Source organism: Paraburkholderia acidipaludis NBRC 101816, assembly GCF_000684975.1.
Lineage (GTDB): Bacteria > Pseudomonadota > Gammaproteobacteria > Burkholderiales > Burkholderiaceae > Paraburkholderia > Paraburkholderia acidipaludis.
Window position 1 is genome coordinate 57,672 of sequence record NZ_BAXZ01000007.1, and the last position, 115,343, is coordinate 173,014.

A 115,343-nucleotide genomic window follows, 5' to 3' on the forward strand; every position below is an offset into this window, starting at 1 on the left:
GTTCGCGTGAATCAAAACGACTCGGCCCCAACAAACTGAAAGGGCCAGCAGACATTCCGTAACGGAGGAGACATGAGAGGTATCACTCTGGCAGCTGCACGCCTCGCCGCCGCGCTCGCGCTCACTTGCGCCGCAACCAGCACGTTTGCGGCCGAACCCAACTGGTGCAGTTCCGGCAAAACAGTGAAGCTCGCCCAGATCACTTGGGAAAGCGGCGCGCTGATGACCGAAATGGTCCGCACGGTGCTCGAAAAAGGCTACGGCTGCAAGACCGAAGTCGTGCCGGGCGCCACCGCCGCCACCGAAACCGCGCTCGCCAGCGGCGACTTGCAGATCTGGGCCGAGCATTGGACCGGCCGCAGCAAGATCATCGCGCGAGGCCTGAAGGACGGCAGCGTGAAGCTCGTCGGCGAGCTGATTCCCGGCGGCGACCGCGAAGGCTGGTATGTCCCCGACTACGTGATCCATGGCGATCCGGCGCGCGGCATCAAGCCGCTCGCGCCGCAACTGCGCTCGATCTCCCAGCTGCCGCAATACAAGAATCTCTTCGCCGACGACGAAGAGCCGGGCAAGGGCCGCTTCTACAACTGCCCCTCCGGTTGGGACTGCGAACGCTTCAACAACCGGCTGCTCGACGCCTACAAGCTCGGCGACGACTACACGAACTTCCGCCCCGGCACCGGCGCCGGCCTCGACGCGGCCGTCGCCTCGGCCTACGAGCGCGGCAAGCCCATTCTGTTCTATTACTGGCAACCGGCCGGGCTGATGGCGAAATACCATTTCGTGCAGCTCGAAGGCGCGCCCTATAGCGACGCCTGCTGGAGCACGATTGCCGATCCGAAGGGCACGCCCTGCGCGTCCGCGTTCAAGGTTTCGCATCTCACGGTCGCGGTCTCGACGCCGTTCTACCAAGCGCAGCCCGACGCCGTGGCATTCTTCGGCAAGATCAGTCTGCCCCTTCCGCTCGACGAGCAACTCGTCGAGCAGATGCACGAAAAGAAGCTCGACGCATCGACGGTCGCGCACACGTTCTTCGAACAGCACCCGGAAATCTGGAAGCAATGGGTGACGCCGGAAGTCGCGGCGCGCGTGCAGGCCAGCCTGCGCTCGTAACTCCGCGAAGCGGCACATGACTTAAGCAGAATGAGGCTCACCATGGGATCCCCCTTCCTTCATCTCTCCATCGCCGACTGGGTCAACGATCAGGTCACGGCATTCGTGCAGCAGTATGGCGACGCATTCCATAACTTCAGCGTGCTGATGCTGCGCTACGTTCTCGTGCCGCTCGAAGGCCTGCTGCGCGCCATGCCCGTCTGGGTCGTGCTGGCCGCGGTCGGCCTGCTCGCCTGGCACGCCTCGCGGCGTGCCGGCGTGGCGCTGCTGTTCATGGGCCTCCTGTACCTGATCGGCTGCTTCGGGCTCTGGGACAAGCTCATGCAGACCTTCGCGCTGATGTTCGTTTCGACGCTCATCTCCGTCGCGCTGGGGATTCCCATCGGCATCCTCGCGGCGTCGAGCCGCGTGCTGCGCCGCCTGCTGCTGCCGGTGCTCGACGTGATGCAGACGCTGCCGAGCTTCGTGTACCTCATTCCGGTGCTGATGCTGTTCGGCCTCGGCAAGGTGCCCGCGATCCTCGCCACCGTCGTCTATGCGCTGCCGCCGCTCATCCGCCTGACCGACCTCGGCATTCGCCACGTGGACGGCGAGATCGTCGAAGCGGCGCGCGCCTTCGGCACCACGCGCTGGCAGATGCTGTTCCAGGTTCAGCTTCCGCTCGCCCGCCCGAGCATCATGGCCGGTATCAACCAGACCACGATGATGGCGCTCTCCATGGTCGTGATCGCCTCGATGATCGGCTCGCGCGGACTCGGCGAAGACGTGCTCGCGGGCATCCAGACGCTCGACGTCGGCAAGGGCACGCAGGCCGGCATCGCCATCGTGATCCTCGCCATCGTGATCGACCGCATCAGCCAGGGGTACGGCCAGGGCCGCCGCACGCGGCGCCTGTCGCGCAGCCAGAAGCAGCCCTCGCGCATTCCGTTTCGCCGTGCCCGCGCAGAGGCCGCCGACGAAGCGAATGCTGCGAAGAACGATCTGAGCGGCCAGCCCGCGAAATGAATGCTTCCGTGCAGGCTCGCCACAGCGAGCCTGCGTCATCGGACGATAGAGCAATGAGGTAACGAAAATGAGCGGCATCGAAGTCAAAAACGTGTACAAGATCTTCGGCAGCCAGGAAGCCGGCCAGCGCGCACTCAACCTGCTGCGCGGCGGCGCCACCAAGGCGGAAGTGCTGGAGAAGACGCGCTGCAATGTCGGCCTGAACGACGTGAGCCTCTCCATCGGCTCGGGCCAGATCTTCGTGATCATGGGTCTTTCCGGTTCGGGCAAGTCCACGCTCGTGCGGCACTTCAACCGGCTGATCGAGCCGACCGTGGGCGAGATTCTCATCGACGGCAAGGACGTGCTCAAACTCTCCGAAGGCGGGCTGCGCGAGCTGCGCCGCTACGGCGTGAGCATGGTGTTCCAGAGCTTCGGACTCCTGCCGCACCAGACGGTGCTGAACAACGCGGCCTACGCGCTCGTGACGCGCGGCGAGAAGAAGGCCGACGCGCACGAGAAAGCACGCGAATGGCTCGACAAAGTCGGATTAGGCGGCTACGCGAACCACTATCCCGACGAACTCTCGGGCGGCATGCGCCAGCGCGTGGGCCTCGCGCGCGCACTCGCGGCCGATACCGACGTGCTGCTGATGGACGAAGCGTTTTCGGCGCTCGATCCGCTGATCCGCACGGAGATGCAGGACCAGTTGCTCGAGCTGCAGGCCACGCTCAAGAAAACCATCGTATTCATCACACACGATCTCGACGAGGCGCTGCGCATCGGCAACCAGATCGCAATCCTAAGAGACGGCCGCCTGATCCAGTGCGGCACGCCCGACGACATCCTGCACCGCCCCGCCGACGACTACGTGCGCCGCTTCGTCGAACGCCGCGCCGGCGTGCCGCACTGAGCGGCACGCATGCGGTCGCTGATCGGGCTGCTCAGCGGCTATACGTTACTCATTTGCGGCAATAGCCTGCTCACGACGCTGGTGTCGCTGAGGATGCTGCACGTCGAGCGTTCCGCGCTCGACGTGGGCCTCGTGCAGTCCTGCTACTACCTCGGTTTCATTGGCGGCGCGCTCGGCCTCGGGCCGCTCGTCGAGCGGATCGGGCCCCAGCGCGCCTTCATTGGCTTCGCCGCGCTCACGGCGCTCGCCGCGCTCGGCTATCTCTCGTTCGACACGCCCGGCGCATGGGCCGCGCTGCGTCTGCTGACAGGCTTCAGCATGGTGGGCGTGTTCACCTCGATCGAAAGCGGCGTGAACGGCGCGGTTCCGAATGGACAACGCGGGCGGGCATTCGCCCTCTATCTCGTACTGACCTATCTGGGCGTGAGCGCCGGGCAGTTCCTGCTCGGCCTCTCCGGCATGGGCAGCGCCGGGAACGGCGACTTCGAACGCGTTTTCGTCAATGCGCTGTTCGTCGGCGCGCTCATTCCCGTCGCGCTGATCGGCGACTGGCAGGTGCCGTTGTCCTCGCCCGCTTCGGGCGCAACACGCGCCTCGGCGCTCGCCACCCCTAAACGTCCGGGGCTGCTGCTGGACGGTCTGCACGAACTGCGGCGCGCGGCGCCGCGCAGCGTGCCGGCCTGCATCGGCGCCGGGCTGCTCTCCAGCGCGTTCTATGCGCTCACGCCCGTCTACCTCGAACGCATTGGCTTTCCTGCGGCCGATATCTCGCGCGCAATGGGCATCGTGCTGATCGGCGCGCTCCTTTCGCAGTGGCCGGTGGGCAGGCTCTCGGATCGCCTTGGCCGGCGCACGACGCTGGGCGCCGTCGCAGCCTCGTCGGCCGTGCTCGCCGCCGCGCTGATCGTGGTGCGCGTGCCGCTGGCGGTCGATATCCTGCTATTTCTTTACGTCGCCCTGACGTTCACGCTCTACGGCGTAATCGTCTCGGACGTGAACGACCGCGTCGACCAATCCGTGCGTGTGAAAACCAGCGCAACGCTGCTTCTCGTCTTCTCGATCGGCGGCGCGGCAGGGCCTACGGTCGGCTCGCTCTTCATGCGCGTTCTCGGCGCGGGCGGGCTCTATGTGTTCTCGCTCACAGTAACTCTCGGGCTCGCGGCGCTCTCCCGTGCAAGGGTGGCCAGGTGAAGCGGCAGCCCGACGGTACGGGTACCGGTATACTGCGCGCTTCGCCAGATGCGCCGCCTCCAGGCGGTGCAGGTAGACGGGAGAAGAAATTGAAGCGCAAGATGCCCGCGCTGAACGCCCTCAAGGCGTTCGAGGCCGCAGGCACGAGCGGCAGCTTCACGCGCGCCGCCGAACAGCTGAACGTGACGCAAAGCGCCGTGAGCCGCCAGGTGCGCCAGCTCGAGGAGCAGCTGGGCGAGACACTGCTGGAGCGCCACCACCACCGGCTCGAACTGACCGACGCCGGGCGCGCGCTGCTGCGCTCGCTGCAGCAGTCGTTCGACCGCATCGAACTGACCGTGCGCGCGATCCAGCAGAAGAGCGACCTCAACCGCCTGCGCGTGAACGTGCCGCCCACCTTCGCGAGCCGCTGGCTCGTGCCGCGCCTTGCGAAGCTGCACGCGCGGCACCCGTCGCTCGAACTGAGCGTGACGACGCGCCTGCAGGACAGCCTCGCCGACTCGACGGCGCTCGATTGCGCGATCCGCTTTGGCGGCGGCGAATGGGAAGGACTCGAAAGTTCATTGCTGATGCACGAGGAGCACGTCGCGGTCTGCGCGCCGTCGCTGCTCGCGCAGGAGCCGTTCGACCTCGCCGAGCAGACGCTGCTGCACGTGCTCGCGGGCGAAAACCAGCGTTTTCTGACGTGGCGCCACTGGCTGGACGCCGCCCGCATCGAAGGCGTGGATACTTCGGGCGGCTACGAATTCGACCTGCTCGATCACGCGATCCGCGCCGCCATCGAAGGGCTGGGCGTCACCATCGCCGACCGCAACATGATCGGCCGCGAGCTGGCCGAGGGGACGCTGGCGCCCGTGAACGAGGTGCACGTGGACGGACGCCAGTCATACTGGTTCGTGGTGCGGCCCGAACAGAAGGCGTCGAAGCCGCTCCAGCTATTCAGGCAGTGGCTTCAGGACGAGATCGCCGCCGCGCGTTGAGTGCCCGCGCGCACGGCCCTGCGCGGTTCGCCGTTCCCGCCCTGCTCCGCGTCTTCGAGGATCATCGCCGCCCCCTTCTCCGCGACCATCATCGCCGCCGCATTCGTGTTGCCGGAGGTGATGTTCGGGAAAATCGACGCATCCACCACGCGCAAACCGGCAATGCCATGCACGCGCAGGCGCGCGTCCACGACGGCCGTTTGCGGATCGGGACCCATTGCGCAGCTGCCGCACAGGTGATAGATCGAGCCGCTCTGCTCGCGGAAATACTGCAGCATGCTCGCGTCGTCGGTGACGGCCGCTGCCGGCGACACTTCCTCCACGGTAATGTCCTTGAGCGCCTTCGCCTGCATCAGCTGGCGCACGAGCCGGCCGCCCTGCATGACTTCGTCGCGGTCCTTCTGGGTGGAAAGGTAGTTGCCGCGAATGAGCGGTGCTTCTTCCACGCGCGCCGAGGCAATCTCCACCGCCCCGCGGCTCGTGGGACGGCAGGGGTTGTAGGCAATCAGGAAACCTGAATACGGCTCCGGCGTGAGCGCCGCGCGGTTCGACTTCGGAATCCGGTACGAGAGCGGATTGAAGTAGATCTGCATGTTCGGCTGCGCCTCGTCCGGATCGGTACGGAAAAAGCCGCCCGACTGGTTCACGCTCATCGAAAGCGGGCCCTTGCGCGTCAACACGTATTGCAGGCCGAACTTGAGCTTGCCGGCCCAGCTGCGGAACGCGTCGTTGAGCGTCTTCACGCGCGCGCGGTAGTAGAAGCTCACGCACAGGTGATCCTGCAGGTTCTGGCCGACCGCCGGCAACTCGTGCACGACGCCGATGCCGTGCTGCTCGAGCAGCGCCCGCGGGCCCACGCCCGAGAGTTGCAGCAGCTTGGGCGAATCCACAGCGCCTGCCGCAACGATCACCTCGCGGTTAGCACGGAACGAGCGCTTCTTGCCTTGTTGCTCGATCTCGACACCCGTTGCTCGGCGCGCGCCCTCGGCCCCGTCGAACAGCACGCGCGTAGCGTGCGCATGATGCTCGATCGTGAGGTTGGGCCGATGCCCCGCCCGATGCAGATACGCGGCACTGCTCGAATCGCGGCGGCCGTTGCGCGTATTGACGTCGTAGATGCCCACGCCTTCGAGCCGCTCACCGTTGAAGTCCTCGTTGCGCTCGTACCCTAGCTGCTGCGCGCCCTTGATGAACGTTTCACAGATCGGATGCGCGCCGTCCTTCATGGGCGTGATGTGCACGGGCCCGTTCGCGCCGTGCCAGGGCGTATCGCCAAGCGGATGCGATTCGAGCTTGCGGAAGTACGGCAGCACGTCGCGATAGGACCAGCCCGGATTGCCGGCGGCCGCCCAGTCGTCGTAATCGCGCTGGGCGCCGCGCACATAGATCATGGCATTGATCGAGCCCGAGCCGCCCTGCACCTTGCCGCGCGGACAGTAGATCGAGCGGCCCGCGAGCTCCGGCTCCGGCTGGCTGTAATACATCCAGTTGTAGACCGTGTGGTAGTACAGCTTCGCGAAGCCGATCGGGATCTTGAACCAGAACGATTTGTCGGGTCCGCCCGCTTCGAGCAGCAGCACCGAATGCTGGCCCGAGGCCGACAAGCGCTCGGCGAGGATACAGCCCGCGGAGCCGGCGCCCACGATGATGTAATCGTAGTTCATTGCTTTGCTCTCCTGATCAGCCACGTGCTGGCGAGGTGTCGCGCACGTCTGCCGGCTCGCGCTGCATCTGCAGATGCAGGCGCTTACCCGTGTAAGGCGTATGCGCACGCACGACGTCCATGTCGAGCTCGACGCCGAGCCCCGGCGCCGTCGACGGAATGATGTAGCCGTCTTCCCACTGGATCGGCTGCTTGAGGACTTCCGCGTGGAAGCCGTCCCACGTGCCGATGCTTTCCTGAATCAGGAAATTCGGCGTGCAAGCCGCCAGCTGGATGCTCGCCGCGGCACCCACGGGGCCGTTATAGAGATGCGGCGCGATCTGCGCGTAGTAGACCTCGGCGAGGCTCGCTATCTTCTTCGCTTCGAGCAGGCCGCCCACGCGGCCGATGTTCATCTGCAGGATCGAGGCCGCGCCGCTGTCGAGCAGCTTGAAGAACTCGTACTTGGTCGTGAGGCGTTCGCCCGCCGCAACCGGAACGCTCGTATGCGCGGCCACCTGCGCCATGGCCGTTTCCTGGCCCGGCGGGACCGGCTCTTCGAACCAGAGCGGATCGTATTTTTCCAGCCGCTGCGCAAGCCGGATGGCCGAGGACGGCACCATCTGGCCGTGCGTGCCGAACAGCAGATCGGCCTGGTTGCCTACGGCCTCGCGCACCTTGCGGCAGAACTGCTCGCAGCGGTCCAGCACTTCCAGCGAGATCTGATGCCCCGAATACGCGGTGTACGGGCCAGCCGGGTCGAACTTGACGGCCGTGAAGCCAAGCTTCACGTTCTGCGCGGCGCATTCGGCGGCGAGATCGGGGTCGTCGTAATCGTATTCGCCCCGGCTGTTCCTGGGATAAAGATAGGTATACGAACGAAGCCGCTCGTTCACCATGCCGCCCAGCAATTCATAAACCGGCTTGTTGGCAGCCTTGCCGATGATGTCCCAGCATGCCATCTCCAGCCCGCTCACGATGCCCATCATCGTGAGGTCGGGACGCTGCGTGAAGCCGCTCGAATAGCATTCGCGCCAGAAGCGCTCGACGCGATGCGGATCCTGGTCCAGCAGGTAGCGCTCGAACACGTCGTTGATCGCGTGAACCATCACGTCCGGGTGGAACGTCGCGGCGTAGACCTCGCCCACGCCTTCTATGCCGCAATCGGTCTGCAGCGTGACGAAGATCCAGTACATACCGCCGATGTGCGGGGGAGGCACCGCGACGACGTGCGTTTGCATTGAGACGACTTTCATGGTTCAAACCGTTTTCGAGTGAGTCATGTTCTTGAGCACGAGGGCTGCCACGCCGCCAATCGCGCCAATCGCGGCCACGTAGGCGAAATAGATCTGATAGCCCAGCATGCCGGCGTAGTGCTGCGTGATATAGCCGTTCACGAGCGGCAGAAAGATGTCCGACGAGTAGCCGATCAGCGAAACCATGCCGATGGCGAGGCCGGTGATGCGCATGGGAATCGCGCAGTAGTCGAGCAGCGTCCAGTAGAGACCGCGGATCGCGTAGGTCATGATGCCGATGAACAGCACGACGACGCCGAGCAGCGCGACGTTGCGCAGCGCCGGCAGCAGGATCAGGCCGATCAGCCCGAGCACGGCGAGGAACATCGCGACGATCAGCACGCGCAGATTCGAGAGCCGGTCGCCGAGCAAGCCGCCGCCGATGCCGCCGATCGGACGCATCCAGAGCTTCAGCGTGGTCACCATGCCGGCCGTGACGACGCTCATGTGCAGTTCGCCCTGCTGAAGGTAGGCCGAGAAGCTGTAGGTCGCCCAGAAGATCTGGTAGCCGCAGAACACCACGGCGGCAACGAGCCACAGCTGCGGAATCGAGGCGAGCGTGGCGAGATCACGCCACAGCGAGTTGCGCTGCGCACCGGCCTGATTCTGTGCGGCTTCGTCGTCCGCGGCCTGGACCACCGGGTCCTTGAAGAGGCTCATTACCGCGCCCAGCGCGATACAGGTGAACGAGTAAAGATAGACGACGTGGCGTAGCCCTGCGGCCTCGCCGCGTCCGCCGTTCGTGGCCGCGGCGAAGAGTGCGAGCGCGATGGTCGCGAGCAGTGCCTCGACGAGCCCGCGGCCGCCGTCGAGGAAGCCGAAGAAGCGCCCCTGCTCGTGCGCTCCCGCGATCATGCGCACACGCTTGAGCACCGAGGCCCAGAACGTGAGCCCGGTCGTGAGACCCCAGCAGCAGAAAATCGTCATCAGCACGGGAAAGGCCGGCGCCGTGGAGTACCACAGGCCGAGTGCGCCGGTGCCGATCAGCGAAAAGCAGATCAAGAGGCGCGGCGCGACGCGGTCGGCCAGCCAGCCGCTCGGCAGGTAGCAAAGGAAGAACACAATGCCAAGCACCGAGTACAGGTAACCGAGTTGCTCGTTGTCGATGTGGAACACGTCGAGCATCGTGGTCTGATAGACCTGACGCAAATACAGGATCGGGTAGATCGCGCCGGCGGCCAGCACCAGCAGCAGCAACTGGCCGTAGCGTTGCGCCGTGCCTGGGGTGGCGGGAGCGATAGGGGTGGCGGCAACTTCGGCGCGCGCAACGGCGGCCGGCGCCGAAGGCTTTGCCATGGATTTCTGCAAGATTGTCTCCATACTGCTCATCCGGCACGCCTCGCGTGCCGGCGTTTTGCTTTCTTCTTCAAAACAGGCGCCGCCTTGGGCGGCACCCTACAGCCATTGATCAGGGGATCGAACGATCAGAAAGGCATCACGACGAGGCGCGTCTGCGTGAATTCGAGCATGCCGTGCTTGCCGTCGTCGCCGCCCAGACCCGAGCGCTTCCAGCCTGCGTGGAAGCCCTGGTACGGATCGGCCGGCGTGCGGTTCACGTAGAGCTCGCCTGCTTCGATCTCGTTGGCCACCCGCATCGCCGTGCGATAACGCTCCGTGTAGAGCACCGAGGAAAGGCCGAACTGGTGGTCGTTCGCCATACGCAGTGCGTCCTCGAGCGTGTCGTAGGCCAGCACCGGCAGCACCGGGCCGAAAATCTCTTCCTGCACGATTTCCATGTCCTGGCGGCACTGGCTCAGAAGCGTAGGCGGATAGAAGTGGCCGGCGCCTTCGGGCAGGTAGCCGCCCGTTTCCAGCACCGCGCCGTCCGCCAGCGCGCGCTGCACCATGGCGTGCACCGTCGCGCGCGCGTTCGCGTTCACGAGCGGGCCCATGCGCGTTTCGTCCACCGCGCGGTCGCCGAAGCTCACGGCCGTCATCTTCTCGCGCAGCAGCGCGACGAAGCGGTCGTGTACGCCGCGTTGCACGTAAACGCGCTCGATGGCGGTGCAGAGCTGGCCGCAGTGCGTAGTCTTGGAGCGCACGATCGCGGTGGCGGCCGCTTCGAGGTCGGCGTCGGCCTCGATGATCGCCGGTGTCTTGCCCCCCAGTTCCAGCGAAGGCTTGGCGATGTTTTCCTTGCAGTAGTCGAGCACCTTGCGGCCCGCCGCCACGCTGCCGGTGAGCGTGATCATGCCCACGCCGCGATGCGTGCAGAGCGCGGCCGCGGTCTCGTGGTCCATCGCGAGCACGTTGACGAGGCCCGCCGGCAGCGCCGCGTCCTGCGCGGCACGCGCGACTTCGAACGCCGAGCATGGCGTGTTGTTGCTCGGCCGCACGACTACGGCGTTGCCCGCGATGAGCGCGGGCGCAATCTTGCGCAGCAGGGTGTAGATCGGGAAATTGAAAGGAATCAGGCAGGCCGCGACGCCAATCGGCTCGCGCATCAGGATCAGGTTTTCGTTGGCGCTATCGCTCGGGATCACCTCGCCTTCGATACGGCGGGCCCATTGCGCGTGGTAACGCAGGATTTCGGCGGCGTAGCGCGCCTCGGCCGTGGCGTCCGTCACGCTCTTGCCCGACTCCAGCGCCAGCACCGTCCCGATGGCCGGCGCGCGCGTCTCGATCGCGTCCGCAAAACGGGCCAGCAATGCGCCGCGCTCCGCAGCCGGCAGACGGCGCCATGCGCGCTGCGCCACCACGGCGGCCTCCACGGCGCGGGCGGCATCGGCGGGACTCGCCGCGCTCACGTGGCCGACGAGTTCGCCTGTCGCCGGATTGTGCACGGCAATGCGTTCGTCGTGTGCGGGAACGAACTGTCCGTCTATGAAGTTGTGGTCTGATCTCATCGTGGGGTGCCGGTTCGTCGCGTCCGCGCCGGAAGGCCGTCCAGAGGGCCTCCAGCGCTGCCGCCGCAAGAGTTACGGCAGTATCGGACGACGAGAAAAGGGCCACAAACGATTATTTGTCGAGACGAGCATGCGAAAAACGCATGCTGGAACGCGCGATGCTACGCAACAGGCAGGGGGATCGCGGGTTTCCCCGGAGCGTGGCGGTGTGCGGGCCCGACCGCTTGACGAGGCGTGCGCGTCGAACGCAGGAACTGGCCGCGATATCCGCGTCTCATCGGGACATCGCGTCAGGGTCTCGCACCATAGACTAGCTTCGAGACCGGACCACAGCCGGGCGCCATGACCCGGATAGAAATAATGGGGATTGCAATGCGAGTGACCAACTGGATCGTTGTACTGGACTGCGCCTACATGGAATATTCGAGCTGGCGCGGCAAAAATGTCTACCGGCGCACCGTCGCCTATGACCGCGTCGTTTGGTGCTGAGCGGCAAGTGGAGCGTTCAGGATCGGACGAGCATCGCACCCCATGCTTTGCACGGGGTGCGATGAATACGCGTGCGTCGGCACGCGCGGAAGCACAATCGGCATTTACAGGCCGTGGACCGAACCTGCGGGGGGCGCGACGATGCCGGTATGCACGCAGTCACGCTCGTATTTGGCGTGCAAGCGGGCCTCGGCTGCCTGGATGTCCTGAGGATATGTGACGTCATTCGGCTCGGGCACATAGCCGACGGACTCCAGTTCGCGCAATTCGCGTTCCAGCCGGCGATGGTTCACGTCGCCAGACTGGACGAACGGATACGACATGCACTCGTGCCGCGTCAAAGGGGCCGCATTCGCCGCGACGGACCATGCTGAACTCAGGCCCACAAGTGCCGCGATCACACCAGGTACGATAGCAAGCTTCATCGCAATCTCCCGTCTGTTCAAGTTGACCGCACGCATCGCCCGAGAGCGCGACGTGCATGTCAACCATGGTAGGACGCGGGTATTCAGCAGCAACATCGCTACCGTGAAGTTTATTTAACGATCCTTGTTCGGCCTGGAAAAGCCGGCCGTCCCTTCGTGGACGGCCGTATCAGCGAAATGTCCAGACGATTCAGCCAGAGCGGACTACTGACGCGCAAGTCAACCTGCGCGTCGCCTTGACTACCTCTCAGGCGAGATCATTTCTCCGGCGGCGTCCATCCGTAACCAAGCGCCTTGTACAGATTCACGGTCTGGGCGAGCACCTGGTCCTGCAGGGCGGATTGCTGGAGTTGTGCTGCAAAAAGGCTGCGCTCCGCGTCGAGCACCTCCAGATAGCTCGTGTACCCGCCTTCATAGAGATCGCGGGCAAGCGACGCATACTCCGTAAGCGCCGCTACCTGGCGCGTCGTCGCCTCCAGTTGCTCGCGCGTCTGGGCGACCCCTACCAGCGCATTCTCGACATCGGCAAACGCCTGCTGAATCGCCTGTTCATAATTGAGCAGCGCCTCTTGATGCACCGCTTCCGCTTCATGCACCGAGCCCGCGATCGCCCCGCCCTGGAAGATCGGCTGGGTAACGGCACCCGCGAACGACCACACACGCGCCGGCCCGGTCCAGAGGCCGGTGAGCGTCGTGCTCGCGGCGCCGAAGAGACCGGTGAGCGAGATCTGCGGAAAATACTGCGCGCGTGCCGCGCCGATCGATGCATTGGCCGCAATCAGCGACTGCTCCGCCTGCCGAACGTCGGGCCGCCGCTCGATCAGCGACGAAGGCAGTCCCGCCGGAATCGCCGGCGCGCTCAGCTCGGCGATCGACTTGCCGCGCGGGATCGGGCCGGGATTCTGGCCGAGCAGCAGTGAAAGTGCATCCTCCTGCTGCGCGATCTGCTGCTGGATCGAATGGACCGAAGCCTGCGCCGATTCGTACTCCGAACGTGCCTGACTCAATTGCACCTTCGACACCACACCACCGCCGAAGCGCTCTTCGAACAGCGTCAGCGCGTCTTCGCGGCTCTTGAGCGTCTCGTGCGCAATGACAAGCTGATTGTCATAGTCGCGCAGCTGCAGATAAGCCGTGGCGACGTTCGCGATCAACGCAATGCGCGTGGCCTGCTGCGCGGCCTGCGTGCCCAGATAGTCCGCGCGTGCTGCCTCGGTGAGGCGCCGCAGGCGGCCAAACAGATCGAGTTCCCATGAGACGCTGCCTTCCAGCTGCGTCTGGTTGCCAACCAGAGGCGCGAAGCCTGGCGCCGGCACGCCGCGGCTGCGCGAAGCGCCGAAATTCGCGCCGATCTGCGGGAGCAACCCCGCACGCGTGACGACATAGCGCCCGTAGTACTCCTCGACGCGCGCCGCTGCGATGCCCAGGTCCTTGTTCTGCGCAAGCGCTTTGGCGATGAGTTCGCTGAGCACCGGATCGTTGAACTGTGTCCACCAGTCGAGCGAGGCATCGACGACTTCGGCATTGGGCGCTGCGAACCGGAACGTGGACGGGGTGTCGAGCGCCGGGCGATGGTAGTCCGGCCCGACGGCACAGCCCGCGAAACAGGCACAGCAGGCGCTCAGGACGAGCGAAACGAGGCTTCGGTCAATAAGAGGCTTCATCGCTCAGCCCTCCTGCGAAGGAGGTGTGCCAGGCCGCGCGGCATCGGGTGTGGACTGCGGCTTGCCGCGCGACGATAGTGTCTCCAGCCCCCAGAAGAACATCGGGATGAAGAAGAGCGCGATCAGCGTGGCGCCGAGCATGCCGAAGATCACACCCGTGCCGAGCGAGCGGCGGCTCGCCGCCGACGCCCCGCTCGCAATGGCGAGCGGCACACAGCCAAGGATGAACGCAATCGAGGTCATGACGATAGGCCGCAGGCGCAGCTTCGCGGCAGCCACAGCCGCCTGGTAGGGTGTCATACTTTGCTTCTCTCGCATTTCCACGGCGAACTCGAAGATCAGGATTGCGTTCTTCGCCGCCAGGGCGATCAGCACGGTCAGGCCGATCTGGAAGTACACGTCGTCTTCCATGCCGCGTATGAGGATGCCCACCAGCGCGCCGAAGATCGCGAAAGGCACGGCGAGCAGCACGCCGATCGGCAGCGACCACTTCTCGTACTGCGCCGCGAGGATCAGGAATACCATCAGTAATCCGAAGGCAAACACGAGCGCTGCCGTCGAGCCCGCCGTTTTTTCTTCGTAGGCCTGGCCGCTCCAGCCGTAGCTGTAGCCGTCGCCCAACGTCTCGCGCGCAATGTCCTCCATCGCCGCGATGGCTTCGCCCGAACTGTGTCCCGGCGCCGCATCCCCCGTGATCTGCGCGGCAGGAAAGTCGTTGAAACGGCTGACGATATCCGCGCCCGGCATGAAATGGAACGTGGCGACCGCCTTGATCGGCACCATGCCTCCCGTCTGATTGCGCACGTAGAGCTGCTGAATGTCGTCGGGCTGCGTGCGGTACTGCGGCTCCGCCTGCACGATCACCTGGAAGAGGCGGCTGTCCTTCGGGAACTGGCTGACGTACGACGAACCGAACATTGTCTGCAACGCGGAATAGACTTCCTCCACGGGCACGCCCAGCGATCTGGCCCGCTCGCGATCGACGTCCACGCGCAATTGGCGCGAGTGCATATTGATGGTCGAGTTCACGCCGGCGAGCGCCGGGTTCTTGCGCGCTTTGGCCACGAATTCATAGACCTTCTGTTCGAGCTGCTGGAGCGACCCGTTGCCGGTGCTCTGCAGCCAGAACTGAAAGCCGCCCGTCGTGCCAAGACCCGGAATGGACGGGGGATTGACCGGTACGACCACACCGTCCTTGAAGCTCGCGAACACCTTGCGCGCATCGCGGATCAGGTCCGGCGCCGTGCCGTTCTCGCCGCGCTCCTTGAAGTCCTTGAGCGTGATAAACAGCGTGCCCGAGTTCGACTTGTACTGCGAGTCGATCAGGCTGTAGCCCGTTGCCGAGGCGATCGATTTCACCGCGGGCTGCTTCGCGAACCAGTCCTCCGCCTTCTTCGACAGGTCGCCCGAGCGGTCGAGACTGGCGGCGTCCGGCAGCACGACGGCTCCGAACAGATAGCCCTGGTCCTCCACCGGCACGAACGACGTGGGGATATGCTTGAAGAGCCCGCCTGTCGCGACCACCATCACCAGAATCAGGCCAATGGAAAGCGCCACACGCCGGATCGCGCTCTGAACCCCCTTGCCGTAGCCGGTGGTAAGCGCTTCGAACTTTTCGTTAAACCAGGTGAAGAAGCGATTCTTCTTGCGTTCGCCCGGCTTGAGCAGGATGGCGGCAAGCGCCGGCGAAAGCGTCAGCGCGCAAATACCCGAAAGCACCACCGAAACCGCGATCGTCACCGCAAATTGCTTGTAGAGCTGGCCGGTAATGCCCGAGAGGAACGCCACCGGAATGAACACCGCCAGCAGCACGAGCACGATGGCGACCACCGGTCCGCTCACCTCGTCCATCGCGCGCTTCGCCGCGTCCTTTGGTGAAAGCTTGAACTCGGTCATGTTGCGTTCGACGTTCTCGATCACCACGATCGCGTCGTCCACCACGATGCCGATTGCCAGCACCATGCCGAACAAGGTCAGCATGTTGATCGAAAAACCGAACGCCATCATGCCGATGAATGCGCCGATGATCGACACCGGCACCGCAAGTATGGGCACGAGCGTGGCGCGGAAGCTTTGCAGGAAGAGGAACACCACGAGGATCACAAGAATCACCGCGTCGCGCAGCGTCTTCACGACCTCGACGATCGACTCGTGCACGAACGCGGTGGTGTCGAGCGCCACTTCGTACTTCAGACCTGGCGGGAAGCTCTTTTGCAGTTGCGCAAGCGTCTCACGCACTTGCCTTGCCACTTCCAGCGCGTTCGCACCCGGCTGCTGATAGACCGCGATCAGCGTGGCCGTCTTGCCGTTGTAGCGGCCGCGCATCGAGTAGTCTTTCGCGCCCAGTTCGGCGTGACCGATATCCTTGATGCGCACCATCGACACGTCGTTCGCGCCAGAAGAAGACGGCGCCGCGGCGCGGACGATGATGTTGTCGAAGTCCGCGGGCTCGGCGAGATGCCCTTGTGTGGTCACCGGGAAGGTCTGCAGAACCGGCCCGTTGGTCGGCGCCTGCCCAAGACGGCCCGCCGAGAACTGCTGGTTCTGCTCCTTGATCGCATTCTGCACGTCGGAGACGGTGATGCCGAGCTTGGCCATGCGGTCGGGCTTGAGCCAGACGCGCATCGCATAGTCTGCAGAACCGAAGATCGAGGCCTGGTTCGCGCCCGGAATGCGCTTGAGCGCATCGAGCACGTACACGTTCGCGTAGTTCGCCACGTAGGCCTGATCGTAGGTGTTATCGGGCGAATAGATCGCGATCACCATCATGAACGCCGACGAGCGCTTCTGCACCGAGACGCCCTGTGACGTCACCGCCTCGGGCAGCGTGGGTAGCGCGAGGTTCACGCGGTTCTGCACGTCCACCTGCGCGAGCGACGGGTCGGTGCCGATCTTGAAGTAGACGGTGAGCGTCATGTTGCCCGTCGAGGAGCTCGACGAGTTCATATACATCATGTTGTCGGCGCCGTTCACCTGCTGCTCGATCGGCGCGGCTACGTTCTGCGCAACGATATCGGCGCTGGCGCCCGGATACGTCGCGCTCACGGTGATCTGCGGAGGCGCAATGTCCGGAAACTGCGCCACCGGCAGATTGACCATGGCAAGCAGGCCGGCCACCACGAGAATGATCGAGATCACCGACGCAAAGATCGGCCTGTCGATAAAGAAGTGTGAGAACTTCATTGATCAGCCTCCGGCTGCCGGTGCACCGGGGACCGCGGTCCCGCTCGCCGCGGCGCTCTGGGCGCCGAAACTGGCAGCCGGAGGCGGAACCATATGCGCCTTGACGGGTACGCCTGGCATGAGCTTCAGCGTGTTGTCGAGGATGACTCGATCGCCCTGATGCAATCCCGACTGGATGATCCAGTCGTGCCCGTTCCAGTCGCCAGTGACGACGGCCCGCTGCTGTGCCTTGCCGTCTTTGTCGACGGTCCAGACGAATCCGCCGCGCGGCCCCTGCTGCACCGCCTCCTGCGGTACGGCGATGGCGTTCGGGCGCTCCGCCCCCACGAGCTTGATCCGCACGAACTGGCCGGGCCGCAGCGCGCCGTCCGTATTCGATACGGTTGCCCGGATCAGGTAGGTGCCCGTATCCGAGCTCAGCTCGGCATCGGTGAAGGCGATATGGCCGCGCTGCGGGTAGACGCTCCCGTCGGCGAGCACGATCACGGCTTCGAGCTTGCCGCGCTCTGGCAGCTTGAGCGTGCCGCTCTGGGTCTGCGTCCGCAGGTCCAGCATCTCGTTTTCCGAGAGCGAGAAGTTGATCCACATGGGGTCGAGCTTCGCCACATAGGTAAGCAAGCCGTTGCCCGCGTCGAGATAGGTGCCATCCTGTTTCTTCGCGAAGCTCGAAAGCCCCGTCACCGGCGAAGCGATGGTCGTGTAGCCGAGGTTCAACCGGGCGCTCGTCACATTCGCGCGCGCCTGTTCGACGGCCGCTGCCGCAGCCTGTTGCTGGCCGATCGCATCGTCGAGGTCCTTTTGGCTCAGCGCATTCTTCGCGGCGAGCGGACGGACGCGGTTCAGGCTCGCCTGCGCCGTGTCGAGCCGTGCCTTCTGCTGCGCGTATTCGGCCTGCGCGGCGTCGAGCGCGGCCTGGAACGGCTTCTTGTCCATGAGGAACATCACGTCGCCCTGGTGAACCATCGAGCCCTCCTGGTACACACGCTTTTCGAGGAAACCGCTCACGCGCGAGCGGATCTCCACCTGCTGCGAACTCTCGGTCTGGCCGACGTATTCGAATATGACGGGAACTTCGCGCGGCGCGACCTCCATGACATCGACCGTCGCGGGCATGGGCCTGTTCTCGGGCGATGCGTCTTTGTGACACCCGCCAACGCCAAAGAGGAGGCCCAGCACGACACCGGTGAGTACCGTTCCCCTCCGTCGAATCGCCATTTCGTTTCGTCTCTGTCGGCAGCGTATGATCTGGGTAGCGCTCATTGCAGTTAAAGAAAGCTTCTGATTAAATTAAGCAAAACGAAATAAATGACGGGGAGGTCCACCTGGAAATCGATGCAGACCGGCACGCGAAAGCGCCGGCCTCCCGTGTCAGTCGTCGAGTCTGGTGATTTTCTGACCTTGAACGCCGACGCCGGCCATCAAGCCCTGCTGCCCGAAAACAAGCGCATAAATATCGGAGCGCAGCGTCGTGCTCGACATGTCCGAACCCGCCCCGTGATCGAGAACGGCGACGGAAGGACCGGAGCCAACGGACAAGCCATCCGTGCTGTTCAGATAGTTGAGGGCTGCCGGTTTCATCAGAAACATGGCTTCGGAGAAGTTCTGGGCGCCAGCCTGAAGTCCATAGGATACCGATGCAACATTGTAGTAACCGAGAACGGTTCCATCTGGCCGAAACAGCACCCCATTCCCGCCCGCCGCACCGACCATCAACCCGCCTTTCAGCACACTCGGAAAAACGAGAATGGCTGCCGCGTGTGCGGCAAGCTGCTTCGCTTTGGGCGAAGTGGCGTAAAGCGAGTGCAACGATGCTCTCGCCTCCGAAACCAGTTGCGCACGCGAGCCAGCGGAAAACGACGCAGCATTCGCTACCCCATTCGAGCCTATTGCGAGCAGCGACAGCAGCGGAATCAGCAAAAGACTGCGCAAACGATCTCTCTTCATATTGAATCCCCCATGGTGGTTGGTTCACCCCGCATTACGAATTAATGTTCGCAAGAAGGCCGGCCCGTTGCAGCCGGTTGCAAGCGGGCTTGAACGGCGCGTTCCGGGAAACGCAGATGGAAGGGGCAGCGGCAAAGCCACCGCCCCTGGCTGCGAAAAAACCGCTCGGCCGCTTAGAAGCGGTGGCGAATACCCGTGCTCACGACCGCCTGGCTCTTGCTTGCCGAGGGAAGATCGGTGCCGTTGATTTGCGTGGAGTTCGTACCGGCCGTGTTCGAAGCGCCGATCTGGAAGACGCTTTCCGCATAGAGGTCGGTGCGCTTCGACAGCGAGTAGTCAGCCTGCAGGCCGAACTGATTCCAGTGCGACGAGCGGTTGTTCGTGCTGCCGCTTCCCGGCGTGTTGCGCAGCGCCTGCGTGTAGGTGTAGGCGGCGCCCACGTAGAAAGCCGGTGTGAAGTCGTAGCGCGCGTTGACTTCGAGGTTGTTGTAACGCACCGACGCGTCGGCGAGCTGGTCCTGGAAGCGGCTCTGCGTGAACACTGCGCCGAAGAGCGCGGGACCGAAGGCGTAGCTCCCGCCGAGGCCCCAGGTGCGTTGATTCTGGATACCCGGCAGGTTCGCCGTGGTAAACGCCGGCAGATCCTGGACAGCGCCGTTGTCGTTACCCGAATTCAGGCCCTGAAGCTGCAGGAAGGCCGCGCCCAGACGCAGACCGCCGTAGGTATAGCCCGCACCCACGCTGTACGCGCGGTTGTTGGTAAATCCGCCCGCCTGATTGGAGAAGCCGTACAGGCCGCTGAGCGAGAAGCCGGCGTAATTCGCGCTTTGGTACTTGACCGAATTGTTGATGCTGAACGTGCTGTTGAGGTTGTCGTCGTCACCCGGGTGGGCGAAGTACGTGCCGCCCCACGAGCCCGTAGCCGACAGGGGAGCCACATAATCGACCATCGAGTCGTACTGGCGACCCAGCGTCAACGTGCCGTAGTCGCTGCTCGACAGGCCGACAAACGCTTGCCGGTTGAAGAGCGAGCTCGTCACGGTGCTGCCGTTCATCACGTTGAAGCCGCTTTCGAGGGTAAAGACAGCCTTCAAGCCGCCGCCGAGATCCTCGGCGCCACGCAAGCCCCAGCGGCTCGGTTGAACGTTGCTGCTGGTCATGCCGATCATGGCCTTGCCGCCCGTCACGTGCCCGTCGGGTTGGACCTGTGAATTCCCGTTCACTTCGTTGCTCACGTAGGTCAAGCCGGCGTCAACGAGGCCATACAGCGTCACGCTGCTTTGGGCCTGGGCGCTACCGGCAACGGCAGCGGCGGCAGCAGCAAAAATCAACGTTTTCTTTTTCATGATTCGTTCTCGTACAGAGTCTGGCAGCTGAAATTTAGAAGTACTACATGCACTGGCGAGTTAATCCGACACCGTTGTAGCGCAATCGAAAATCAGATGCCCGCTCATGCGCGGACACACTATACCCAGCCCCCTATTTTTTAACTACGCGGCAAGTCATTACCGATTCCACACCCCCTTTAATGAGATATTAAATCATGGTAGGTGACCCCGACTTTAGAAACAATCCAATGGAAAACCGGTAATAAGTCCTCAACAGAGGGAAAAATTGACTTTTCAATTGAAATTACAAAAAACTTACATAGATGTGATATTTCGGAATCTCGATGCTAAATCGGTTGGCCAACATCATTGAATTACCCCATACACACATTGAATCACATAAATTCCTGACAGAATCGAGGCCGGCAAATTATAAAAATCCCCACTCTCATCAACATTGCTGACGATATTTTTCAAATCGGGCAGTACTTGATCATCGCTCTTCAAAGACGTAGGAGTGTCGACGACATTGAACGGCTGCACGAAAGCTGGCGACGATGCGAGAGAGCGCTTCGAGTTGGCGAAGCGGATCCGGATGGGAGCGCGGCAGCACGACGTGAACCCGAAGCAACGACTTCATTGGCGGAAGCTGCATCAGGACGGGAGTCTGCCAGCGGTCAAGGCTGGTGAGAGGACAGTCCGGTTACCCCGAGCTTCGATCAGCCAGGGCGGATTGGCAACTGCGGCGTTTGGCGCAGTGCGCATGATGGGTTCGACCAGCGCGGCGTCCGGCTCTGCGAACATGGTTCGATACAGGACGATGCGCTTGTCGATGATTTGCGCGGAACGTTGCCACGCTTCGCGCTCAGTGGCCGTGCCCTTCGTCGGGCCTCTCGGCCAGCTCTGGCGCGAACGTGATCTGAATCCGGATCAGACCGACTTGGCGGGGCGCCCGGTCTTGACCGTTTCGACGGCAGCGACAGCGGCAAGCAGGCGCTTTTCGGAGGTCGAATCGAGCAGCATCAGACCCGCGCGCAGCAGTTCGCTCTTCTTCACCGTGATGCCGGCGTCGAGGCACTTCTTCTTGAGCGTCGCGATTTTTTCATAGTCGGCCTTCGGCATCGTGAAGCTGTCGCGCACGACCTTTTCCTTCTTCGCACTTTCTTTCTTGACGCTTTCTTTCTTCGGGCTTTCTTTCTTGACGTCCTTTTTCACGTCGTCCTTCTTCGCCCGCCGGGCCTTGCCCTTCACGGCCGCTTCGGTTGCAGCGTCGGTCGCGGCTGCGGGCGCCGCTTCGGTTGCGGCTTCAGCTGCCGCCACGGCAGCCTTTTTCACGGTTTGCACGAGATTCTCCTTGGCGTTCGATCCCTTCACGGTCCTGGCGGCTTTCGGCGATTTGGCCGCCTTGGCCACTTTGGCGGCCTTGGCCGGCGATTTTTCGTCGCGAGCTTCGGCGGACGTCGGGAAATAGAAAGCTTTCTTCGTGGGCTTACGCAGAGTCGGTTCGTTCATGCTGTTCACTGAACTTGTAAAGTAAACAGTATATACCGTTTCTCGCGTTTTTCCGTGACGCTTGTTCCCGGGCCGCCAGCCTGCCCGGCGCGCGCCCCGCCGCCGGAATCGTTCACGCCACGCGGCCTGCCTCGCTCTTCGCCATGTCGTATGGGTCGCGCAGGTTGCGCGCGTATTGCTTGGGCGCCATGCCCGACCAGCGCCGGAATGCGCGAATGAAGGCCTTTTCGGAGGCGTAGCCCACGCTCTCCGCAATCTCGATCAGGCGCCTCCGCGTATCGCGCAGCGCGCCGCTTGCCAGATACATACGGTATGAGGTGAGATGGCCGATGGGGGTTTCGTCCACGAGTTCGACGAAACGCGCGGAAAAACGCGAGCGCGACATGCCGGCCGCCGCCGCGAGCGTTTCGACGGTCCAGTCGCGCTCGGGATGCCGGTGCAAGAGCGCGATCGCCTTGCCGATCTGCGGGTCCATGAGGCCGCGCAGCCAGCCCGTATGACTGGCCGCCGAGGCGAGATGCGCGCGCAGCAGCTGCACGAACAGCACGTCGGCGAGGCGCGCCGCCGCGACGGCCCAACCGGGCTGGCACGCCATCGACTCGCGAATGAACGCCATCAGCGTGCTCGCGAGCCAGGGGCCCACCGCCGGATCGTTCGCGCGCACGTGGATGAGCGGCGGCAGCACCCTGAAAAGCGGACTGCGCACGGCCTCGCGATACACCACGATACCCGTGTACAGGTCGCTGGCCGGCCCCCCGCCGCCGGCCGTGAAGTGCAGCGGCGTGTCGAAGCTCGGATGGATGCCCTGGTTCGCCATGAGGTCGTCGAAGGGCACCGGTTCGATATCCGGCGCCGACGCGAGCACATGTTCTTGCCCATGCGGCAGCAGCACGAAATCGCCCGCTTCCACGCGCACCGGCGCCATGCCCGCCAGCACGATGTAGAACGGGCTGCCAAAGCCCGTGCGGAACACCACGCCGTTCATGGCCGGCTTCAGGAACGCCCACGGCGCCGTGAGCGAGAAATGCCCCGTCACCACGGCGTCGGCGCGCAGGTCCGCGAGGGCATCGCTCAACAGGTCTATCGACATCTCTGACTCCCTCCCCTCGGCCAGCAGCGCGGCTGGACACCCATCATCGCGATGCAACGATATCCCATTGCGCGTAAGCCCGCGCGACTGTCGTTCGACGCGGTCAGTTCGTCTTGCTGCCCGCGAGGATCCACTGCACGACTGTTTGCGCGTCGGCGGCGCTGATCGCGTTGGACGGCATCGGCACGGCGCCCCAGACCCCGGAGCTGCCGTTCCGCACATGCGCGACGAGCATGGCCGCGGCACCGGGCTTGCCGGCATAGCGCGCGGCCACGTCACGCCAGGCCGGCCCGACAAGCTTCCTGTCGACGGCGTGGCAGCCGAAGCACGCATGCTGCGTGGCGATCTGCTGGGCACGCGCGGCGTCGATGACAGGCTCGGCATGCGCCGGGAAAACGGTGATTGCTGCTGCAAGCGAGGCAAAGGAAAGGATCGGAGTACGCAACATGGAAACGCTTCTGGTTGTGGATAAAAGAATCGGAAAAGACCGCACTGGGTCTCACGCGAGCGTCTGATCGAGCGGCATCGTGCGCAGACGCGCGCCTGTCGCCTGATAGAGCGCCTCGGCCACGGCAGGCGCGACGGGCGGCAACGCCACTTCGCCGCAGCCCTGCGGAGCGCGATCGCTCTCGACGATCACGACTTCGATCTTCGGCATCTGCGAAAGCCAGAGCAGCGGATAGTCGGTGAAATTCTGCTGCTCCACCGCGCCGTCCTTGAACGTGATCTCGCTCCTGAACGTGTTGGTGAGCGCAAAGCCGATGCCGCCTTCCACCATTTCTTCGATCAGCATCGGGTTGATCGCGCGTCCGCAATCGATGCCGCAGACCACGCGCTCGAGCTTCGCCTTGCCCTCCACCATGCGCAGCTCGGCGATGGTCGCGACGTAGGTGGTGAAGCCGCCGCCGCGCCCCGTGTAGAGGCAGTACGCGATGCCGCGATGCACGCCCGCGGCGGGTTTGCCGGACCAGTTCGCCTTCGCTGCGGTCCGGTCGAGCACGCGCACGGCGAGCGGATCGTCGCGCAGCATGGTGCGCCGGTACTGAAGCGGGTCGATGTTGGCCGCGCGCGCCAGTTCGTTGACGAAACTCTCGAGGAAGAACACGCTGGAGGTGCTGCCCACGCTGCGCATGAAGCTGACCGGAACCGGCTGCGTGACGTTGACCGAATCGACGAGCAGGTTCGGCACGCGATAACCGAGGTCGTAGAGACCATCGAGCATGGTCTCGTCCCAGCCGCCGGCCTTTTCGAAGTAGTCGCGCTTGATGGACCAGTAGAGCGACTGCCCCACCACGCGTATGTGCATGGCCTCGGGATAACCGTCGGCGCCCAGCGCCGCGCGCATGCGTGCCGAAACACCGGGGCGGTAGAAGCCGTGGCGAATGTCGTCCTCGCGCGAGCGGATCACCTTGACGGGACGCCCCACGGCCTTCGAAGCCACGGCCGCATGGATCACGAAGTCGGGCACGTACTTGCGGCCGAAACTGCCGCCAAGGAAGGTCGTATTCACGATCACCTTGTCCGAGGGCACCTTGAAGATGGCGGAGAGCGTCCAGCGCACCTTGTCCTGCCCCTGGATCGGCCCCCAGACCTCGATATCGTGCTCGCGCACGTGCACGGTCGCGTTGACGGGCTCCAGCGTCGCGTGAACGATGTACGGCGTGTGATAGTCGGCCTCGACCGTGGCCCGGGCGCCCTCGAAGCGCGCGGGCGCATCGCCGATATGCGTGGCCACCACGGCATGCTCCGCCATCAGCGCGGCCTTGCGCTGCGCGAGGATCGTGGCGCTGTCGAACGAAGCCACGCCGCCGTCGTCCCATTGCACGTCGAGCGCGTCGCAGCCCTTCTTCGCCTGCCAGTACGAAGCGGCCACCACGATCACGGCATCCTTCGCCTGCACCACCTCGACCACGCCGGGCATCGCGCGCACGGCGTCGCGATTGCGCACGGCCACGGGCTTGCCGTTCAGCGTGGGCGCCATCTTCAGCGCGCCGTGCAGCATGCCGGGCACGTTCACGTCGACGCCGAACTGCGCGCGCCCGCTCACCTTCGCCGGCACGTCGAGCTTGTGCAGCGGCTGGCCGATCAGCGTGTGCGCCGATTCCGGTTTCAGGCGCGGCTGCGGGTCGAGCGGCAGCTTCGCGACGTCGGCCAGCAGTTCGCCGTAGGCCACCGAGCGGCCCGTCTGCAGATGGATCACGCGGCCGCTCTTCGCCGTGCACTGCGTCGGACGCACGCCAAGCCGATGCGCGCCGGCCTTGAGGAACGCCTCGCGCGCCTGCGCGCCCGCCGTGCGTAGCCGCGTGTAGAACATCGTCACGGACATCGACGCCCCCACGAACTGCTGCGGCATCTCGTTCGCCGCCGAGATGCGATAGGCGTCGCGGCCTGTCACGAACTCCACGCTCACGAGGCGCCAGTCGGCGTCCATTTCGTCCGCGAGCACTTGGGGCAGACCGGTGTACACACCTTGCCCCACTTCGCACTGCGAAAGACCGATGATCGTGCGGCCGTCCGGGTCCACGCGCACCCAGTCGTTGATTTCGTGGAAACCCACGCCTCGCGCCACGTCTTTCCCGGTGCTGTCGGCCGCGGCAGCGTGCGTGCCCCACGTGAGCGGCAGCACGAGACTGCCCGCCAACACGAAACCGGTCTTGAGGAAATCACGCCGGCTCTCGCGGCGCGGGGCCGCGGTCACTGCCTGCTCAGGAATTGGCTGCGACATGAACCGCCTCGCGAATACGGTGATAGGTCGCACAGCGGCACAGGTTCGTCACGCCCTGGTCGATCTGCGCGTCGGTAGGGTGCGGGTGCTGCCCGAGCAACGCCGCAACGGCCATCACCATGCCCGACTGGCAATAGCCGCATTGCGGCACGTCCTTCTGGATCCAGGCCAGCTGAACGGGATGCGTGATGTCGGGCGAGAGCCCTTCGATCGTCGTGATGGCGCGCCCCGCGACGGCGGAAACCGGCAGCACGCACGAACGCGTCGCCTCGCCCTCCAGATGCACGGTGCACGCGCCGCACGCGCCAATGCCGCAACCGTATTTGGTGCCGGTGAGGCCGGCCGCGTCGCGAATCACCCACAGAAGGGGCGTGTCGGGATCGCCGGCGAACGTAAACGGCGCGCCGTTCAGCGTGAATTGCATGGTGTGTCTCCGCGAAATGTTGTCGCCCGAGGCGTGCTTGCACCGCGAACGCGATGAACGAAATTCTTCGCGCGGACGACCCCGGCGGCAATGACATCACGGCCCGATTCGGTTGCCGATCGTCCAGCGGGCTGGCCGGGAAAAGGTTGCGCGAGCATCGATAACATTACGTTTAACCTACATATTTGATGTGAGCCAACATAGATGAAAGTTTCGGAAATTAAGGGCCACATTTGCCTGAATAGGCTATTTCTCAAATTAGGGATCCATTAGACTCTGCGCCGTTTAGCAATTGCTTAACGTTTTTGCCGTGCAGCTTCAATGACAAAAAATCAGGATAACGAAGTAGCTTCTGTCGAGGATCCGGGGCTCGCCGCGCTCGTGACCATCGCCCGTTTTCACAACATTGCCGCCGACGCGGCCCAGCTCAAACATGCAGCCGCCACGGGCACCGGCCGCTTCACCGGCAAGGATCTGGTGCTCTCGGCCCGCAGCCTGGGCCTGAAGGCGCGCATCGTCGCGTTGCGGCCCGCGACGCTCGGCAGCACACCGTTACCCGCCCTGGTGCTCGACCGCGACGGCCGTCATTTCATCCTCGCGAAGACCGACGGCAAGACCGGGCTGATCCTGGAGCCGGGCGCGCCGGCACCCACGATCAAGCCGCTCGAAGAGATTGCCGCGCGCAGTACCGGCCAGATGCTGCTGTTCGCCTCGCGCGCGTCGCTCGCGGGCGAACTGGCCCGCTTCGACTTCTCGTGGTTCATCCCCGCGATCGTCCGCTACCGCAAACTGTTGCTGGAAGTGCTGGGCGTGTCATTGGTGTTGCAGCTCTTCGGCCTCGTCTCGCCGCTCATGTTTCAGGTCGTGATGGACAAGGTGCTCGTGAACCGCACCTACAGCACGCTGAACGTCGTGTGCATGACGCTGCTGGTGGCTTCCGTGTTCGAGGTGCTGCTCACAGGGCTGCGCAACTACGTGTTCGCCCATACCACGAACCGTATCGACGTCGAGCTCGGCGCACGTCTGTTCCGCCATCTTGTCGCGCTGCCTCTGGGCTATTTCGGCGCGCGCCGCGTGGGCGATACGGTGGCCCGCGTGCGCGAGCTGGAAAACATCCGCAACTTCCTCACCGGACAGGCGCTCACGGCCGTCATCGACCTGGCGTTTTCCTTCGTCTTTCTTGGCGTGATGTGCGTTTACAGCGTGTGGCTCACGCTACTCGTCGTCGCCTCGCTGCCCGTGTATGGACTCGTTTCCGCGCTGCTCGTGCCCGCGTTCCGTTCGCGGCTGAACGAGAAGTTCGCGCGCGGGGCCGACAACCAGTCGTTCCTCGTGGAGTCGGTCTCGGGCGTCGAGACGGTGAAGGCCATGGCCGTCGAGCCGCAGTTCATCCGGCGCTGGGAGTCGCAGCTTGCCGCCTATGTGAGCGCGGGTTTCCGCGTCAATCAGCTCGGTAACGTCGGCCAGCAGTTGATCCAGCTCGTCGGCAAGCTCGTCACGCTCGGCACGCTCTTCATCGGCGCGCGGCTCGTGATCGACGGGCGGCTTTCCGTGGGCGAACTCGTTGCCTTCAACATGATGTCCCAGCGCGTAAGCGCGCCGGTGCTGCGTCTCGCACAACTCTGGCAGGACTTCCAGCAAATCGGCATCTCCATGCTGCGCCTGGGCGACATCCTGAACACGCGCACCGAGATTCCGCAGACGCGCCAGGCCCTGCCGCCCATTCGCGGCGACGTCTCGTTCGACAACATCCGCTTCCGCTATCGTCCGGATGCGGCGCCCGTGATCGACGGCGTTTCGTTCGACATCCGCGCGGGCCAGGTGATCGGCATCGTGGGCCGCTCCGGGTCGGGCAAGAGCACGCTCACGAAGCTGCTGCAGCGCCTTTATGTGCCCGAGCAGGGCATGGTGCGCATCGACGGGCAGGACCTCGCGCTGGCCGATCCCGCGTGGCTGCGCCGGCAGGTGGGCGTCGTGCTGCAGGAGAACCTGCTCTTTAACCGCTCCGTGCGCGAGAACATTGCGCTTTCCGATCCGGGCGTGCCGCTCGAGGCCGTGATTCACGCCGCGAAGCTCGCCGGCGCCCATGACTTCATCTGCGCCTTGCCCGAAGGCTACGACACCGTGGTGGGCGAACACGGCAGCAACCTCTCGGGCGGCCAGCGCCAGCGCCTTGCCATTGCGCGGGCGCTGCTCACGAGTCCGCGCATCCTCATCTTCGACGAGGCCACGAGCGCGCTCGACTTCGAGACCGAACGCATCATCCGCGACAACATGAAAGCGATCTGCGCGGGGCGCACGGTCATCATCATCGCGCACCGCCTCTCCGCCGTGCGCCACGCGGACCGCATCATCGCCATGGACCACGGCCGGATCGTCGAGCAGGGTGATCACGACGCGCTGCTGCGTCACGGCGGCTACTACGCCCACCTCGTCTCCCTGCAGGACGCCTGAGCATGAAAGCGATGAAACTTCAGGCGTTCGCCGATCTCGTGAGGCGCTACGCCGCGGTGTGGCGCGCCGTGTGGGATGTACGCAGGGAACTGGAAAGGCCCGCGCGCGATGCCAACCAGCTCGCCTTTCTGCCCGCGGAACTGGAACTGGTCGAGACGCCGGTGCATCCGGCGCCGCGCTGGACGATGCGCGTGCTGGTGGCGCTCACCGTGATTGCATTGCTGATTGGTGTGCTGGGGCGTCTGGATATCGTGGTAACGGCCAGCGGCGAGTTCATCCCGAATGCGCGGGTCAAGACGATCCAGCCGGCGATTACCGGCGTGGTGCGCGAGATCGGTGTGCGCGACGGCGAACGGGTCGCAGCCGGCCAGCTGCTCATGAAACTCGACACGACACAGGCCGCCGCCGATGCCGACAAGGCGCACGCCTCGCGGCTCGATGCCGCCCTGGCTGCGGCACGCGCGAACGCCCTGCTCGCGGCCCAGCGCGACGGCAAGCCGCCCGTGGTGGCGAACGTCGACGATGCGCCTGAGGCCCGCATGCAGGATGCGCAGCGCCAGGCCGAAGGCGCGTGGCTCGAATACCGCGACCAGTACATGGGCGAACAGGCGGAACTGGCAAAGCGCCAGGCGGAGCTCGACAGCACGCGCGCGGAAATCGCCAAGCTCGTGGCAACCGCCCCGCTCGCGCGCCAGCAGGCCGATGCTTACCGGGCGCTCGTTGCGGACAAATACGTTGCACGCAACGATTACCTGGACAAGGAACAAAGCGCCCTGGACAAGGAAAACGAGCTCACGGCACAGCGCAGCCACGCGAACGAACTGGCCGCGGGGATCGCGGAGCAGCGCGCACAGGTCGAGGCGACCGCCTCGAAGTTCCGGCACGACCAGCTCGACGATCTGGAGAAGGCCACGCAGCAGCTCACGCAAAGCCGTGACGACGAAACCAAGGCGCAGACGCGCCAGTCGCTCATGAGCCTCACCGCGCCGGTGGCGGGCACCGTGCAGCAGCTTTCGGTGCATACGCTGGGCGGCGTGGTGACCACCGCGCAGTCGCTCATGGAGATCGTGCCGGACGACGCGCTGGAAGTTGAAGCACGACTGCAGAACAAGGACGTGGGTTTCGTGCAGGCGGGCCAGCGCGCGGCCGTGAAAGTCGAAGCATTTCCTTATACGCGCTACGGCTATCTGAACGGCACCATCACCGAAGTTTCGAACGACGCGGTGCAGGACAAGAAGCTCGGGCTGACGTTTCCGGTGCGTATCCGGCTGGAAACGAACCGCATCCGCGTGGACAACCGCTGGATCACGCTCACGCCCGGCATGGCGGTGACGGCCGACATCCGCACGGGCAAGCGCAGCGTAGTCGGGTACTTCCTCGATCCGCTGCTGCAGACCGCCCAGGAGGGGATGCGTGAGCGCTAGGAGAAGAACCGCACGGCTCGCGCTGCTGGCCGGCCTGGCCGTCTTGAGCGGTATCGCGCACGCCTTCGACGTGCTGCGCGCGGAACAGAACATCTCCGCGACCGCGGCGGGCGCCATGGACCCGGCATGCGGGTTCGACACGGCGCCGGGCCGTCCGCTGCGCCTCGCGGAGGCAGTCGAACGCACGCTGTGCAACAACCCGAAGACGCGGGAAGCCTGGGCGGCCGTGAAAGCCCAGGCGGCCGGCGTCGGCGCGGCGCGCGCGGCCTACCTGCCGCAGATATCGGCCAACCTTCAGGGGATGCGCGACCACTCGGTGATCGATGTCGACAACCACCCGCTGCTGGGCTCGGATATCGAATCGACCGTGCATGCGGAAAGCGTAAGCCTGAACTGGCTGCTGTACGACTTCGGCGGCCGCGAGGCGGCACTGCGCAACGCGAACGCCCTGCTCGACGCCGCCCGCGCGACACAGGACGCCACCCTGCAGGAATTCTTTGCGACAGCCGCCAAGGACTACTACGCGGCCCAGGCGGCAATCGGCGAGCTTGTGGCGGCCAGCGACGTCGAGGACATGACACGCCAGAGCATGATCGCCGCCCAGGCGCGGACCGACAAGGGCGTGGCCCCCATCACCGATGCCCTGCAGGCGCAGACGCAGCACGAGCAGGCGGTGTTCAGCCTGACAAAAGCGCAAAGCGATGCGCAGACGGCACTGGGTACGCTCGCCGCCGACATGGGCCTCACGCCCGATATTCCGCTGGACGTGCCGCCGGTGACGGAGAACGCGGACACGGGCAAGACCTTCAGCGAGCCGGTTGCGCAGATGATCCGCGACGTGCAGGACACGCATCCGACGGTGCGGGCCGCGCAGGCGCAGTACGAGGCCGCGCTGGCGAAAGTCTCGCAGACGCGCGCGCAGGGCCTGCCCTCCCTCAGCCTTGTGGCCAAGTACAGCCGCAACAACCAGCCGCAGAGCCTCGGGCTTGGGATGCCGACGTATCCGGCGACGGGTCACGATGCTTACATTGGCGTGCAACTGGACATTCCGCTCTTCGAGGGATTCGGTCGGCACTACCAGATTGATCAGGCGAGAGCGCAGGCCGAACGGCAACAGGACGCCGTGGACGACGCGAAGCGGCAGGTCGCGCTGGATGTGTGGAGCAGCTACCAGACGCTCACGGGCGCGACGAAAAACGCGGAGAACAGCGCAAACCTGCTGGCGATTGCCCAACGCTCATGGGATGCCGCGAAGCATCGCTACGACGCGGGCGTAGGAAACATCCTCGAACTGATGAACACGCAGGCGGCGCTGGCCAATGCGAAGCAGCGGCGCGTTCAGGCGCTGGCGGATTGGGATAACGCGCGGGTGAATCTGGCGGCAAAGCTGGGGACACTCGGGCGGCAGGATTTGTAGCGACGCGATAGTTCCAGCGCCCAACTCACAACGGAAACAGTTCCGGAAGCTGCGCCGCCATGGCGCAGCTTCCATCAGCCCGATCCGGGATTCCAGATCGGTTAATCATGCTCAACTCAAATGGGAGCATTTATGAGCATTTCGTTCTACGAAGTTACGCAACCCAATACCACGTACACCACGGACGATGCAATATTTGACGTCGAGAGCGGCGCCACTCTGGACGCCCAAGGATCGTCGAATACGGTAATTCTGGAAACCGGGGCAGGCTACGTCACCATTGAGGGGACGGGCAATGCGCTCAACGGTTCGAGCATCAGCGGCGTAGGCGCCACGATTTACGGTGCGAACAACTCCGTTTCCGTCGGAGCCAACAGCCGCATTATGGATAACGCCAATAGCGACACCATCACTGTTGGCGCAAACAGCTGGGTCTATGCCGCCGGCTCGAACGTCACCGTTAATGCTACGCAAGGGGGCACCCAGATTACCGCCTTCGATGCAAATACGATCAGCGGCAACAATGACGTGATCGATCTTTGCGCCACAACGCATGTAATGACCATCAACGGAAACAGCAACTCGATCAGTGCCAGCACTGCCGTACAGCCCAGCAACTCGGTGCAACTCAGTGTGAATGGTTCGAACAACTCGATCAACATCGCCCAAACTCTCGACCAAAATAACTCCCCAATCGAGTCAGTTTCCGTCACGACAAGTTCCGGGTCGTTTATCGAGAATGGAAACGTGATTGTGCTTACCGGCGGCGCCAGCCTGGACAACAGCCAGGTCTACCCCAACAACCTGTTTGTCAATTTCGGCAACGGAAATACGCTTGATATCGACGGCATTCAAGCAGGAACGCTGATCGAATCTATCGACGCATCGGGTAACGCAACCTGGTCGGTATGGCAAAACCCCGGGCTGCAAAGCACGGGCGTTGGCGCATCAGCCAATCCGCAAGCACAACAGCTCGTCCAGTCGATGGCCTCCTACGCCGCTGCTCCCGCTGGTGTTTCGTCGACGCTCACGGCACAGAACTCGGCGGCTTCACCCCTCCTTGCTTCTTCACATCATTAAGCGACCGACGCGCGGCAAACCACGAATCAGTGGTTAGCCCGCATCGCGTCGACCTGCATGTGTACGTGGGAAGCGTGGTCTAACCTGCCCGCCGCGCGCAGCGCACGCTGCGCGCGTTCCCCCCACGATGAGAGCCCCCACCGGAAGCATCTGTCGCTGCCGGTGGATCAAACGGCGCAAGCCAAACCTGTCGTTTTCCCTGGAGTACCTGCCATACCGGGTTTTGCGGTCTAAATAACGTCCAGATTTTTGCCGTTATATATTCCATGATTGGCGCTTTGTTCCATTAAAGAAACATAAGCGAGACTCCGGCAACCCGACCCGCCCCTTCCACAATGACAAACCTCACGCTCAACGCACGCATCGCCTCCACGATCGCGTTCCTCGCCCTGCTGCTGATCGCGACCGGCGCGATCGGCATCGTCGGCATGGCCGAAAGCGACCGCGCCCAGCACGAGGCCTATGAGACCCACTACGCGTCGGTCGTCGCTCTGGGCAAGTCGGGCACGGCCATGTCGCGGGCCCGCTTCGGACTGGACTGGGCGATCGCCAATCCGCAGTCGCCGCAGCTAGGCATGCAACTGGACCGTGCCAACGGCCTGCTCGCGGATTCCGACCGGCACTGGGCCGATTTCCGCGCACTGCCGAAGACGCCGGAACTCGCCGCCCTCACCGACGACCTCGACGCGAAGCGCAACGCCGTGCGTCACGACGGCATCGACCGCCTGATCGCGGCGATCCGCAGCGGCAACACGGGATGGATGGACGAGAACCGCGCACAGCATCTGATTGCGCTCTACACGGCGATGAACACGAGCCAGAGCGCGCTGGAACAGTATCTGGACAAACAAGCAGCACAAGCGGAGGAGCACTCGACCAGCCTCTTCCACGCCATGCTCGCCACCTGCACGGCGAGCATCGTGCTTGCGCTCGGCGTGGCGTTCCTGAGCTGGCGCGCCCTGCGCCGCGCGATCATGACGCCGCTCGCGAGCGCGCTGCACCAGTTCGACGCGATTGCCGCGGGCGACCTCAGCACGCGCGTGACGGTGCGAACGAACGACGAAATGGGCACGCTGCTGCGCGCACTCGGCGCGATGCAGGAGCGCCTGCTGGGCACGGTGGCCTCGGTGCGCACCGGTTCCCAGGCGATTGCCTCGGCCACGCAGGAAATCGCGGCGGGGAATCAGGATCTCTCGCAGCGCACCGAGGAGCAAGCCGCCTCGCTGGGCGAAACCGCTTCGGCCATGGAGCAGCTCACGGCCACGGTCCAACTGAACGCGGCCAATGCCGAACAGGCCAGCGGCCTCGCGCGCGACGCGTCGCATCTCACTGCGAACGGCCGCGACGCCATGAGCGGGGTGATCGAAACCATGCGCGCGATCCACACGGGCTCCGCCCAGATGACGGGCATCGTCGGCACGATCGAAAGCATCGCCTTCCAAACGAACATCCTCGCGCTCAATGCCGCCGTGGAAGCGGCGCGTGCCGGCGACGAGGGCCGCGGCTTCGCCGTTGTGGCAGGCGAAGTGCGCAGCCTTGCGCAACGCTCGGCGACGGCGGCGCGCGAGATTGGCGCGCTGATCGCCGAATCCACGTCGCGCGTCGAGCGCGGCGCGAGTCTGGTGGAGAACGCAGGCGGAACGATGCAGCAGGTGGAGGCCGCGGTTACGCGAGTGACGAGCATCGTGGGCGAAATCGCGCAAGCCTCGCGCGAACAGAGCGAAGGCATCCAGCAGGTTGGCCTCGCAATCACGCAGATGGACGAAGTCACGCAGCAGAACGCCGCGCTCGTGGAGCAATGCGCAGCCGCGGCAGCCTCGCTTTCCGATCAGGCACATGCGTTGCGCGAATTGACCGGAGGCTTCAAAGTTGCCTGAACGCGCGGCAAACGTCATAGAATTGCCGAATGCAAACTTACGTCGCTTTCCTGCGTGCCGTGAATGTGGGCGGCACCGGCAAACTACCCATGGCGGAACTCCGCGCCATGGCGGAAGCCGCCGGCTTCGCGAACGTGCGCACCTATATCGCGAGCGGCAACCTCGTCTTCTCCAGCGCGCTTTCCGAAGCGAAAGCCAAGGGTGCACTCGAACGCCGCCTCGACGAGTACGCCGGCAAGCCGGTGGGCGTGCTCGTTCGCACGGGCGGAGAACTGACCGCGGTACTGCGCGCCAATCCGTTCACCGCCGCGGCGCCCGACCGTACGGTTGCGATCTTCCTCGACGCGCCGCCGCCCGCCGACACGCTTGCGCACGTGAGCGGCCTCGGCACTGAGGCAATCGCGCTCGGCAAGCGCGAGATCTATGTCCATTACCCGGACGGCATGGCGCGCACGAAGCTCAAGATTCCAGCGGCAAAGTCGGGCACGGCGCGCAACATGAATACCATTGCCACGCTGGCCGAATGGGCTGCGCAATGAGCCAGAGATAACCCTTCGCGCCTTGGTTCATCAGAACTTGTGCTGGACCGAAACGGTGGCGCCCGTATCGTGGCCGTGCGTGACGGAAAGGTGCGCACTGGCGGAAACGCGCCAGTCGTTGACCATCATCGCGAGCCGGCGCGTGGTATGCGCGGCTGAGCCCGTGCCTTCGTCCGCCAACTGCAGCAGGCTCAGCAGCGTAGCCGACGAAGCCACCGCACCCAATCCGCTCCCAGGGGATGTTGCTTGCGGTTGCGGTTGCAAATGCAAGGGACCGGAAGGCGGTGGCACGACAGTGCGTTCGAACGCTCCGGGTGCCGCAGCATAGAAGTCGGAAGGACTAAGGCCGGCCGTGGCCTCCTGATACGACGAATACTGCAAGGCGTAGTGGAAAACGTACTGGCCCGGCTCCGGTATGGGAGAAACGACCTCCATGGGCAGCGGCGCAATCGAGGCGAGCAGCACGTCGGCGGATGCGCTGTCGGCGACACCTTCCGCCAGGGCATTGCCGCTCAGGGCAAGGCAGATCACGCTGGTGGCCCAGCGCGGTTCGTGACGGCCTATCGTGAGCATGATTTTCATCCCGCAAGGATTCAAAACATCACACTTCACAGGATACGGATCAGCGCGCCGGCGGCCCGCTTCGGCCCGCCGAACGACCAACCCGCCCGCCAGCCGGAAGTCATGGAGGCAGGCCAACACCGCAGCAATAGCAAGGGATCCTTTTCTTTATAGTCGAAACTGGAAAAGGCACCAAGTCGGCTTGCATCGGAGCCTTTCGCTCAGCCTGGCCAGCACCTTTACCCATACACCGGGCGATGCGTAGATGAACGCTTGATCGACTCGGCAATCGGTTGGCGAGACGCGACGCCTCGCCAACGCGTGCCGTGAGCTTCGGGCATGTCGCCGTTCGCTTACCTTGAAGCGTGCCCGGTCCTCAAGCCTCGAGTTGCTCGAGCACCTTGCCCTTGGTTTCGATGCCGAGCAGATGCACGGCAACGGCGGCCAGGAACGGCGCAGCCGCGAGAATGTAGAACGCCACGTCGAGGTTTCCGCCGATCATGGTCTTCGAAACGATGGTGGGCGCGAAGATGGCCGCCACCTTGAGCCATGCGCCGCCCATACCGCAACCCATGGCGCGGATGCTGGTGGGATAGAGCTCCGGCGTATAGACATAGGCCGTGATGAACCCGCACGCGAGGAAGCCCAGCGAAAAGGCACAGAACGTCGCGACCACGTAGACCGACATGGCGTGGCAGATGCCGGCCAGCGCGAGCGACAGCGCGCACAGCACGAACGAGACGTTGATGATGGGCTTGCGGCCCACCTTGTCGACGAGCAGCGCGCAGGTGAGCGAGCCCACCACGCCCAGCACGGATGCCGCCACCGCCAGATTCAGCGCGAGTTGCAGCGGCGCATGATAGATCGTGCGATAGATGGTGGGCAGCCAGGTCGAAAGACCGTACTGGATGAAGCCGCAGGTCATCCACAGCATTGCCACGGCGATCGAGCGCTTGAGGTAGGCCGGGCCGTAGAGATCCTTGACGCGGCGCTCCGGGTGGCGGTTGACGAGCGCGTCGAACTCCGCTGCATCCGGGATCGGTTCGAGCACGCCCTTCACCTTGCGCTCGAACGCGCTCACGGCAATGTGCGCGTCTTCCAGACGATGGTGTTCGGCAAGCCAGCGCGGCGACTCGGGCACGAGACGGCGCAGCGTGAAGAACAGGATCAGCGGCAGGCCGCCGATGAAATACATGGCCTGCCAGCCGAAGCGCGGCACCATCCAGGCGCCCAGCGCATTCGAAGCGAGCAGGCCGATAGGAAACACGATTTCGTAAAGCAGAACGAACCGTCCGCGTCCGTGCGCCCGGCTGATCTCGTTGATATAGGTGGCCGCCACCGGCAGTTCGCCGCCAAGGCCCAGCCCCTGCACCACGCGCAGCGCCGCGAACGCCGCGAAGGTGGGCGCGAAGCCGCACGCAATGCTCGTCACGCCGATGATCCCCGAGCTCCATGCAATCGCGCGCACGCGGCCGTGTCGCTCGGCAAGCCACGGAAAGAGGAATGCGCCGAACAGCTGCCCGATCGACCCGGAGGCGATCAGAAAGCCGATCTCCCACGGCGTGAGATGCCACTTCTGGATGAGGATCGGCAGTGTCGCGGCGATTGCGATCACGTCGAAGCCATCGAAGAACGTGGCGAGGCCGATGAGGATGCGCGCGCGCACCTGCATCGCATTGGTCGGCAGGCGTTCCAGCCGCGCGATGATCGAGCCGCGCGTGTGGGTCTCGCCCACGGTCGCCGCGCCCTGCCGCCCGATGAAGTTATCGATGGTTCCCATGCGTCTCGTCCATTCCCGTTTCGTTGGTCTACGCAAGCGCCTTGCTGGTGTCGGTCAAGGTCGAAAGATCGACCGCTCGGCCCTGGCTCATCCATTTGCGCGCGAGCTTCAGGTCGCGTGCCGCGTTGATCGCGATCACGCCGCGCAGATGGCCGAGCTCCACGAAGAAGAGCGACGCGCGCTTTTCATCGAGGTTGCCGCGCACCGCCAGTTCGGCGTCCGCGGGCAGGTCGCCCAGGATCTGCAGGTTCACGTCGTATTGATCGGACCAGAACCACGGAATTTCGGCGTACGGAGCTTTCACGCCCAGCACGGCCTTTCCCGCCGCGATGGCCTGGTTCTGCGCGTTGGCCCAGGACTCCAGCCGCACGCGCCGCTTGAGCCACGCATTCGGATGATTGGCCACGTCGCCGCAAGCAAACACGTTCGGGTCTTCCGTCGCGCCGTATTCGTCCACCACGATGCCGTCCGCCACCGCGAGGCCCGCGGCTTCCGCCAGCGCCGTGTGCGGCGCGAGGCCGACGCCGGCAACGGCGAAGTCGGCGTCGAGCGTCGAGCCGTCGGCGAAGGTGGCGCGCACGCGGCTCGCGTCCTCCGGATGATCTTCGAGCGAGACGAGCGCGGCGTTCAGGCGCACGTCCACGCCGTTCGCCCGATGCAGGTTCAGCAGGAAGTCCGATACCAGCGGCGGCAGCGAGCGCGCGCACAGGCGCGGCGCACCTTCCACCACGGTCGCCTCGACGCCGAGCTTGCGCGCCGTAGCCGCGACTTCAAGGCCAATCCAGCCGCCGCCCACCACGAGCACGCGCCGGCTCGCGCGAAGGCGTTCGCCCAGCGCCACGGCTTCATCGAGCGTGCGCAGATACGTGACGTGCGAGGTCTTCGCGACGCTCGCCGGCAGACGGCGCGCCGCGCCGCCCGTTGCGATCACGAGTCGGTCGTACTGCACCTCGCGGCCCTCGCGGGTCTTCACGATGCGCGCGGCACGGTCGATCTGCGTGGCGCAATCGGGTTGCCACGTCTCGACGTTCAGGTCTGCGAACTCATCGGGCTTGACGATGCGAACAGTGTCGATGTCCGCGTCGCCCGCGAGCACGGCTTTCGAAAGCGGCGGACGTTCGTAGGGCAGATGGATTTCGTCGGCAATCGTCACGAGGCGGCCGTCGAAGCCCTCCTTGCGCAACGTCTTGACGACCCAACCCGCCGCCTGGCCGCCACCGATCACGACGACCGTGCCGGGTGCTGCCTGCGCTTCCTGCGTGCCTTCGGTGTTCATTGCTTGCGCTCCGTCATGAACTTGCCTTCCGGCGCCTGGACGTTCTTCTGGCGGCGCGTGTTGCCGTCGAGGCCGCCGTCGATGGCCCATTCGGCGAACACGGTCGGGCCCGGCTCGAAGTCGCGCGGTTGCCATTCCGGCGTGAGGATATCTTCGTCGGCGTAGTACTCGATCAGGCCGCCCGCCGGGTTCTTGAAGTACCAGAAGTACGCCGAAGAAACGGGATGCCGGCCCGGGCCGAGCTGCGTGGTCCAGCCGCAGCGGCTGATATGCAGGCCGCCGCCGAATACCTCGTGGATGTCACGCACCGTGAACGCCACGTGATTCAACCCCTTCTTGCCGTCGGGCAGCGCGAGCAGGAACAGGTCGTGATGGCCGCCGTGCGGCGCGCAGCGCATGAACGCGCCGCGATTCGGGTAGCGGTCCGAAGTTTCGAAGCCCAGCAGTTCGTGATAGAACTTCTCCTGCTCGGCGAGGCAGTTCGTGAAGAACACCACGTGGCCGACTTCCACCGGCTCCGCGCGCTCGTAGATGGGCGAAGGCTGGTCGACGCGCAGCGTTTGCCCCCACACGTTCGACGGCGAGCCCTGCACGTCGATCTCGCGCTTGCGGGTCACTTCAATGCGGATCGCCATGCCGGCCGGGTCGTAGCAGCCCACCGCCGTGTCGGTGGAGGTATAGCCGGGCTGGCCCTTCAGGCGTTCGCGCAGGGCGTCCAGTTCTTCGCGCGTGGCCACGCCCCACGTCACTTCGCGCAGCGTCGGGCCCGCCTCGAACGCGACGGGCAGCGACAGGTCGTTCGCATCGACGGCCAGCACCGTGCAGCCGTTCAGCGTCTCGAAGCGCGCGCGAGTTTCGTCATGCGCGACTTCCTTCAAGCCCCAGTCGGCGAAAAAACGCCGACAGGTTTCGAGGTCCGTCACGCCGTAAGTAATCTGTTCGATGCCAAGAATCGTCATGATCTGTCTCTCCTGCCGTCAGGCCTTGGCCCACGGCAGCGGTGCGTCGTTCAAGCCCCAGTAGAGGCTCTTCTGCTGCATGTATTCGCGAATGCCGAGCCGCCCTTTCTCGCGGCCCATGCCACTATCTTTCCAGCCCGAGAACGGCGTGGAGATCGAAAACAGCTTGTAGGTGTTGATCCAGACGGTGCCCGCCTCCAGCGCGCGCGCCACGCGCCATGCGCGCTTATAGTCGCGCGTCCAGACACCGGCGGCGAGACCGAATACGCTGTCATTGGCTTCCTTGATCAGCGCGGCTTCGTCGTCGAACGGCATTGCCACGAGCACCGGCCCGAAAATCTCTTCCTGGCAGATGCGCGCACTGTTCTGGAGTCCTTCGAGTATGGTCGGCTGGTAGAAGAAACCGTTCTCGCGCCCCTCGCCCACCGGCCGCTCGCCGCCGCACAACAGGCGCCCGCCCTCTTCGAGACCGAGCGCCACGTAACGTTCCACCGTTTCGCGATGCTTCGCCGTGATGAGCGGACCCATCTGCGTTTCGGCCTGCTCAGGGTTGCCCACGCGCAGCTTGCGCGCGCCTTCCACGAGGCGCTTCATGAACGCGTCGTAGATGCCGCGCTGCACGAAGAGACGCGAGCCCGCAATACAGGCCTCGCCCGACGAACTGAAGATGCCGTACAGCACGCCGTTTACGGCGTGGTCGAGATCGGCGTCGTCGAACACGATGGTCGGCGACTTGCCGCCCAGTTCGAGCGAAACCGGCATGAGCTTTTCCGCAGCAATGCGCGCAATGCCGCGGCCCACGTCGGTGCCGCCCGTGAACGACACTTTCTTGACGAGCGGATGGCGCACGAGTACGTCGCCGATCACCGAGCCCTTGCCCGGCAACACGCTCAGCACGCCCTTGGGCACGCCCGCTTCCTCGCAGATGCGCGCGAGCGCGAGCGAGGCGAGCGGCGTGACTTCGGCAGGCTTGAGCACCACCGAGTTGCCGCCCGCCAACGCCGGCGCCAGCTTTTGGGCGTCCGAAGCGATCGGCGAATTCCACGGCGTGATTGCCGCGATCACGCCGATGGGCTCGTACACGCTCATCGTCAGATAGTCGCCGCGCGATGGCGTGAGCTCTTCGTCGAGCGTTTCGAGGCACGCCGCGTAGTAGCGGAACGTGTTCACCGCGCTCGCCACGAGCGCGCGCGTTTCGCCGATGGGCTTGCCGTTGTCGCGACGCTGCAGATTCGCAAGCGCCTCGTGACGCTGCGTGATGAGGTCGGCGATGCGGTACAGCACGAGCGCGCGCTGATGCGGCTTGAGCCCGGCCCAGTCGGCGCGGCGCCAGGCGGAGTCGGCGGCCACGATGGCTTCCTCGGCGTCTTCCACGCTCGCCTGCGAGACCTCCAGGTTCAGCGACTGGTCGGCCGGGTAGAGGCTTGCATAAGGCGCGGCGCGCCCGCGGCGCCATTCGCCGCCGATCAGGATGTCGCCGTTCGGCAGCAGGTCACGTATCGGGCTCGTATCGAAAGGTGTCATTTCACAGTTCCTCATGCGGGGAGCTCGCCGTGAAGCGCCGCTCGCCGCCACTACTTCGTCAGATCACGCAGCGTGCCGCACGGTTGCGCAGCGCGCGAATCGCGCTGTATGCCGTCAGCGCCGAGGTCTTCGGATTGTCCGGCAGCGGCTTGCCGCACATTTCCAGCGACATCTCGCCGAACGCACCACGCGCGACGATGCGATGCACGTTGCGCTGGACCGCCGGATCGGCGATCAGGCGCACGGTTGTCTGGTCGAGGCCGAGGCCCGCCAGCGCAATCGTCGCCGCCACGTTCGCGTTCTTCGGAAAGAGACGCGCCGCTTCGCGCGCACTGCCTTCGAAGATGACGCGCTCGCTCGTGAGCGTGCGCAGATCGCAGACCTCTTCGGCCGGCGTATCGAGCCATCCGAGCGGCGGCTTGCGGCCCGTGTAGAGCACTTCGTCGAGGCCGCCCAACTTCGCCGCCGAAAGCGCGTCGATACCGCCAATCGCGCCCGAGAGCAGCGTGAGCGTGGCCTGCCCTTCGTCGGCCGCGAGCGAGAGCCGTTCGAGCAGATCGACGTCCGAGAGCGCACCAATCGAGGCCACCGCGCAGTCCGTGCCGGCCTTCAGGAGCGGCACGACGTGATCGACGAGCGCGCCGTGTCCCGCGCATTCCAGCGCGAACTGCGGACGGCTGGACAACGCCGCCACCGACGACACGACCTCCACCGACGTACCCACCACATCGCGCACCTGACCCGCGTGCTGCTCTGGCACGATGACGTGCGAGACGTGCACGAGCGGATCGGCCGCCACGGCGCGATACACCGTCTGTCCGATCGCGCCGAAGCCGATCATCGCGATGTCGACGGGCGCCTGCGCAGCGCCCGGGTTGGCCCCATTAGGCATGTTGCGGCTCCTCTTTACGCACCGGCGGCCCGGCGAAGACCGTCTCGAAGCTGCCCACCGACTTCATGTCCACTTCCAGCAGCACGGGGCCCTCGAACGCAAGGCCTTCGCGGATCGTGGCGTCGGCTTCGTCGAGCGATGAAAGTCGGTAGTGCTTGAGACTCAGACTCGCGCAGAACTGCGCGAAGTCCGGCTGGTGCAGATCGACGAACATGCGGCGGCCGCCGTACTGCGCGTCCTGGATGTTGCGGATCACGCCATAGCACTGATCGTTCATCAGCACGATCATGACGTTGGCCTTTTCCTGCACGGCCGTCGCGAGTTCGCCGACGTTGACCATCAGGCCGCCGTCGCCCACGAGGCAGACGGTCTTCGCCGCCGCGCCCGCCAGCGCCGCGCCGATCGCCATCTGCATGCCCTGGCCGATGCCGCCGCCGAGCGCATGCACGCCCGCGCGCGGGCTGAAGATCTTCAGAAGACGATTGCCCCACGTGCTGTTCGAGATCGTGACGTCACGCACCCAGTTGTAGTCGCGGCCCACGGCGCGCTGGAGCGCTTCCACGAGACGGCGATACGGGCCGAGACCCTTGGCCGTTTCGGCCACCGCCGTTTCGTGCGCCGCCGCGAGATCGGCCGCGAACTGCGGATCGACCTTCAGCTTGCCTTCGAGCTTCGTGGCCAGCGCGTCGAGCACCGCCGCCGAATCGCCATGCACGAAGAGCGCGTTGCGATAGCCACGGTTGTCCGCCAGCGCATCCGCATCCACGCGGTAGAGCGGTTGCGGCAGGCCGAGCTTGTACTTCAGCGTTTCGTTGCCGCGCAAGCGCGAGCCCACCACGAGCATCGCGTCGCACGTTTTATAGAACGTCTCCACGGGCGCGCTCACGTTGAATGCGCCGAGCGTGGCCGGATGATCTTCGGGCAGCACGCCACGGCCCTGCACGCTCGTCACCACGCCGAAGCCCAGCGCGACGAGGCGCTCGACCGCCGCGCGCGCATGACGCGCGCCGCCGCCAAGCCACAGCAGCGGACGCTTCGCCTTCGCGAGCGCGTTCGCCAGTTCTTCCACACGCGCGTCGTCGTGCGTGAGCGCCGTGAGGTGCGGTGCGCCGAGATCGGCGGGCCAATCGATCAGCGCGGCCTGGATGTCGATGGGAATCTCCACGCTCACGGGGCCGCTCGGCGCGGTCCGTGCAACGCGCACCGCTTCGCGGATCGTGGGCAACGCCGTTTCGACCGAGCGCACGCGGAACGCGGCCTTCGAGATCGACGAAAGCATGGTCAGCTGATCCGGCGCCTCGTGAATGTAGGCGAGGTCCTGGTCGAGGTATTCGGTTTCGATCTGGCCGGTGATGTGCAGGAGCGCCGTGCCCGCGGTCAGTGCCTCGACCATCGCGCCCGCCGCATTGCCCGCCGCCGTGCCCGTGCTCGTGAACGCCACGCCCAGGCCGCCCGAAACGCGCGCGAGGCCGTCCGCCATGTTGACCGCGCCCGCTTCGCCGCGCGCGCCGACGTAGCGGATCTTGCCGCGCCGGCCGATGGCGTCGAGGATCGGCATGTTGTGAATCGAGATCACGCCGAACGTGGTCTCCACGCCGCATTGTTCGAGAAAGGCGGCAATCAGTTCGCCGACGGTGGTTTTGTTAGACATGACGTGCTACGCCTCCAGATACATCGATATGACTGCCCGTCGTATAGGACGACAGGGACGTGGCCAGATAAAACAGTGCCCGGGCCGCTTCTTCGGGGCGGCCGAAACGGCCAAGCGGAATGTGTTTCGTGCGCGCGAGCTCGCCGGTCCAGTCTTCCCAGCTCTGGCCCGGCTTCGCTTGCGTTTCGTAGCGGCGGCGCCACTGGCCCGACTCCACGATGCCGATCAGGATCGAGTTCACGCGAATGCGCTCGGGCGCGAGTTCGCCCGCGAGCGACTTGATGAGGCTCAGCACCCCGGCGCGCGCCGAGGACGTCGCCACCATATGCGGCTCCGGCTGCAGCGCGAGCAGCGAGTTCACGCAGACGATGGCTGCGTTGCCTTGCTTCGCTGTACTACGCAGCATCGGCAGGAACGCGCGCGTCGGGCGGATGATGCTGAAATACTTGAGGTCCAGTTCTTCGCGCCACGCTTCGTCGGTGGTATCCGCGAAGGTCGAGACGCGGCCCTGCCCTGCGTTGTTCACGAGCATATCGGTGCGGCCGAAGCGCTTTTCGACTGCGCCGGCGAAAGCGGCCACGTCGTCGGCATTCAGCACGTCGCAGCGCGCGGCCAGCAGTTGCGCCTGCGGGAAGCGTTCGCGCAAGCCCTGCTCGGCGCGTGCGAGGCGCTCGGCGTCGCGGCCGCAGATCGCGACCGAAGCGCCCGCCTGCAGAAAGAGTTCGGCCGTCGCGAGGCCGATGCCGGACGAACCGCCCGTCACCACCGCAACCTGACCGGTCAAGTCGATTTGAATCATCTGATCCCCAATGCCTTCATATACGGGCTGCCCTTGCGAGTGCTGTCTTGCGCCCCGCTCTGCGAACCGCCTTTACCAGGCCGATAGTTGAGCCGTCGCGAGAGATCGTTGGCGGCGCGGAGCACCTTGTCGATCAGCCCTGCGTCGAGCAACTGGGCGTCGATGGCCGGACGCGGGATCGTCGTGGTGATCACCGCAACGATGCGCCCCGTGTCGTTGCGCACGGGCGCCGATACCACCGAAATGCCGCGCTCGAACGAAGATTCGCTCACCGCATAGCCTCGTTCGGCATCCTCACGGATACGGGCAAAAAGCTCTTCCACGGTCTCGGGCGTCTGCGGCGTGAAGCGTTCGAGCGTCGGCTCCGGATAAAGCGCGCGCAGCTCGTCCAGCGTGAAGTCGCCCATCAGCACCTGGCCGTGCGTGGTGGCGTGCGCCGGCAGGCGCGTGCCCACGTTCACCTTGACCGAGCTGAAGATGGGCGCATGGCTTTGCGCCTTCGCCACGAAAACGATGTCGCGGCCGTCACGGATCACGATATGCGAGGTGAGACCAGTTTCGTCGCGCAGCGCCTCGATGAGCGGCAGGCCGAGATCGGTGAGCTCCAGCGAGCTCAGGTACTCGAAGCCGAGGCGCAGCACCGCCACACCCAGCCGGTAATTGCGGTCGCGGTCCGCGCGCTCGAGAAAGCCCAGCGCTTCGAGCGTTTGCAGCAAGCGAAACACCGTCGTGCGCGGAATGCCGAGGCGCCGCGACAGCTCGGGCGCGTCGAGCACGGGCTCGCGCGGCGAAAATTCGGTGAGAATACGCAGCCCCCGTTCCAGACCCGGCACGCGATAGTTCGTATCGCTGCGGTCTTCGTCGGCGCCGGGGGTCGCTCTGGCGAGATCGGGTGTCATTCAGTGACTCCGTTGTCCTTCGGCCGCGCGGCAGAACGCGTCGATCAACGCGTCGTAGGCCGCCGGTGCTTCGATATAGCCCGCATGACCGGCGCGCGGCACGAGCCGCAGCGGCACGCGTGCCGCCTGCGCCAGCCGTTCGCACGCGGCGGGCGGCGTGATGCTGTCCTCGGCGCCTACGGCCATGCCCACGCGGCCCCGGAAAATCGCGAGGTCGGCGGCAAGATCCGCGTTCGCGAGCAGGTGCGTGGCCTGCGCGTAGCCGTGCGGCAGCACGCGCGACATGTTCCAGCGCACCCAGGCGCGCGCCGTCTCGTCGGCGTGCGGCGAGAGCATGTTCGCGCTGCGCTTTTCGGCAAGACCCGCCGGGCCGAGTTCGGCCAACATGGCGAGGCGCGCATCGCGCTTTTCGGCGCGCAGTGCTTCGCTAGCCGCGCCGTAGCCGCCTGCGGGCGAAATCAGGAGCAGCCCCGCCAGCCGCTCCTGATTCGCTGCAGCGAAAGCACCCGCAACGATCGCACCAAGCGAATGCCCTGCCAGCACGCAACGTGCAATGCCGAGCGCGTCGAGCCAGCCGGCCAGCCGTTGGGCGTAGTCGGCCGCCACGGGCGATCCGGCCGTGACCGGCGTGGAAGCGCCATACCCCGGCGCGTCCCAGGCCAGCACACGGCGCGAGGCGCCCAGCGTTTCGAACTGCTGAACCCAGGAAGCCGCGCCCGAACCGATGCCATGAAGCAGCACGAGCGGCAGCGCGTCGTCCGGCGTTCCTGACGCCTCGCGATACGCCACGCTTGCGCCCCCCACGTCGGCAAGCTGTACCGGGAAGCGGGCAAGGCGAGCTTCGAGCGGTGCGGCGGCTTCGGTGGCGGGTGTGATGAGGGTGTTCATGGCAACCGGTTCAGTCGTTGAAAATACGGATTCCTTACTTCTGCAGATCGCGCTTGATCTTCGCGAGCGGCGAATCCGGCGGATAGGTCGGCGTAATGGGCTTCGGCGAGCCGAGCATCACGCACATCAGCGCGTCTTCCTCGCCGACGTTGATTTCCGTGCGGTACACGCCGGGCGGCACCGAGATCAGGTCGCGCTCGCCGAGCACGGCCTCCCAGGTCTTGCCGTCCTTCTCGCAGATCACCTTCATCTTGCCGCGCAGCACGAAGAAGATTTCTTCCACGTCCATATGGATGTGGCTCGGGCCGATGTTGCCGGCCGGAATCACCATCGTCGAAAACGTGAAGCCACCTGCGGGCACCGTGTTCACGTCCTTCGCGACACCCGTGCCGCCCGTGCCCACGTAGCGCATCTGCGCGCGGCGGTACTTCGGGTCATAGTCGGCCTGGAACTTCAGCGCGTCCCAGTCGTAGCGGCGCGTTGCATAGCGCGCCACGCGGCCTTCCATCCATTGTTCGAAGGTGGCGTCGTCGGGTTGGTCCCACGACTTGCGCTCGATATCGGCATCAGCCATCGATTTCTCCCTGGGTTCGGTTGGTTGAGATCAATTCATCACGAAGCCGCCGTTCACCGGCAGCAGTTGGCCCGTCACGAAGCGAGCGGCATCGGTAAGCAGGAACAGCACAGGCCCCGTCACGTCCTCGGGCACCTGGGAGCGGCGCAGCGCGCGGCCTTCGAGGTAGTACGCGTGGCGTTCCGCAGGCACATAGGCCGTCGCCTCGACTTCGGTCAGTCCCGGCGCGATGGCGTTGACGGTGATGCCGTCGTTGCCGAATTCGCGGGCGAGCGAGTGCGTCATCGCGATCACGGCGCCCTTGCTGGCCACATAGGCGAGCAGCTTCGGCGCGCCCCACAATGCGGTGTCCGAAGCAATGTTCACGATCGCGCCACGGCCCGATTCCGCCAGCCAACGCTGCGCCGCCGTGCACATGAGCCACGTGCCGCGCACGTTGACGTTCATGACGGCGTCCCACGTGTCGACACTCAGTTCACCGGCAAGCTTGCCGCCTGAATTCGTGATCGCCGCGTTGTTGATGAGGCTGTCGATGCCGCCCATGCGCCGCGCCGCGCCCTCGATGAACGTGCGGATGCTCTCCGGCTGCGCGAGGTCGAGCGGCGCATAGCCCACGTCATGCCCCTGCGCCGCGAGCGAAACCGCAAGTGACGCGCCGGCGTCGTGCAGCACGTCGCCGAAGGTCACGCGGGCGCCGGCCGCGGCCAGCGCCGTCACGAACGCCGCGCCCAGGCCCCGCGCGCCGCCGGTCACGACGACGCGCCGGCCGGCCAGGCTCGCCTGTGCCACGGTGTTATGCATGGCTGTGGCCCGCCGCTTGCGCGCCCTGCGTTGCGCCTTGCTTTGCGTCCTGCTGGGCACGCCAGGCATCGAGCTCGGCGAAGTCCTGCTGCGCGCGCTGGCGCAGCATGCGGCGCACGCGCGTCATGCCCACGTCGTGCTGATAGAGGAATTCGTGGTCGCGCGCGTTCGGCGCCATGCTTTCGAGAACGTAGCGGTCCTGCTCCAGCACGGCCCAGTGCAGCCCTTCCAGGCGGTTGCGGTACAGGAAGCGCCACGCGTCGCGCTGCCAGCCCTGCACCTTGCGCGTGCGCCAGAAATAAACCTGGCAGTGCTTTTCATCCACGGGCACGGCGAAGCCGATGATGCCGAAGTTGCCACCCGGGCCGAACTTCTTCTTGTACGGAATGGCGAGGCGCATCCAGAGGGTGCCCGTGTCGCCCAGTTCCACCCAGTCGAAGTTCACGTCGCGCTGGCCGACCTTCTCGAACATGAGGCCCGTTTCGGTCTTGCGCACGCGCATGTCGGCCTGCTTGTCGCCCTCGGCCATCGAGTGCGAAGTCGCGTGCAGGTAGGCGCCATGCATCGGGTCCATCACGTTGTCGATCGCGTACTGGTAATTGCACTTCCAGTTCGACATGCAGAGGAAGCTCGCGTACGACTCGTCCACCAGTTCTTCCGGCAGCACGAGCGGCGCCGGCTCCTTGTGCGCTTCGTCGCCGAACCACAGGAAGATCGCGCCTGCGTGCTCTTCGACCGGGTACGACTTCACGCACTTCTGGCCTTCCAGCGGGCAGGCCGCCACGGCCGGCACGCTCTGCACCGTGCCGCCGCCGTCGATTTCGATGCCGTGATACCAGCACGCCACGCGGTCGCCGAGGTTCCAGCCCAGCGAAAGGCGTGCGCCGCGGTGTGGGCAGCGGTCTTCGAGCGCGCGGACCTTGCCGTCCTGATCGCGCCACAGCACGATCTGGTCGCCAAGACGCGTGATGCCGACGGGCGCGCTGCCAACCTGCCAGCTCGGCGCGACGGGATACCAGTAATTACGCAGGCCGCGGTCGAGATAGGCGCGGATCGGATCGGCGGCGCCGGCTGCTTCGGGAGTGGGGGACGTCATCGTGAGACTCCGGATACTTGTTCGGTGTGACGGTGCTGGACCGTGTATGTCGGCGAGCCCGCTTATTCGGCGAGCAGACGGAATTCGGCGGTCAGTCGCTCCGCGGTCCACGGCGCGCCTTCGGGCGTGCGGAAACCCACGCGGTTCAGTCCTGCCACCACCTCTTCGAGTTCGACGGCGCCGGCCTCGAACACCTTCTCGAGCGCATCGCCAAAGTCGTTTTCGTATTGCGTGGGCTCGGCCTTGCGGGTCTGCCACACGAGGTTCAGCGCCTCGCCTGGCTGCTCGATCACGCCCTTGCCGGCCACGTTGTTCGGTTGCGGCGCGAGCCAGGGCTTGAGCGACGGATTGAAGTTCACGGGGATTTCACGCATGTCATTCCACCTTGATCTGGATTTCTTCGCCGGCGAGACGGACCGAGTACATCTTCAGGTCGCGGCCGCCGGGCTCCTTGAGGCACTTTCCGGTAGGGATATGGAACACGGCTTCGTGCAGGGGGCATTCGACGGTGTCGCCGTCGACGAAGCCCTGCGTCAGCAACGCGAACGCATGCGGGCAGACGTTCTCGAGTGCATAGAGCTCGTCGCCCACCTTGTAGATGCCGATTTCGGTGCCGTCGAGCTTGAACTCGATCGGCGCGTCTTCGGACAGATCGCCGGCATGTCCGGCACAACGCCATTCTTCAGCCATTTCTCACCTTTCCAGGACACTCATGTTCCATACAAGGAACATTAGTTTATGTATGGTCATTATAGAAGCCGTGGCGCGCGGAAAAAACAGAAATCACACATCCCTAGGGAAAACACCGATCCTTCGTAGGAAGGAGGTGGGAACGGTGTCATCCCGCGTCTCGCGGGAGTTGCCGAAGCGCTTGAACGGAAAGGCTTTCTCCAGACAGACGGACTGCTTGACGCCAAAACAACACAGGGTATTCACCGTCCCAAAAAAGTATTTTGGCTACCGGAAAGAATCTCTATACTTTCCATAGGCGTTACGTTTGTCCATACATGGAACACAGCACGCTCAGTGTAGCCGACCGGAAAGAAGCGGCGCAACGCCAATCAAGAGGTTGAACAGGCCGGCACAAGCGATCCGGCCATTCGTCACACGTTGAGGAGTCCAAAGTTGAAGCACGTTATTGTCGCGGGACTGACCGGAATCTGCGCCGTCACGAGCGCATGGGCGCAAAGCAGCGTCACGCTGTACGGCAGCATGGATGCCGGCGTCGCCTATATCAGCAACGCGGGTGGGAGCACGAAGTGGGAAGAAGAGCAGGGTAATACCCAGCCCGATCGCTGGGGCCTGCTCGGCGCAGAGGATCTGGGCGGCGGCCTGAAGGCGGTCTTCCAGCTCGAAAACGGCTTCTACACGAACACGGGCGCGATGGCGAAGGCCGGCACGCTGTTCAACCGCGCGGCCTTCGTGGGCCTGCAGTCGAACCAGATCGGCACGCTCTCGTTCGGCCTGCAGACGCCGTTCTCCTTCGACGTGCTGGGCCCGTTCAGCACGGGTTACCTGAGCGGCAACTGGTTCGCGTTCCACCCCGGCAATATCGACGAACTCGCCGACACGAGCGTCGTGCCGTTCCAGAACTCGGTGAAATTCCGTTCTGCGAACTTTTACGGCTTCACGGCCGGCGCGATGCTGGGCCTTGGCAACACCTCCAACTTCGCAACCGGCCGCACGATGAGCTACGCGCTCACGTACAACAACGGCGGCTTCAAGGCCGGCGCTTCGTGGTCGAACGAGAACGACCGCTCGGTGTCGATGGCGACGACCGGCATCACGGAGTTCCAGGGCCAGCCGGCCGCGACGTACCTCGCCGACAAGGTGCAGAACATGGGCATCGGCGCGCAGTACTCACTCGGCAACCTGCTCGTGCACGGTCTCTATACGCGCACGAAGCTGCAGTCGAACGGCTACTCCGACACGTTCCAGAGCTACGACGCGGGCGCGAACTACCAGCTCACCGTTGCCGACACGATCGTGAGCGGTGCCTCCACTTCGACGCTCTCGGGCCGCCGCTGGTCCCAGATCGTGGTCGGCGACATCTACGCGCTCTCGAAGTCCACCCAGGTCTATGCCGACGTGCTGTACGAGCATGCGAACTCGGAAGCGTATGCCGCGCTCTTCACCGCCGGGGTGTCGAGCGGACGCAACCAGGTGAGCGTGCTCACCGGCATTCACCACTCGTTCTGATCGAGGCACGGCGCGGCGCCAGGGCCGCGCCGGTTCAGAGAAAGCCCGCCGGCAGCGGACGGCTGCGCGCGGCGCGAGCCGCGGTGGGATCGTTGGCACGCGGCCGATAGTTCAGGCGCGTCGACAGATCGACGGCCGCGCCGCACACCGCCGCGATGAGCGGCGCCCGCTGCGTTTCGCCGCCGATATCGGAGCGCGGCACCGTTACCGTGATGGCCGCCGCGATCTTGCCCGACTGATCGCGCACCGGCGCGCTCACCACCGAAATCCCCGTTTCGAACGATCCCTCGCTCAGTGCGTAGCCCTGCTCCGCGCTCTCGCGTATGCGCGCGTAGAGGTCGGTGACCGTGGCGGGCGTGCGGTCGGTGTAACGTTCGAGCTGCTTTTCCGGGTAGAGCGCGCGCAGTTCGGCCAGCGTGAAATCGCCCATCAATACCTGGCCATGCACGGTGGCGTGCGCGGGCAAACGCGTGCCCACGTGCACCTTCACCGAACTGAACATCGGATCATGCGTCTGTGCCTTCGCGACGAATACGATGTCGCGGCCGTCGCGAATCAAAAGGTGCGCGCTCAGGCCGGTCGAATCGCGCAGACGTTCGAGCACGGGCTGGCCGAAATCCGTAAGTTCGAGCGAACTCAGGTACTCGAAGCCGAGACGCAGCACGGCCACGCCCAGGCGAAACTGCCGGTCGCCGTTCACGCGTTCGAGAAAACCCAGCGCCTCGAGCGTCTGCAACAGGCGGAACGTGGTCGTGCGGGGAATGCCGATGCGCCGCGACAGTTCCGGGGCGCCGAGCACCGGCTCGCGCGCCGAAAATTCGGTGAGGATGCGCAGGCCCCGTTCGAGGCCGGGCACAAGGTACGTGGAGGCGCCGGCGCCTTCTTCGTCGGCGCCTTCGGGGGCGTTTTCATGCACTTCTGCGGCGTCCCGCGCGGCGTTCTCCTCGTCGGCGGGATGTGCTTCGCTCTTTCGCGGCCCGGTGCCGCGACGGGCGATACCGGTCGTGTTTTGTCTGGCCATTGTCGGCTTCTGTCTATCGGATGGTTCGTTGACGTCTGCAATGATAGCGCGCCATCACTTGATGACTCGCATCCCGGCCGTCTTCGCCGCTTTGGCGTCGAACGTCGCCGTGTATTCGCATTGCGCTTCGTGGCACGCGCGTTCGATCAGGCAACCGGCAAAGTCCGCGGACGATTCCTTGTACAAGCGCAGAGCTTTCCATGCGATCTCAGTCCCACCGGGATTTCCCCAGGCTGACACGCTCCCCGTTCCGTCATTAAATAAATCATGTTGATTTAATTAATGACGGAGGAGACACGTGAGAAGTCCGCATGTCGGCCAGGGCAGCAATTCGGCCAACGTCCGCCGCTTCAACGAGCGCCTCGTGTTGCAGGCGCTGCGCCGCGCCGGCCAGGCGTCGAAGGCAGATCTTGCGCGTCTCGCGAATCTCACGAGCACGGCAGTCGGCAGCATCATCACGTCATTGATCGAAAACGGCCTCATCGAAGTCACGGGCCGCCGCCTGGAAGGCCAGCGGGGCCAGCCCGCCTCTCTCCTGCGGCTCGATCCGCGCGGAGCGTTCGCCATCGGCGTGCGGCTCGATCGCACGAGCATCGAAACCGTGCTCGTCAATTTCGCAGGCCAAATGATCGAGCGGCGTTCGCACGACATGCTGCTGCCGCTGCCCCCCGTCGCCCAGGAAATCGTGCAGGGCGACATCCGCGAGCTGCTTTCGCGGCTCGATGCGCGAGAGAGAAGCCGCCTCGCCGGCATCGGCGTCGCGCAGCCGTACAACCTCGGTAGCTGGCTGCGCGAACTGGGGCTGCCCACCGATCCCTTCAGCGTGTGGAACGACGTCGACTTCGCGGGAGAGCTGGGCCGGGCGCTCCGGCTGCCCGTGTTCAGCGAGAACGACGGCAACGCCGCCGCGATCGCGGAGCTGTTCTACGGGTGCGGGCGCCAACGCGACGACTTCCTCTACCTGTTCCTCGGCCCGGCCATCGGCGGCGGTATCGCCATCGACGGCGATTGCGTGCGCGGCCTCACCGGCAACGCGGGCGACTTCGCGGTGATGCCCGTGCCGCCCAGCCGCCTGCCCTCCGCGGCCCAGCCGCCCGGCAAATGGGACATCCTGCTCTCGCGCGCCTCGTTGATCGCGCTGCGGCGGCACCTGCGCCATTACGGCGTCAGCGTGGACAGCCGCGCCGATCTCGAGGCTTGCATCGCAGAGAGGCACCCGGCCGTGGAAGAGTGGCTCGACGATTGCGTGGACGCGCTCGCGCCCTCGCTGCGCGCGGCACTGTGCGTGCTGGACCTGCCGGCCGTCGTGCTCGACGCCGACGTGGACGCCGGCCTCATCGACACGCTCATGCGGCGCCTTTCCGTTGCGGTGGCCGCGACGGCCCCGGAGGCAAGCGGCATTCCCGAACTCGTGCGCGGCACCTTCGGCCCCGATGCGGGCGCGCTGGGTGCCGCCACGCTCCCCATGTTCTACAATTTTTCGCCACGTGCAGGCATCCTGATGGGCGCCGGCGCGCAAACGCAGGAGGCAAGCCATGTCGTCTCATACTGAAACGTCGCGTCCATTGCTGGAAATGCGCGGCATCAGCAAGACCTTTCCCGGCGTGCGCGCGCTGGACAACGTGAGCCTTTCGGTGCGCGCCGGCGAAGTGCACTCGCTGATGGGCGAGAACGGCGCCGGCAAGTCCACGCTCATGAAAATTCTTTCGGGGGCCTATCAAGCCGACCCCGGCGGCGAAATCTTCATCGACGGCAAGGTCGTGCAGATCGACGGTCCGCTCGCCGCGCGCGAGCTCGGCGTGGCCGTGATCTATCAGGAGCTGAGCCTCGCGCCGAATCTGAGCGTTGCCGAAAACATCTACGCGGGCCGCGAGCTGCGCAAGGGCGGCCGCCGCTGGGGCATGGTGGACCGCAAGGCCATGGAGCGCGAGTGCGAGGACGTGCTCACGCGCCTCGGCGCGACCTTCGGGCCCGCCACGCTCGTCGGCTCGCTCTCGATCGCGGAACGCCAGCTCGTGGAGATTGCCCGCGCGGTCCACTCGCAGGCGCGCATCCTAGTGATGGACGAGCCCACCACGCCGCTCTCCTCGCGCGAAACGGAGCGCCTTTTCAAGCTCATCCTGCAGCTGCGCGAAGAAGGGCTCGCGATCATCTACATCAGCCATCGCATGGCCGAGGTCTACGAACTTTCGGACCGCGTTTCCGTGCTGCGCGACGGCACCTACGTCGGCACGCTCGAGCGCGAGGCCCTGAATGCCGACAGCCTCGTGAGCATGATGGTGGGCCGCGACATCTCCGGTTTCTACAAGAAGGCGCACGCCCCCTACGACCCGGGCAAGGCTGTGCTCACGGTGCGCGACGTCGCCGACGGCCGCCGCGTGCGCGGCTGCAGCCTCGATCTGCACGCGGGCGAAGTGCTCGGCATTGCGGGTCTCGTGGGCGCGGGCCGCACCGAGCTGGCACGCCTGATCTTCGGCGCCGAGCCGCGCACGAGCGGCGAGATCGCCATCGACGGCCGCACGCTGCACGTCCATACGCCGCGCGACGCCATCAACGCGGGCCTCGTCTATCTGACCGAAGACCGCAAGCACCAGGGCCTCTTCCTCGACATGAGCGTGCGCGACAACATCAACGTCGCCGTGTGCGGGCGCGACGCGCGCTTCGGCGTGCTCGACCGCGCGCGCGGCGCCCAGCGCGCGAAAGATTCGATCCGCTCGCTTTCCATCCGCGTGCCGGGCGCGCGCGTGAACGTGGGCGCGCTCTCGGGCGGCAACCAGCAGAAGGTGCTGCTCTCGCGCTTGCTGGAAACGCAGCCGCGCGTGCTGATTCTCGACGAGCCCACGCGCGGCGTGGATATCGGCGCGAAGTCGGAGATCTATCGCATCATCAACGACCTCGCGAAGTCCGGCGTCGGCATCATCGTGATTTCGAGCGAACTGCCCGAGGTCATCGGCGTGGCCGACCGCGTGCTCGTCATGCGCGAAGGCGTATTCGCAGGCGAGCTGGGCGGCTACACCGGCAAGCCCATCACCCAGGAAGCCATCATCGAACTGGCCACCGGTTCGCCGGCCGCGCTGGACGAAGCGGCCTGACCTTACACGAACACGAGAGACGTTCAATCAGGAGTACGACATGCGAAACATTCTTCCCCGTCACGGCGCCGCCGCCGCACAGGCGCAAGCAAGCGCCGGCGCACTGGACGGCCATCGCGCCCGCATGAAGTCGCTCATGCGCACCGCCGGCATGCTCCCGGTCCTCGTGCTGCTGTGCGTGGGCTTCGGCTTTCTCACCGACGGGTTCTTCACGCTGCAGAATCTTTCGATCGTCACGCAGCAGGCGTCCATCAACATCGTGCTGGCCGCCGGCATGACCTTCGTGATCCTGACGGGCGGCATCGACCTCTCGGTGGGCTCGATCCTCGCCGCCGGCGCCGTCGCCGCCATGCTCGCCTCGAACATTCCCGGCTGGGGGTGGCTCGGCATACCCGCCGCGCTCGTGGTGGGGCTCGCCTTCGGCATCGTCAACGGCGCGCTCATCTCGTTCCTGCGCCTGCCGCCCTTCATCGTGACGCTGGGTTCGCTCACCGCCGTGCGCGGCATCGCGCGCCTCATGGGCCACGACACCACCATCTTCAACCCGCAGCTGTCGTTCGCCTTCATCGGCAACGGCACGGTGCTGGGCATTCCCTGGCTCGTCATCATCGCGCTCGCCGTGGTGGCCGTCTCGTGGTTCGTGCTGCGCCGCACGGTGCTCGGGCTGCATATCTATTCGGTGGGCGGCAATCCCGAAGCCGCGCGCCTCTCGGGCATCAAGGTCTGGGGCATCGAACTGTTCGTGTATGCCGTATCCGGCCTGCTTGCCGGGCTCGGCGCCGCGATGTCGGCCGCCCGCCTCTATGCGGCCAACGGCCTGCAGCTCGGCCAGTCGTACGAGCTCGACGCCATCGCGGCAGTGATCCTCGGCGGTACGAGCTTCGTGGGCGGCGTGGGTTCGATCATCGGCACGCTCATCGGCGCGCTCATCATCGCGGTGCTCTCGAACGGCCTCGTGCTGCTGGGCGTTTCGGACATCTGGCAATACATCATCAAGGGCCTCGTAATCGTCGGCGCCGTGGCGCTCGACCGCTACCGCCAGCGCGGCTCGGCGCGCACGTAAAACAATTCGTTTCTCCGATACAGCATCATCGGGGCGCGAGCGGTCCTCTCGCACCCCGGATCGAATAACAGGACCTCTCTGGAGACAACCCCATGTTCAAAAAGAAAGCCGTCCTCGCCGTTGCCGCTGTCACCCTCGGGCTCGCCATGCAAGGCGCCCACGCTGCCGACAAGCAGCTGAAGTCCATCGGCGTCACCGTCGGTTCGCTCGGCAATCCTTACTTCGTGACGATCGTGAACGGCGCCGAAGCCAAGGCGAAGCAGATCAGCCCCAACGCCAAGGTCACCGCCGTTTCGGCCGACTACGATCTCAACAAGCAATTCACGCAGATCGACAATTTCATTTCGGCGCACGTGGACATGATCCTGCTGAACGCCGTGGATCCGAAGGCGATCCTGCCCGCCGTGCAGAAGGCGCGCGCGGCCGGCATCGTGGTCGTGGCCGTGGACGTGAGCGCTGCGGGCGCCGACGCCACCGTGCAGACCGACAACGTGAAAGCGGGCGAGCTTTCGTGCGACTACATGGTGAAGAAGCTGAACGGCAAGGGCAACGTGATCATCGAGAACGGTCCGCAGGTCTCGGCCGTGATCGACCGCGTGAACGGCTGCAAGTCGGTGCTCGCGAAGACCCCGGGCATCAAGATCCTCTCCGACGACCAGGACGGCAAGGGCTCGCGCGACGGCGGCATGAACGCCATGCTCGGCTACCTCACGCGCTTCCCGAAACTCGACGGCGTCTTCACGATCAACGACCCGCAGGCGATCGGCAGCGACCTCGCCGCGAAGCAACTGCATCGCAGCGGTATCGTGATCACTTCGGTGGACGGCGCACCCGATATCGAAACCGCGCTCAAGACCGACACGCTCGTGCAGGCCTCGGCCAGCCAGGATCCGTGGAAGATGGCGCAAACGGCCGTGGACGTGGGCTACGGCATCATGAACGGCAAGAAGCCCGCTAATCCGATGATCGAAATGGCGCCGCAACTCGTCACGCGCGACAACGTGGGCAGCTACAAGGGCTGGTCGTCGCCGCACTGATCGGCGGCGAAGCGCATGCCCGCGGCCGGGCAAGGTCCGGCCGCGAGCATGTCGAACCCGCTTCTGGAGAAGCGCCCTTGCCTCTCAGGTGCATTCGATACGGTTGCGTCCGTTCTTCTTCGCGCGGTAGAGCGCGAGGTCGCTGCGCGACAGTGCCGCTTCGGCGTTCGGGTCGGCCGCGCTCATTTCCGTGACGCCGATGCTCACCGTCAGCGGCACGAACCCTTCGGCACACATGAGCGGTTCACCCGCGATGCGGCGCTGGATGCGCTGCCCCATCGCACACGCGCCCGCAAGCCCCGAGGCACCCAGCAGCACGGCGAACTCCTCGCCGCCAATGCGCCCCGCGATATCGGCGGCGCCCAGTTCCATGCGCAGCATGTCCGCGAAGTGGCGCAGCGCGCGATCGCCAACCGCGTGCCCCCAATGGTCGTTGATCGCTTTGAAATGGTCGAGATCGCACATCAGCACGCCGGCGGCCGGACCGCCCGCGCGGTGCAGATGCGCGAAATGCGCGTCGAAGCGCGCCATGAAGTGCCGGCGATTGGCGAGCCGCGTGAGCCCGTCGGTCGTCGCGAACTCCTGCAACTCCGCCTCGATGCGCTTGCGTTCCGTCACGTCGGTGATGAAGCCGTGCCACACGGTGACGCCGCCCGCGAGCCGCTGCGGCTTCGCATCGCCCTGCCGCCAGCGCAGGCCCTGCACCGGCAGCCGCACGCGGTATTCGAGGCGCCATGGCGTGAGACACGCGGCCGACTCCGCGAACGATGCACGATACGCTTCGAGATCGTCCGGGTGGATCAGCGCGTCGATGCACGCGGCGTCATGCGCAACGGCGTCGGGTGTGAGTTCGTAGATCTCAGCAATGCCCGCGCTCGCGTACGGAAACGAAACGCCGCCATCGGGCAGGCTGCGGCGCTGGAATACGAGGCCCGGCACTTCGTTGGTGAGATTCGTGATGAGGTTGACGGACTCGCGCAGCCGCTCGGACATCTCGCGCATCGAAGTCACATCCGTCGTCGTGCCAATCATGCGCAGCGCGCGGCCCTCGCCGTCGTGGCTCGTCACCTTGCCGCGGCTGCAGATCCACTTGTAGCGTCCGTCCTTGCAACGAATGCGGTGCTCCACCTCGTAGCTTTCGGTGCGCCCCTCGAAATGCGCCTGCATGGCGGCCTTCACGTAGTCGAGATCGTCGGGATGCAGCCGCTGGTAGCTGTCTTCGATACGGTTCGTCACCTCGTCTTCGGCGTAGCCGAGCATCGCTTTCCAGCCCGTCGAATAGCGGATCTCCCCCGTGACGACATTGCGGTCCCAGATGCCGGTTCCACTGCCCGCAACGGCCAGCGCGAGCCACTCTTCGCGCTCGCGTAGTGCTTCGAGTTCCCGGTCTTTCGCCGTTTCGTTCGCTTGCTGGGCCGACTGCGTCAACTGCGGGACGGCCAGCGCCGCGGCCAGGCGCGCGAAATCGTTCAGGCTCGCGCGCTCGGTTTCGTCCAGTACGCGCGGCGCGTAATCGATCAGACACAAGCTGCCGATGCGCTCACCATTCGCCCCCCGCAGCGGCCACGCCGCAACGAAGCGAAACGGCAGCGCACGGGTTGTGCTCAGGCAGCCGTGCCATGACGGCTCCGCAACCGTGTCCGCCACCACGATCGGCTCGCCGGTCCACGACGCCTCGCCCATCTCCTGCAACGCACACAGCGCCTCGCGCAACGGCGAATCGAGCGCCGCGCCCGCCCAGTTGCCGGCCGGCTCGCCCGGTATCGCGCAAGCCGCAGCCACGTGGAAATGGCGCTCGATCAAGCGCATCAGCGCGTCGAGCGGCGCATCGCACGCCCCCGCTGCCGGGCGGACGGCTGGCGGGACGGCCTGTGCGTCGACCAGGGGCGGCGTAGCGGAGAGGGAGGACATGGTGGGCGTGGCAGGCGGAGCGCGCGTCCGTAACGAAAAGGCCAGCGGCCAGTATATAGCGCGCTGGTTACGAATTCGTAGCACTAATTGGTTTGCCCACACGCTGCGTGCGCGACGCTTTGGATCGACAGTTGCCGCACGAATCGCGTCGCCGTGCCGGAACGCGACGTGGCTGGCATTCATCTGCGGAATCGGAGGGGGAAACGCCTCGGCGAGCGATGACCATCGCTCTCGCGGCGTTGGAGGTTCAGGCGATGCGCTCACCGCCCGAACCCGAAGAGAATGAAACGCTTACTGCGGCGTCTTGATGCTGAGCTTGTTGTTCACCGAAGTCACACCGTCGACACCCTGCGCCGCACTCGCGGCCAGATCGATCTGCTGCTGGCTATCGCAGCTGCCGGTGAGCGTCACGACGCCACTGACGACCTTGACGTAGATGTGAGTCGGATCCAGTCCCTTGGTATGGGCCAGTGCGCGATGAACCTTCTTCGCAAGCGCCCGGTTCGCGGCCTTCGTCGCCTTGGCGGAAGTCGGCGCTGCCGCCGTCGTGTTGTCCGCCGACGTATCGCTGGCCTGTGCATGGGCGCCCACGGCGAGCGCCAATGCGAATGCGGCCGTGGCGGCCCTGGCAACCTGTATCAACTTCATATCGATTCTCCTTGCTCTGAAATTTCTTCCTGATTTCTTCCCGGCTTAAGCGGATGAACCTCGGGGACGAAGCTCATGCGCGGGAAATCCGGTCCTGCCAGCCCGGTTTCCCGCCTGACGAGTCGATGCGTGTTGCCGCTACGCGTTTAGAACTGGGTCATGATGCCGACGTTGCCGGCAAACTGGCCATGGCCGTAGCCCGGACCTTCGTTGATGCCGCTGCCGACCGCACCGCCGCCATTGGCATTGGAGGCGCCGCCGGTGCCGTACGGATCGGCATAACCGTCGCCGAGACCGATGTTCGACGTCGAGCTGTTGTGGATATAGCCCAGTTCGGAATACAGGAACGTCCGCTTCGACAGGTTGTAGCTACCCGCGAGCGTGTACAGCGTCGCGTTGCCGTTGCCGTTGTTGGCGTTGGCATGATAGATAGCGGCCGTGAGCAGCGTAACGGGCGTGATCTGCCAGCCCACGCCGCCCCACTCGTGATCGACCGCCGTCGGCAGGCTGGCGCCGCCAGGCGTGGCGGCAAAGTCGTAGCCGGCTTCGTCGGCGTCAGGCGCCGAGAGGTGCTGGTAGCCCGCATAGAATTTCACCGGGCCGAGCGAATAGGTGCCGCCGGCGAGGATCGAACGCGAGTACAGGTAGACGTTGCTGAAGCGGCCGAACGGGTCGCGGATTTCGTCGTAGATCGCCTGCAGTTCGAAGGCCGACGCGTTGTACTGGATCTTGGCGCCATCCGAACGGCCCTGCGACGCACCGAAACCGGAAGTCGCACCAAGTTGGCCCGGCGCACTACCGGTACCGCCATTGCCGTTCCAGTTCGAGGCGTTGGAAAGATCATACTGCCCCTTCAAGGTGAGACCGGCGAGCAGCGGCGAGGTGTATTCCACGCTGTTGCCTGCCTGTGCCCAGTTACGGCCCCGAACCAGCGTGGCGATCGAATAGAACTGCATTAGTTGCGGATCGACGTCCCAACTGTCCTGGCTGATTTCCGCCGCGCCCGCATAGCCAATCTTGAACGTACCCCACGTATCGTTCGTCAGACCGACGCGCGCTTCGCGACCGAACAGCGAACCATTCTGATAGTTGCCGTTCAACATATCGAGGCCCATCTCCAACTTGAAGATCGCCTTCGTCCCGCCACCCAGGTCTTCCGCGCCTCTGAAGCCGAATTCCGATTCGCCCCAGTCGCCGCTCTCCATCTGCACGGCGTTACCGCCCGGAATCCCCGTGCGGTACTGGACGCCGACATCAAGCCGGCCATACATCGTCACGCTGCTTTGTGCGTGCGCGACGATTCCCGCAGACATGAGCGCTGCGGCCAGCAAAGCTTTCTTCATACTCTCCTCCATACCTTCGAAATACATTGGACGTGGTACCGCCAACATTTCCCAATGGCTTTGACAATGAACAATACGTCAATTGCAGACAGGCCCCGTGGAACAATGCCGGGGATCTTTCGAGTTTTCTTTCTCGCTGGACGATCTCTTTGGCCTTTGGAGAGCGGAAACTACTTTCTTCCGCCTCGTTTTGTTTATTTTCACTACAAATGTAGCAAAGGCGAATCGGCGAGGCGAGGAGAGAATGAGCGTGCGTTGCGAATTGCCGTCACACGTGTCGAAGCTGGCACGGCCCGTGACTTGCAGAAGACCGCCATTTTCGATAATCCCATGCTTTTGAATGGGTCATTCTATTAGTCGCAATTTTAGCAAAAATTATCGACAGCCGATTGTTGCCATTGTTCAGGACGATGAACAATTGGCTTAATGAAAAACGCTTAATGTTATGATGCGTATTTTCTGGAAATTCGCCGGAATTGCCGATCCGCGTATCAGTATTTCTTCCCGAAAGTTTTCTGGTGCGCGATCAAACTGGCAATATTTTTATCAAAAGCCGCGCAAATGAACGGACATGATCGGGCAACGACACCCTTACCGTTTGAAAGGAAACCCGGGATTATTGCCCGATTTGCGAGCCAAGGAAGAAGGAACAGGAAAGTTAAACGGTTCTTGTTCCAGATTGACGTGCCTGGAGAATGGGGAAACGGGCGCCCTGGTGGATGTACTTAAGCGTCGATACCTATGGACGGCGCAACGGGGTCTCCACGAGAAACCCCGCCGCACGAGACACCCTCACTCGGCCTTCTCCACCGTCAACTGCGAATAGACATCGTGCGCCAGCTGGAGCAGCTCCCTGCGGTCGATTCCGCTCGACAGCGCATAGCCGAAGTCTCCGTCGACCCAGTAGAACACGTTCACCGGCCCATCCCGATACAGCTTGAACGCGGTGGTATTCGAGCTGACCTTGCGACGCGAGATACAAAGCGTGACCCGTTCGCCCCGCGCGCTGTTGTACATGAACTGCGCGACCTGGCCGCCGTCGGCGCCGGGCAGCAGGCGGCCGCCCGCGAGTTCGAAGCCGCTCTTCCCGAGCATGGGCGGATGCACGTTGGTGCCAAGCCGGTTTGCCAGCCACTGCACGAAGTCCTGCTCCGGCGCGCGCGTCATGTTGTTCGGCCGCCCGACTTCGGGCATATAGACGACATGTGCCAGCGCCGCCTGGCGTGCGAACCGCTCGCTGACGTCGGCGCTGGCCACGTGCACGTCGGCCTCGTTCGACGATGCCACCATCGTGCCCGCGCCATAGTGCAAGCCCCAGCCAATGCCGACGCCCAGCACGAGCGTCGCGGCCATGCCTGCAAACTGCGCCGCAAAACGCGGCCAGTTCGCGGCCTCGCGGTGCCGCGCCGCCTCGGGCGCCGCTCGCAGACTCGCGGGCGGCGGCTCGCTCAACACCCGATCGTAGCGTTCGTGCAGCAGACCGTTCAGCGCGAAATAATCGCTCACGCGCGCCGCGAGATCCGGGTTGCGCTCCAGTTCTCGCTCGACTTCCGCCTTGCGCGCTTCAGGCAACGCGCCATCCACATAGGCATGGATTTCGTCTTCCGTAACGGGATACGTTTGCTCGCTCATCGCACCACCTTCAGATTCGCACGCGGGGCTGCACCGGCCATGAGGGCGCGCAGCCGCTCGCGCCCCCTGGACAAACGCGACATCACCGTGCCGATGGGAATGTCGAGGGCCTGCGCCACCTCGGCATAACTCATCTCTTCGAGACCCACGAGCAGTACGACCTCGCGCTGCTCGCCCGGAAGGCGTTGCAGCGCATAGTCGAGATCGCGGACTTCGAGCGTGCCGAGCTGGCTTGCAGGCACCGCGTAGTCGGTCTCCGGCACGGTCTCGTCGTCCACGGAAACATGCGCGCCGCGCGCCGACGACTGGCGCACCTGGTTCACGAAGACGTTATGCATGATCGTGAAGAGCCACGCGCGCAGGTCCGTGCCCAAACGGAACTGCCCCGAGCGGCCGAGCGCGCGCTCCAGCGTGTCTTGCACGAGGTCGTCGGCCAGTTCCCGGTTATGGATCAGCGCGCGCGCGTAGCGTCGCAGGCGCGGCACGTGTTCTATCAGTTCGTCACGGATGTCCATGTTCCATCCTTGCCCGCTTCCTCCATCCCATTCCCTCGGCCGCCATCGTCCGCGGGCAGCGTTGCGGCGTCCGCCGCGCGCATCAGGCCGCGCGTGCGCACGTCGCCCGCCAGCACCCAGCGCGTGCCGTTCGCAGTCCATTCGATCAGGCGCATCGCCCCGATACGCCTCGCGCTCCACTGCGGCTCGTCCTTCGCGAACCAGGCGCGCGCCCCCAGCAGCACGACGCGCTTGCCGTCCGCGTTTTCGTAGACGTAGCGCCTCGCGCTCGCGAAGAGCCCCAGCCTGAGCGTGCCCTCACCCACGAGCCGCAGGCCCGATGCTTTCAGATCGAAAGGCTCGGGAGCCGTGGCGGTCGCGTCCGCATTGCCGCCTCCGGCCGCTCCGTTTGCGGTTTCCATGAGCGCCATGACGGCGGCGGCATTCACGACCTGCTGCGCCGGCTGCGAAAGCGCCAGCCAGGTCGCGGCCACCGTGGCCAGCAAGGCGGCCAGCGCAGCCGCGCCTAAGGCGCGCGGCGCGTCGCCTCCTGAACGTTCAGTGTATGCCTGGATAGCGGTCCCGGACACGGGCGGGTGCGCCATCGGCCCCTTGCGAATCATGGTCTTTCGGCTGCAAAAGGTTGGGTCGATGGGCAAACACGCGAGGCGGCTGGTTTATTCCCGCGTTTTTTCCACGAATGCGGCCGCTTCTCGCAGATACGTTTTCGCCGCCACCACCATGAATGCATCGAAGTCGATGACCGGCTCCACCGGACCGCCCGCTGCCGGCGCAAAATTCTCCCCGATATCTTTCGTATACCTTAACAATGAAATGCATGCACAACCTCATTCCGGCAGCATAAAAAAATTCAGATTACTCACCTCGAATAAAAACCGAATTATTTCCGGAACCCGCCATGCGAGCATGAGCGCGGGTCGTTGCGCACGCACCGTGCGCCATTCGTTCTTCCAGGGGTTCCAGCATGAAACTGGCCAAACGCCTGCTGCTTGCCGTGCTTGCACTGCAAGCAGCATGTATCGACACAGCCGTTGCCCAGGCAACGCTCAACTACACCACGTCGTGGATCGGCAATACCTTCGGATACGGCGACGGCAAGTGGGTACAGCTCGACATCGAGGCGATCGCCGTCGCGCCCGACGGCACGGTGTACGCCAACGCACCATGGGACGAGAGCGGCAGCGAGCTCGGCGTTTACCGCGCCGGCGACAAGCTCGCCGTAGGCGGCAACACGCACGGCTGGGGCAATACGGGCGGCGACGCCATCGCGGCGAACACCAGTTACGTCTACGCCGCCATGTCGATAGGCAACGAGAGCAATGCGCTTTCGGGCGCCGACTACCCGCCCGCCGGGCAAACCTGGTACGGCGTCACGCGCCGCCTGCGCTCCAACATCGCAAAGGGCGCGCCGTTCGCGAGCGGCATCGGCAACAGCGCCAACGCCACGAAAGACAGCTTCGTGCGCGTGCGCGACGTGCCCACGGGCGACGACGGCGCCGTGCGCGGTCTCGCGGCCTCCGACACCGAACTTTACGTCTCCGACACCTACGGCAACCGCATCGTCGTCTACGACGCGCAAACCATGCGTCAGCTACGCTCGTGGACCGCGCCGTCGCCGGGCCAGCTCGCGCTCGCGAGCGACTCCACGCTGTGGGTCGTGCAGGGCTTGCAGAGCGCGAGCGGCCCGACCATCGGCCACTACCGTGCAAACGGCACCGCGCTCAACGACGCTCCGGTGCTGCCGCAGGGCACGGTGCCCACCGATCTCGCGTTCGCGCCCTCGGGTCAACTGACGATTGCCGATAACGGCCCGGCACAGCAGATCCTGCTCTATAGCCGCACGACAAGCGGCGCGATGCAGCTCACGACCACGCTCGGCACGCGCGACGGCATCTTCCACACCGTCAAGGGCACGCCCGGCGACTGGCGCTTCAACGGCATCACCGGCATTGGCTACGACTCGGCCGGCAATCTCTATGTCGCGCAGAATGGCCAGGGGCCACGCCCAATCGGATCGGCGCTCGTGGGCCAGGGCGCCGTGCTCGAAAGCTACGCCATGACCACGCGCTCGCTCGGCTGGCGACTCTACGGACTCCTGTTCGTGGACGCCGGCGCGTTCGATCCCGCCTCGACGGCCAACGTCTTCACCGGCTCGAAGCGCTTCACGATGGACTACACGCAGCCGGCCGGCAAGCAGTGGACCTACTCGGCCTTCACGCTCGACCGCTTCGACTACCCCGACGACCCCGCCTTCCACCTCGCGCGCGGCGTGCGCGGCTCGCCGATGGTGCGTCGCTTCGACGGCCAGTTGTTCCTCTACACGCTCGACGAATACGCGCACTATCTCACGGCGTACCGCTTCGCGCCGGGCACGGAGGGCCAGGTGGCGATCCCGTCCGGCTTCTTCGCTCAAAACCCGCTGCCGGGCAACTGGCCGGCGGGCCAGCCGACGTACGGCGAGTGGATGTGGCGCGACGCGAACGGCGACGGCAAGGTGGACGCGAACGAAATCACGGCCAATCCCTCGACGGGCTCGACGGTAGGCGACGGCTACTGGTGGGTGGATGCTCCCTGCAACGTCTGGCTCGCGACGCCCGCCTCGGGCATACGCGAGATGCCGATGCTCGGTCTCGACGCCCACGGCAATCCGATGTATTCCTATGCATCCGCGAAGACGTTCCCGATGCCCGCGCCGTTCGCACGCGTTGCGCGCATGGTCTACGTGGCCGCGACGGACACGATGTATCTCACGGGCTACACCTCGGCAAGTCAGTACAACGCATCGCTCTGGAAAGAGGCCGGCCCGGTATTGGCCCGCTACGACAACTGGTCGAGCGGCTCGCCCGTGCTCACGTACACCGTGAACCTGCCCTGGAATACAAGCAGTGATCCGCAGATCACGACCGTGGGGATTGCCGTGGCGGGCAACTATGTGTTCATCGCGGAGCTCTATACACCGCACGTCGACGTCTACGACACGCGCAGCGGTCAGTTCGTCGGCACCTTCACACCGGGCGCCGCTGTCGGCAGCACGACGGGCTGGGTCGACATCTATATGGGGCTCAGCGCAGCCGAGCAGCCGGACGGCAGCTACGTCGTCCTCGTGGAGGACGACGCACGCGCGAAGCTGCTCATGTACCAGTGGAAGCCGAACTAGCCGGCCCGGCAGAAGGAAGCGGAAGGCCGCCCGGCCTTCACCCGCGTGTGCCGATCTGCGTGGAAAAGGCCACGCGGTTGCGTCCGTCGCGCTTGGCGCGATAGAGCGCCGCGTCGGCTTCCTCGATGAGCGCCGTTTCGGCGATGTTTTCGGCCGGCGTGAGCGTCGCCACGCCTATGCTGATGGTGAGGTGTTCGCTCACGTCCGACCCTGCATGCGGCAGCGCCAGCGCCGCCACGTCGCGGCGCATTTTCTCGGCCAGCAGGCGCGCGCCGGCGCTGCCCGTGCCGGGCAGCACGACGGCGAATTCCTCGCCGCCGAAGCGCGCCACCAGATCGCGCGGCTGGTTGATCTCGCTGCGGATGGTCGCCGCCACGGTGCGCAGCACGCTGTCGCCCGACACGTGCCCATACGTGTCGTTATAGGGCTTGAAGTAGTCCACGTCGATCATCAGGAGCGACACCTCGGTGCGCTCGCGCAGCGCGCGGCGCCATTCCGCGCCGAGGAACTCGTCCAGGTAGCGGCGGTTCGAAAGGCCCGTGAGGCCGTCCGAATGCGTGAGCCGCCGCAGTTCCAGATTCGCCTTCAGCAGCTCTTGCTGGGAGCGGCGCAGCGCGCGATAGGCCTCGTCGCGCTGGAGCATGTTCATATAGGAGCGCGAATGATATTTCAACCGCGCGATCAGCTCCACGCTGTCCGGCAGCTTGACGAGATAATCGTTCGCACCCGCGGCGAACGCCGCGCTCTTGATCGCGGGCTCCTCCTTGGTGGAAAGCACGATGATCGGCACATCGCGCATCGCCTCGTGGGCGCGGTAGGCTTTCACGAGCGTGAGCCCGTCGGTGCCCGGCATCACGAGGTCCTGCAGGATCACGGTCGGGCGCACTTCCCGGGCCGTGTGCAACGCATCCTCGGGATGCGCGCAGTAGTGGAAGTCGATGTCGCGCTCGCCGCCCAGCGCGCGGCGCACGGCCTCGGCAACGATGGCCTGATCGTCCACGAGCAGCACCATCATCGGCAGCTCGGCGGCGGGCAGCGGCTGTTCGAGCGCGGCGCGCGCTGCCTCGAGCGAGGCTTCGAGCGCGGCGTCCTCGGTGCCGCCGGCCGGAGATGCGCCTTGCGCGCTTGCGGGAACGTTGAGCTTCTCGGTGGTCATGATGGTCGGTCGATTCTGTGCTGCTGTAAATGGGGAGCGCGCGCGCTCGCGGTTTCGTTCCGTTCGCGCCTCACACGGGGCGTTTGACGCGATCGCGCAGTTCGGCGGCAATGGCGCCAAGCGGCAGGATCGCGCACGCCGCGCCCAGCGCTGCCGCGGCCTTGGGCATGCCGTAGACGGCGCTCGTGGCCTGGTCCTGGGAAATCGTGTAGTAGCCCTTCGCGCGCATTTCCTTCAAGCCGATCGCTCCGTCACGGCCCATGCCGGTCAACAGCAGCCCCACCGCGTCGCCGCGCCAATGTTCGACCACGCTGCGAAAGAACGTGTCGACGGACGGCCGGTACGGCGTTTCCGCGGGCTCGCGCGTGTAGGCAAGCCGGCCGCCGGCGGTCATGCGCAAATGATCGTTGGTGGCGGCCAGCAGCGCGACGCGCGGTTCGGGACGGTCGCCTTCGCGCGCCACGCGCACGGTGAGCGGCGTCTGCCCGTCGAGCCACTCCGCCATGCCGGCGGCGAACGACTGGTCCACGTGCTGCACGATCACGATGCCGGCCGCAAAGTCGGCGCTCAGGTCGCCCAGCACGCGCGCGAGCGCGGTCGGCCCGCCTGCCGACGCGCCAATCGCCACGAGCGGCACACGGCCCGGCGCGGCGCCGGTGGCCGCGGCCGGCGCGCGCACGGTGTCGGGCGTGCCGTGCAGCCGGCCGATCTGCTCGATCTTCGCGAGCAGCAGATCGATCGTTTCGCGCGCGCCGGGACCGGCAAGCGAAGGCGTATCGACCGCATCGAGCGCGCCCGCGCCCATGGCCTCGTACACGCGCCATGCGTTCGCGCCCACGCTGCTCGTCACGATCAGGATCGGGCACGACGAAGCCGCCATGATGCGCCGCGTGGCCTCCACGCCGTCGAGCTTCGGCATCACGAGGTCCATGAGCACCACGTCGGGCGGCCGGGCCGCGCAGAATTCGACGGCCTCCTCGCCGTCCGCGGCCACCCATAGCACGCGGTGCCCGGGACATCGCGCAATGGCGTGACGCAGCGCCTCCACGGCAAGCGGCATATCGTTAGCAATGCCGATGTTCATCAGATCGCCTCTCCGATCAGATCGTTGACCGCATCGAGCAGCGCCGCGTCGTGAAAGCTGCCCTTGGTGAGATAGTAGTCGGCGCCCGCCTCCAGCCCGCGCCGCCGGTCGTCCTCGCGATCCTTGTACGAGACGATCATCACCGGCACGTGCTTCAGTTGCGGGTCGTTCCTGATCATGGTGACGAGTTCGATGCCGTCCATGCGCGGCATGTCCACGTCGGTGATGACGAGGTCGTAGCGACCCTGGCGCAGCGTGGTCCAGCCGTCCATGCCGTCCACGGCCACCGTGACCGCATAGCCGCGCTTTTCGAGCAGCTTGCGCTCCAGCTCGCGCACCGTCAAGGAGTCCTCCACGACCAGCACGCGCTTGCGTTCGCGCGCCGCGCCCTGCGCCCCGCGCGCGATGCCGGCGAGCTGCCCTTCGCGCACGAGCCGCGCCACCGAGGCGACGACGTCCTCCACGTCGATCAGCAGCACGACCCGGCCGTCGTCGAGCAGCGCCGCCGCCGAGACATTGCGCACCTTTCCAAGCCGGCCGTCGAGCGGCTGCACGGCGAGCGTGTGCTCGCCGAGAAAGCCGTCCACGGCGATGCCGTAGAGGCCCGCCTCGTCGCCGACGAGCACGACGCTCACGTCGCCGTCCGCCTCCGCGGCACTGCTTGCGCCGTTCGCGCCAAGCAGTTGGCGCGCGGTCACGAGCCCCACGGGCCGTCCGTCCCAGGCGATATGCTGTTGGCCTTCGAGCATTTCGATAGCGCTGCGCGGCACGCGCAGCGCGCGCCTCACGCGCGCGAGCGGAAATGCATACGCCTCGCCGGCCACGTCCACGATCAGGCTGCGCACGACGGAGAGCGTCAGCGGCAGCTGCAGGACGAAGCGCGTGCCGCGTCCCGCCACGCTCTCGATCCGCACCGTCCCGCGCACGGCCTTCACGAAGTTGTGTACGGCGTCGAGCCCCACGCCGCGCCCCGAAACGTCGGTGACGGTATCGCGCAGCGAGAACCCGGGCAGCAGCAGAAAGTCGAGCAGCTCCGCGTCGGACATCGTCTCCACCGCATCGCTCTGGGCAAAGCCGCGCGCCACGATGGCCGCGCGCAGCGCCGCGAGATCGACGCCGTGGCCGTCGTCGGCCACGCTGATCAGCAGCTTGCCCGCGCTGTGGCGCGCTTCGAGCGTGAGGTGCGCCTCCTCGGGCTTGCCCGCGATGAGCCGTGCGACCGGATCCTCGATGCCGTGGTCGAGCGCATTGCGCAGCAGATGCCCGAGCGGCGCGTCGAGCATGTCGAGGATGTCGCGGTCCACCTGGGTCGCCTCGCCCTCGACCGAGAAGCGCACGCGCTTGCCGAGCGAGCGCGCCAGATCGCGCACGATCCGCGGATACGCGTGCGCGATCTCGCCGAACGGCCGCATGCGACATTGCAGCGCTTCGTCGTAGAGCCGCTGCGCGAGGCGCGCGCCGCGCCGCTCGATGCGGTCCAGCTCGTCGAAGCGCTCGGCCAGTTGCCCATGCAGCGCCGCGAGCGACGCGCGAATTTCGGCCAGCGCGACGCGCGCCTCGGTGCCGAGCGTATCGATATGCCGGTCCTGGAACTGGCCGATCGCGCCCAGCAAGTCGCCCTGCGCGTAACGCACGCGCAGGAGCGAATCCGCGAACGGCCGCATGCGGCGCGATTCGACAAGCGTTTCGCCCGCGAGCCCCACGAGCCGGTCCAACGTGCCCGCGCGCACGCGCAACATGCGCTGCCCGTCGGCAGACGACGCGGCACGTTCGCGTGCCGATGCCGGTTCGGCTTCGGCGGCAGTAGAGGCGGCCGGCAACAGGGGCTCCGGCGCCGCGGAAGCGACGGGTGCGGCTTGCACTTCGGCCGCCGCAACTTCCGGAGCCGCCGTGCCATTGAGGCGCGCGACGAATGCCTCGACCGCGTCGCGCGCGAGCGGCGGCGCATCGGCATCGCCCGCCGCCAGCAACAGGTCGATGCCGACCAGCAACGCGTCGATACGCGCGGCGTCGATCCGCAGCTCGCCGCGCTGCGCGGCGACGAAGCAGTCCTCCATCACGCTCGCCACTTCCACCGCCTCGGGCAGCCCGACAATGCGCGCGGCGCCCTTGAGCGAATGCGTCGCGCGCATGCACGACTCCAGCGTCTCGGGGTCCGCCGGCGCGGCTTCCAGCGCAAGCAATCCGGCGGAAAGCGTGCGCGTCTGCGTCTGCGCTTCCTCGCGGAACAGGTCGAGCAGCGAGCGGCGGCTCAGTGCGTCGTCGCTCATCGCACGCTCCTCGTCAATGCCTCGAATAGCGCTTCCACATCCAGCACACCGACCGAGCGGCCGCGCCAGTCGAGCACGCCGCGCACATGGCAACCCGCCCCTTGCGCCAGGGTGGCCGGCGCGGGCAGCAGCGCCTCGTGGCTGAAGTACGCCACGCCTTCCACGTCGTCCACCGGGAACGCGGTCGTCTCGCCACCCCGTTCCGCCACCAGCAGACGACGCCGCCCGGCACGCACGCCAGCGGACTCCGGCGCGGACTCGATATGCAGCAGCGCGGCGAGCGAGACGGCCAGCGTCAGCACGCCGCGCACGTTCACGATGCCCAGCACGGCGGCGCTGCGCCGGTGCGGCAGCGAATGAATGGGGCGCGCCTCGCCCACGTGCTGCAGCACGGCGGCCGGCAGCGCGAGCCACTCGGCACCCACGCGGAATACGAGCGATCCCTCGCTTTTTGCCACGCCATTGTGATCGTCGTTGTGATCCTCACCTCGCGCGCCGCCGGCGCGCGCTGCGAAAGGCAGCACGGAGGCCGCGAAATCCGCGGGACGCTCCAGCATGCGCGCGGCGGCCTGCGCGAATACCGGGCAGTTCAGGCAACGCAGATGCTGTTCGAGCCGCGGGCACGAATTGTCGCCGCGCGTGCCGATGCGGTTCCAGCAATCGTCCAGCGGCACGCGGGCCGGCACGGCGGATTCGCGTTCAGACATCGGCGCCTCCCTGGCGCGGCGAGCCCGGCGCCGCGCGCTCGGCACGGCGCATCAGGCGGCGCGCGCCGTCGCCGTCGCCCTCCACTTCGAGCAGCGCGGCCAGATGAGTCAGCGCTTCGTAGTGCGCAGGATCGAGATAGACCGCCTTGCGGTAGTGGTCCCGCGCCTCGGCGGTGTGCCCCTGCGCGTCGGCGATCAAGCCGAGCAGATACCATGCGTCGGCGTCCGACGCCGCGGATTGCGTCGCCTGCCAGGCAAGACGACGCGCCGCGTCGAGTTCGCCCGCGTCGGCAAGACGCCGCGCCTCGAGAAGCTCGGTGCCGGGCGCTGCGGCCGGCAAGAGCGGCTTCGCGAACGGACTCGCGGCAGAAGCCGAAAGTTGCGGGCGCAATGAGCGTGCGGGCGCCGCGGGCGTCGTCGTCCGCGGTGCGCCGGAACCCTGCAACATCGATGCCGACGCAACGATTGGCGACAGCGCGGGCACGGGCGCAGCGGCGAGCGCGGTTTTCGGCGCTGCGGCAAGCATAGGCCGCAGCGGCAAAGACAGCGGCGCAGGCGCGAGTCCTGGCGCAAACGCGCGCTGTTGCACCTCGCGCTCGTCGGGCAGCCGGAAGCCGAACGCGAGCGGAATATAGGCGGAGACCATCTCGTGCCGCATCATGAGTCCCGTCTCGGCAGGGCCGACGAAGATCATGCCGTCAACGGACAGGCGCTCGCGCAGCAGGCGTATCGCCCGGTCCTGGGCGTCGCGGTCGAAATAGATCAGCACGTTGCGGCAGAAAATAAAGTCGTAGCGCACCGGATGGGCCGCGAGCCATTCGAACAGATTGGCACGCTCGAACGTCACCGGACGCCGCACGTGCATGCCGATGCGCCAACCGTCCTCCACCGGCTCGAAATGATGCTCGCGGAATGCGAGGCCGTCGCCGCGAAACGCATTGCGTCCGTACACCCCGCGCTCCGCGGCCGCGATCGAGGCGGCGCTGATGTCGATCGCGTCGATGCCGAGCTGATCGGCGGCAAACCCTGCGTCGAGCAATGCCATCGCCGCCGAATACGGTTCCTCGCCGCTCGAACACGGCGCGCTCAGCACGCGCAGCACGTCGCCGGGCCGCCGCGCGAGCCGCTCCGCGCCGAGGCGCGCAAGCGCCGTGAAGGCCTCGCGCTCGCGGAAAAACCAGGTTTCGGGCACCACGAGCGCGTCGATGAGCGCCTGGCGTTCCGCAGCCACGGACGTGAGATAGACCCAGTACGCGTCGAGCACCGCGCCCGGCACGGCCACACCCGCCTCCCAGGCAGCGGGCATGGCCCCGGCTTGCGACGCCTCGCCCACCTCCGCCGCCACTGTTGCGGCGGCCCGCAGCGCGACCGCGCGGGCCAGCGCGTTCACGCCGAGCGAGGGCGCATCGATGCCCGTCTCCTGCAGGAGCCATCCCGCGAAGCGCGGATCGCCGGCGCTCACAACGCGGCTCCCTGCGCCTGCCACGAGGGCGGATCGGGAAAGAGCAGCGCGCGAACACGCGCATCGAGCAATTGATCGACCTTGACCCACTGCACGAAACCCCGCTCGTCGCGTGCGACCGGGCCAAGCCAGCGCGCCTCCGGGGTGGAGATGCCGCCGTCCGCGAAGGCAGTCTCCGCGAAGGTCTGCGTGCGGGTAGCGCATTCGATCAGGAGTGCGATATGACGCTGCGCGGAGCTTCGCAATGAAGCGTCGGGAGCAGACCTGTCGTAGACGAGCACGAGCCGCGTGGACATGAGCGCGCGCGCGGGCCGCCCCAGCGCCAGCATCGCGAGATCGACCACCGGCACGGGCGCGCCCTCGTGCTCGATCAAACCCGCGATCCACGGCGGCGTGCCGGGATGCGGGCGCACCGGCGCGAGCGGCAGCACATGCGCGATCTCGCGCGCATCGAGCGCGTAGCGTTCGCCGTCAAGCTCGAACAACAGGAACAACATCGCCGGGTCCCTCGGGGCGCTCTTGCGCGCCGCTTTGTATCAAGCCTCGATTCTGAAGCGCGAGACGCCCGTGCGCAGTTCGCTGGCCACGAGCGTGAGATTGTCGATGGCCTGCGACGACTGGCGCAGCGATTCCGCCGTCTGCTGCGCCGCCTCCGAAAGCTGCGTGAGCGCCTGGGTGATCTGCTCCGCGCTGGTGGCCTGGGCCTGCATGCCGTCGTTCACCATCTGGAAGCGCGGCGCGAGCGTCTGCACGGCGCCGATGATCTGCGAAAGCTGCGTGCCCACGGCCTGCATGTCGTGCATGCCGCGGCGCACTTCCTCGGCAAACTTGTCCATGCCCATCACGCCCGCCGACACCGCCGACTGGATCTCCTTGACGGTCTGCTCGATGTCGTAGGTGGCCACGGCAGTCTGGTCGGCCAGGCGCCGGATCTCGGTCGCGACGACCGAAAAGCCGCGGCCGTACTCGCCGGCCTTCTCCGCCTCGATGGCCGCGTTCAGCGAAAGCAGGTTGGTCTGGTCGGCCACCTTGGTGATGGTCGACACGACCTGGTTGATGCTCACGGCCTTCTCGTTGAGGATCGCGAGCTTCGCGTTCACGGAGCCCGCGGCCTCCATCACGCTGCCCATCGTGTCTTCCATGTGCGTGAGGCCGCTCTGGCTCGTGGTGGCGAGCGCGGCCGACTGCTCGGCCACCGTCGCCACTTCGCTCATCGTGCGCACGAGGTCGCGCGCGGTCGCGAAGATCTCGCGCGAGGTCGCGCCGATCTCGGTCGTCGTGGCCGCCGTCTCGCTCGCGGTGGCCTGCTGTTCCTTCGAGGTGGCGGCCACTTCGGCCACCGAAGTCGAGACCTGCAGCGACGACTTCTGCGCCTGGGCAACGAGGCTCGCGAGTTCGTCGCTCATGCGGTTGAAACCGTCCTCGAGCACGCCGAACTCGTCGCGGCGGCCGAGGCGCAGGCGCTGCGTGAGGTCGCCCGTGCGCATGGAGTCGTGCACGTCCACGAGCCGCGCCATCGGCACCGTGATCGCGCGATAGAGCGCGTAGCCGGTGGCGAGCGCGGCGAGCAGCACGACGCCCAGCGCCGCGGCCAGCGTGACCTCGGTGCCCGTGACCGAGCCGCGGATGGTCTGCGCGGAGTCGTCGGCCTGCCCGCGGTTCTCTTCGACGATCGAGTTGACGGAGTCCGTCACGTCCTGCCACGCCGGCGCGAGTTGCGCGAAGGCCGCCTGCGCGGCGGGACGCGAGGCGGGCAGTTGATGCGCGATGGCGGTGGCCTGGGGCAGGTAGCGCGCGTAGGCGTCGCGAAAACGTTGAAAACGTTCGCGGTCGTCGCTCCGGAAGACCGTGGTGTCGTACTGCTTCATCAGCCGGTCCACGTCGGCGATCGCGCCGGGCAACGCGGCAAGGTCGCGCCCGGTGCTGTCGGCATCGGCGTCCACGAAGGCGGCGCGCTCCGTGAGCGAATACGTCTGGACCGCCGCCGCACGCAGCGAGGTCGCGTAGAACAGCCCCGGCACCGAATCGTGCGTGAGGCTGAACGCCTCGTCGTCGATGGCGCGCAGGCGGTTGTACGAGATCGCCGCGGTGGCGAGCATCAGCACGAACAGCAGTCCGAAGCTGAGGACGATGCGCGTGCCGAGCGTGTAGCGTCCCTCGGTCTGGCGCGGCAGGCCGGCCTGGCCGGTGCGGGGCATGGCGGTGCTCATTGGGCGTCTGGGCTTTTTCCGTTGACTGAATCGTAGCCCCACGCGGCACAGGCGAATGCGCGCGCGTTGCGGCCGGAGGGAAAGGCCCGTCATGCGGCCCTCACGGTCGCTAGTGTAATGGTCCGCGCACATTTATGGGATAGGCGGGAAGCCACTGGGGCCGGATTACCGGGGCGGGACGACAGGGACTGTTCCGCATGCCATCGCCCTGCGGCGGGTTGCAGGGAGGGGAAAATCCATTGTATGATTGAGTAATCACTCAACTATGTAGCCCGAGACGCCGCTCATGGCCCGCCCGAAAAGCGAAGACAAGCGCAATGCCATCCTGGCCGCCGCCATCCACGTGATCGCGACGCAAGGGCTGGGCGCACCCACGGCCAGGATCGCCAAAACCGCGGGCGTGGCCGAAGGCACGCTCTTCACCTACTTCGATAACAAGGACGAACTGCTCAACGCGCTCTATCTCGCCATCAAGGCCGAGCTGCGCGAAGCGCTCGCGCCCGACTTCCCGCACGACGCCGGCATGCGCGAACGCGCCCGGCATCTCTGGCGACACTACGTGGACTGGGGCGTCGCCAACCCGGACAAACGCAAGGTCATGCTGGTCCTGAGCGCCTCCGAACGCGTCACCGAACAATCGCGCGCGGTCGGCATGCAAGCCTTCGCGGAAGCCGGCGCGCTCATCGGGAATTGCATCGCGCAAGGTCATCTCGACGGGCACTCCCCGGCTTTCGCCTCGGCAATCATGGGCGCGCTCGCCGAAACAACGATGGATTTCATCGTGCGCGAACCGGCGCAGCGCGAGCGCTACCTCGAAGCCGGGTTCAACGCGTTCTGGAATGCGATTGCGCACGCCTGAGTGCGCATTTTTTTGATCGGTTAATGAGTGAGTACACACTCATATTCAACGAGCAAAGGAGCTCATCATGTCGAAAGTCTGGTTTGTCACCGGCAGTGCGCGCGGCCTCGGCCGCCATATCGTCGAAACCGCGCTGGAGGCGGGCGAGCGCGTCCTGGCCACGGCGCGCGACCCGCAGCGGCTCGACGATCTCGCGGCGCGCCACGGGGACCGCGTGAAGACCGCGGCGCTCGACGTCGCCGATCCCGCGGCGGCGCGCGCCGCCGTGCAGACCGCGCTCGATGCGTTCGGCCGCATCGACGTGCTGGTCAACAATGCGGGCTTCGGTCACATCTCGCCCTTCGAGCAAAGTCCCGAGGACGACTTCCGCGCGCAGATCGACACGAACTTCTACGGCGTCGTCAACGTCACGCGGGCGGTGTTGCCGGTGATGCGCGCGCAAAAATCCGGGCATATCCTGCATGTGTCGTCGGTCGGCGGCCGGCTGGGCATGGCCGGGCTCGCCGCGTACCAGTCGGCCAAATGGGCGGTCGGCGGCTTCACCGAAGTATTGCGCCAGGAACTCGCGCCTATCGGCATCCATATGACGGCACTCGAGCCGGGCGGCATGGCGACGGACTGGGGCACCGAAGCCGGCGCCCGCATTCCTGCGCTGCTGCCCGAGTACGAGCCCTCGATCGGCGCGCTGCTGAAGCTCTTCGCCGACCACGTGGGCAAGGAACGCAGCGATCCCGCGCGCGTCGCGCAGGTGGTGCTGCAACTGACGCGCCATGACGATCCGCCCGCCCACCTGCTGCTCGGCAGCGACGCCCTGCAGTTCTCGAACGCCGCCGACGCCGCGCGCGCCGCCGAGGGCGAACGCTGGCGCGCCGTCACGCTGTCCACCGACTTCGGCGGCGCGGGCATCATGCCGGTCATGCCGAGCAACTGAGCAAACGCCGGCGTGCAAGGCAGCTTGAGAGAGGTGTCTTGCGCGCCCGTCGACAACGACCGTGATTCGGGAACCTCATGAAAGTGCTGATCTACGGCGCGACCGGCATGGTCGGCCAGGGCGTGCTGCGCGAATGCCTGCGCGCGGACGACGTCGAACTCGTGCGCGCGGTCGGACGCCGCGAAACGGGCCTCCGTCACGCGAAGCTGCGCGAAACGCTGTTGCCCGATCTGGCCGACAGCAGCGCGGCCGAGTCCGAACTGACGGGCTTTCACGCGTGCTTTTTCTGTCTCGGCGTGTCGTCGGTCGGCATGTCCGAGGCCGATTACTCGCGCGTGACCTACGACCTCACGATGGCGATCGGCGGTACGCTCGCGCGCCTGAATCCGGAGATGACTTTCGTCTATGTCTCGGGCGCGGGCACCGACAGCAGCGAGCGCGGCCGCAGCATGTGGGCGCGCGTGAAAGGACGAACCGAGAACGCGCTGCAGAAACTGGGATTTCGCGCCGTGTACCTGTTCCGGCCCGGCGCTATCGAACCGCTCGAAGGCATACGCTCGAAAACGCGTCTCTATCACGCGCTCTACTGGCTCATGAAGCCGGTCTGGCCGCTGCTGCGCGTGGCGCTCGGCGACCGGCTGGTGACGACCGCGGACGTCGGACAGGCCATGCTGGCCGTTGCGAGACATGGCGCGGCCACGGCGGTGCTGGAAGCGCCGGCATTGCATGCGCTGGCCAAAGCCGAAGCGTAAAACACGAAACGCCGACGAAACGCCGTGAATGACAGCGCGGCATAAAGCGGCGCCTGCGGGAACCGCGCCGCGCGAGTTCCGTCCGCACGGGATTCGTGCCGAGGACGGCCGCGAGCCCCGCTCAGTCGCCCTCGCGGCGCGCGAAGCGCAAGACGGCGTCCACCACCATCTCGCGATGACGCGCGCGCAAGCGCGGATGCGAAGGATCGCGCCCGAACGCCTCGCCGAACGTATGGCGATTGCTCACGCGATGGAAGCACAACGAACTGATCAGCAGATGCAGGTCGATCGGATCGACGTCGCCGCGAAACACGCCTGCGGATACGCCGCGCGCCAGCAGGTCCTCGATCGTGCGAATCACGCTGGCGTTGCGGTTGCGGAACGTCTTGAGGCGCTCCAGGTAGCGCGCGCCGTGAATGTTCTCGATGGTCACGAGCCGCACGAAGTCGCGATGGCGGTCGTGGTAGTCGAAGGTGAACTCGACGAGACGGCGCAGGCCATCGACAGGATCGAGCTCGTCGATATGCAGGTCCTGTTCGAGCGCGCGAATGTCGCCGTAGACCTTGTCGAGCACCGCTTCGTACAGCCCTTCCTTGCTGCCGAAGTAGTAATAGAGCATCCGCTTCGTGGTGTGCGTGCGCTCGGCAATCTGATCGACGCGCGCGCCGGCAAGCCCCATCGCCGAGAACTCGGCGGTCGCTACTTCCAGGATGTTGCGTTTCGTCTCTTCCGGGTCGTACTTGCGCCGGTTCCCGGATGGCGTCTCGTCGTCGTTGCTCTCGGGCGGTGCCGCCGGTCTTGCCATTGTCGTTGCCGCGCACATAGGAAGAGGAAAGAATGCGGGCGATTCTAGCATGGGGCCTGTCGCGCGCCGGAGCGTGCTACAAGCCGCTCAGAGCTCGATTCGCCGGATATCGCCGACCACGAAGATATACGCCGCCGCCCCCACCAGCGCGATCACGCCGATGAACGCGAGCGCCCAGACGAACGACCCGGTAACGGCCACGATCAGGCCGATCACGAGCGGCGTGACGATGCCCGCCAGGTTCGCCGCGAGGTTGAAGATGCCGCCCGTGAGACCCAGCATGCCGGCCGGCGCGATATCGGAAACCAGCGTCCAGCCCAGCGCGGCCATGCCCTGGGCGAAGAAAGCGAGCGAGAGGATCGCGATCACGGCCACGTTGCTCGCCACGAAGTTGGCGAGCACGATGGTCGAGGCGAGCAGGAGACCCGCGATGATCGGCAGCTTGCGCGCCACGTTGGCCGACTTGCCGCGACGCAGGAGCCAGTCCGAAAACGCGCCGCCGAACAGCACGCCGACGGAGGCGGCGATGAACGGCATGATCGCGAAGAAGCCGATCTTGAGCCACGCCATATGGCGTTCGGTGGCGAGATAGGTGGGGAACCAGGTGAGGAAGAACACGAGCGTCGAATTGCCCGCGAACTGGCCGATGCAAATGCCGGCCAGCTGGCGCCTGCGCAGCAGCTTGCCCGCCATGCGCCAGTCGAAGCCGCGCCTCGCACCTCGTTTGTTGCCGTCTTTCGCGTCGGGCTGCGCGCCGACCGCCTGGTGCGCGACAAGCCCGCCGCCCGCCTCGATATAGTCGAGTTCCGCGCGATTGGCGGCAGGATGCTCGTGCGGCTCGCGATAGAGACGCCACCACACGAGACCGAACACGAGCCCAACGCCGCCCACCACGTAGAACAGCGAGCGCCACCCGAAGGCGCCCATCAGCGCGAACAGGAAGGGGCTGAAGAACGCGAGGCCGATATATTCGCCGACCGTATACGTGCCGGTGGCGAACGCGCGCTCGCTCTGCGGAAACCACGTGGCCACCACGCGGCTGTTGGTCGGAAAACACGGCGACTCGGCCGCGCCCAGACCCAGCCGGCACGCGAAGAGCGCCCCCACGCCCGTAATGAAGCCTTGCACGAGCGTGCACATCGACCACAGCGTCATCGAGAGAAAGTAGGTGAACTTGCTGCCGAAGCGGTCGAGAAACACGCCGCCCGGCACCTGCGCCACCACGTAGCTCCACGAGAACGCGGAAAAGACGAGCCCCATGAGCGCCGCGTCGATGCCGAGCTCCTTCGTGAGCTGCGGCGCCGCGATGCCGAGCACCGTGCGGTCGAGATAGTTGATCATCGTGCCCACGGCGAGCAGCGCGAGGATGCGATAGCGCGCCCGCGAGCGGCGCAGCGAGCCCTCGGCCGAGGTGGCGGGCAGCGCCGGCGGGTCGGCGGATAACGGAGGTGCCATGTCTCTTCCCTGTCTCCCAGGTTCTGTTCGACGCCCGCCGCCTTACTGGCCGGCGTCCTTTGCAAGCAGCGACTCAAGATGCGCGTACATGCGCTCGGCATCCGGCTCGACGCCGGTGAAGTGCTCGAACGCCTCGGCGGCCTGATAGACGGCCATCCCGCCACCGCTCAGCGTGCGGCAACCCAGTGCCGCGGCGGCTTCAAGCAGCGCCGTGCGGATCGGGAAGTACACGACGTCCGCCACCCACAGGCCCGCATGCAGATACTCCGCCGGCAGCGGCATGCCCGGCAGCTTCGCCATGCCCGTGGGCGTGGCGTGAATGAGGCCGGTGGCGGATCGCAACGTCGCGGCAAGGTCGCCGCCCGCCGTCACGCGCGCTGCAGGAAAGCGCGCCTGCAGTTCGCGGGCGAGGCCCTCCGCGCGTGCGGGATCGACGTCGAACAACGTCAGCGCACGCGCGCCCATCGTCAGCGCCGCGTGCGCGACCGCCGCGCCAGCGCCGCCCGCGCCAAGCTGAACCACGGCTTCGAGCGGCACGTCGGGCAGCCCGCGCCGGAACGAGCGCGCGAAACCCGACCAGTCGGTGTTGTGGCCAATGCGCTTGCCGTCGCGAAACAGCACGGTGTTCACGGCGCCGAGCGCGCGCGCGTCGTCGGAAAGTTCGTCGAGCAGCGGGATCACCGCCTGCTTGCAGGGATAGGTGATATTGAGCCCGTCGAAGCCCATGCGCTGCGCCGCGAGCAGCAGTTCAGGCAGCGCGGCGGGCGCGAGGCCGAGCGCTTCCAGATCGATGCGCCGGTAGACATAGTTGAAGCCGAGCTCGCGCCCTTCCCGCTCGTGCATGGCCGGGCTCAGCGAGCCGCCGATGCCCGAGCCGATCAGCCCGACCAGAATCGAGCGCGCGCGTTCCACCCGGCTCGCGGCGCTCATGACACCACCTCGTTCGCGAGCAGGACCGCCATGCGTTCGAGCGCGAGCACATAGCCCTGGGTTCCGCAGCCCACGATGATGCCGGACGCGATCGGCGAGACAAACGAGTGGTGGCGGAATGCCTCGCGCTTGTGGACATTCGAGATGTGGACCTCGATAACGGGCTTGGCAATCGCGCTGAGCGCGTCGGCCAGCGCCACCGACGTATGGGTCAGCGCGGCGGGATTGATGACGATGCCGTCCACCTGCGTGCGCGCTTCATGGAGCCAGTCGATGAGCTGATGCTCGGCATTCGACTGCCGGAAATCGAGCGCGAGCCCAAGGCGCGCGGCCGCTTCGCGGCACCGCCCGGCAACGTCGTCCAACGTTTCATAACCATAGACCGCGGGTTCCCGCGTACCGAGCAGATTCAGGTTCGGCCCGTTCAGGACCAGCACCGAAGGCATTCCCATCATTCACACTCCACGACGACACAACACACGACGACACGATGGCGGCGGCAGTCTTAACGATCTGGTACAACCCAGCGAGACACCGACGAATGGCCGCAAGTGTGCGCCCGGAAGGCCTTGCCAGTCACCTGGGGTTTTCGAGAATTTGTACTAACTAGTTAGTTTTATTATTATGCAGACACTCCGGCGGCGCATTGCGCACGCCGTCCCGCACCCACGCCGCCGCCAACGCCATGTCCAACTCGTCCCCTGCCCACGCGCCCCTGCGCCGTTCGATCGCCACGGTTTCCATCAGCGGCCCGCTTGCCGAAAAGCTCGCGGCCATCCGCGCGGCGGGTTTTGGCGCGGTGGAGATCTTCGAGAACGATTTGCTGTATTTCGAAGGGTCGCCCGCGGACGTGCGGCAAATGGCGAGCGATCTCGGGCTCGAAATCGTGCTCTACCAGCCGTTTCGCGACTTCGAGGGCGTGAGCGCGGAGCGTCTCGCGCGCAATCTCGAACGCGTGAAGCGCAAGTTCGACGTCATGCATCAGCTCGGCACCGACCGGCTGCTGGTCTGCAGCAACGTCGCGCCCGACACGCTCTGCGACGACGGCGTCTGCGCCGGCCAACTGGCGCAACTGGCCGAGGCGGCCCAAGCCGCCGGCGTGACGGTGTGCTACGAAGCCCTCGCATGGGGCCGCCACGTGCGCACCTATCGGCACGCATGGCAGCTCGTGGAAGCGGTGAACCACCCGCGGCTGACGCTCGCGCTCGACAGCTTCCATACGCTGTCGCTGCGCGACACGCCGGATGCCATCGCGACGATTCCGGGCGAGCGCATCGGCTTCGTGCAGATTGCCGACGCGCCGAAAATGAATATGGACGTGCTCGAATGGAGCCGCCACTACCGCTGCTTTCCGGGTCAGGGCGACTTCGCGCTCGCGGATTTCACGGCGCAGGTGGTGAAGAGCGGCTACCGCGGCCCGCTGTCGCTCGAAATCTTCAACGACGGTTTTCGCGGCGCGCCGCCCGCCGCAACGGCCGCCGACGGGCACCGCTCGCTGCTGCTGCTGGAAGAGGCGACGCACGAGGCGCTTGGCGCGGACAGCAGCGCGGCGCCTTCGTTGTTCGCACCGCCGGCCGCGCCCGGGAACGCGCAATGGCAGTTCCTCGAATTCGCCGTGGACAGCACCTCGCGCGCACGCGTGGCCGACTGGCTCGGCAAGCTGCATTTCCGGCGCGCGGGCCAGCACCGCTCGAAAGACGTGACGCTGTACCAGCACGGCTCGGCCGCGATCGTGCTCAATGCCGAGCCCGACTCGTTCGCCAACGCGTTCTTCCAGCGCCATGGCCTGTCGCTCTGCGCATCGGCGTTCAAGGTGGACGACGCCGCGCTCGCGCGCGAACGCGCGGCGCGCTTCGGCTATGCGCCGTTCTCCAGCCGCGTCGGCCCGAACGAGCGTGTGGTGCCGGCCGTCCAGGCGCCGGACGGCAGCCTCGACTATTTCGTGAGCGAAAGCCCCAATGCGCCGACGCTGTTCGAAGCGGACTTCACGCTCACCGATATCGACGGCCCCTCCGAAGTCGGGCCGATCACCGGCATCGACCATATCTGTCTTTCCCTGCCGGCCGGATCGTTCGATGCGTGGGTGCTGTTCCTGAAAAGCGTCTTCGGACTCGAAGCCAGCCCGGCCGTGCTCGTGCCGGACCCCTACGGGCTCGTGCGCAGCCGGGCATTGTTCAGCGCGGACCGCGCGCTGCGCATCGTGCTCAATGCCTCGGTCGACCAGCACACGGCCGCCGCGGAAACCGTGCGCGCCTATCACGGCTCCGGCCTGAACCACGTGGCGTTCGCCACCGGCGACATCTTCGGAGCGGTAGCGGCGTTCGAAGCCTCCGGCGTGCCGCTGCTGCGGGTGCCGGCGAACTACTACGACGATCTCGAAGCGCGCCACGCGCTGCCGGCCGCGTTCCTCGCAGCGCTCCAGCAGCACAACCTGCTCTACGACCGCGACGAGCGCGGCGGCGAATTCCTGCATGCGTACACCGAAACGCTCGACCAGCGTTTCTTCCTGGAGGTGGTGGAGCGGCGCGGCGGCTACGACGGCTACGGCGCGCCCAACGCCGCCGTGCGTCTTGCGGCCCAGGCGCGCCAGCGCGCGGCGGCCTCGCGCTGAGCCAGGCAGCGGCCGGCCCCGCCCGCGCCGCCAGCGGACCGGCGGCGAGGCGGAAGTCAGACAGACGGCAAAACACCCAATCGACGGCGGAGCGATTTCGCGCATACACTTTCCGCCTTTTCGTCTCTTGCGCCCCCGCGCCCTGCCCGACGTGCTGCCACCCGTACCCCGCATCAGCCCCCGCCTGCGCGCGAAGCTGCAGGCAGCGCTGGCCGACAACCCGTCGAGCGCCGTCGAACGCACCTACGCGGCGCTGATGGACCTCGAAGGCTACAGCGGGCTCACGTCCGCCGTCCGCAAGGACATCTTCGCCTCGATCACGCTCTCGGCGAACCTGTGGTTCTCGTGTCTGTTCTCGGGCGAAACGCCTTCGGCCGAGATGATGGACCGCATCGAGGACTATGCGCGGCGCCGCGTGCATCAGCACGTGCCGCTGCAGTCGTTCATGCGCGCGTTCCAGCTCGGCGCGCGCGAGCTCTGGCGCGTGTGCACCGACCTCGCCCGCAGCGACCGCATGCTCGTGAGCGAGCTGCTGTTCGACATCTCGCCGTACCTGCTCGACTACTTCGACGCGATGACCCAGCACATCGCCGCGGCCTACCTCGCCGAGCAATACCAGCAGGCACGCTGGCGCGGCTCGCTGCTGCACCAGCTCTACGGCCTCGTCTTCCATACGCCCGACGACACGGCGCGCTTTCGCGAGACCGTCGAAGCGCTGGGCCTCGACGCCACGCTGCCGCGCATCGCGCTCGCCATCGATCTCGATCTGCGCGACTACCCGCCTTCGGCCCGCGACGACGCGCTCGACCGCTTCACGCTGACCGCCGCGCGCCACCTGGAGGTCAAGCCCGACGCGCTCCTGCGCGTGTGGCATCGCGAACGGCTCGTGCTGTGGGCGCCGTGCGCGCGCGGCGATTCGCTCACGCGCAACGACCAGGCCGTGGCCGCGCGCGCGGCCGCGCTCGCGCGAGCCGAACCGCGCGTGCGCAGCATCGGCATCGGTCTCATGAACGAAGGGGCGCGCGGCTGGGCTGCTTCGGTGGACGAAGCATTTCGGGCCGTCGATTTTGCGCCGCACGAAGGCGACGTGCACCGCTATTCTTCGATCGCGATCGAGGAAAGCGTGCGCAGCAGCGGCAACGTGCTGCGCTATCTGGTGTCGCTCGCCGAACTGCTCGCGGGCGAATCCGATCTGCTCGCCACGCTGCAAATGTATTTCGCGCACGGCCAGCGCCGCCGCCAGGCCGCCGAGGCGCTGGGCGTGCATCCGAACACGCTCGACTACCGGCTCGAAAGAATCGAAGCGCTGCTCGGCGCGAAACTGGACGACGCCGACTGGATCGCCCGGCTCGACGTCGCCCTGAAGCTGTACGGCGCGGCGCAGACGGGCCATGCCGCCGCTCGCGCGAAAAAGGCCGCCGGCACAAGCAAAACACGCGTGCCGGCCAGGAAGGCGGGAAAGAAGGCAAGCGCCCGCTAACAGGCGCGCCCGCCCGGATAGCGTCAGCTCACCGTGCGCAACTCGCGCCGCAGAATCTTGCCGACCGTGGACTTCGGCAGCGCCTCCACGAAGCTCACGAGGCGCGGCACCTTGTACGCGGCGAGTTGCGTGCGGCAGTACGCGACCACGTCTTCCTCGCTCAGCACGGCATTCGGGCATGCCACCACGAACACCTTCACGGTCTCGCCGGTGCGCTCGTCGGGCACGCCGATGCACGCGCACTCCGCCACGCCCGTCATCGCGGTCACGACGGCCTCGACCTCGTTCGGATACACGTTGAAGCCCGAGACCAGGATCATGTCCTTGGAACGGTCGACGATGCGCAGAAAACCCTGCTCGTCGATCGCGCCCACGTCGCCGGTGCGGAAGTAGCCGTCGGCGGTGAACGCCGCGCGCGTCGCTTCCGGCTGATTCCAGTAGCCCCTCATCACCTGCGGTCCCTTCACGCAGATCTCGCCGGTCGAGCCGGGCGCGGCCTCCACCCCGTCGTTGACCAGCTTGACGTGGGTGGACGGCACGGGCAAACCGGCCGTGCCCGTGAAGCGGTTCACCGAGCCGGGGTTGAACGACACCACCGGGCTCGTCTCCGAAAGGCCGTAGCCTTCGCGGATAAAGGTGCCCGTGACGGCCTCCCAGCGCGCGGAAACCGCGGGCATGGTCGCGGCGCCGCCGCCGCCCGCGAGACGCAGGCGCGAGAAGTCGACCTCGCCGATGCGTGGATGCGCGGCCAGCCCCGCATAGAGCGTGTTGACGCCCATGAAGGTCGTGGGACGTGCAACCTTGAAGATGTCGATGAGGCTGTCGAGGTTGCGCGGATTCGCGACGAGCCAGTTCTCGGCGCCCACCGAAAAGCTGACGATCAGATTCACGGTCAGCGCGAAGATGTGATAGAGCGGCAGCGCCGTGACGATCACCTCGTCGTCTTCGCCGAGCAGCCCCGGCATGAAGGCCTTGAACTGCGCGACGTTGGCGACGAGGTTGCGGTGCGTGAGCAGCGCGCCCTTCGAGAGCCCCGTGGTGCCGCCCGTGTACTGGAGGAAAAGCGCGTCGTCGCCCGCCAGCTCGACGGGAGCGAGCGGCAGGCTCGCGCCCTCGGCAAGCGCTTGCGCGAAGGTCGCATGGGTCTCGCCAGCGGGTGCCACGGAAGAGGACACGAAGCCATCCAGCGCACCAGCCACGAGCACGGTCTTCAGCGCCGTCTTTTCCTTCACGGCGCCCACGGTCGGCAGCGAGCCCTCGAAAACCACAATCGTCTCGACGCCCGCATCATTCAGTTGATGCTCGAGCTCGCGCGCCGTGTAGAGCGGGTTGACGTTGACCTGCACCGCGCCCGCGCGGACGATGCCCAGGAGTGCGATGGGAAACGCCACGAGATTCGGCATCATCACCGCCACGCGGTCGCCCTTCTTCACGCAGAGGCGCTGCTGCAGATACGCGGCGAAGTCGCGCGAGAGCCGGTCCACGTCCGCATAGGTCAGCGTCTGCTCGCCCACGCGGAACGCGGGGCGTGCGGCGAAGCGGCGCAAGGCGTCGTCGAACAGATGGGCGAGCGACGGGTAAACGTCGGGATCGATTTCAGCGGGAATGCCGCCGTAACTGGCCAGCCAGGGGGCTTCGGACACGTGCTCCTCCATGTTTCACAAGGCGCGCACGCAATGCGGCGCGAAGGCGGCGTCTTTTCACCGCTCTGAGGCTCCCATGCTACGGCGGTGTTCGCGCGGCGGGAACTGGGAAACCGGACAGGTCGATTGTGACAAATCACAAAAGCCGTGCCCCCGAACCTGCTGTTTCCGGGTGCACGCTCATCCCGTTCGTCGCCGCCTTCCATGAGACACTGGCTCGACTCGCCGGACCCGCTCCAGGGTCCAGCGAGCCCACCAGGCCCGCGCCCGTCGTGCCAGTTTGCAAACGACGCGCAAGGGTCACGCGACATGCCTGCCCTGCTTCGACGTCGCGCGCCAAACCACCGCTTCCCGAACGGGTCCCGCCATGCCGGACATACCCTTACCCCAGCCGCACGCGGCACGCCGCAGCGGCCTCACCTTCGGCCTGTTCGCCGCCGTCATTCTCGTGGGCGCGATCTACGTCGTGCAGCACGTGGTCGTCGATCTGAGCGGCGTGCGCGAAAGCTCGGCGCTGCCCTTCGTCCTGCTCGGCCTCGCCCTCCTCATCGCGCTCGGCTTCGAGTTCGTCAACGGCTTTCACGATACCGCCAATGCGGTCGCCACCGTCATCTATACGAACTCGCTCGATCCGCACCTTGCCGTGGTGTGGTCGGGCGCGTGGAATTTCCTCGGCGTACTGGTTTCGAGCGGCGCCGTGGCGTTCGGCATCCTGCAACTGCTGCCCGTGGAGCTGATCCTTACCGTGGGCAGCCACGCCGGCTTCGCGATGGTTTTCGCCCTCCTCATTGCGGCCATAGTCTGGAACCTCGGCACCTGGTATCTCGGCCTGCCGTCATCCAGCTCGCATACGCTGGTCGGCTCGATTATCGGCGTGGGCGTCATGAACCAGTTCATCAGCGGACCCTCCGGCACGAGCGGCGTGGACTGGAGCCAGGCCATCGGCGTGGGCAAGGCGCTGCTGTTCTCGCCGGTGGTCGGCTTCGTGCTTTCCGCCCTGCTGCTCGTCGTCCTCAAAGCCTTGGTGCGCGTTCCCAGGCTCTACCAGGAACCGGAGGGCAAGAAGCCGCCGCCGCTCTGGATCCGCGCGCTGCTGATCCTCACCTGCACGGGCGTCTCGTTCGCGCACGGCTCGAACGACGGCCAGAAAGGCATGGGGCTCATCATGCTGATCCTGATCGGCGTCGTGCCCACGGCCTACGCGCTCAACAAGGCCGTCACGCCCGCCGAGACCGCCGCCTTCGTCAGCGTCGCTCGCCACGCCTCCGCCACGCTCGGGAAGTACACGCAAGAAACGAATAGCGTTCAGCCCGACAATCCCCGCGCGGCGGTCGAAGCCTATGTGCGCACCCGCCATCTCCAGCCCGCCACGCTGCCCGCGCTGCGCCAGCTCACCAACACCATCGCCGACGAGGCGAGCGCCTCGGGCTCGATGGCGGCAGTGCCGCAGTCGATGGTCGACAACGTGCGCAACAACATGTATGTCGCCTCCGAAGCGATTCGTCTGATGACGAAGTCGAACACGCCCGCCTTCACCCCCGAAGACCTCGCGGCAATGAACGCGTTCCGCCAGCAGATGGATCACGCGACCAAATTCATTCCGACCTGGGTGAAAGTGGCCGTGGCGATAGCGCTCGGGCTTGGCACCATGGTGGGCTGGAAGCGCATTGTGGTGACGGTGGGCGAGAAGATCGGCAAGGCGCACCTGACCTATGGGCAGGGCGCCTCGGCGGAGGCCGTGGCCATGCTCACCATCGGCATAGCCGACGTCTACGGCCTGCCCGTCTCCACGACGCACGTGCTCGCCTCGGGCGTGGCGGGCACGATGGCCGCCAACGGCTCCGGCCTTCAGTGGGCCACCGTGCGCAATCTCGTGCTGGCCTGGGTGCTGACGCTGCCCGCCTCGATTGCGCTCTCGGCAGGGCTTTATTGGGTCTTCAGGGAGGTGTTCTGAGGCGCGGGCGCGTGCCCCGGAGGCCGCCCAGTCTTACCCGCTCGCGACAGGGCGCACAAAAGCGCGGCGCACCGCGCCTTTCGCCTCATTTGCGTGGCGGGTCAGGCATGCCCGCGCTTTCGGCTCGCGGCCAAACCGTGCTAGCGTAGCCGTTGCCGCCACGCATCCGCCCATCTTTTGTCAGGAGACCCTCATGCCTCAAGCCGCGCCGCCCGCACTCGGCGACGAGCCCGGACGAGGCCGCGCCCTTGCACGCCACTATCCGCGCGGCCTGCACATCGAGCCGCATTCGCACACCTGGGCGCAGGTGCTCTATGCGGTGGCCGGCGTGATGTGGGTGGAGGTAGGCCGCGAAGCGCTGGTCGTGCCGCCGCAACGCGCGGTATGGCTGCCGCCCGACACGCTGCATGCCATCCACATGATGAGCGCTGTCGAGATGCGCAACCTCTATCTCCACGGAGAAAACATCGGCCACTTGTCCCCGCAGTGCGAAGTCTTCGAGATCAACGGCCTGTTGCGCGAACTCATCAAGACCATCGCCGAACGCGACAGCGGCGAAGCGAGCGAAGGCAACGACAGCGCGTGGCTCGAAACCGCGTACCGGCTGGCCGCGATGGAGCTGGCCCATGCGCCGCGCTATACGCTGCGCGTGCCGCTGCCCGACGCATCGGACCGGCGGCTCGATATGCTGTGCCGCGCGGTGATCGACAACCCCTCTGTCGATATCGGCTTCGAGCAGCACGCGGCCAACGTGGGCGCGAGCGTACGTACGCTCGCGCGCCTCTTCTCGCGCGAGTTGGGCATGGGCTTCGCGGAGTGGCGCCGCCAGGTGCAACTGGCGATTGCCGTTTCGCGGCTCGCCCAGGGGCAGCCGGTGAGCGCCGTCGCGCGCCAGTTCGGCTATCTGCCGAGCAGCTTCAGCGACATGTTCCGGCGCGAGCTGGGCGTGCCGCCCAGCGAATTCCGCCCGGACGCAACGCTCGGCCAGGCCGGCGAGGACAGCGAACAGGCAGACGTCGCGCAGCGCTGACTCCGTCTCCGCGCCGCACCGTGCGCGGCGTTACCGTATGGCCCGGACCGGCGCCGCCATCACGGCCGCCACGCGCGCTTCGTCGTCGGCGAGCCGCGCCTGCAGCATCTCGATCAGTCTCAGGACCTTCGTCGAGCCGCGCCGGCTCACGGGATACACCGCGCAGACCTGCTCTTCGCCGAAGCAAGGACAACTGAATACCCAGTCGGTCAGGAGCGGCACCAGAGCGCCGCTCTCGAGTTCCGGCACGACGCTCCAGTGGAGACACGGCAGAATGCCCGCCCCGCCGATCGCCGCGGCGCGTGCGAGATCGTAGCTGTCCGTAATGATCGAACCGCGCGGCTCGATCGTCGCCGTCTCTTGCCGCGCGCCTTCGCGCGCGAAGCGCCAGACGCTGGAGAGCGCCGGATGCCGGTAGGCGATGCACGCGTGGCGCGCCAACTCGTGCGCGAAGCGGCGCGCGCCGGCGCGCAGATCGTCCTGCTGCAGGAACTGTTCGAAACGCCGTACTTCTGCATCGACCCGAACCCCGCGCATCTCGCGCTCGCCCGGCCCTACGAGAACCATCCGTGGCTTGGGCGATTCGCGGCGCTCGCGCGCGAACTCTCCGTCGTGCTGCCCGTGAGCTTCTTCGAGCGCGCGGGCCAGACCCAGTTCAATTCGATTGCGATCTTCGACGCCGACGGCGCCGCACTCGGCGTCTATCGCAAGACGCATATTCCCGACGGCCCCGGCTACACCGAGAAATACTATTTCACGCCCGGCGACACGGGCTTCAAGGTCTGGGATACGGCGTACGGGCGCATCGGCGTCGGCATCTGCTGGGACCAGTGGTTCCCCGAATGCGCGCGCGCCATGGCGCTCGCCGGTGCGGAAATCCTCCTCTATCCCACGGCGATCGGCAGCGAACCGCATGACGCCTCCATCGACTCGCGCACGCACTGGCAGAACGTGCAGCGCGGCCATGCCGCCGCAAACGTGATGCCGCTCGTGGCCAGCAACCGCATCGGTACGGAAACCGGCGAGACGGGCGCGATCACGTTCTATGGCAGCTCGTTCATCGCGGGACCGGACGGCGAAAAGATCGCCGAATGCAATCGCACGGAGGCGGGCATCATCACCGCCGCGTTCGATCTCGATGCGCTCGCGGCAAAGCGGCGCGCGTGGGGCGTGTTCCGCGACCGGCGGCCCGCATGCTATGGCGCGCTGACCACGCATGGATAGAAGCCGTGCGCGATGACGGACCTGCGCAAGGCACTCCCTGCCCCCGCTTCAGCCAGTCACGGCGAAGCGATGCTCGCCCTGCTGCGCAGGCCCTCCGGAACTCGAATGCTAGACTGCAGGCACGCCACCCTCTGCGCCGCGCTTCGAGTTACGGGAAACGGTCATGCCGTACCACACCTCAACCGGAAGCACCGCAAGTCAACGCCTCCTTGCCGCCCTCGGGGCGCTGCTGCTCGTTTGCGCGCCGTTGCCCGCCTTGTCGGCCGACACCGGCCTGCTGCACGGCACGCCGCTCAGCAAGCTCGACCGGCCGGATCTCGATGCGCTCGAAAGTACCGTGCTGGTCGTGCTGAACACGAGAAACGACGGGGAAACGAGCCGTTGGACCAATAACGGCTCGGACAACCGGCCCACAGTCAGCGCGACGCTAACCCCCGAAGGCACGACGATCAAGCATCGCAGAACCTGCCGGTTCGTCGCCATCACGGTCAATACCGCCGGCAAGACGGGCCAGTTGCGTCCGCAATACTGCCGGACCGGCGACGCTTCATGGGAGCGCCAGAAGGCGGAGTGAATCCGCCGGCGCCCCGCCTCCTTCCATTGCCCTTTGGGGCAAGCGCGTTGCCCAGACTCCCAATAGTTTCGCGTCGGTCGCTATGAGAAAACGACCGCTATCGGCATTCGATCATGAAGCACGCGGCCATAGCTCACGCGCCCGGGCCGCCTGTTCGTCGAGCGTCGAGCGTCGATCAAACGTCGTTATCAAACACCTGGAGGTGGTCGTGTCCCACCCCGAAGATCCCGCAAAGACCGGCGGCCGTAGAACCTTTCTGAAGAACGTCGCGGTGGCCGGCGTGGCGACCGGTCTGTCCAGCGGCGTCGGCGAGGCGGCCACGCTTCCATGGTGAGCCTCGACGATCGAGCGCACGATGGACAAGCCCAGCCCCATGCCTTGCGGCTTGGTCGTATAGAACGGCTCGACCCGCGACACCCATATGCGATTGTTTTTCAGGCGCGTATCCGGCGCCATAGGGGGTAGGGGCAAGCCATCTGCCCTTTCGGGCAAGCGCCGGGCGAGCGTGTAGCGCATCGCCTCTCCGATTGGATAGGTGCGCGAGGGAACAGCACGCGCTACAGTTTCTTCGAGGGCTCCCCCCCGTGCCCTCGTCAGGTCTCCTTAAACCTCAGCCCGCCTGCGCGGGCTATTTTTTTGCTTGTCGCAGGACACCGTGGAGCACACGAGCATTCGCGCGAGGGCCTGGCCACTGCGCGAATCCTCCCCGCCGGCCAGACGCACCGGCGCCACCCTGCCTCGCTGCGCTATATTGGATGCCGATTCGGGGCCCATCGGTCACCCATTGGCGCGGCGGCTCGCCAGCGCACTCACGGAAGCGGAGCAGGCATGCATCTGGAAGGCCAAAGCTGGAACAGCGTCACGCAGGCATTCGAATGGCGGATTCCCGCGCGCTACAACATCGGCGTGGATGCGTGCGACAAGTGGGCCGACGGCAGCGGCCGGCTCGCGCTGATTTTCGAAGACGCCGGGGAACAGGCCACGCGCTACACGTTCGACGAGCTGAAGACGCTCTCCGACCGCTTCGCCAACGTGCTGCGCGCGCACGGCGCGCAGCGCGGCGACCGCGTGGCGGTGTTCCTGCCGCAAGCCCCCGAAACGGCCATCGCCCATCTCGCGATCTACAAGGCGGGCCTCGTGGCCGTGCCGCTCTTCGCGCTGTTCGGCGTCGATGCCATCGAACACCGCCTCGGCGACAGCGGCACCGTCGCGCTCATCACCGACACCGCGGGCCTCGGCAAGCTGGCCGAAATCCGCGCGGCGCTTCCCGCGCTGCGCGACGTCTGGCTCGCCGATGCCGATACCGGGGCGCCGCCGCCCGGCACCCACGCGTTCTGGACCGACCTGAACGCCGCTTCACCCGATTTCACGCCCGTCGACACCAGCGCCGACGATCCGGCCATCATCATCTACACCTCGGGCACGACGGGCAAGTCGAAGGGCGCGCTGCACGCTCACCGCGTGCTGCTCGGGCATCTGCCGGGCGTCGAGGTCTCGCAGCAGGGCTTTCCGCACGGCGCGCGGCTCATGTGGACACCCGCCGACTGGGCCTGGATCGGCGGCCTCTTCGACGTGCTGCTGCCCTCATGGCATCACGGCGTGCCGGTGCTCGCGCGGCGCTTCGCGAAGTTCGACGGCGAGGCGGCGTTCGACCTGATGGCGCGCCACGGCGTCACGCACACCTTCCTGCCGCCCACCGCGCTCAAGATGATGCGCGCGGTCGAGCGCCCCGAGCGCTGGAACCTTACCCTTTCTTCCGTCGCGAGCGGCGGCGAGTCGCTGGGCGCGGAGCTGATTGCGTGGGGCCGTGGCGCGCTGGGCGTGACCATCAACGAGTTCTACGGGCAAACGGAATGCAACGTCGTGCTCTCCTCGTGCGCGGCGCTCTTCGACCCCGTGCCCGGCGCGATCGGGCGCGCGGTGCCGGGTCACGACGTCGCCATCGTCGACGACGCGGGCCGCGTCCTGCCCGACGAGACAATCGGCAACATTGCCGTCGGCGCGCCCGACCCGGTCATGTTCCTCGGCTACTGGCGCAACGAGGCCGCCACGCGCGAGAAATTCCGCGGGCGCTGGCTCCTGACCGGCGATCAGGGCACGCGCGACGCAGCGGGCTACTTCCGCTTCGTCGGCCGCGACGACGACGTCATCACGAGCGCCGGTTACCGCATCGGCCCGGGCGCGATCGAGGACACGCTCATGAAGCATCCGGCCGTCTGCATGGCGGCGGTGGTCGGCGCGCCGGATGCGGCGCGCACCGAGGTCGTCGTGGCTTTCGTTGTCCTCAACGCAGGCTATACCGGCGACGAGGCGCTCGTGCGCGAGATCCAGCAGCACGTGCGCACGCGTCTCGCCGCGCACGAATACCCGCGCCAGATCCGCTTTGTCGAGAGCCTGCCGCTCACGGCCACCGGCAAAGTGATGCGCCGGACCTTGCGCGGCCAGCTCGCCGATCCATCGGTCTCCTAGCTATTGTCCGAAACGTCGCGGTCACACCGCGCGCGCTTGCTGACAGGCCTGCCAGTTTTGTGTCAACTTTGACTCAAAACGTAACCAAACATGTCAGGAAAGGCTTCCTGTAACGCAACAAAACCTTTCATATACCTAACGTTTCGAAATCCGTATCAGACCTGGTTAGACTTGCACACTCTGCCGTCTACGCGCAGCCTGCCAACGCAGGCGGCTCGCGCGTCGAGGCAACCCATGACCGTTCACTGACCGTTGACCCACGGAGGCAAGCGTGAGCGACGCGCCCAACCAGCCCCAGACGCCCAATACGTCGAATATGTCGAATACCACCTCGGCCACGCCACCCAATACGCCATCTGCGCCGCCGCAAGGCCAGCCGCCGCGCAAGCGCCGCGGCCCGATCGTGCTCGTGATCATCGTGATCGTGCTGGTGGGGCTCGTCGTCCTGCACCTGCTGCGCGGCAAGAAGCCCGAGCGCGCCCCCGGCGCGCAGGTGGTGACGGTGGCCACGGCCGCGCTCGGCACGATGCCGGAGACGATCACCGCGCTCGGCACGATCACGCCGCTCGCCACGGTCACGGTCCTGCCGCAGTTGAGCGGCTACCTCACGGCCGTGGGCTACCACGAAGGCCAGGACGTCGAGAAAGGCCAGTTCCTCGCGCAGATCGACCCGCGCCAGTACGAGATCAGCAAGGAGCAGGCGGAAGCGCAGCTGGCCAAGGATGCGGCGTCGCTGGCCCAGGCGCGCGCCGACCTCGCGCGCTACACGATCCTGAACGAGCGCAAGTCGATCGCCGAGCAGACCTTTACCGACCAGCAGTTCCTCGTCCAGCAGGACGAAGCGGCCGTGAAGTCCGACAAGGCGAACATCGCCCAGTACGAGCTCGACCTCATCTATTGCCACATCACGGCGCCGGTCTCCGGCCGCATCGGCCTGCAGCTCGTCGATCCGGGCAACTACGTGACCGCGTCGAGCTCGCCCGGCATCGCGGTCATCACGCAGATGAAACCCACCACCGTCGAATTCCCGGTGCCGCAGAACCTGCTCGACAGCGTGATGCAGCGTTTCGGCACGGGCGCGACGCTGCCCGTCACGATCTACAGCAGCGACAACTCGAAGCAGCTCGCCACCGGCGCGCTCTACGCGATCAGCAACCAGATGGCCACGGCCACCGGCACGGTCACGCTGCGCGCGAAGCTGCCCAACGACGACGAATCGCTCTACCCCAACGAGTTCGTGAACGTGAAGCTGCTCGTGGACACCCTGCAGAACGCCGTGCTCGTGCCCACGCCGGCCGTGCAGACCGGCGCGCCCGGCGACTATGTCTATCTCGTGAACGACAACGATACGGTCTCGGTCCACAAGGTCACGCTCGGGCCGAGCGACGGCAAGAACACGGTGATCGCCTCGGGTCTGACGGCCGGCCAGCGGGTGGTGACCGACGGTCTCGACCGCCTCTCGGACGGCGCGAAGATCCGCCCGTCGACCGGCCGCCCCGCGGCGGCGAGCGGCGCAAGCGACGCGAGCGGTGCCGGCGACGAGGAATCGAGCGCAGCCGCGGCGGGCGCCTCGGGCGCAAGCGGCGCGCACGCGCACCACGGCCACCACGCGCACGGCGCGTCGAATGCCTCGGGCGCGCCTGCGGCGTCGCAGGCCTCGTAAGCTGCGGACCCGGTGCCGATGAATATTTCCCGCCTGTTCATTCTTAGGCCGGTCGCGACCTCGCTGCTGATGATCGCGATGGTGCTGGTCGGCCTTGTCGCGATGAAGTTCCTGCCGGTCTCGTCGCTGCCTTCGGTCGACTACCCGACCATCCAGGTGCAGACCTTCTACCCGGGCGCGAGCCCCGACGTGATGGCCACCACGGTCACCGCGCCGCTGGAGGTGCAGCTGGGCGAGATCCCGGGCCTCCAGCAGATGGTCTCGTACAGCTCGGAAGGCGCGTCGATCATCACGCTGCAGTTCGACCTCTCGCTGAACCTCGACGTCGCCGAGCAGAACGTGCAGCAGGCCATCAACGCGGCCAACAGCTACCTGCCGAGCGGCCTGCCCGCCCCGCCGACGTATGCGAAGGTCAACCCGGCGGACCAGCCGATTCTCACGCTCGCGGTCACGTCGAAGTCGATGTCGCTCACGCAGCTGCAGGACGCGGCCAACAACCGCCTCGCCACGAAGATTTCCGAAGTGCAGGGCGTGGGTCTCGTCAGCACGGCGGGCGGCAACGTGCCGGCCGTGCGCGTGGAGGCCGACCCGCAGAAGCTGGCCGCCTACGGCCTGAACCTGGACGACCTGCGCACGCTGCTCGCCAACGTGAACGTGAGCCAGCCGAAGGGCAACTTCGACGGCCCCGACCTCGACTACACGATCAATTCGAACGACCAGATCTCGGACCCGAACGACTACCTGAACACCGTGATCGCATACCAGAACGGCGCGCCGGTGTTCATGCGCGACGTGGCGAAGGTGAGTTCGGCGGCGCAGGACGTGGAACGCGGCGCCTGGTACAACCACGCGCCCGCGATCGTGCTGAACGTGCAGCGGCAGCCGGGCGCGAACGTGATCGCCACGGTCAACCAGATCATGAAGCAGCTGCCGCAGCTCGAAGCGACGCTGCCGGCCGGCATGCAGGTCACGGTCGTCTCGAACAGCGTGGGCGTGATCCAGGCCTCGGTGAAGGACGCGGCGTTCGAGCTCGTGCTCGCCGTCGCGCTCGTGGTCGCGGTGATCTTCGTATTCCTGCGCAACGTGCCGGCCACCATCATCCCGAGCATCTCGGTGCCGGTCTCGCTGATCGGCACGCTCGCGCTGATGTACGAGCTCAATTACTCGATCGACAACCTCTCGCTCATGGCGCTCATCATCGCCACAGGCTTCGTGGTGGACGACTCGATCGTGATGATCGAGAACATCGTGCGCTACCTCGAGGAGGGGGAAAAGCCGCTGCAGGCCGCGTTGAAAGGCGCCGGCCAGATCGGCTTCACGATTCTCTCGCTGACCATTTCGCTCATCGCCGTGCTGATCCCGCTGCTCTTCATGGGCGGCGTGATCGGCCGGCTCTTCAGCGAGTTCGCCGTCACGCTCGCGGTGACCATCGTGCTCTCCGCGGTCGTCTCGCTCACGGTCGTGCCGATGATGTGCGCGCGCATCCTGCGCGCCCAGGCCCAGCGCCATCCCAGCCGCTTCGAGCGCATCAGCGAAGGGCTTTTCGACAAGACGCTCAACGCGTACGAGCGCGGCCTGCGCTGGGTGCTGGACCATCAGACGCTCACGCTCTTCGTCGCGGTGGGCACGATCGTGCTGACGCTCGTGCTCTACGTCGTGATTCCGAAGGGCCTCTTCCCCGTGCAGGACGTGGGCGTGCTCCAGGGCATCAGCGTGGCCGACAATTCGGTGTCGTACTCGGCCATGGTGCGGCACCAGTCCGATCTCGCCGAGGCCATCCTGAAGGATCCGGACGTCGTCTCGCTCACTTCATACGTGGGCATCGACGGCGTGAACAACACGCTCAACAACGGCCGCTTCCTGATCAACCTGAAGCCGCGCGACGACCGCTCCGAAACCGCCGAGGAAATCGGCCGGCGCATCCAGCAGGAAACGGCGAAGGTGGCGGGCATCCGGCTCTACATCCAGCCCGAGCAGGATCTCACGCTCGACACGACGATCTCGCGCAATCAGTACAACTTCGTGCTGCGCGGCCCGAACCAGGCGGCGTTCAACCAGTACGTGCCCGCGCTCATCGCGCGCATGAGGCAGATCCCGTCGATCACGGACGTCACGAGCGACCTGAACTCCGAGGGCCTCTCCGTGGACGTCGAAGTGAACCGCCAGCTCGCGGCGCGCTACGGCATCACGGCGGCGACCATCGACAACGCGCTCTACGACGCGCTCGGCCAGCGCATCGTCTCGACGATCTTCGAGCAGTCGGACCAGTACCGCGTGATTCTCGTCGCCAAGCCCGAGACCATACCGACCGTCGATTCGATCGGCGACATCTATCTGCCGAGCCAGACGAGCAGCGCGGGCCAGGTGCCGCTCAAGGGCATCGCGACCATCCGCATCACGCACTCGCCGCTGATGCTGAGCCACCTCGCGCAGTTCCCGGCCGTCACGATCTCGTTCAACCTCGCGAAGGACGCCTCGCTCTCCGCCGCCATGAGCGACATCCGCAAGGCCGAGGCCGCTATCAAGCTGCCGCCGTCGATCACCTCGTCGTTCCAGGGTGCGGCCGCCGCGTTCGAGGACTCGCTCTCGAGCGAGGTGTACCTGCTGATCGCCGCGCTCGTGGCCGTCTACATCGTGCTCGGCGTGCTGTACGAGAGCTACGTGCATCCGGTGACGATCCTCTCCACGCTGCCCTCCGCCGGCATCGGCGCGCTGGTGGCGCTGATGATCGCGGGCAGCGACCTCGACGTGATCGGCATCATCGGCATCGTGCTGCTGATCGGCATCGTCAAGAAGAACGCCATCATGATGGTGGACTTCGCGCTGGAGGCCGAGCGCGTGCACGGCAAGCCGCCGCGCGAGGCGATCTTCGAGGCGTCGCTCTTGCGCTTCCGCCCGATCCTGATGACGACGCTCGCGGCCATGCTCGGCGCGCTGCCCATGCTGCTCGGCTCCGGCACGGGCTCGGAGCTGCGCCGCCCGCTCGGCCTCGCGATCATCGGCGGCCTCACGCTTTCCCAGGTGCTTACGCTCTTCACGACGCCCGTGATCTATCTGTTCTTCGACCGTCTCGCGCAACGCTTCGGCCGCAAGCCGAGCCACGGCCAGCCGCACCCGGGCGATGACGAAGGCGTGCCCGGCGCCGGCGCAGGCACGCCGAACGCACCCGAGGGCACCTCGTGAATCTTTCGGCGCTCTTCATCCGGCGGCCGGTCGCGACCTCGCTCCTCGCGGTCGCGATCCTGATCTCGGGCATGCTGGCGTTCTTCCAGCTGCCGGTCGCGCCGCTGCCCAACATCGCCTTTCCGGTGATCGTCGTCCAGGCGACCATGGCGGGCGCGAGCCCCGAGATCATGGCATCCACCGTGGCCGAGCCGCTCGAGCGGCGGCTCGGCACGATCGCGGACGTCAACGAGCTCACGTCGACCAACTCGGTGGGTTCGTCGATGATCGTGATCCAGTTCGGCCTGAACCGCGACATCAACGGCGCCGCGCGCGACGTGGAAGCGGCGATCCAGGCCGCGCGCGCCGACCTGCCCACGACGCTGCGCAGCAACCCCACGTACCGCCAGTACAACCCGGCGAGTTCGCCGATCATGGTGCTCGCGCTCACCTCGGACACGCTCACGAAGGCGCAGCTCTACGACTCCGCCGACTCGGTCATCCAGCAGCAGCTCTCGCAGGTGGACGGGGTGGGCGAAATCACGCTCGGCGGCGGCGCGCTGCCTTCGGTGCGCGTGGAACTGCAGCCGGGCAAGCTCAACAACTACGGCATCGGTCTGGAGGACGTGCGCGCGGCCATCGGTGCGGCCAACGCGGACAGCGCGAAAGGCCACATCGATCAGGGCGACCAGCGCTACGAAGTGACCTCGAACGACCAGATCACCAAGGCCGCGCCGTACCGCGACATCGTGGTGGCCTACCGCAACGGCGCGGCCGTCCTGCTGCGCGACGTGGCCAGCGTGATCGACTCGAACGAGAACATCCGCAACGCGGGCCTCTACAACGGCAAGTCCGCCGTGCTCGTGATCGTCTACCCGATGCCGAGCAGCAACATCGTGCAGACCGTGCAGCAGATCAAGGACCGGCTGCCGTCCATCGAGGCCGCCCTGCCCTCGTCGATCAAGGTGCATGTCGCCATCGACCGCTCCGAGTCGGTGAAGGCCTCGGTGGACGACACCGAGCGCACGCTGTTCATCGCGGTGCTGCTCGTGATCGGCGTGGTGTTCGTGTTCCTGCTCTCGCCGCGCGCCACGCTGATCCCGGCCGTCGCGCTGCCGCTCTCGATCATCGGCACCTTCGGCCCGATGTATCTGATGGGCTACAGCATCGACAATCTCTCGCTGATGGCGCTCACCATCGGCACGGGTTTCGTGGTCGACGACGCCGTGGTCGTGCTGGAGAACATCGTGCGCCACATCGAAGCCGGCATGGCCCCGAAGGACGCCGCGATGCGCGGGGCCGGCGAAGTGGGCTTCACCGTGGTTTCGATGAGCCTTTCGCTCATTGCCGTGTTCCTGCCGATCCTGCTGATGCCCGGCATCGTCGGCCTGCTGTTCCACGAATTCGCGGTCACGCTTTCCATCGCGATCGTCATCTCGCTCGTGGTCTCGCTCACGATCACGCCCACGATGTGCGCCTACGTGCTCGCGCGCGGGCAGGCCAGGCAGTCGTCGGCGCGCTGGGCCGTGTGGATCGAGTCGCAGTTCGAGCGCTTCAAGAACGCCTACTCGCGCTCGCTCGACGTCGCGCTCAATCACAAGGTACTCGTCATCCTCGTGCTGTTCGCCCTGCTGTTCGGCAACGTGTTCCTCGCGCGGCTGTTGCCCGGCACGTTCTTCCCGGAGCAGGACACGGGCATCCTGATCGGCCAGATCATCGCCGACCAGAGCATCTCGTTCACGGCGATGGAGAAGAAGCTCGCGCAATTGCAGGAGATCGTGCAGAAGGACCCGGCCGTCGCCTCGGTGGCGGGCTTCACGGGCGGCCGCGCGCTCAACACGGCGAACGTGTTCGTCGAGCTCAAGCCGCTCGCGCAACGCCGCCTTTCGGCCACCGAGGTCGTCAACCGGTTGAGGCCCAAGCTCAATGCCGTCTCCGGCGCGCGTCTCTTCCTGCAGGCGCAGCAAGATCTGCATATCGGCGGGCGGCAGTCGGCGGCGGAGTACCAGTACACGCTCACGAGCGAGGACGCCGACGCGCTCTTCAAGTGGGTGCCGAGGCTCGTCACCGAGCTGGGCAAATATCACGGCCAGTTGACCGACGTAAACTCGGACCTCCAGCAGAATGGCCTGCAGACCTACGTCACGCTGAGCCGCACGACGGCCAAGCGCTACAGCTTCGATCCGAACCAGATCGACAGCGTGCTCTACGACGCTTTCGGCCAGCGCACGGTCTCGACGATCTACAACCCGCTCAACCAGTACTTCGTCGTGATGGAAGTCGCGCCGCAGTACTGGCAGTACCCGCAGTCGTTCAACCAGATCTGGCTCTCCGCCGCGGCCGGCAACGCGAGCGGCACGGAGCAGACGCAGATGTCGGGCAGCCTGGTCACGGGCGTCACGACGCCGGTGGCGGTCGGCACGACGTCGAGCACGTCGAGCAGCACGAACGCGCTGAACGCGAACGCCGAGGCCAACCAGCTCACCAACAGCATCTCGAACAGCAAGGGCGGCAGCTCGAGCGGCAGTGCGGACAGTACCGCGGCCGAAACCATGGTGCCGCTCCTCGGCATGATGAACTGGACGACGGGCCACACCGCCACCCAGGTGAACCACCAGAGCGGCATGGTGGCCGGCACGGTCTCGTTCAACCTGCCCGCCAACGGGTCGCTCAGCGTGGCGGCCGCGACCATCGAGAAAGCCCAGAGCGACATCGGCATGCCCGCTTCGGTGCACGGTTCGTTCGCGGGCGCGGCGCAAGCCTACGCGCAGTCGATGGGCACCGTGCCGCTCCTGATCCTTGCGGCGCTCGCGGTGGTGTACATCGTGCTGGGCGTGCTGTACGAGAACACCATCCACCCGCTCACGATTCTTTCGACGCTGCCTTCGGCCGGCATTGGCGCCGTGCTCGCGATGCTGATCTTCGGCACGCCGTTCTCGGTGATCGCCATGATCGGCATCATTCTGCTGATCGGTATCGTCAAGAAGAACGGCATCATGATGGTGGACGTGGCCATCCAGCTCCAGCGCAACGAGGGCATGGAGGCGCGCCGCGCCATCCACGAGGCGGCCGTGGTGCGGCTGCGCCCGATCATGATGACCACCGCCGCCGCCGTGCTGGGCGCCGTGCCGCTCGTGCTCGCGCTCGGCCAGGGCGCCTCGCTGCGCCAGCCGCTGGGCGTGACCGTGATGGGCGGCCTGCTCCTCTCCCAGATCTTTACGCTGTACACCACGCCCGTGATTTACCTGTTCCTCGACGGCCTGCGCGCGCGGCTCGCGCGCTGGGCGCGAAACCTGCCCTGGAACCGCCAGGCCGATGAGAGCGCATCATGACGAAGACATCCCGCATGCGGACACCCCCCGCCTTTCCCCGCGCACGCACCGCGCTGCGCCTCCTTCCTCTCGCTTTCGCCGTGTCGGTCACGCTGCTCGCGAGCGGCTGCATGGTCGGCCCCGACTATCACCGCCCGCAGGTCGCCGTGCCCGCTACGTGGAAGGAACTGCCGGGCTGGACCCAGGCCGAGCCCAACGCCGCGGGCCCGAAGGGCGACTGGTGGACGGCGTTCAACGACCCGATGCTCGACGAGCTGGAACCGCTCGTCGCGGTCTCGAACCAGACCGTGAAGCAGGACTACGCGAACTACCAGGAGGCGATTGCCGAAGTGCGCGTGGCCCGCGCGAGCCTCTTCCCGACGCTCGGCATCAACGGCTCCGCCACGCGCGAGCGCGCTTCCACGGGATCGCTCAGCGGCGTGAGCGGCTTCAACACGGGTGCGCGCGTCGTCAATGCCGGCACGCTCGAAGGGAGCGCCAGCTGGGATCTGGATGTCTGGGGCCAGGTGCGGCGCCAGGTCGAGGAAAGCTCGGCGACGGCGCAGGCCAGCGAGGCGACGCTCGCCAACGCCACGCTCTCCGAGCAGATCGCGCTCGCCAACGCCGTGATCGACCTGCGCACGACCGACGCCGACATCGACCTGCTCACGAACACGGTCGAGGCCTACAAGAAGTTCCTGCGCGTCGTGGCCGACCAGGATCAGGCGGGCACCGTCGCGCCGTCCGATCTCGTTTCGGCGCGCACGCAGCTGGAAAGCGTGCAGGCCAGCCTGATCGCGCTCGGCGTTTCGCGCGCGCAATACGAGCACGCGATCGCGGTGCTGGTCGGCCGCAATCCCGAGGACATGGCCATCCCTCACAGCGAGCGTCTGCCGGCCTTGCCGACGATCCCGGCGGGCGTGCCCTCCACGATCCTGCAGCGCCGCCCGGACGTCGCCACGGCCGAGCGGCAGATGGCCTCCGCGAACGCGGCGATCGGCGTGGCGGTAGCGGCCTACTATCCGTCGATCTCGCTTTCCGCGCTCGACGGCTTCACGCAGTCGCCGCTTTCGGGGCTTCTGCACATCAGCAATTACGTGTGGTCGCTCGGCGCGAGCGCCTCGGAAACGATCTTCGACGGCGGCGAACGCAGCGGCGAAGTGGCTGCGGCACGCGCGAGCTATGACGCGGCCGTCGCCAACTATCGCGGCACGGTGCTCTCCGCGTTCCAGAACGTGGAGAACGATCTTTCCGGCCTGCGCATCCTCGCGCAGCAGTCCGAAGCGTTGGACGCCGCCGTGCGCGATGCCATCCACGGCACGGAGATCGCGCAGAACGAATACGAAGCGGGCACCGTCGACTACACGACCGTCGCGACGGCGCAGGCGACGCAGCTGACCGATCAGCAATCGGCGCTGAGCGTGCAGCAGTCACGGCTGCTCGACTCGATATCGCTGATTGGCGACCTGGGCGGCGGATGGACCGGCGTGATGCACGAACCGCTGCATCCCGACCGCGCGGACCCGAGCGCGAACGCGGCGGCCAGCGCGCCGATGGGTGCGACCGCGCAAGAGGCGAGCCGCACGCAAACGGGGGCGACGAATCCTTGATGGGCCGCTAAATTCAAAAGCCCGCTTTTGTGAACTGCCCCCCAAGAACGGCACGGATCAGGGGATATTCGCGTCCAGTACGATCGCCTTGGTCATGCCGCCCCGGAACCTGCCTTGCTCTTTCCGGCCGCAGCACCTATCGCACCGGCCAATCCCGCATTGTCATAGGCGCGCCCCGCGATGCCCCATGCGCCATCCGCCGCATAGACCACATTGACCCAGATACGGTCGCGCGCGAGCCGCCCTTCCGCCGCCCGCTCGACCACCTCCGTCGCTCGTTCGACGAAGCGCTGCTTCGCCTCGGGCGTCGCCAGCGCCACGGCAGGCAGCTTGAGCTCGACGAAAGCCGCCGCGCCCGCCTTGCCGCCCGCAAACACACGTCCGGGCGGCACCGCGTTCAGCGTGCCGACCACGTTCGGCTCCATGAATGCATTCCCCTCCAGTTGCTCGATTTCCAGCAGAGCTTCGGTCAATGCGGCAAACACCCGGGCTTCGGCTGCGGGTGCGAGCAAACCCTCGGCTACGGTCAACGTAATCGGCATGGCAATTCCTCTTCCGGTAAGTGAGTAAGCCAACGGGAACTCAGGTCGTGATATAAATACTGATCACTCTCTATAGAATAGATACCAATCACTCTTTATGCAAGATAAAGAGTGATCACTCCGAAAGAGGCCGTCCATGCGTTATTCCGCCGAGCACAAGAACGAGACCCGCGCCCGCATTCTCGAAGCCGCCAGCCGGCTGTTCCGCGAGGAGGGCTACGGCGGTTCGGGTATCGGTCCGCTGACAAAAGCCGCTGGCGTGACCAACGGCGCGTTCTACGGACATTTCAAATCGAAGAGCGAGGCGTTCCGCAACGTCGTGCTCGCGGGAATCGGGCAGCTGAGGGATGGCGTAGCGTCATTGCGGGCCGCCCACGGCACGCGCTGGCGACGGCCGTTCATCGACTTCTACCTGGGGCCGCGGCGCACCTGCAAGCTCGGCGAGAGCTGCGCGTTGCCGAGCCTCTCGCCGGAAGTGATGCGCGCCGACGACGAAACGCGCACCGCCTACGAAGAGGAACTGCTGCGCCTCGTGGGTGAAGTGTCGGCGGGACTCGACGATCTGCCCGCCGCCGGCCGCGACGACCGTGCAATCGCATTCCTCGCGCTGCTCTCGGGCGGCGTGACGCTGGCGCGCGCCGTCCGTGATCCGGCGCTTTCGGAGCGAATCGCGAAAGCCGTCGGCCGCTACGCGACGGCGATGACCGAGCCCGAAGACACGGCGCCCAGGCGCAAGCGGTAACCCGTCGTCCGGACCTCGCGAGGTCCGCTAGTCGTTAGCGTAGTGGAATTCGGGCATCGACTTGAGCGTGGACTTGTCCGCCTGCAGAACGATCTGCCGGCTGCTGATCTGCAATTCGTTGAACGGCACCGCAACAAGGTGCTTGCCCATGCCGAGGAACCCGCCCACCGAGAGAATGGCGAACGCCCCCTGGTCGGGCGGCACGAGAACGATGTCGTCCACGGTGCCGATCTTCGTGCCGCTCGTGTCGTACACGTCGGCGCCATCGAGCTTCGAGGCGCGGTAGCCCGTGCCCGACTGAACGGTGGCGACGCGCTGCACGGCGATCGACTGTGGCGCGCCTTGCGCATGCACGAGGCCTGCGGCGCCCAACGTCGAGGCGAGCAGCGTCGCCGCAGCCAGCTTTGCTGCCTTTGCGGTCATCATGGTGCTCTCCCTGTTCTGGTTTGACCCGGAAAACCGGGCAGCAAAGCGCATGCCCGCTCGGAGCTTCAGGGTTCGCACGGCGCCGCCGGCAGCGCCGACGCGGGCAGGCCGAACAGATAATCGAAACCGAGGTTATAGAGGTAGGCGTAGACGAGGAAGAACACCGTCAAGCCGATATCCATGACGAAAGCCTCGACCAGCGTAATGCGCAGCATCCACGCGAACATGGGCACGAGCATCAGCACGAGGCCGCCTTCGAAGCCCACCGCATGCGCGATACGCCGCACCACACTCCGGCCGCGCTTCGTCTGCCGCGCTTCCCAGCGCTCGAACATCGTGTTGTAGACGAAGTTCCACGCCGTAGCGATCACCGACGAGAGCACCGCCGCCACCGCCGCCCGGTTAAAACCGCTCCCGGCGATCGAAGCGAAGCTCGTGCCCGTCACGAGGATGGCGAGACCCTCGAACACGGTGACATAGACGATGCGGCGTTTGAGACCTTGCATGGCGCCTCCTGCGCGAGTCGGAACGGCCTTGATCCTCTCACGGGAAATCTGATACAACCAGTCAGCTTCTTTCAAAAAAACTGAAGGGTTGGCAATGAGCTTCCACTCGGACAATGTGGCCGTCTTTCTTGCCGTGCTCGATCACGGGTCGTTCTCGGCGGCAGCCCGCGCGCTGGGCAAAGTGCCTTCCGCGGTGAGCATGACGATCGCGAACCTCGAAGCCGCGCTCGACCTCGTGCTGTTCGAGCGCACGGGCCGCGAGCCCGTCCCCACGGCCGCTGCCCGCGCGCTGGAGCCGCGCGCGCGCCAGATCGCGCTGCAACTGAGGCAACTCGACGTGCACGCGCTCGCGCTGCACGCCGGGCTGGAAAAGACGCTCGCCATCGCCGTGGCGCCGGAACTGCTGGCCGCGCCGTGGAGCACGCCGCTGCAGACGCTGGCTCACGAGTTTCCCGCGCTGGAGGTGAACATCGTATCGGCGCCGCAAACGCACGCCATGCGCATGCTCCACGAGGGCGCCGTGCAGCTCGCGCTGGTGTTCGAGCGGCCCGGTCTCGATGCGCGCGAGGGCTTTCAGGAACTGAGCAGCGAATTGCTGGTGGCCGTGGTGTCGCCCGATCACCCGCTCTATCAGCCCGACCAGAGCTGCGTGAGCCACGAAGACCTGATCGCGGGCCGGCAGATCGCCGTCGCGAGTCATGCGGACAGCCGGCTCAACAACCCCACGCTCGTATCGCGCACCACGTGGCGCACGGACAGCCATCTCGCCACGCTGGGCCTCGTCCAGGCCGGGCTCGGCTGGGCTTACCTGCCGCGCGCGCTCGTGCTGCCGCTGCTCGCCACGGGCGCGCTCGTGGAGATCGTGCTCGAGAACATGAGCAACGAAATCCGCCTCTGGGCCGACATCGTCTGGTCGACGGAGCGCCCGCTCGGGCTCGCCGCGCGGCGCTACGTCGAACTGATGCGCGAAGGGCGCAAGACCGGCACCTGACACGCGGCGCGATTCTCTCGGCCCGACACGGCAAAGCCGCGGCGCAAACGCTATGCTACGGCTTTCGCCCAACCGGGCCACGACCGACCGCTAGAGGAATCGCCATGAAACAGCCCGCCGGATCCATGATCACCTTCACCCGCCCCGACGGCCAGACGCTGCAGGGCTATCTCGCCCGCCCCGAGAAGGCCGAGGGCGCGCCGGCCATCGTCGTGATCCAGGAGTGGTGGGGATTGAACGACCAGATCCGCGGCGTGGCCGACCGCCTCGCCCAGTCGGGCTACCTCGCGCTGGTTCCCGATCTCTACCGCGGCAAATCCACGGTCGAGGAAGAGGAAGCAAGCCACCTGATGAACGCGCTCGACTTCGCCGACGCTGCCTCGCAGGACGTGCGCGGCGCCGTGGACTACCTGAAGACCTTGACCGACCGCGTCGGCGTGAGCGGCTACTGCATGGGCGGCGCCCTGACGCTGCTGGCCGCAAGCCAGATCCCCGGCCTCGCGGGTGTGGTGGTGTGGTACGGCTTCCCGCCGCTCGAATACATCGACGCCACGAAGATCACCGCGCCGGTGCTCGGTCACTGGGCCACGCAGGACCAGTTCTTCAAGACCGAAGGCGTCGACGCGCTGGAAACGAAGCTGCTCGAAGCCAAGGTCGATGTCGAGTTCCACCGCTATCTCGCGCACCACGCGTTCGCCAACGAGACCGCCGTGGGCCCGAGCCGCATCGCCGCCACGCAGTACGACCCGGTCTGGGCGCAACTGGCCTGGGATCGCACGCTCACGTTCTGGGGCAAGACGCTCTGGCCGCGAGGCTGAGCCTCACTGGTCACGCGGGGCCGGCCCCGTTGACTGCCCCGCCGCCGTCAACCGCCGCAGCTCTTCCAGCAGCTTCACCGCCGGGCTCGGCAGAATGCCGTCCCGGCGCCGGAAGGCGGTGAGCGTGCGCCGCCCTTCCACGCCCGGCAGTTCGAGCGTATCGAACACCCCCGCCTTGCTTTCCGTCGCGTACATGGGCGTCGCCATCCAGCTCAGGAAGCGCGAACTCGCCACGAGGCTCTTCAGCACGGTGATCGAGCGCGTCTCGACCACCACGTTCGGCAAGCCCAGGCCCTGTTCCGCGAACACCTGCTGCATGTGCTCGAAGGGCGCCGTGCCGCGCGGCGGGATTGCCCATTGTTCGTCGAGCGTGTCGGCCAGCGTGAGGCCCGGCTTGCGGCGCAACGGATGATCGAGCGCCGCCACGACATAACTCAGATCCTCCCAGCGACAATCGCCGATCGCGGCGATCTCGTCGGTATCCGGCACCGCCATGCTGAGCGCGAGGTCGATCTCGCGGCGCACCAGGGCGTCGGCAAGACGGTCCCACACCCCTTCGATAATTTCCACCCGCAGCTTGGGCCACTTCTGCAGCACACCGCTCACGGCGAGCGGCAACACATGGCTCGCAATGCTGCCCACCGCGCCGCAGCGGATCGTCCCGCGCGCGAGGCCGCGCATGGCGTCGATTTCCTCGCGGGTCTGCTCGGCCTCGCGCAGCAAGAGGATCGCGTGCGGCAGCAGCGCATCGCCAACGGCCGTGAGCTGCATGCCGCGCGAATGGCGTTCGAAGAGCGGCGCGCCCACCTGGTCTTCGAGCCGGCGGATCGCCCGGCTCAGCGCGGGCTGCGTGACGTGCAGCGTATCGGCCGCGCGCCCGAGGCTGCCGGCCGATACGATCGTGGCGAAGGCATGCAGTTGCTGAAGATTGAAAGTCATGCCTGAAGGTAATGCCTTTGGGCAGAACCGGCAATTTCGGATTACCCCGAGCCTCGCGATAATGCCCCATCGGCACAACGCGCCCCGTACAAGGAGACACCCAATGGCAGGCAGTGCGCCTCAACAGGACAAACCGGCTGACACCGCGCAGGGCAGGACCGTGCGCGACGCCGTGATCGACTTCGCACGCCGTGTCGGCATGACGTCGATCTTCGCGAACCCCGGCTCGACCGAGTTGCCGATGTTCCGCGATTTCCCGGCCGATTTCCGTTATGTGCTGGGCCTGCACGAGGCGGTCGTCGTCGGCATGGCCGACGGCTATGCCCAGGCGAGCGGCCGCACGGCGCTCGTAAACCTGCATTCGGCGGCCGGCGTCGGCAATGCCATGGGCAATATCTTCACGGCGTTCCGCAACCGCACGCCGCTCGTCATCACCGCCGGTCAGCAGGCGCGCTCGATCCTGCCGTTCGACCCGTTCCTCGCCGCGACCCAGGCGACCGAGCTGCCGAAGCCCTATGTGAAATGGAGCATCGAGCCCGCGCGCGCCGAAGACGTCCCGCTCGCCATCGCGCGGGCCTGGGCAATCGCCATGCAGGAGCCGCGCGGCCCCGTGTTCGTCTCGATTCCCGTCGACGATTGGGACCGGCCGTCCGCGCTCGTGCCCGAGCGCGAGGTCGCCCATGTCATGCGGCCCGATCCGGCGATGCTCGCGCGCATCGGCGCGCTGCTCGATGCGTGCGAGCGGCCCGCGTTCGTGGTGGGCGGGGCCGTGGACCGCGCGCACGCCGTCGAGGACGTGGTTCAACTCGCCGAGCGGCATCGCGCGCGCGTCTACGTCGCGCCCATGACGGGACGCTGCAGCTTTCCGGAAACCCATCGCCTCTTCGCCGGCTTCCTGCCCGCCATGCGCGAGCGCATCGTCGAAACGCTCGGCGGCCACGATCTCGTCTTCGCACTCGGCGCACCGGCGTTCACTTACCACGTGGAGGGGCGCGGCCCGCATGTGCCGCCCGGCGCGCCGCTGTGCCAGTTGATCGACGATCCGGGCACGGCTGCGTGGACGCCGCAAGGCCTGATCGCCGTCGGCAATGTGCGGCTCGGCGTGCGCGACCTGCTCGCGCGCCCGGCGCCTCGCGAGCGTGCCTTGCCCGCACCGCGGCCGACGCCGCCGCGTGCGCTGCCGCCGTCCCCTGGAGAACGCATGTCGGTGGCATTCGCGTTGCAGACGCTCAACGAAGCGCGCCACAGCAACAACGGCAACGACATCGTTGTGGAGGAAGCGCCCAGCGCCCGCCCCGTCATGCAGACCTACCTGCCGATCGAGCGCGCGGGCGGCTTCCTGACCATGGACAGCGGCGGCCTCGGCTACGGCATGCCTGCCGCGGTGGGCGTGGCGCTCGCCACGCCTCGCAAGCGCGTGATCGCGCTGATAGGCGACGGCTCCAGCATGTACTCGATCCAGGCGATCTGGAGCGCCGCGCAGCTGCGCCTGCCCATCACTTTCGTTATCCTGAACAACACGCGCTACGCGGCGCTGCAGGATTTCGCGCCGGTGTTCGGTTTCGGCCCCGGCGATCCGGTCCAGGGCACCGACCTGCCGGGCCTCGACTTCGTCACGATCGCGGCCGGCATGGGCTGTCCTGGCGTGCGCGTAAGCGTTGCGTCCGAGTTGCACGGAGCGCTGCAAAACGCGCTCTCGTCGCCAGGGCCTGCGCTCGTCGAAGTGGTCGTCGCGTAACCCCGCTCTCTAATACCCATCACGATTATCGAGGAGACAAACCATGCAAACCGTAGCAATGCTGATCGACGGCGAAAAGGCGTCTGCGCGCGACGGCGCCACATTCGAGCGCCGCAATCCGCTGGACGGCACCGTTGCCTCACGGGCGCCCGCCGCTTCCGTCGAAGACGCGCGCGCTGCCGTGGATGCCGCCGCGCGCGCCTTCCCGGCCTGGTCGGCGCTCGGGCCCGGCGAGCGCCGTGCGCTGCTCACGAAGGCCGCACACGCGCTCGAAGCAAAGGCCGATGCGTTCGCGGCGGCCATGGCGGCCGAAACCGGCGCCTCGGGCCTGTGGGCCGGCTTCAACGTGCATCTCGCGGCCCAGGGTCTGATCGAGGCCGCCGCCATGACCACGCAGATCGGCGGCGAGCTGATTCCCTCCGACGTGCCCGGCAGTCTCGCGATGGGCGTGCGCCAACCCGCCGGCGTCGTGCTCGGCATCGCGCCATGGAATGCGCCCGTGATCCTCGCCGTGCGCGCCATCGCACTGCCGCTCGCGTGCGGCAATACGGTCGTGCTGAAGGGCTCGGAAATCTGCCCCGCCACGCATGGCCTCATCGTCGAAGCCATGCAGGAAGCCGGCCTGCCGCGCGGCGCCGTGAACTTCGTGACGAACGCGCCGGCGGACGCCGCTCGCATCGTGGAGGCAATGATTGCGCATTCCAAGGTGCGGCGCGTGAACTTCACGGGCTCCACGCGCGTCGGCCGCCTGGTGGCGGAGCAATGCGCGCGCCATCTGAAGCCCGCCGTGCTCGAACTGGGCGGCAAGGCGCCGCTCGTCGTGCTCGACGACGCCGACCTCGACGCCGCAGTCAATGCCGCCGTCTTCGGCGCCTTCGCGAACTCGGGGCAAATCTGCATGTCGACCGAACGCATCATCGTCGACGAATCGATCGCCGACGCCTTCGTCGACAAGCTGGCCGCGCGCGCCCGTGCACTGCCGCTCGGCGATCCGCGCAAGGGGCCGGTCGTGCTCGGCTCCGTGGTCGACATGAGCACGGTCGAACGCTGCAATGCGCTGATCGACGACGCGCTGGCGAAAGGCGCGACGCTCGTATGCGGCGGCAAGGCCGACACCACGCTGATGCCGGCGACGCTGCTGGACCACGTGACGCCCGAGATGCGCATCTACCACGACGAATCGTTCGGCCCCGTGAAGCCCATTGTCCGCGTGCGCGGCGAGGAAGCCGCGATCGCCTGGGCGAACGACAATCCGTATGGGCTCTCCTCGGCCGTGTTCAGCCGCGACAGCGCGCGGGCGCTCAACGTGGCGCGGCGCATCGAATCCGGCATCTGCCACATCAATGGGCCGACCGTGCACGACGAAGCGCAGATGCCGTTCGGCGGCGTCAAGGACAGCGGCTTCGGGCGCTTCGGCGGCAAGGCAGGCATCGCCGAGTTCACCGAACTGCGCTGGATCACGCTGCAGACCACGCCGCGTCATTACCCTTTCTAAGGAATGCAGATGGTTCGGGCCCGCCAATGGACACGCCACAGCACACGCCAGAGCAGCTTCAACGGCATGTGCGTGTGATCGATATTCAGGATGACTTGCCGACATACCGCGATGGCTGGGATGGCCCGACCTGCGAAGCCTCATAGCCTCCTGGCCTTATAAGCACCCAGGCACCCGTCATCTCGAATTTCAAATAGAATCGGCTTCGCCTTGTGCCGGATATATGCCTGGTTCGGCGGCGAAACCGACACCAGGCGCCCTCTTCCACCTGGAGCCGCCGCAATGGCACAACTCGTCGATCATCCCGCGTTCCTTTTCGTCACGCTGATCGTCCTGCTTTCCGCGGCCGCCGCGCTCGGGGCTGTCGTGCTGCACCGCTTCCATCCGCTCCATGAGGAAACCCGCGAAAACTACAACGTCGTGCAGGGCGCCACGCTCACCCTGCTCGCGCTGCTGATCGGCTTCACGCTTTCGATGGCAGTCGGCCGCTACGACCAGCGCAAGAACTACGAGGAAGAGGAAGCCAATGCGATCGGCACGGAATATGTGCGCGCCGATCTGATCGGCGGCGCGGGATCGGCGAAGGTGAAGGCCCTGCTCGCGCAGTACCTGGCGTTGCGCATCGAGTACTACACGACAAGCGATGCAAAACAACTGGAAGCGATCAACAACAAGACTGCCGACCTCCAGGGCCAGCTCTGGGCAGGCGCGCGCGACGCGGCTGCGGCACAGCCCAATCCCATCACGGCGCTTGTCGTGGCCGGCATGAACGATGTCCTCAACACCCAGGGCTATACCCAGGCGGCCTGGCTCAATCGCATTCCGGCATCGGCCTGGGGGCTCATGCTGCTGATCGCCTTCTTCAGCAACCTCATGCAAGGCTATGGCGTGCGCGGAGAAACCGGCCGGCGCGTGCTGCTCGTCATCCTGCCCATCACCGTTTCGCTCTCGCTTTCGCTGATCGCGGACATCGACAGTCCGCGCGGCGGCCTGATTCGCGTGGTGCCGCAGAATCTGCTCCTCGTGCAGCAATCGATGCCGCCGAGCTGAGGGCGGCGCGCCCGGGAACGTGCGGTTGGTGCTGCGTCAAAGCGCAGCGTTTCGTAACCTCCGTTCAGCCGGGAACGCTATCTGCCGCCCGGCGCACACTCGCCATTTCCTCTAAACTGGCCAACCCGGCCAATTCAGGCCAGCAAGCTATCAGCAACAGGATGCCCGCATGAACGACCTTTCCGCCTTCCCCATCACGCGCAAGTGGCCGGCCCGGCATCCCGACCGCATCCAGCTCTATTCGCTGCCCACGCCCAACGGCGTCAAGGCCTCGATCATGCTGGAGGAAACCGGGCTGCCCTATGAAGTGCATCTGGTGCGCTTCGACGCCAACGACCAGATGACGCCCGAGTTCCTTTCGCTCAATCCCAACAACAAGATTCCCGCGATCCTCGACCCCAACGGCCCCGAAGGCCGGCCGCTCGCCCTGTTCGAGTCGGGTGCGATCCTCATTTATCTCGCCGACAAGTCCGGTCAGTTCCTCGCTCAGGCAGGCAACGAGCGCTACGAGACCATCCAGTGGCTCATGTTCCAGATGGGCGGCATGGGTCCGATGTTCGGTCAGGTGGGCTTCTTCCACCGTTTCGCCGGCAAGGAGTACGAGGACAAGCGTCCCCGCGACCGCTATGTCGCCGAGTCGCGCCGCCTGCTCAACGTGCTCAACGAGCGCCTCGCGGGCCGCGCATGGATCATGGGCGAGCACTACACCATTGCGGACATGGCCACGTTCCCGTGGGTGCGCAATCTGATCGGCTTCTATGAAGCAGGCGATCTGGTCGGCATCCAGGACTTTCCGCACGTCACGCGCGCGCTCGAAGCATTCGTCGCGCGCCCGGCAGTCGCGCGCGGACTGAACATCCCGCCGCGCGGCTAAGCGGCGCCCGGCGCTTCAAGCCTCGTTCTGCGCGAGGCTCGAAGCGCCCGGTTCAGGCAAGCCGCAACGGCCATCACCCTCGTCCGCAATACGCGGGCTTACACCGACTTCACCTCGCCGCCGTCCATGCGCAGCGTCGACCCCGTCATCCAGTGCGCCGCCGGCGAGACGACGAACGCCATCAGTTCGGCAATCTCCTCGGGCATACCGTAGCGGGCAATACCCGCTTCCGCCGGGAATCTGGCCGTGGCCTCCTCCACCGTCATATCGTGCAGCGGCGCCCAGTGTTCGAGATACGAGCGACGCCGCCCCGTCATCACCGGCCCGGGCAGCACGCTGTTCACCTGCACGCCGTCCGCAATGCCGCGGTCGGAAAACGCTTTCGCCAGCGCCACGATGGCAGCGTTGATCGTGCCCACGGCGGCATACGGCGCCTTCGGGAACAGCGCGGAATTACCGGACATCAGCACGACCGAACCTGATGCCGCCTTCAGCGCCGGCCACGCCGCAATCGTGAGACGCCGCGCGCCATGCAGCTTCAGCGCCAGCCCTCGTTCCCACTCGTCGTCGGTCATCTCGAACACGTCGATCTGCGGGACCGCGCCGGCGATGTTGAGCAACGCGTCGATGCGGCCAAACGCCGCCAGCGTGCGGTCGACAACCTGCTGGGCCGCCTCGGGATCCGCGAGGTCGAGTTCGATCACGAGCGCCTTGGCCCCCGCGCGCTCCACCTCGCCCGCCGTTTCTTCCAGGTTCGCCCGATTGCGCGCGACCAGCGCGACGGCGCCGAAGTCCCGCGCCAGCCGGATTGCAGTTGAACGGCCGATTCCCTGGCTCGCACCCGTGACAATGGCAACTCTCGTGGACATCACTCTCTCCATGAAGGTGAATCGATAAAGGCCCGTGCTCGCGCTTTGAGATTAGCGCACGAGAAATCCGGCAGTGGCCTCGGCAATTTCCGCAGCGTGGGTTTCGAGCGCGAAATGACCCGTGTCGAAGAAACGCACGACCGCTTGCGGCAAATCCCGCCGGAACGCTTCCGCGCCGGCCGGAAGGAAGAACGGATCGTTCCTGCCCCACACGGCGAGAAACGGCGGCTGATGCGTGCGGAAGTATTGCTGGAAAGCCGGATACAGGGCCACGTTACTGCCATAGTCGCCAAACAGATCGAGCTGGATTTCGGCCACGCCGTCGCGCGCGAGATAGTGGTTGTCGAGCGTGTAGCCGTCCGGCGACACCGCTGCCGCATCGGGCACGCCATGCGTGTACTGCCACTTCGTCGTTTCGGGCGCGAGGAACGCGCGCAGCGCCTCGCGGTTCGCGGCCGTCCGCGCGCCCCAATACGCGCGGATCGGATTCCAGCCGTCGCTCAAACCTTCTTCGTAGGCATTTCCGTTCTGCGAAACGATCGCCGTAATTCTTTCGGGATGCTTGAGAGCCAGCCGGAAGCCGGTCGGCGCACCGTAATCGAAGACGTACACCGCATAGCGATCGAAGCCGATCACCTCCGTGAAGCGGTCGATCACGCTGGCGATGTTCTCGAACGTATAAGCGAAGCGATCGCGCGACGGCAGGTCCGACTGGCCGAAACCGGGCAGATCCGGCGCGACCAGATGGAAACGCCCGGCGAGCTTCGGTATCAGATCGCGGAACATGTGGCTCGAAGTCGGAAAGCCGTGCAGCAGCAACAGCTTCGGCGCGTCGCGACGGCCGGCCTCGCGATAGAACACGTTGAAACCGTCCACATCGGCATGACGGTACGAAATCCTGGACATGGTTTGCCTCCAGAGGAAACGACGAAACAGCGCGTTCAGCGGCCAGCGGCTGAGCGCACCGCTTCGAGAATGATCTGCGCGACGGCGTCGGGCGCCGTCACGAGGGGGGTGTGATCGGCGTCGTGGGAACGCACGTTTGCGTTCATGCGACGCGCCATGAAATGCTGAGTGGCCGGATCGATCATGCGGTCGCGCCCGGCGACGAGGAACCACGCCGGCACATCCCGCCACAGCGGGC

Annotated in this window: 96 protein-coding genes and 1 pseudogene (1 of these 97 only partly in view); 40 read left to right on the plus strand and 57 right to left on the minus strand. The window is 66.1% G+C overall.

Annotation, left to right across the window (positions count from 1 at the left end; all coding sequences use genetic code 11):
• The first annotated feature begins 72 nt into the window (after positions 1-72).
• The 5 genes from BAC01S_RS10665 (at position 73) to BAC01S_RS10685 (ending at position 5,181) form a co-directional block, all read left to right on the plus strand.
• Complete coding sequence (locus tag BAC01S_RS10665; RefSeq protein WP_027794756.1) at positions 73-1,113, plus strand: ABC transporter substrate-binding protein; 1,041 nt, start codon at positions 73-75, stop codon at positions 1,111-1,113.
• Positions 1,114-1,155: 42 nt separating this feature from the next.
• Positions 1,156-2,118, plus strand: coding sequence for an ABC transporter permease (locus tag BAC01S_RS10670; RefSeq protein ID WP_027794757.1), 963 nt, complete (start codon positions 1,156-1,158; stop codon positions 2,116-2,118).
• Positions 2,119-2,185: 67 nt separating this feature from the next.
• Complete coding sequence (locus BAC01S_RS30940) at positions 2,186-3,010, plus strand: quaternary amine ABC transporter ATP-binding protein (RefSeq protein WP_052408731.1); 825 nt, start codon at positions 2,186-2,188, stop codon at positions 3,008-3,010.
• Positions 3,011-3,019: 9 nt separating this feature from the next.
• Positions 3,020-4,201 carry an MFS transporter gene (locus tag BAC01S_RS30945; RefSeq protein WP_043201884.1) on the plus strand — a complete coding sequence of 394 codons (1,182 nt, stop codon included), beginning with the start codon at positions 3,020-3,022 and terminating at the stop codon, positions 4,199-4,201.
• A 101-nt stretch (positions 4,202-4,302) separates the two neighbouring features.
• Complete coding sequence (locus tag BAC01S_RS10685; RefSeq protein ID WP_218001671.1) at positions 4,303-5,181, plus strand: LysR substrate-binding domain-containing protein; 879 nt, start codon at positions 4,303-4,305, stop codon at positions 5,179-5,181.
• Here BAC01S_RS10685 and BAC01S_RS30950 read toward each other — a convergent pair.
• From BAC01S_RS30950 to BAC01S_RS10735, 10 genes are all read right to left on the minus strand, one after another.
• The gene (locus BAC01S_RS30950) at positions 5,154-6,845 is read right to left on the minus strand and encodes a GMC family oxidoreductase (RefSeq protein WP_043201886.1); all 1,692 of its coding nucleotides are present in this window, start codon (positions 6,843-6,845) and stop codon (positions 5,154-5,156) included. The genes BAC01S_RS10685 and BAC01S_RS30950 overlap by 28 nt on opposite strands.
• 16 nt (positions 6,846-6,861) lie before the next feature.
• Entirely contained in the window at positions 6,862-8,079 is a 1,218-nt protein-coding gene (locus BAC01S_RS10695) for a mandelate racemase/muconate lactonizing enzyme family protein (RefSeq protein WP_027794759.1), read from the minus strand.
• Positions 8,080-8,082: 3 nt separating this feature from the next.
• Entirely contained in the window at positions 8,083-9,414 is a 1,332-nt protein-coding gene (locus BAC01S_RS10700; RefSeq protein WP_027794760.1) for an MFS transporter, read from the minus strand.
• 128 nt (positions 9,415-9,542) lie between these two features.
• Positions 9,543-10,964: an aldehyde dehydrogenase gene (gene aldA, locus BAC01S_RS10705; RefSeq protein WP_027794761.1), complete on the minus strand. Its 1,422-nt coding sequence runs from the start codon at positions 10,962-10,964 to the stop codon at positions 9,543-9,545.
• 593 nt (positions 10,965-11,557) lie between these two features.
• Positions 11,558-11,878, minus strand: coding sequence for a hypothetical protein (locus tag BAC01S_RS10710; RefSeq protein ID WP_027794762.1), 321 nt, complete (start codon positions 11,876-11,878; stop codon positions 11,558-11,560).
• Between the two features lie 257 nt (positions 11,879-12,135).
• Positions 12,136-13,542: an efflux transporter outer membrane subunit gene (locus BAC01S_RS30955; protein ID WP_084168494.1), complete on the minus strand. Its 1,407-nt coding sequence runs from the start codon at positions 13,540-13,542 to the stop codon at positions 12,136-12,138.
• A gap of 3 nt (positions 13,543-13,545) precedes the next feature.
• Positions 13,546-16,725 carry an efflux RND transporter permease subunit gene (locus tag BAC01S_RS10720; protein WP_027794763.1) on the minus strand — a complete coding sequence of 1,060 codons (3,180 nt, stop codon included), beginning with the start codon at positions 16,723-16,725 and terminating at the stop codon, positions 13,546-13,548.
• A 3-nt stretch (positions 16,726-16,728) separates the two neighbouring features.
• Entirely contained in the window at positions 16,729-17,838 is a 1,110-nt protein-coding gene (locus BAC01S_RS10725; RefSeq protein ID WP_245616563.1) for an efflux RND transporter periplasmic adaptor subunit, read from the minus strand.
• A gap of 255 nt (positions 17,839-18,093) precedes the next feature.
• A complete protein-coding gene (locus tag BAC01S_RS10730) occupies positions 18,094-18,669 on the minus strand; it encodes a lipid-binding SYLF domain-containing protein (RefSeq protein ID WP_027794765.1) in 576 nt (191 codons plus the stop codon).
• A 173-nt stretch (positions 18,670-18,842) separates the two neighbouring features.
• The gene (locus BAC01S_RS10735; protein ID WP_027794766.1) at positions 18,843-20,015 is read right to left on the minus strand and encodes a porin; all 1,173 of its coding nucleotides are present in this window, start codon (positions 20,013-20,015) and stop codon (positions 18,843-18,845) included.
• Positions 20,016-20,545: 530 nt separating this feature from the next.
• Here BAC01S_RS10735 and BAC01S_RS35535 point away from each other — a divergent pair.
• A pseudogene (locus BAC01S_RS35535) lies at positions 20,546-20,697 on the plus strand (IS3 family transposase); the annotation flags it as partial.
• A 230-nt stretch (positions 20,698-20,927) separates the two neighbouring features.
• Here BAC01S_RS35535 and BAC01S_RS10740 read toward each other — a convergent pair.
• From BAC01S_RS10740 to BAC01S_RS10760, 5 genes are all read right to left on the minus strand, one after another.
• Entirely contained in the window at positions 20,928-21,509 is a 582-nt protein-coding gene (locus BAC01S_RS10740) for a hypothetical protein (protein ID WP_027794767.1), read from the minus strand.
• A gap of 112 nt (positions 21,510-21,621) precedes the next feature.
• Complete coding sequence (locus BAC01S_RS10745; protein WP_027794768.1) at positions 21,622-22,599, minus strand: AraC family transcriptional regulator; 978 nt, start codon at positions 22,597-22,599, stop codon at positions 21,622-21,624.
• A gap of 103 nt (positions 22,600-22,702) precedes the next feature.
• On the minus strand, positions 22,703-23,044 hold the full coding sequence (locus BAC01S_RS10750; protein ID WP_084168514.1) for a c-type cytochrome: 342 nt from the start codon (positions 23,042-23,044) through the stop codon (positions 22,703-22,705).
• Positions 23,045-23,098: 54 nt separating this feature from the next.
• A complete protein-coding gene (locus BAC01S_RS10755) occupies positions 23,099-25,324 on the minus strand; it encodes a xanthine dehydrogenase family protein molybdopterin-binding subunit (RefSeq protein WP_027794770.1) in 2,226 nt (741 codons plus the stop codon).
• A complete protein-coding gene (locus BAC01S_RS10760; protein ID WP_027794771.1) occupies positions 25,305-25,748 on the minus strand; it encodes a (2Fe-2S)-binding protein in 444 nt (147 codons plus the stop codon). The genes BAC01S_RS10755 and BAC01S_RS10760 overlap by 20 nt, the downstream gene beginning before the upstream one ends.
• Before the next feature lie 321 nt (positions 25,749-26,069).
• On the opposite strand from BAC01S_RS10760, the gene BAC01S_RS10765 reads away from it, so the two are divergent.
• From BAC01S_RS10765 to BAC01S_RS10790, 6 genes are all read left to right on the plus strand, one after another.
• Positions 26,070-28,202 (plus strand): type I secretion system permease/ATPase, encoded by a 2,133-nt coding sequence (locus tag BAC01S_RS10765; RefSeq protein ID WP_027794772.1) that lies wholly within the window; start codon positions 26,070-26,072, stop codon positions 28,200-28,202.
• Positions 28,203-28,204: 2 nt separating this feature from the next.
• A complete protein-coding gene (locus tag BAC01S_RS10770) occupies positions 28,205-29,626 on the plus strand; it encodes an HlyD family type I secretion periplasmic adaptor subunit (protein WP_027794773.1) in 1,422 nt (473 codons plus the stop codon).
• Complete coding sequence (locus BAC01S_RS10775) at positions 29,616-31,043, plus strand: TolC family protein (RefSeq protein WP_027794774.1); 1,428 nt, start codon at positions 29,616-29,618, stop codon at positions 31,041-31,043. The genes BAC01S_RS10770 and BAC01S_RS10775 overlap by 11 nt, the downstream gene beginning before the upstream one ends.
• Positions 31,044-31,175: 132 nt before the next feature.
• The gene (locus tag BAC01S_RS10780) at positions 31,176-32,123 is read left to right on the plus strand and encodes a hypothetical protein (RefSeq protein ID WP_156954383.1); all 948 of its coding nucleotides are present in this window, start codon (positions 31,176-31,178) and stop codon (positions 32,121-32,123) included.
• Positions 32,124-32,458: 335 nt separating this feature from the next.
• Positions 32,459-34,000, plus strand: a complete 1,542-nt coding sequence (locus BAC01S_RS10785; protein WP_027794776.1) for a methyl-accepting chemotaxis protein — start codon at positions 32,459-32,461, stop codon at positions 33,998-34,000.
• 29 nt (positions 34,001-34,029) lie between these two features.
• Positions 34,030-34,539, plus strand: a complete 510-nt coding sequence (locus BAC01S_RS10790) for a DUF1697 domain-containing protein (protein WP_027794777.1) — start codon at positions 34,030-34,032, stop codon at positions 34,537-34,539.
• A 30-nt stretch (positions 34,540-34,569) separates the two neighbouring features.
• Here the strand turns inward: BAC01S_RS10790 and BAC01S_RS10795 are convergent, their stop codons facing one another.
• The 15 genes from BAC01S_RS10795 to BAC01S_RS10865 all read right to left on the minus strand — a co-directional run bounded on the left by BAC01S_RS10795 (position 34,570) and on the right by BAC01S_RS10865 (position 48,929).
• Positions 34,570-35,112, minus strand: coding sequence for a hypothetical protein (locus BAC01S_RS10795; RefSeq protein WP_156954384.1), 543 nt, complete (start codon positions 35,110-35,112; stop codon positions 34,570-34,572).
• A gap of 364 nt (positions 35,113-35,476) precedes the next feature.
• Positions 35,477-36,880 (minus strand): MFS transporter, encoded by a 1,404-nt coding sequence (locus BAC01S_RS10800; RefSeq protein WP_027794779.1) that lies wholly within the window; start codon positions 36,878-36,880, stop codon positions 35,477-35,479.
• Positions 36,881-36,908: 28 nt separating this feature from the next.
• Positions 36,909-38,156 (minus strand): NAD(P)/FAD-dependent oxidoreductase, encoded by a 1,248-nt coding sequence (locus tag BAC01S_RS10805; protein WP_027794780.1) that lies wholly within the window; start codon positions 38,154-38,156, stop codon positions 36,909-36,911.
• A complete protein-coding gene (locus BAC01S_RS10810; RefSeq protein WP_027794781.1) occupies positions 38,153-39,115 on the minus strand; it encodes a VOC family protein in 963 nt (320 codons plus the stop codon). The genes BAC01S_RS10805 and BAC01S_RS10810 overlap by 4 nt, the downstream gene beginning before the upstream one ends.
• An 18-nt stretch (positions 39,116-39,133) precedes the next feature.
• Positions 39,134-40,639: an aldehyde dehydrogenase gene (locus tag BAC01S_RS10815; protein WP_027794782.1), complete on the minus strand. Its 1,506-nt coding sequence runs from the start codon at positions 40,637-40,639 to the stop codon at positions 39,134-39,136.
• 58 nt (positions 40,640-40,697) lie between these two features.
• The gene (locus BAC01S_RS10820) at positions 40,698-41,531 is read right to left on the minus strand and encodes an aspartate dehydrogenase (protein ID WP_027794783.1); all 834 of its coding nucleotides are present in this window, start codon (positions 41,529-41,531) and stop codon (positions 40,698-40,700) included.
• A complete protein-coding gene (locus BAC01S_RS10825) occupies positions 41,524-43,182 on the minus strand; it encodes a thiamine pyrophosphate-binding protein (RefSeq protein WP_027794784.1) in 1,659 nt (552 codons plus the stop codon). The genes BAC01S_RS10820 and BAC01S_RS10825 overlap by 8 nt, the downstream gene beginning before the upstream one ends.
• Entirely contained in the window at positions 43,175-43,981 is an 807-nt protein-coding gene (locus BAC01S_RS10830) for an SDR family oxidoreductase (protein ID WP_027794785.1), read from the minus strand. Before BAC01S_RS10830 ends, BAC01S_RS10825 begins: the two co-directional genes overlap by 8 nt.
• Positions 43,978-44,880 (minus strand): IclR family transcriptional regulator, encoded by a 903-nt coding sequence (locus BAC01S_RS10835; protein WP_027794786.1) that lies wholly within the window; start codon positions 44,878-44,880, stop codon positions 43,978-43,980. Before BAC01S_RS10835 ends, BAC01S_RS10830 begins: the two co-directional genes overlap by 4 nt.
• Positions 44,881-45,768, minus strand: coding sequence for an alpha/beta fold hydrolase (locus BAC01S_RS10840; RefSeq protein ID WP_027794787.1), 888 nt, complete (start codon positions 45,766-45,768; stop codon positions 44,881-44,883).
• Positions 45,769-45,802: 34 nt separating this feature from the next.
• Entirely contained in the window at positions 45,803-46,342 is a 540-nt protein-coding gene (locus BAC01S_RS10845; RefSeq protein ID WP_027794788.1) for a cupin domain-containing protein, read from the minus strand.
• A gap of 30 nt (positions 46,343-46,372) precedes the next feature.
• On the minus strand, positions 46,373-47,143 hold the full coding sequence (locus BAC01S_RS10850; protein ID WP_027794789.1) for an SDR family oxidoreductase: 771 nt from the start codon (positions 47,141-47,143) through the stop codon (positions 46,373-46,375).
• Positions 47,136-48,239 (minus strand): aromatic ring-hydroxylating dioxygenase subunit alpha, encoded by a 1,104-nt coding sequence (locus BAC01S_RS10855; protein WP_027794790.1) that lies wholly within the window; start codon positions 48,237-48,239, stop codon positions 47,136-47,138. Before BAC01S_RS10855 ends, BAC01S_RS10850 begins: the two co-directional genes overlap by 8 nt.
• 62 nt (positions 48,240-48,301) lie before the next feature.
• The gene (locus BAC01S_RS10860; protein ID WP_027794791.1) at positions 48,302-48,613 is read right to left on the minus strand and encodes a recombinase-like helix-turn-helix domain-containing protein; all 312 of its coding nucleotides are present in this window, start codon (positions 48,611-48,613) and stop codon (positions 48,302-48,304) included.
• Position 48,614: 1 nt separating this feature from the next.
• On the minus strand, positions 48,615-48,929 hold the full coding sequence (locus BAC01S_RS10865; protein WP_027794792.1) for a non-heme iron oxygenase ferredoxin subunit: 315 nt from the start codon (positions 48,927-48,929) through the stop codon (positions 48,615-48,617).
• 435 nt (positions 48,930-49,364) lie between these two features.
• On the opposite strand from BAC01S_RS10865, the gene BAC01S_RS10870 reads away from it, so the two are divergent.
• On the plus strand, positions 49,365-50,438 hold the full coding sequence (locus BAC01S_RS10870; RefSeq protein WP_027794793.1) for a porin: 1,074 nt from the start codon (positions 49,365-49,367) through the stop codon (positions 50,436-50,438).
• 34 nt (positions 50,439-50,472) lie between these two features.
• Here the strand turns inward: BAC01S_RS10870 and BAC01S_RS10875 are convergent, their stop codons facing one another.
• Positions 50,473-51,459, minus strand: a complete 987-nt coding sequence (locus BAC01S_RS10875) for an IclR family transcriptional regulator (RefSeq protein ID WP_027794794.1) — start codon at positions 51,457-51,459, stop codon at positions 50,473-50,475.
• 298 nt (positions 51,460-51,757) lie between these two features.
• On the opposite strand from BAC01S_RS10875, the gene BAC01S_RS10885 reads away from it, so the two are divergent.
• The 4 genes from BAC01S_RS10885 (at position 51,758) to BAC01S_RS10900 (ending at position 56,651) form a co-directional block, all read left to right on the plus strand.
• Positions 51,758-53,011 (plus strand): ROK family transcriptional regulator, encoded by a 1,254-nt coding sequence (locus BAC01S_RS10885; RefSeq protein WP_027794795.1) that lies wholly within the window; start codon positions 51,758-51,760, stop codon positions 53,009-53,011.
• A complete protein-coding gene (locus BAC01S_RS10890) occupies positions 52,995-54,551 on the plus strand; it encodes a sugar ABC transporter ATP-binding protein (RefSeq protein WP_043201890.1) in 1,557 nt (518 codons plus the stop codon). Before BAC01S_RS10885 ends, BAC01S_RS10890 begins: the two co-directional genes overlap by 17 nt.
• A 40-nt stretch (positions 54,552-54,591) precedes the next feature.
• Entirely contained in the window at positions 54,592-55,614 is a 1,023-nt protein-coding gene (locus tag BAC01S_RS10895; protein ID WP_027794797.1) for an ABC transporter permease subunit, read from the plus strand.
• Positions 55,615-55,706: 92 nt separating this feature from the next.
• On the plus strand, positions 55,707-56,651 hold the full coding sequence (locus BAC01S_RS10900; protein ID WP_027794798.1) for an ABC transporter substrate-binding protein: 945 nt from the start codon (positions 55,707-55,709) through the stop codon (positions 56,649-56,651).
• 84 nt (positions 56,652-56,735) lie between these two features.
• Here BAC01S_RS10900 and BAC01S_RS30965 read toward each other — a convergent pair whose 3' ends face one another.
• From BAC01S_RS30965 to BAC01S_RS30970, 6 genes are all read right to left on the minus strand, one after another.
• Positions 56,736-58,562, minus strand: coding sequence for a sensor domain-containing diguanylate cyclase (locus BAC01S_RS30965; protein ID WP_084168503.1), 1,827 nt, complete (start codon positions 58,560-58,562; stop codon positions 56,736-56,738).
• 291 nt (positions 58,563-58,853) lie between these two features.
• Positions 58,854-59,210: a BON domain-containing protein gene (locus tag BAC01S_RS10910; RefSeq protein ID WP_027794799.1), complete on the minus strand. Its 357-nt coding sequence runs from the start codon at positions 59,208-59,210 to the stop codon at positions 58,854-58,856.
• Between the two features lie 146 nt (positions 59,211-59,356).
• The gene (locus BAC01S_RS10915; RefSeq protein ID WP_027794800.1) at positions 59,357-60,553 is read right to left on the minus strand and encodes a porin; all 1,197 of its coding nucleotides are present in this window, start codon (positions 60,551-60,553) and stop codon (positions 59,357-59,359) included.
• 792 nt (positions 60,554-61,345) lie between these two features.
• Positions 61,346-62,185: an anti-sigma factor family protein gene (locus tag BAC01S_RS10920; protein WP_027794801.1), complete on the minus strand. Its 840-nt coding sequence runs from the start codon at positions 62,183-62,185 to the stop codon at positions 61,346-61,348.
• Positions 62,182-62,700, minus strand: a complete 519-nt coding sequence (locus BAC01S_RS10925) for a sigma-70 family RNA polymerase sigma factor (RefSeq protein ID WP_027794802.1) — start codon at positions 62,698-62,700, stop codon at positions 62,182-62,184. Before BAC01S_RS10925 ends, BAC01S_RS10920 begins: the two co-directional genes overlap by 4 nt.
• Entirely contained in the window at positions 62,679-63,269 is a 591-nt protein-coding gene (locus tag BAC01S_RS30970; RefSeq protein WP_218001666.1) for a hypothetical protein, read from the minus strand. The genes BAC01S_RS10925 and BAC01S_RS30970 overlap by 22 nt, the downstream gene beginning before the upstream one ends.
• Before the next feature lie 395 nt (positions 63,270-63,664).
• On the opposite strand from BAC01S_RS30970, the gene BAC01S_RS10940 reads away from it, so the two are divergent.
• A complete protein-coding gene (locus BAC01S_RS10940; protein ID WP_027794803.1) occupies positions 63,665-65,857 on the plus strand; it encodes an NHL repeat-containing protein in 2,193 nt (730 codons plus the stop codon).
• 37 nt (positions 65,858-65,894) lie between these two features.
• Here the strand turns inward: BAC01S_RS10940 and BAC01S_RS30975 are convergent, their stop codons facing one another.
• The 7 genes from BAC01S_RS30975 to BAC01S_RS10975 all read right to left on the minus strand — a co-directional run bounded on the left by BAC01S_RS30975 (position 65,895) and on the right by BAC01S_RS10975 (position 74,746).
• The gene (locus BAC01S_RS30975; RefSeq protein WP_043201892.1) at positions 65,895-67,013 is read right to left on the minus strand and encodes a diguanylate cyclase domain-containing protein; all 1,119 of its coding nucleotides are present in this window, start codon (positions 67,011-67,013) and stop codon (positions 65,895-65,897) included.
• 70 nt (positions 67,014-67,083) lie between these two features.
• Entirely contained in the window at positions 67,084-68,097 is a 1,014-nt protein-coding gene (gene cheB / locus BAC01S_RS10950) for a chemotaxis response regulator protein-glutamate methylesterase (RefSeq protein WP_027794804.1), read from the minus strand.
• Positions 68,097-70,367 (minus strand): hybrid sensor histidine kinase/response regulator, encoded by a 2,271-nt coding sequence (locus BAC01S_RS10955; protein ID WP_027794805.1) that lies wholly within the window; start codon positions 70,365-70,367, stop codon positions 68,097-68,099. The genes cheB and BAC01S_RS10955 overlap by 1 nt, the downstream gene beginning before the upstream one ends.
• Complete coding sequence (locus BAC01S_RS34570; protein ID WP_027794806.1) at positions 70,364-71,074, minus strand: chemotaxis protein CheW; 711 nt, start codon at positions 71,072-71,074, stop codon at positions 70,364-70,366. Before BAC01S_RS34570 ends, BAC01S_RS10955 begins: the two co-directional genes overlap by 4 nt.
• Entirely contained in the window at positions 71,067-72,536 is a 1,470-nt protein-coding gene (locus tag BAC01S_RS30980) for a CheR family methyltransferase (RefSeq protein WP_043201895.1), read from the minus strand. Before BAC01S_RS30980 ends, BAC01S_RS34570 begins: the two co-directional genes overlap by 8 nt.
• Positions 72,533-73,033, minus strand: coding sequence for a chemotaxis protein CheW (locus BAC01S_RS10970; RefSeq protein ID WP_027794807.1), 501 nt, complete (start codon positions 73,031-73,033; stop codon positions 72,533-72,535). The genes BAC01S_RS30980 and BAC01S_RS10970 overlap by 4 nt, the downstream gene beginning before the upstream one ends.
• Before the next feature lie 39 nt (positions 73,034-73,072).
• Positions 73,073-74,746 carry a methyl-accepting chemotaxis protein gene (locus tag BAC01S_RS10975; protein ID WP_027794808.1) on the minus strand — a complete coding sequence of 558 codons (1,674 nt, stop codon included), beginning with the start codon at positions 74,744-74,746 and terminating at the stop codon, positions 73,073-73,075.
• Positions 74,747-75,032: 286 nt separating this feature from the next.
• Here BAC01S_RS10975 and BAC01S_RS10980 point away from each other — a divergent pair, with 286 nt between their 5' ends.
• From BAC01S_RS10980 to BAC01S_RS10990, 3 genes are all read left to right on the plus strand, one after another.
• Positions 75,033-75,605, plus strand: a complete 573-nt coding sequence (locus BAC01S_RS10980; RefSeq protein WP_027794809.1) for a TetR/AcrR family transcriptional regulator — start codon at positions 75,033-75,035, stop codon at positions 75,603-75,605.
• Positions 75,606-75,672: 67 nt separating this feature from the next.
• On the plus strand, positions 75,673-76,536 hold the full coding sequence (locus tag BAC01S_RS10985; protein ID WP_027794810.1) for an SDR family NAD(P)-dependent oxidoreductase: 864 nt from the start codon (positions 75,673-75,675) through the stop codon (positions 76,534-76,536).
• Positions 76,537-76,613: 77 nt separating this feature from the next.
• Positions 76,614-77,288, plus strand: coding sequence for an NAD-dependent epimerase/dehydratase family protein (locus BAC01S_RS10990; protein WP_027794811.1), 675 nt, complete (start codon positions 76,614-76,616; stop codon positions 77,286-77,288).
• A 121-nt stretch (positions 77,289-77,409) separates the two neighbouring features.
• Here the strand turns inward: BAC01S_RS10990 and BAC01S_RS10995 are convergent, their stop codons facing one another.
• The 4 genes from BAC01S_RS10995 to aroQ form a co-directional block, all read right to left on the minus strand.
• A complete protein-coding gene (locus tag BAC01S_RS10995) occupies positions 77,410-78,093 on the minus strand; it encodes a TetR/AcrR family transcriptional regulator (protein ID WP_043201897.1) in 684 nt (227 codons plus the stop codon).
• Positions 78,094-78,180: 87 nt separating this feature from the next.
• Complete coding sequence (locus tag BAC01S_RS11000) at positions 78,181-79,548, minus strand: MFS transporter (protein ID WP_027794813.1); 1,368 nt, start codon at positions 79,546-79,548, stop codon at positions 78,181-78,183.
• A 42-nt stretch (positions 79,549-79,590) separates the two neighbouring features.
• A complete protein-coding gene (locus BAC01S_RS11005; protein ID WP_027794814.1) occupies positions 79,591-80,478 on the minus strand; it encodes a shikimate dehydrogenase in 888 nt (295 codons plus the stop codon).
• A complete protein-coding gene (aroQ, locus tag BAC01S_RS11010; RefSeq protein WP_027794815.1) occupies positions 80,475-80,930 on the minus strand; it encodes a type II 3-dehydroquinate dehydratase in 456 nt (151 codons plus the stop codon). The genes BAC01S_RS11005 and aroQ overlap by 4 nt, the downstream gene beginning before the upstream one ends.
• A gap of 263 nt (positions 80,931-81,193) precedes the next feature.
• Here aroQ and BAC01S_RS11015 point away from each other — a divergent pair, with 263 nt between their 5' ends.
• Together BAC01S_RS11015 and BAC01S_RS30985 are read left to right on the plus strand one after the other, a co-directional pair.
• Entirely contained in the window at positions 81,194-83,089 is a 1,896-nt protein-coding gene (locus tag BAC01S_RS11015) for a bifunctional sugar phosphate isomerase/epimerase/4-hydroxyphenylpyruvate dioxygenase family protein (RefSeq protein ID WP_027794816.1), read from the plus strand.
• A 151-nt stretch (positions 83,090-83,240) separates the two neighbouring features.
• Positions 83,241-84,569, plus strand: a complete 1,329-nt coding sequence (locus BAC01S_RS30985) for a PucR family transcriptional regulator (protein WP_245616564.1) — start codon at positions 83,241-83,243, stop codon at positions 84,567-84,569.
• Positions 84,570-84,592: 23 nt separating this feature from the next.
• On the opposite strand, the gene BAC01S_RS11025 is transcribed toward BAC01S_RS30985, so the two are convergent.
• Positions 84,593-86,212, minus strand: coding sequence for an AMP-binding protein (locus tag BAC01S_RS11025; protein WP_027794817.1), 1,620 nt, complete (start codon positions 86,210-86,212; stop codon positions 84,593-84,595).
• Between the two features lie 367 nt (positions 86,213-86,579).
• Here BAC01S_RS11025 and BAC01S_RS11030 point away from each other — a divergent pair, with 367 nt between their 5' ends.
• Together BAC01S_RS11030 and BAC01S_RS30990 are read left to right on the plus strand one after the other, a co-directional pair.
• Positions 86,580-88,166, plus strand: a complete 1,587-nt coding sequence (locus tag BAC01S_RS11030) for an inorganic phosphate transporter (protein ID WP_027794818.1) — start codon at positions 86,580-86,582, stop codon at positions 88,164-88,166.
• Positions 88,167-88,359: 193 nt separating this feature from the next.
• Positions 88,360-89,196 carry an AraC family transcriptional regulator gene (locus BAC01S_RS30990; protein ID WP_043201900.1) on the plus strand — a complete coding sequence of 279 codons (837 nt, stop codon included), beginning with the start codon at positions 88,360-88,362 and terminating at the stop codon, positions 89,194-89,196.
• A 30-nt stretch (positions 89,197-89,226) separates the two neighbouring features.
• On the opposite strand, the gene BAC01S_RS33795 is transcribed toward BAC01S_RS30990, so the two are convergent.
• On the minus strand, positions 89,227-89,637 hold the full coding sequence (locus tag BAC01S_RS33795) for a LysR substrate-binding domain-containing protein (RefSeq protein WP_245616565.1): 411 nt from the start codon (positions 89,635-89,637) through the stop codon (positions 89,227-89,229).
• Between BAC01S_RS33795 and aguB the strand changes: the two genes are divergently transcribed.
• The 8 genes from aguB (at position 89,605) to BAC01S_RS31015 (ending at position 103,209) form a co-directional block, all read left to right on the plus strand.
• Complete coding sequence (gene aguB / locus BAC01S_RS31000) at positions 89,605-90,420, plus strand: N-carbamoylputrescine amidase (RefSeq protein WP_043201901.1); 816 nt, start codon at positions 89,605-89,607, stop codon at positions 90,418-90,420. The two genes, BAC01S_RS33795 and aguB, sit on opposite strands and share 33 nt — an antisense overlap.
• A 163-nt stretch (positions 90,421-90,583) precedes the next feature.
• Positions 90,584-90,994, plus strand: coding sequence for a hypothetical protein (locus tag BAC01S_RS11055; RefSeq protein WP_027794820.1), 411 nt, complete (start codon positions 90,584-90,586; stop codon positions 90,992-90,994).
• Positions 90,995-91,202: 208 nt separating this feature from the next.
• Complete coding sequence (locus BAC01S_RS35790; RefSeq protein WP_156954387.1) at positions 91,203-91,328, plus strand: twin-arginine translocation signal domain-containing protein; 126 nt, start codon at positions 91,203-91,205, stop codon at positions 91,326-91,328.
• Positions 91,329-91,822: 494 nt separating this feature from the next.
• Complete coding sequence (locus tag BAC01S_RS11065; RefSeq protein ID WP_027794822.1) at positions 91,823-93,463, plus strand: acyl-CoA synthetase; 1,641 nt, start codon at positions 91,823-91,825, stop codon at positions 93,461-93,463.
• Between the two features lie 316 nt (positions 93,464-93,779).
• Complete coding sequence (locus BAC01S_RS31005; protein WP_043201962.1) at positions 93,780-95,126, plus strand: efflux RND transporter periplasmic adaptor subunit; 1,347 nt, start codon at positions 93,780-93,782, stop codon at positions 95,124-95,126.
• 18 nt (positions 95,127-95,144) lie between these two features.
• Positions 95,145-98,309, plus strand: coding sequence for an efflux RND transporter permease subunit (locus tag BAC01S_RS31010; protein ID WP_043201904.1), 3,165 nt, complete (start codon positions 95,145-95,147; stop codon positions 98,307-98,309).
• On the plus strand, positions 98,306-101,620 hold the full coding sequence (locus tag BAC01S_RS11080) for an efflux RND transporter permease subunit (RefSeq protein ID WP_027794823.1): 3,315 nt from the start codon (positions 98,306-98,308) through the stop codon (positions 101,618-101,620). Before BAC01S_RS31010 ends, BAC01S_RS11080 begins: the two co-directional genes overlap by 4 nt.
• Positions 101,617-103,209, plus strand: coding sequence for an efflux transporter outer membrane subunit (locus BAC01S_RS31015; RefSeq protein ID WP_407667919.1), 1,593 nt, complete (start codon positions 101,617-101,619; stop codon positions 103,207-103,209). Before BAC01S_RS11080 ends, BAC01S_RS31015 begins: the two co-directional genes overlap by 4 nt.
• Before the next feature lie 92 nt (positions 103,210-103,301).
• Here BAC01S_RS31015 and BAC01S_RS11090 read toward each other — a convergent pair whose 3' ends face one another.
• Positions 103,302-103,751: a tautomerase family protein gene (locus BAC01S_RS11090; RefSeq protein ID WP_027794824.1), complete on the minus strand. Its 450-nt coding sequence runs from the start codon at positions 103,749-103,751 to the stop codon at positions 103,302-103,304.
• A 136-nt stretch (positions 103,752-103,887) separates the two neighbouring features.
• Between BAC01S_RS11090 and BAC01S_RS11095 the strand changes: the two genes are divergently transcribed.
• Positions 103,888-104,493, plus strand: coding sequence for a TetR/AcrR family transcriptional regulator (locus tag BAC01S_RS11095; RefSeq protein WP_027794825.1), 606 nt, complete (start codon positions 103,888-103,890; stop codon positions 104,491-104,493).
• 27 nt (positions 104,494-104,520) lie between these two features.
• Here the strand turns inward: BAC01S_RS11095 and BAC01S_RS11100 are convergent, their stop codons facing one another.
• On the minus strand, positions 104,521-104,919 hold the full coding sequence (locus BAC01S_RS11100) for a PRC-barrel domain-containing protein (protein WP_027794826.1): 399 nt from the start codon (positions 104,917-104,919) through the stop codon (positions 104,521-104,523).
• A 65-nt stretch (positions 104,920-104,984) separates the two neighbouring features.
• Complete coding sequence (locus tag BAC01S_RS11105) at positions 104,985-105,425, minus strand: PACE efflux transporter (RefSeq protein WP_027794827.1); 441 nt, start codon at positions 105,423-105,425, stop codon at positions 104,985-104,987.
• Positions 105,426-105,519: 94 nt separating this feature from the next.
• Here BAC01S_RS11105 and BAC01S_RS11110 point away from each other — a divergent pair, with 94 nt between their 5' ends.
• Together BAC01S_RS11110 and BAC01S_RS11115 are read left to right on the plus strand one after the other, a co-directional pair.
• A complete protein-coding gene (locus BAC01S_RS11110) occupies positions 105,520-106,416 on the plus strand; it encodes a LysR family transcriptional regulator (protein ID WP_027794828.1) in 897 nt (298 codons plus the stop codon).
• Between the two features lie 104 nt (positions 106,417-106,520).
• Positions 106,521-107,234, plus strand: coding sequence for a dienelactone hydrolase family protein (locus tag BAC01S_RS11115; RefSeq protein ID WP_027794829.1), 714 nt, complete (start codon positions 106,521-106,523; stop codon positions 107,232-107,234).
• 3 nt (positions 107,235-107,237) lie between these two features.
• On the opposite strand, the gene BAC01S_RS11120 is transcribed toward BAC01S_RS11115, so the two are convergent.
• Positions 107,238-108,173, minus strand: a complete 936-nt coding sequence (locus BAC01S_RS11120) for a LysR family transcriptional regulator (protein ID WP_027794830.1) — start codon at positions 108,171-108,173, stop codon at positions 107,238-107,240.
• Between the two features lie 103 nt (positions 108,174-108,276).
• Here BAC01S_RS11120 and mdlC point away from each other — a divergent pair, with 103 nt between their 5' ends.
• The 4 genes from mdlC to BAC01S_RS11140 all read left to right on the plus strand — a co-directional run bounded on the left by mdlC (position 108,277) and on the right by BAC01S_RS11140 (position 113,330).
• Complete coding sequence (mdlC, locus tag BAC01S_RS11125; RefSeq protein ID WP_027794831.1) at positions 108,277-109,911, plus strand: benzoylformate decarboxylase; 1,635 nt, start codon at positions 108,277-108,279, stop codon at positions 109,909-109,911.
• A 43-nt stretch (positions 109,912-109,954) separates the two neighbouring features.
• Positions 109,955-111,406 (plus strand): aldehyde dehydrogenase, encoded by a 1,452-nt coding sequence (locus tag BAC01S_RS11130; protein WP_027794832.1) that lies wholly within the window; start codon positions 109,955-109,957, stop codon positions 111,404-111,406.
• Between the two features lie 282 nt (positions 111,407-111,688).
• The gene (locus BAC01S_RS11135; RefSeq protein ID WP_027794833.1) at positions 111,689-112,456 is read left to right on the plus strand and encodes a bestrophin-like domain; all 768 of its coding nucleotides are present in this window, start codon (positions 111,689-111,691) and stop codon (positions 112,454-112,456) included.
• A 169-nt stretch (positions 112,457-112,625) separates the two neighbouring features.
• The gene (locus BAC01S_RS11140) at positions 112,626-113,330 is read left to right on the plus strand and encodes a glutathione S-transferase N-terminal domain-containing protein (protein WP_027794834.1); all 705 of its coding nucleotides are present in this window, start codon (positions 112,626-112,628) and stop codon (positions 113,328-113,330) included.
• 98 nt (positions 113,331-113,428) lie between these two features.
• Here the strand turns inward: BAC01S_RS11140 and BAC01S_RS11145 are convergent, their stop codons facing one another.
• The 3 genes in view from BAC01S_RS11145 to BAC01S_RS11155 are tightly spaced (at most 51 nt apart) and all read right to left on the minus strand, a layout consistent with a single transcriptional unit that may run on beyond the window.
• The gene (locus BAC01S_RS11145; protein WP_027794835.1) at positions 113,429-114,199 is read right to left on the minus strand and encodes an SDR family oxidoreductase; all 771 of its coding nucleotides are present in this window, start codon (positions 114,197-114,199) and stop codon (positions 113,429-113,431) included.
• Between the two features lie 51 nt (positions 114,200-114,250).
• A complete protein-coding gene (locus tag BAC01S_RS11150; protein WP_027794836.1) occupies positions 114,251-115,105 on the minus strand; it encodes an alpha/beta fold hydrolase in 855 nt (284 codons plus the stop codon).
• 35 nt (positions 115,106-115,140) lie between these two features.
• A protein-coding gene (locus tag BAC01S_RS11155; RefSeq protein ID WP_027794837.1) for an alpha/beta fold hydrolase crosses the window boundary here: on the minus strand, positions 115,141-115,343 show its 3' portion. It continues 493 nt past the right edge of the window; the window shows 203 of its 696 coding nt (coding positions 494-696); its start codon lies beyond the right edge, outside the window — the gene reads right to left on this strand; it ends in the stop codon at positions 115,141-115,143.

Excerpts from the sequence above, each read along its gene's own strand:
- BAC01S_RS10985 (WP_027794810.1), top strand. The coding sequence starts at position 75,673 with ATGTCGAAAGTCTGGTTTGTCACCGGCAGTGCGCGCGGCCTCGGCCGC.
- BAC01S_RS31005 (WP_043201962.1), top strand. The coding sequence starts at position 93,780 with ATGTCGAATACCACCTCGGCCACGCCACCCAATACGCCATCTGCGCCG.
- BAC01S_RS10920 (WP_027794801.1), bottom strand. The coding sequence starts at position 62,185 with ATGAGCGAGCAAACGTATCCCGTTACGGAAGACGAAATCCATGCCTAT.
- BAC01S_RS10800 (WP_027794779.1), bottom strand. The coding sequence starts at position 36,880 with ATGGGAACCATCGATAACTTCATCGGGCGGCAGGGCGCGGCGACCGTG.
- BAC01S_RS11140 (WP_027794834.1), top strand. The coding sequence starts at position 112,626 with ATGAACGACCTTTCCGCCTTCCCCATCACGCGCAAGTGGCCGGCCCGG.
- BAC01S_RS10825 (WP_027794784.1), bottom strand. The coding sequence starts at position 43,182 with ATGTCTAACAAAACCACCGTCGGCGAACTGATTGCCGCCTTTCTCGAA.
- BAC01S_RS30975 (WP_043201892.1), bottom strand. The coding sequence starts at position 67,013 with ATGACCACCGAGAAGCTCAACGTTCCCGCAAGCGCGCAAGGCGCATCT.
- BAC01S_RS11095 (WP_027794825.1), top strand. The coding sequence starts at position 103,888 with ATGCGTTATTCCGCCGAGCACAAGAACGAGACCCGCGCCCGCATTCTC.
- BAC01S_RS30990 (WP_043201900.1), top strand. The coding sequence starts at position 88,360 with ATGCCTCAAGCCGCGCCGCCCGCACTCGGCGACGAGCCCGGACGAGGC.
- BAC01S_RS31015 (WP_407667919.1), top strand. The coding sequence starts at position 101,617 with ATGACGAAGACATCCCGCATGCGGACACCCCCCGCCTTTCCCCGCGCA.
- BAC01S_RS10755 (WP_027794770.1), bottom strand. The coding sequence starts at position 25,324 with ATGTCGCAGCCAATTCCTGAGCAGGCAGTGACCGCGGCCCCGCGCCGC.
- BAC01S_RS34570 (WP_027794806.1), bottom strand. The coding sequence starts at position 71,074 with ATGTCTGAACGCGAATCCGCCGTGCCGGCCCGCGTGCCGCTGGACGAT.
- BAC01S_RS11000 (WP_027794813.1), bottom strand. The coding sequence starts at position 79,548 with ATGGCACCTCCGTTATCCGCCGACCCGCCGGCGCTGCCCGCCACCTCG.
- BAC01S_RS30950 (WP_043201886.1), bottom strand. The coding sequence starts at position 6,845 with ATGAACTACGATTACATCATCGTGGGCGCCGGCTCCGCGGGCTGTATC.
- aroQ (WP_027794815.1), bottom strand. The coding sequence starts at position 80,930 with ATGGGAATGCCTTCGGTGCTGGTCCTGAACGGGCCGAACCTGAATCTG.
- BAC01S_RS10805 (WP_027794780.1), bottom strand. The coding sequence starts at position 38,156 with ATGAACACCGAAGGCACGCAGGAAGCGCAGGCAGCACCCGGCACGGTC.
- BAC01S_RS10855 (WP_027794790.1), bottom strand. The coding sequence starts at position 48,239 with ATGACGTCCCCCACTCCCGAAGCAGCCGGCGCCGCCGATCCGATCCGC.
- BAC01S_RS11135 (WP_027794833.1), top strand. The coding sequence starts at position 111,689 with ATGGCACAACTCGTCGATCATCCCGCGTTCCTTTTCGTCACGCTGATC.
- BAC01S_RS10780 (WP_156954383.1), top strand. The coding sequence starts at position 31,176 with ATGAGCATTTCGTTCTACGAAGTTACGCAACCCAATACCACGTACACC.
- BAC01S_RS10725 (WP_245616563.1), bottom strand. The coding sequence starts at position 17,838 with ATGCCCGCGACGGTCGATGTCATGGAGGTCGCGCCGCGCGAAGTTCCC.
- BAC01S_RS11150 (WP_027794836.1), bottom strand. The coding sequence starts at position 115,105 with ATGTCCAGGATTTCGTACCGTCATGCCGATGTGGACGGTTTCAACGTG.
- BAC01S_RS10790 (WP_027794777.1), top strand. The coding sequence starts at position 34,030 with ATGCAAACTTACGTCGCTTTCCTGCGTGCCGTGAATGTGGGCGGCACC.
- BAC01S_RS10770 (WP_027794773.1), top strand. The coding sequence starts at position 28,205 with ATGAAAGCGATGAAACTTCAGGCGTTCGCCGATCTCGTGAGGCGCTAC.
- BAC01S_RS10730 (WP_027794765.1), bottom strand. The coding sequence starts at position 18,669 with ATGAAGAGAGATCGTTTGCGCAGTCTTTTGCTGATTCCGCTGCTGTCG.
- BAC01S_RS10795 (WP_156954384.1), bottom strand. The coding sequence starts at position 35,112 with ATGCTCACGATAGGCCGTCACGAACCGCGCTGGGCCACCAGCGTGATC.
- BAC01S_RS30965 (WP_084168503.1), bottom strand. The coding sequence starts at position 58,562 with ATGTCCTCCCTCTCCGCTACGCCGCCCCTGGTCGACGCACAGGCCGTC.
- BAC01S_RS10840 (WP_027794787.1), bottom strand. The coding sequence starts at position 45,768 with ATGAACACCCTCATCACACCCGCCACCGAAGCCGCCGCACCGCTCGAA.
- BAC01S_RS30945 (WP_043201884.1), top strand. The coding sequence starts at position 3,020 with ATGCGGTCGCTGATCGGGCTGCTCAGCGGCTATACGTTACTCATTTGC.
- cheB (WP_027794804.1), bottom strand. The coding sequence starts at position 68,097 with ATGAACATCGGCATTGCTAACGATATGCCGCTTGCCGTGGAGGCGCTG.
- BAC01S_RS10685 (WP_218001671.1), top strand. The coding sequence starts at position 4,303 with ATGCCCGCGCTGAACGCCCTCAAGGCGTTCGAGGCCGCAGGCACGAGC.
- BAC01S_RS10665 (WP_027794756.1), top strand. The coding sequence starts at position 73 with ATGAGAGGTATCACTCTGGCAGCTGCACGCCTCGCCGCCGCGCTCGCG.
- BAC01S_RS30955 (WP_084168494.1), bottom strand. The coding sequence starts at position 13,542 with ATGAAGCCTCTTATTGACCGAAGCCTCGTTTCGCTCGTCCTGAGCGCC.
- BAC01S_RS10895 (WP_027794797.1), top strand. The coding sequence starts at position 54,592 with ATGCGAAACATTCTTCCCCGTCACGGCGCCGCCGCCGCACAGGCGCAA.
- BAC01S_RS11115 (WP_027794829.1), top strand. The coding sequence starts at position 106,521 with ATGAAACAGCCCGCCGGATCCATGATCACCTTCACCCGCCCCGACGGC.
- BAC01S_RS10980 (WP_027794809.1), top strand. The coding sequence starts at position 75,033 with ATGGCCCGCCCGAAAAGCGAAGACAAGCGCAATGCCATCCTGGCCGCC.
- BAC01S_RS10820 (WP_027794783.1), bottom strand. The coding sequence starts at position 41,531 with ATGCCTAATGGGGCCAACCCGGGCGCTGCGCAGGCGCCCGTCGACATC.
- BAC01S_RS11100 (WP_027794826.1), bottom strand. The coding sequence starts at position 104,919 with ATGATGACCGCAAAGGCAGCAAAGCTGGCTGCGGCGACGCTGCTCGCC.
- BAC01S_RS10975 (WP_027794808.1), bottom strand. The coding sequence starts at position 74,746 with ATGAGCACCGCCATGCCCCGCACCGGCCAGGCCGGCCTGCCGCGCCAG.
- BAC01S_RS10700 (WP_027794760.1), bottom strand. The coding sequence starts at position 9,414 with ATGGCAAAGCCTTCGGCGCCGGCCGCCGTTGCGCGCGCCGAAGTTGCC.
- BAC01S_RS10815 (WP_027794782.1), bottom strand. The coding sequence starts at position 40,639 with ATGACACCTTTCGATACGAGCCCGATACGTGACCTGCTGCCGAACGGC.
- BAC01S_RS11145 (WP_027794835.1), bottom strand. The coding sequence starts at position 114,199 with ATGTCCACGAGAGTTGCCATTGTCACGGGTGCGAGCCAGGGAATCGGC.
- BAC01S_RS10850 (WP_027794789.1), bottom strand. The coding sequence starts at position 47,143 with ATGCATAACACCGTGGCACAGGCGAGCCTGGCCGGCCGGCGCGTCGTC.
- BAC01S_RS10925 (WP_027794802.1), bottom strand. The coding sequence starts at position 62,700 with ATGGACATCCGTGACGAACTGATAGAACACGTGCCGCGCCTGCGACGC.
- aguB (WP_043201901.1), top strand. The coding sequence starts at position 89,605 with ATGCCGGTAGGCGATGCACGCGTGGCGCGCCAACTCGTGCGCGAAGCG.
- mdlC (WP_027794831.1), top strand. The coding sequence starts at position 108,277 with ATGGCAGGCAGTGCGCCTCAACAGGACAAACCGGCTGACACCGCGCAG.
- BAC01S_RS10865 (WP_027794792.1), bottom strand. The coding sequence starts at position 48,929 with ATGGCTGAAGAATGGCGTTGTGCCGGACATGCCGGCGATCTGTCCGAA.
- BAC01S_RS10970 (WP_027794807.1), bottom strand. The coding sequence starts at position 73,033 with ATGTTGTTCCTGTTGTTCGAGCTTGACGGCGAACGCTACGCGCTCGAT.
- BAC01S_RS10785 (WP_027794776.1), top strand. The coding sequence starts at position 32,459 with ATGACAAACCTCACGCTCAACGCACGCATCGCCTCCACGATCGCGTTC.
- BAC01S_RS10910 (WP_027794799.1), bottom strand. The coding sequence starts at position 59,210 with ATGAAGTTGATACAGGTTGCCAGGGCCGCCACGGCCGCATTCGCATTG.
- BAC01S_RS10710 (WP_027794762.1), bottom strand. The coding sequence starts at position 11,878 with ATGAAGCTTGCTATCGTACCTGGTGTGATCGCGGCACTTGTGGGCCTG.
- BAC01S_RS11090 (WP_027794824.1), bottom strand. The coding sequence starts at position 103,751 with ATGCCGATTACGTTGACCGTAGCCGAGGGTTTGCTCGCACCCGCAGCC.
- BAC01S_RS11030 (WP_027794818.1), top strand. The coding sequence starts at position 86,580 with ATGCCGGACATACCCTTACCCCAGCCGCACGCGGCACGCCGCAGCGGC.
- BAC01S_RS10915 (WP_027794800.1), bottom strand. The coding sequence starts at position 60,553 with ATGAAGAAAGCTTTGCTGGCCGCAGCGCTCATGTCTGCGGGAATCGTC.
- BAC01S_RS10830 (WP_027794785.1), bottom strand. The coding sequence starts at position 43,981 with ATGATTCAAATCGACTTGACCGGTCAGGTTGCGGTGGTGACGGGCGGT.
- BAC01S_RS11120 (WP_027794830.1), bottom strand. The coding sequence starts at position 108,173 with ATGACTTTCAATCTTCAGCAACTGCATGCCTTCGCCACGATCGTATCG.
- BAC01S_RS31010 (WP_043201904.1), top strand. The coding sequence starts at position 95,145 with ATGAATATTTCCCGCCTGTTCATTCTTAGGCCGGTCGCGACCTCGCTG.
- BAC01S_RS10740 (WP_027794767.1), bottom strand. The coding sequence starts at position 21,509 with ATGAACGAACCGACTCTGCGTAAGCCCACGAAGAAAGCTTTCTATTTC.
- BAC01S_RS10835 (WP_027794786.1), bottom strand. The coding sequence starts at position 44,880 with ATGACACCCGATCTCGCCAGAGCGACCCCCGGCGCCGACGAAGACCGC.
- BAC01S_RS10990 (WP_027794811.1), top strand. The coding sequence starts at position 76,614 with ATGAAAGTGCTGATCTACGGCGCGACCGGCATGGTCGGCCAGGGCGTG.
- BAC01S_RS11105 (WP_027794827.1), bottom strand. The coding sequence starts at position 105,425 with ATGCAAGGTCTCAAACGCCGCATCGTCTATGTCACCGTGTTCGAGGGT.
- BAC01S_RS10810 (WP_027794781.1), bottom strand. The coding sequence starts at position 39,115 with ATGACGATTCTTGGCATCGAACAGATTACTTACGGCGTGACGGACCTC.
- BAC01S_RS10845 (WP_027794788.1), bottom strand. The coding sequence starts at position 46,342 with ATGGCTGATGCCGATATCGAGCGCAAGTCGTGGGACCAACCCGACGAC.
- BAC01S_RS11005 (WP_027794814.1), bottom strand. The coding sequence starts at position 80,478 with ATGAGCGCCGCGAGCCGGGTGGAACGCGCGCGCTCGATTCTGGTCGGG.
- BAC01S_RS10760 (WP_027794771.1), bottom strand. The coding sequence starts at position 25,748 with ATGCAATTCACGCTGAACGGCGCGCCGTTTACGTTCGCCGGCGATCCC.
- BAC01S_RS11065 (WP_027794822.1), top strand. The coding sequence starts at position 91,823 with ATGCATCTGGAAGGCCAAAGCTGGAACAGCGTCACGCAGGCATTCGAA.
- BAC01S_RS30940 (WP_052408731.1), top strand. The coding sequence starts at position 2,186 with ATGAGCGGCATCGAAGTCAAAAACGTGTACAAGATCTTCGGCAGCCAG.
- BAC01S_RS11130 (WP_027794832.1), top strand. The coding sequence starts at position 109,955 with ATGCAAACCGTAGCAATGCTGATCGACGGCGAAAAGGCGTCTGCGCGC.
- BAC01S_RS10720 (WP_027794763.1), bottom strand. The coding sequence starts at position 16,725 with ATGAAGTTCTCACACTTCTTTATCGACAGGCCGATCTTTGCGTCGGTG.
- aldA (WP_027794761.1), bottom strand. The coding sequence starts at position 10,964 with ATGAGATCAGACCACAACTTCATAGACGGACAGTTCGTTCCCGCACAC.
- BAC01S_RS10860 (WP_027794791.1), bottom strand. The coding sequence starts at position 48,613 with ATGCGTGAAATCCCCGTGAACTTCAATCCGTCGCTCAAGCCCTGGCTC.
- BAC01S_RS10875 (WP_027794794.1), bottom strand. The coding sequence starts at position 51,459 with ATGGCCAGACAAAACACGACCGGTATCGCCCGTCGCGGCACCGGGCCG.
- BAC01S_RS10995 (WP_043201897.1), bottom strand. The coding sequence starts at position 78,093 with ATGGCAAGACCGGCGGCACCGCCCGAGAGCAACGACGACGAGACGCCA.
- BAC01S_RS10745 (WP_027794768.1), bottom strand. The coding sequence starts at position 22,599 with ATGTCGATAGACCTGTTGAGCGATGCCCTCGCGGACCTGCGCGCCGAC.
- BAC01S_RS10955 (WP_027794805.1), bottom strand. The coding sequence starts at position 70,367 with ATGAGCGACGACGCACTGAGCCGCCGCTCGCTGCTCGACCTGTTCCGC.
- BAC01S_RS10940 (WP_027794803.1), top strand. The coding sequence starts at position 63,665 with ATGAAACTGGCCAAACGCCTGCTGCTTGCCGTGCTTGCACTGCAAGCA.
- BAC01S_RS10695 (WP_027794759.1), bottom strand. The coding sequence starts at position 8,079 with ATGAAAGTCGTCTCAATGCAAACGCACGTCGTCGCGGTGCCTCCCCCG.
- BAC01S_RS10890 (WP_043201890.1), top strand. The coding sequence starts at position 52,995 with ATGTCGTCTCATACTGAAACGTCGCGTCCATTGCTGGAAATGCGCGGC.
- BAC01S_RS10735 (WP_027794766.1), bottom strand. The coding sequence starts at position 20,015 with ATGAAAAAGAAAACGTTGATTTTTGCTGCTGCCGCCGCTGCCGTTGCC.
- BAC01S_RS10900 (WP_027794798.1), top strand. The coding sequence starts at position 55,707 with ATGTTCAAAAAGAAAGCCGTCCTCGCCGTTGCCGCTGTCACCCTCGGG.
- BAC01S_RS11110 (WP_027794828.1), top strand. The coding sequence starts at position 105,520 with ATGAGCTTCCACTCGGACAATGTGGCCGTCTTTCTTGCCGTGCTCGAT.
- BAC01S_RS10670 (WP_027794757.1), top strand. The coding sequence starts at position 1,156 with ATGGGATCCCCCTTCCTTCATCTCTCCATCGCCGACTGGGTCAACGAT.
- BAC01S_RS11055 (WP_027794820.1), top strand. The coding sequence starts at position 90,584 with ATGCCGTACCACACCTCAACCGGAAGCACCGCAAGTCAACGCCTCCTT.
- BAC01S_RS10765 (WP_027794772.1), top strand. The coding sequence starts at position 26,070 with ATGACAAAAAATCAGGATAACGAAGTAGCTTCTGTCGAGGATCCGGGG.